Origin of the sequence: Flavobacterium sp. LMO8 (assembly GCF_009495755.1) — a bacterium.
Lineage (GTDB): Bacteria > Bacteroidota > Bacteroidia > Flavobacteriales > Flavobacteriaceae > Flavobacterium.
Map to the genome: position 1 here is coordinate 57,672 of NZ_WIBJ01000031.1, position 115,343 is coordinate 173,014.

The window sequence follows — 115,343 nt, forward strand, 5'->3', positions numbered from 1 at the left end:
TGTAACATAACCTTCAATAGTTTTGGAAATGGTTTCATTGCTAATTTCTAATCCAGATAGCTGAACTGTTAGTTGATTCCCATTTGCCTTTACTATAAATGTTATCCCTTGAAGTGATAATTCTTTATAAAATTCGGTATTCGGTTCATCATTTGAAGCTGATTGGGTTTCAACTACAGAATCCTTTTTAACATCATTTGAGGATTCGTCAGTTTTTTTCTGACAACTTAGAATTACAAAAAAAACAAAAAAGAATTGGGTAATTTTTACTAACTGTTTCATAATGTTTGTTTTAAAATTTAATACTAAGTTATACAAAAAAAATGATTTAAAAAAAATCAGAATTTTTTTATTTATTTAAAACATTTAATTGAAGTTTAATATCCTAATTTTTCTCTTACTCTTTTCAAAACTCCATTTGCAACTTCACTTGCTTTTGTAGCACCTTCAAGCAATAATTTATCTACTTCTTCTAGGTTGTTTATGTAGTAATTGTACTTTTCTCTTTCGGTTTTAAATTTTTCTATTATTAACTCAAACAAGGCTTGTTTAGCATGACCGTAGCCGTAATTTCCGCCTACATAATTGGCTCTCATTATTTCTGTTTGTTCAGGTGTTGCTAACAATTTATACAATGAAAAACAATTACATGTATCAGGATTTTTTGGATCTTCTAATGGTGTGCTATCGGTTTGAATTCCCATAATTTGTTTGCGAAGCGCTTTGTCATCCACAAAAATATTAATGAAATTGTTTCTCGATTTGCTCATTTTTTGTCCATCCGTACCGGGAATTAGCATGGTTTCCTCACTTGTTTTTCCTTCTGGTAAAACAAAGGTTTCTCCCATTTGATGATTAAATCTTGAAGCCACATCTCGGGTAATTTCAATGTGTTGCATTTGATCTTTTCCCACCGGAACAATATTGGCATCGTACAATAAAATATCAGCCGCCATTAGCATAGGATACGTAAATAATCCAGCATTGACATCTTCTAATCTATCTGCTTTATCTTTGAATGAGTGTGCCAATGTTAAACGTTGGAACGGAAAAAAACAGCTCAAATACCAAGACAACTCTGCTGTTTGAGGCACATCAGATTGACGATAAAAAACAATTTTATTTGTATCTAAACCACAAGCCAGCCAAGCCGAAGCCGTACTGTAGGTGTTTTGTCTTAATTCTGCTCCATTTTTGATTTGCGTAATCGAATGCAAATCGGCAATGAAAAGAAAAGACTCGTTATCAGGATTGTTTGCCATTTGTATAGCAGGGATAATTGCTCCTAATAAATTTCCTAAGTGTGGCGTTCCTGTACTTTGAACTCCGGTTAAGATTTTTGCCATTGTTATTTTTTAAACGCAAAGTCGCGCAAGTTATTCGCAAAGCTTCGCCAAATTTTATAATTGGTTTAATGAAACGCAAATGTAGCGTAAAAACAGAAAAGTAAAAAGAGATAGGTTTTATTAAAATGATTACTTTTGAAAATCAAATAAACTTGCTAAATGAAATTTTTAAAATATCCGCTCACACTTCTATATCGTATTTGGTTTTACATTTTAGTTTTAGTCCCAATTATTGTGCTATTTCCATTAATTTTAGCTACGATTTTGAGCGAAAAAACCTATCCATTATTTTTTAGAATTGCTAGGTTGTGGTCTAAGGTAATTTTGATAGGAATGGGTTTTAATTATTCTATTGAAGGTGATGAAGTTTTTGAGGATGGTAAAAGTTATATGTTAGTAGCCAATCATACTTCAATGACGGATATTATGTTGATGTTAATTGCGGTTAAAAATCATCCGTTTGTTTTTGTAGGAAAGAAGGAATTAGCTAAGATTCCGATTTTTGGATTTATTTACAAACGGGTTTGTATTTTGGTAGACAGAAGCAGTAGTAAAAGTAGATATGCCGTTTTTGAACGTGCTCAAAAAAGAATTCATCAAGGTTTGAGTATTTGTATTTTTCCAGAAGGAGGTGTTCCTGAAGAACATATTGTTTTAGATGAATTTAAAGATGGTGCTTTCAGAATTGCTATTGAACACGGATTACCAATTGTACCAATGGCTTTTTTCGATAACAAAAAACGTTTTTCTTATACTTTTTTCAGTGGAACTCCCGGAAAAATGAGAGCTAAAATTTTTCCAATTATAGAAACTAAGGGAAAAACATTAGAAGACAGACATGAGTTAAAAACACAAGTTCGTCAAATTATTTTAGGGTCTTTAGAAAATGATTTAAAATAAAAAAGTCCAAACGCATTTGGACTTTTTCAGTTTCATTTTAACTAGAAATGAAACAACTTAACTATAAATTTAAGCTTAACCAACAAAGCTTAAAAACTAAAACTAACTCCGGTATACAAGCCTATAAAATAAGGTTTGAAATTACCAGAGTTTTCATTAAAGGTATTGATCTGGTATTTAAACATAGGTTGGAAATTTGCATTGAAGCTTTTCCAAAAGGAGTATTTAAAACCCAAACCGACATTACTACTAAAATGTATATTGTTTAAATTATTAGCTTCGCCAATAACTATTTCTTGTCCGTTTGAAACAATTGAAACAGAGTTATCATTTAAAAACAAAGTACTTATTCCTCCAATAAGTTCAATTCCAAATTTTCTGTCTAATAATTTATAACCTAATTCTAATGGAACCTCTATGAAGCTAATTTGTTGGTTAATGGCGCCATCATATTTTCTAGTTTCAAATTCTTCAACGGATATAAATGAATTGTCTTCTAATTTACTTTTGATATTTATCATCTTACCCATACTATTTGTGTTTAAGTTTTCAATTGGTTTAGCACTCACGTCTTGGTAAAAAGTAATATCAGTTGTATTATAATCAAGGCTTAAATTATTAACTCCTGTTTTAATCGTCCATTTATTATTAATGGCATAATTTACTCCAACGCCATAACTTAAGGTATTGTTATATTCTTTTTGATTGGCGTTGAATCTGCTGTCTAATGAAGAACCTTCGGCAACTGAATTAAAATAAACGGGCGATGCGTTTGTACTTACCGCCCATCTACTTCTTTTTTCTTTTTCATCTTCATTTTTCCCAGCCTCTTTTTCTTTCAGCAATTCTTCTAGTGGATTAATTTCCGGAGAAATAGCAGCCACTAGCGTACTATCGTTATTTATGATACTTTCTGATGATGCTACAATGACATTTGTGTTGTCGGTGCTTTTTTTCTCGGTATCATTATTTATATTTACGAAATTTTTCTCGGTTTGGTTTTTATCAAAAAACGAATCTATCTTATCAGCATTAATCTTTTCGTTTTGATTTTTCTTGTTTTTTGAATTTTTAGTTCCAACCCAATTGTTTGTATTATTATTTTTATCATCAGCTAAAAGAAGAATATCTTCATTTGAAATTAAAGTTTCATATGCAGATTTGTTTCTTTTTGCTTTTGTTTTCTTAGAATTAGCCACAATAATTGAATTAGATTCTTTTGTATTATTGTTGTAACGAATTCCGGTTTTATTCTTTTTAGTATCAGAAATAATTGAACGATTAGTTTTATTATTCTTTTCGTTTGAGCGAACGTTTTTCTTTTCGTTTGAAACAACTCCATTGATTGATTTTTTTGAATGTATCAAATCAGAATCAAATTTTGAACTTTTATTTTCCGATGTGTTCGTGTTCTCTTCAGCCGAAACAATTTGATTCTTTATATTCGTATTTAAAGTGTTGTTGTCTTGAGAATTTAAGTTTGAATTTTGACTATCCTTATTTTCATTTTCAAAACCAACAACTGTTTGATTAGGGTTGTTAAATGGAGATGTGTTTTCCTTAGATTGAAAATTCCAAATTAAAGTTCCAATAATGAATAAAGAAGCAGCAATACCAGATAGTTGAAACCAAAATGGAACCACTCTTTTCTTCTTTTTCTTTTCATTTAATAGTGAAGCGATAGCGTCCCAAGAACCCCGAGGCGGAATCGCTTCAAAGTCTTTAAATTTTTCTTGGAATAATCGTTCTATATTTTTTTGATCTTTCATTTTGTCTTTTTAATTGAATAGTTGTTATTCGATTCAATTTTGTCTTTTAATATGGCTTTAGCTCTTGCTAAATTAGATTTTGATGTTCCAATGTTAATGCCTAACATTTCAGCAATTTCTTTGTGTGAATAACCATCCATCACATATAAATTAAAAACCAGTCGATATCTATCGGGTAGTTCCTGAATAATTTTTGTTAAAAATTCAATGGATACATTTTCATCTTCAATTTCTAGTTCATCAGTAGCTGGAATCTTTTCTGAAACAATCTCAAAAACTTTTTGGTTTCGATATTGTTGTAAAACATAATTAATTACTACTCTTTTTGCCCAACCTTCAAAAGAACCTGAGTTTTTGTACTGACTAATTTTTTCAAAAATTAGTAAAATACTTTCTTGTAAATTATCTTGTGCTTCCTCATAACTTCTCGAATACTTCAAACACACAGCAAACAACTTTGGCGCTAATAAGTGATAAAGTTGTTCTTGTGCTTTGGTATTGTTTTTAGTACATTCATATATGAGTTGCTCTAAAATCAAATTGTAATTGTATTAATTAATTACGACTTCTTCAGTTATATATTCGTCTACACCTTGACTATTTGTTCCAGTCCAAAATTTGAAAGTATAAGTTTCAGTTTCAGTCGGTTTAAAATCAAGATTAACCTCATAAGGACCTTCTTCTGTAGCATCTTCACAAATAGTTTGATTTAGTCTTACTGCCCTAATTGCAATTGTTTGTGTACGATCATTTGTTTCAACATAAAAATTATCATATAAATGACAAGTGGTTGGTCTTCTGTATTTAACCTTAATGAAATTTACTTCGTTTATATTAAATCCTCCCACTGGCATTTCAACAGATTCAACAGGCAATAACACATAATCTGACTTAGGTTCGTCATCTAAATTACAAGAAATTAGAGCGAACAAAATACTTAGTATTAAAAAGAACTTTCTCATTTTAATGGTTTATTATATATAGTAGATTCAAATTTAATTAAAAGGTTGCGTTAAATTACAAAAAAAATCACGCTCAAGGCGTGATTTAATTTTATGTGTTATTTTCTTTGATGAGATCTTTAATTTTTTGTTCTAATTCGTCCATTAATTCTGGATTGTCTTTGATTAAAGCTTTTACGGCATCTCTACCTTGACCTAATTTAGTTTCACCGTAACTAAACCAAGAGCCACTTTTCTTAATGATTTCAAATTCTACTGCTAAGTCTAAAACCTCACCTACTTTTGAAATTCCTTCACCATACATGATGTCAAATTCTGCAGTTCTAAAAGGTGGTGCTACTTTGTTTTTAACGATTTTAACTTTGGTTCTGTTTCCTAAAACATTATCACCATCTTTAATTTGAGTCGATTTACGAATGTCAATACGAACTGAAGCGTAGAATTTTAATGCATTTCCTCCCGTTGTAGTTTCTGGACTTCCAAACATAACTCCAATTTTATCACGTAACTGATTAATGAAAAACACCGTACAGTTTGTTTTGTGAATGGTTCCAGTTAACTTTCTCAATGCTTGCGACATTAAACGTGCGTGTAATCCCATTTTAGAATCACCCATATCACCTTCAATTTCACTTTTTGGTGTTAAAGCAGCAACAGAGTCAATAACAACAATGTCAATGGCACCAGAACGAATCAAATTTTCTGCAATTTCTAATGCTTGTTCTCCATTATCTGGTTGCGAAATAATTAAGTTGTCAATATCTACACCTAATTTTTCGGCATAAAAACGATCAAATGCGTGTTCTGCATCAATAAATGCGGCAATCCCTCCTGCTTTTTGAGCTTCAGCAATGGCGTGTAATGTTAATGTAGTCTTACCTGACGATTCTGGTCCGTAGATTTCAATAACTCTTCCTCTTGGATAACCATTTACACCTAGAGCTAGGTCTACACCTAATGAACCTGAAGAAATAGCTTCTATCTCTTCAACAGCGCTATCGCCTAATTTCATTACGGTTCCTTTTCCGTACGTTTTGTCAAGTTTGTCTAATGTTAGTTGTAAGGCTTTTAATTTGGCTTCTTTATCTGCACTCATAATATGATATTTTTCGTAAAAATACAGCTTTTTTTATTTGTTCCAAAAATTGTTAATATGTTTTCAGATGTATTTAAAGATTTGATTTTTAATCAATTTTATTACCTTTGCACCCGAATTCTTCCATTTAGAATTCATAACACATTTCTCACTTAAACGTTTATAGCATGCAACTGTATAACACCTTAAGCGCAGAAGAAAGAGCTCAATTAATTGATGAAGCCGGAAAACAACGTCTTACATTATCTTTCTATGCGTATGCCAAAATTGAAGATCCCAAAAAATTTCGCGACGATTTATTTATCGAATGGAACAAACTCGATGCTCTTGGTCGAACCTATGTGGCCAAAGAAGGAATTAATGCTCAAATGAGTGTTCCTGCCGAACACTTTGAAGCCTTTCGTGAAACTTTAGAAGCATATGATTTTATGCGTGGCATTCGTTTGAATGTCGCTGTAGAACACGATGACCATTCGTTTTTAAAATTAACGGTAAAAGTCCGTGATAAAATCGTTGCCGATGGTTTAAACGATGAAACGTTCGATGTTACCAATATAGGTGTGCATTTAAAAGCGGCAGCATTCAATCAAATATTAGAAGATCCAAATACGATTGTAGTTGATTTTAGAAATCATTACGAAAGTGAAATCGGTCATTTTAAAGGTGCCATTACGCCAGATGTAGAAACTTTTAGAGAAAGTTTACCAATCATCAACGAGCAATTAAAAGATTTTAAAGAAGATAAAAATTTGGTGATGTATTGCACTGGAGGAATTCGTTGCGAGAAAGCATCTGCTTATTTCAAACATCAAGGTTTTAAAAATGTGTTTCAGCTTGAAGGTGGAATCATAAATTACGCCAAGCAAATTAAGGAAGAAAATATCGAAAGTAAATTCATTGGAAAAAACTTCGTTTTTGATCATAGACTTGGTGAAAGAATTACTGACGATATCGTTTCGCAATGTCACCAATGTGGAAAACCTTGCGATAATCACACCAATTGTTTAAACGATGGTTGTCATTTATTATTCATCCAATGTGACGAATGTCAAGCTGCTATGGAAAATTGTTGTTCCACAGAATGTTTAGAAATCACGCATTTGCCATTAGCCGAACAAGTTAAACTTCGCAGAGGTAAACAAGTGGGTAATAAAGTATTCCGAAAAGGAAAATCAGAGAATTTAAAATTCAAACATTCAGGCGAATTGTCAGACAAACCTTTGGCTGTAGCCGAAAAAACAAAAGACATTCGTCAGAAAATAAAAGTGAAAAAAGTATTACTTGGTAAAGCCGAACATTATTATGTGAAAGCACAAGTGGGACTTTTCGTTATAGAAAATCAAGAACTAAATGTTGGCGATAAAATTTTAATTTCAGGACCAACAACAGGAAATCAGGAATTGGTTTTAGAAAAAATGTTGGTAAACGGAAGTGAAAATTCATCTGCGAAAATAGGTGATAAAATAACCTTTGAAGTACCTTTTAGAGTAAGATTATCCGATAAATTATTCAAAATCATTATCTAAAATAAATCATCACAATACTATATAAAGACCTATTTCGTTTTATAATGAGATAGGTTTTTTGTTTTTGTGCAACTTCAAAAGATTGAATTTGAAAGTTTCCATAAAAAATCAATATCTTTACGCTCAAAAACGTTTTGAAACGTAGTCCGTTAGGACAATCACTATATATTTAAATTATGGCATGTACAAACTGTTCAACCGCTGATGGCGGTGCACCAAAAGGGTGTAATAATAATGGGACTTGCGGCACCGATAGCTGCAACAAACTTTCGGTTTTCGATTGGTTATCAAACATGACATTACCAGGAGGTCAGGCGCCTTTTGATGCTGTTGAAATCAGATTTAAAAACGGAAGAAAAGAATTTTTTAGAAATACCGAGAAACTAACGTTATCTATTGGAGACATTGTTGCTACCGAAGCTTCTCCAGGTCACGATATCGGAATTATCACTTTGACAGGCGAATTGGTTAAAATTCAAATGAAAAAGAAAAATGAAAATCCTGATAAAGATTTAGCAAAAATATACAGAAAAGCTTCGCAAAGAGATATCGATATTTGGACAGAAGCTCGAAATAAAGAAGAAGCGGTGCGTATGCGTGCTCGTGAAATCGCTATTAATTTGAAGTTAGAAATGAAAATTTCTGATGTAGAATTTCAAGGCGATGGTTCAAAAGCAACGTTTTACTATACGGCAAATGACAGAGTCGATTTTCGTCAATTAATTAAAGAATTTGCACAAGATTTTAAAATTAGAATCGAAATGAAGCAAGTAGGTTTCCGTCAGGAAGCCGCTCGTTTAGGAGGAATCGGTTCTTGTGGAAGAGAATTGTGTTGTTCTACTTGGTTAACTGATTTTAGAAGTGTGAATACTTCGGCAGCTCGTTACCAACAGTTGTCGTTAAATCCACAAAAATTAGCGGGTCAATGTGGAAAATTGAAATGTTGTTTAAATTATGAATTGGATACGTATTTGGATGCTCTAAAAGATTTTCCAGATATGGATACTAAGTTATATACTGAAAAAGGAGATGCGTACTGTCAGAAAATTGATATTTTTAAAGAAATCATGTGGTTTTCTTATGCTAATGCACCAGCGCAATGGATGGTTTTACCTGTTGCAAAAGTGAAAGAAATTTTAGCAATAAATAAGAAAAAAGAACGTGTGGCGGCTTTAGAAGATTATGTGGTTGAAACAGTTCAGGAAGTAGAGAAAAAATTTGAAAATGTAGTAGGTCAGGATAGTTTAACTCGTTTTGATCAACCTAAGAAAAAATCAAATAATAGAAACAAAAAAAAGAAACCTACAAATTATAAAAATGCACCTAAAAAAGACTAATTTTATTGGGTTAATGCTAATTGCGTTGCTTTTTATCTCTTGTGATAAAAAACAATTTTTTAGCGAGTATAAAGAATTAGATGGTACTTGGAAAAAGTCAGATACCTTGCGTTTTACATTTGAACAAAACGATACAATTAATCCGTATCATTTATTTTTGAATGTTAGAAACAATAACGATTATCCGTTTAATAATATGTACCTAATTGTTTCTTTAAAAGAGCCAGGAATAAAACCTACTATAAAAGTAGATACTTTAGAGTACCAAATGGCAAATCCTGATGGTACTTTAATGGGAGAAGGTTTTTCAGACATTAAAGAAAGTAAATTGTGGTATTTAGAAAACTACAAATTCAATAGAGTAGGAAAATATAATGTAGAGATTGTACAAGCTGTTCGAGAAACTGGTAAAGTTGATGGAGTAGCAGATTTAAAAGGGGTTACAGAATTAGGGTTACGAATAGAAAAAATAAAATAGTATGGCTACCAAAAAAGCAAATACAAACGATTTTTCAGAGTATAAAAGAAAATTTTGGCAATTATTTGCCTACGGATTTTTAGGAATTATTTTTTTATTCCTTTTTGCTTCGTGGGGATTTTTTGGAAAAATGCCTTCGTTTGACGATTTAGAAAATCCAGATTCAAATGTAGCAACCGAAATAATTTCCTCTGACGGAGTTGTTATTGGTAAATTTTATAAAGAAAACAGAACACCCGTTAAATATGAAGATTTGCCAAAACATTTAGTTGAAGCTCTCGTTTCAACTGAAGATGAACGTTTTTATGAACATTCAGGTATCGATGCAAGAGGAACTTTTAGAGCAGTTGTTAAATTAGGAAGAGACGGAGGTGCCAGTACATTAACACAACAGTTGGCAAAAAATTTATTCCACGGAAGTGATGGTTCAAAATTTATTCTTTTTAGAGTTATTCAAAAAGTAAAAGAATGGATTATTGCTATACGTTTGGAACGTCAATATACTAAACAAGAAATTATCGCTTTGTACTTAAATCAAGTTGATTTTGTAAATGGAGCAGTTGGAATTCGTTCTGCAGCAAAAATTTACATGAACAAAGAGCCTAAAGACTTAACAATTGAAGAAAGTGCTTTGTTTGTAGGAATGTTAAAAAATCCTTCATTATATAATCCTAACAGAAAAAAAAGAGCTAAAATGGTTTTTGACCGAAGAAACACAGTTTTGGGTCAAATGGTAAGAAGCGGTTTTCTTTCTCAAACAAAAGAAAAAGAATTAGCACAATTACCTATAAAATTAGATTTTAAACCAGAAAGCCATTCCGAAGGAAGCGCTACTTATTTCAGAGAATATCTAAGAGATTACATGAAGAAATGGGTGAAAGATCATTTAAAACCCGACGGAACCGAATATGATTTGTATCGCGACGGTTTAAAAATTTACACAACTATCGATTCTAAAATGCAACAATATGCTGAGGAAGCGGTTTTTGAGCATTTGAAAAATCTTCAAAAAGAATTTTTTGAGGGGAAGAAAGGCCAAGAAAATGCACCTTTTGTTGATATTACTCCAGAGCAAACCCAAAGAATTATGGAACAAGCCATGAAAAATTCTGAACGTTGGAGAAAAATGGACTTGAATGGAAAAACAAAAGATGAAATTCTAAAATCTTTTGAAGTGCCTGCAAAAATGAAAATCTTTACTTATGAAGGGGAGAAAGATACCATCATGAAACCTAAAGATTCTATTATTTACTACAAACACATGTTGCAAACGGGTATGATGGCTATGGAGCCAAGAAATGGTCATATCAAAGCATGGGTTGGTGGGGTTAATTACAAATATTTTCAATACGATCACGTTGGTCAAGGAGCAAGACAAGTAGGTTCTACTTTCAAGCCATTTCTTTACGCAACGGCTATAGAACAATTAGGAATGTCTCCATGTGATTCTATTATTGATAGTTATTTTACTATGCCAAAAGGCAAATGGGGAATTGATGCCGATTGGTCTCCAAAAAATTCAGACGGTAATTATAGAGGGACCATTACTTTGCAAAAAGCATTGGCTAATTCTGTAAATACAGTTTCTGCAAAGTTAATAGATAGAGTAGGTCCACAAGCTGTTGTTGATATGGCAAAAGAATTAGGAGTAACTTCTAATATTCCTGTGCAACCATCAATTGCATTAGGAGCTGTAGATATTACAGTCGAGCAAATGGTGGGCGCTATGAGTACCTTTGCAAATCAAGGAGTTTATGTTAAGCCAACATTTATTATTAAAATCGAAAATAAAAACGGTGTAGTATTAGACCAAACTGTTTCTTATCAAAAAGATGTTGTAAATAAAGACGTTGCTTATACCGTGTTAAAATTAATGGAAGGGGTTACTACTTCAGGGACTGGTGCCAGATTGAAATGGGGTGGAGGCGGAATTATGCAATACGATTACAGTTTTGGTAATCCTATTGCAGGAAAAACAGGAACTTCGCAAAACAATTCCGATGGTTGGTTTATAGGCATGGTGCCTAACTTAGCAACAGGAATTTGGGTAGGAAATGAAGACCGAGCTGCCCATTTTAAAGATACAAGAAGAGGTCAAGGCGCTACAATGGCACTACCTATTTGGGGTCTTTTCATGAAAAAATGTTATGCAGATAGCGATTTAGATGTGTCAAAAGAACCTTTTGAAAGACCTGAAAACTTATCTATCAAGGTAGATTGTTGGACACCTAAAAAAGCAGTAGATTCAACAGAGATTCCTACTGATGAGCCTAACCTAGACGAATTCGGATTATAAACAACAACAAACTAAAATATGATTTCTAGAAAAGTTAATAACGTTAAAGAAGCGTTGGAAGGAATTCAAGACGGACAAACCATTATGTTAGGTGGGTTTGGATTATGTGGAATTCCAGAAAACAGTATTGCTGAATTAGTAAATAAAAACGTAACCAATTTAACTTGTATTTCAAACAATGCAGGGGTTGATGATTTCGGATTGGGATTACTATTACAAAAACGTCAAATCAAAAAAATGATTTCTTCTTATGTAGGAGAAAATGCAGAATTTGAACGTCAAATGCTTTCAGGTGAATTAGACGTAGAATTAACACCACAAGGAACTTTAGCAGAAAAATGCCGTGCTGCTCAAGCCGGAATTCCCGCTTTTTTTACACCAGCAGGTTTTGGTACAGAAGTAGCTGAAGGAAAAGAAACACGTAAATTCAACGGAAAAATGCACGTAATGGAATTAGCCTACAAAGCGGATTTCTCAATCGTAAAAGCATGGAAAGGTGACGAAGCAGGAAATCTTATTTTCAAAGGAACGGCTCGTAATTTCAACGCATGTATGGCTGGTGCTGCAAAAATCACTATTGCTGAGGTTGAAGAATTAGTACCAGCAGGAACTTTAAATCCTAACGAAATTCACATTCCTGGAATTATGGTCAACCGTATTTTCCAAGGAGAGAAATTTGAGAAAAGAATTGAGCAAAGAACAGTTCGTCAAAAGTAATCAGTGTTCAGTTTTTAGTGTTCAGTAAAAAGAAAGAATTATGTTATCAAAAGAAGATATAGCAAAAAGAATAGCACAAGAAGTAAAAGACGGTTACTATGTAAACTTAGGAATCGGAATTCCAACTTTGGTTGCTAATTATGTTCGTACGGATATTTCAGTTGAATTTCAATCGGAAAATGGAGTTTTAGGCATGGGTCCATTTCCTTTTGAAGGAGAAGAAGATGCTGATATCATCAACGCAGGAAAACAAACTATTACCACTTTGCCAGGAGCAAGTTTCTTTGATTCTGCTTTTAGTTTCGGAATGATTCGTGCGCAAAAAGTAGATTTAACCATTTTAGGTGCAATGGAAGTTTCTGAAAACGGAGATATCGCCAACTGGAAAATCCCAGGAAAAATGGTAAAAGGAATGGGTGGTGCTATGGATTTAGTAGCTTCGGCAGAAAATATTATCGTAGCAATGATGCACGTTAATAAAGCGGGAGAATCAAAAATATTGAAAAAATGTACGCTTCCATTAACTGGAGTGGGTTGTGTGAAAAAAGTCGTGACGGAATTAGCGGTTTTAGAAATCACTCCAAAAGGTTTCAAATTATTAGAAAGAGCGCCAGGCGTTTCAGTAGAAGACATCATCAAAGCAACAGAAGCAGATTTAATCATCGAAGGAGAAATTCCTGAAATGAAAATCGATTAATATTAAATATTTAGTTTTACCGCAGATTCACAGATTACAATTTTTAATATCTGTAAATCTGCGTTTTACTTCAATTTAGCCTAGTTTAAAATCAAATAATAATCTGCGAATCTGCGGTAATATTTTCAAAAAATGACCCTACCAAAAGTAATTTTAAAATCAGGTAAAGAAAAATCTATTCAACGTCGCCACCCTTGGATTTTCAGCGGTGCGGTTTATGGCGTAAGTCGTGAAATAAACGATGGCGAAATGGTTGATGTAGTCGATTCGAAAAACAATCATTTAGGAACCGGATATTTCAGTGATAAAGGAAGTATCGTAGTTCGTATTTTGACTTTCGGCGATGAAACTTTTTCTGAGAATTTTTGGGCATCCAAACTACAATCGGCTTGGTATTTACGTGCTCAAATATTGGATTTTGAAGTAACGAATGCATTTCGTGTGATTCACGGAGAAGGCGATGGAATTTCGGGATTAATTATTGATTATTACGATAAAAATTGGGTAATTCAAGCGCATTCCACTGGAGTTTTTCTTCAAATGAAGCAAATCGCTGAAGCTATAAAATCGAATTTTCCAGACTATTGCGAAACGATTTATTGCAAAAGTTCAGGAACTTTACCGAATACGGGAACTGATTATTTCTTATTCGGAAATAAAGCAGAAGCAGTTGCAAAAGAGAACAACATTTTGTTTTCAGTAAATTGGGTAGAAGGACAAAAAACAGGGTTTTTCTTAGACCAACGCGAAAACCGTAAATTATTGGGCGAATTCTCAAAAGGCAAAAAAGTACTAAACACGTTTTGTTACACTGGCGGATTTTCTATTTATGCGATGAATGCTGGCGCAGAATTGGTTACTTCAGTAGATATTTCTCAAAAAGCTGTGGATTTGGCAGCCAGTAATATGGAATTAAATTTTCCAAACGCTAACCACAAAGCCGTAGCTGACGATGTGTTCAACTTCATGAAAGAACACACGCAACAATATGATGTTATTGTGTTAGACCCGCCAGCTTTCGCGAAAAGTATCAAAAGCAAACACACCGCAACGCAAGCCTACAAACGTTTAAACATTGCAGGATTAAAAGCCTTAGCACCAAACGGAATTTTATTCACCTTCTCTTGTTCGCAAGTGATTGATGATGTTTTGTTTTACAACACTGTTGCAGCAGCAGCTATAGAAACGGGAAGAAATATCCGAGTATTACATAAATTAGAACAAGGACCCGATCATCCAACGAATATTTACCACCCAGAAGGGCATTATTTGAAAGGATTGGTTTTGTTTGTGGAGTAGATTTTGAGTGGGGAATTTTTAGTTTTTAGTAGTCAGTTAATTTTGGTTTTCTTGTCATCCTGAACTTGTTTCAGGATCTATATTGAGAAGCTGAAACAAGTTCAGCTTGACAAATTTAAATAAAAAACCTGCAAGTCTTTCAACTCACAGGTTTGTCTATATTCTATTCTCTTTGTTCTAAGACTAAAGATTCATAAAAAAATCATTCCCTTTATCATCAGTTATAATAAACGCAGGGAAATCTTTCACGGTAATTTTACGAACGGCTTCCATGCCTAATTCTTCAAAATCAACTACTTCTACTGATAAAATGTTTTCTTTTGCTAAAATAGCAGCAGGACCACCAATCGAACCTAAATAGAATCCACCATATTTGTTACAAGCGTTCATTACGTCTTTGCTTCGGTTTCCTTTAGCTAACATAATCATGCTACCGCCAGCGGCTTGGAATTCGTCTACATAAACATCCATTCTTCCTGCAGTGGTTGGTCCAAAACTTCCTGATGGCATTCCGTCTGGAGTTTTTGCTGGACCTGCGTAATATACAGGATGATTTTTGAAATACTCTGGCATTGGTTTTCCAGCATCTAACAATTCTTTTATTTTAGCATGAGCAATATCACGAGCTACAATTAAAGTTCCGTTTAATTTCAAACGCGTTTTAATTGGATATTTTGATAATTCTGATAAAATTTCAGCCATTGGTTTGTTCAAATCAACTTCTACCGCTGGCTCCAAATGAGGAGCAGTTGTTGGTAAAAACTGACCTGGATTAGTTTCTAATTGCTCTAAGAAAATACCATCTTTTGTGATTTTCCCTTTAATATTTCTATCTGCTGAACAAGAAACTCCCATTCCCACCGGACAAGAAGCTGCGTGACGTGGTAAACGAATGACACGAACATCATGTGTTAAATATTTTCCGCCAAATTGCGCTCCAATTTGACTTTCTTGACAAATAATTTGTACTCTCTTTTCCCATTCTAAATCGCGAAACGCTTGACCCGACATATTTCCAGAAGTTGGTAAATTGTCATAATATCCTGCCGATGCTTTTTTTACGGCTGCTAAATTAGCTTCTGCCGAAGTTCCACCAATTACTAATGCTAAATGATAAGGCGGACAAGCCGCTGTTCCTAAATCTAAAATACGTTCGCGAACAAATTCTTCCATTGATTTGTCGTTCAACAACGATTTTGTTTTTTGATATAAGAAGGTTTTGTTTGCCGAACCACCACCTTTTGTTAAAAATAAGAATTCATACGAATTTCCTTTTTTAGCATAAATATCAATTTGTGCCGGAAGATTGGAACCTGAGTTTTTTTCTTCAAACATTGAAATCGGAACAATTTGCGAGTAACGAAGATTTTTATTTTGGTAGGTGTTAAAAATCCCTTTAGACAACCATTCGCCATCATCAACACCGGTGTATACATTTTCACCTTTTTTAGCAACCACAATCGCAGTTCCAGTATCTTGGCAAGAAGGCAATTGACCTTCTACAGCCACCGCAGCATTTTGTAATAAATTATAGGCTACAAAGCGGTCGTTATCTGTTGCTTCTGGGTCTTCGATAATGTTTCTTAGTTTTTGTAAATGTGCCGAACGCAACATAAACGAAACGTCGTCCATTGCTTCTTGTGCTAATAATTCTAATCCTTTTGGATCCACCACTAAGATTTCTCTATCGCCAAGCTGCTCTACTTTTACGTAATCAGAAGTTAATTTTTTGTAGGTTGTATCGTCTTTTAAAATTGGATACGGGTCTTGATATAAAAAGTCCATTTGTGTATGTTTTGAAAGGTAAAGTTACGGATTTTTGTTTTTCTAACCTGCAAGGTTTTTAAAACTTTGAGGAATTAATTTACAATATAAATTATTATCCCAACTATAATTAAAAACAAAACGAAGCCTATTCTGGTATTCCAATTTTCATTCTTAATTTCAGTGAATGGTTTTTTTCCTGAATAACAAATCCATTTGGCCAGCATGCCAAGTCTTTTAAAAAAGAAGTACATGCCTTCTTGTCCTAAATTGATAATTATATCTTCAAAAAAACTCATTTATATTTAAACTAAAAAGTTATTTGCTTGCTTTGAAATAACAATAAATTCCAGCAACAAAAATTAATAAACCAGCTAAAAATTGAAAAGAAACATCTTCATCTTCAAAGAGGAAAATATCTTGTGTATCATTTGTTATTAGTTTGATTTTATCTCCAACATTTATTGAGCAACGACCTTCTAACCTTTTACTTTGTTTTTTTTCGTTGAAGTAAAAAGTAAAATAAGCTTTAGAAATTTTAGAAGATTCGCTACACGAAATAGGCACTGAGACAACACTAACAGTAATTTTGTTTCCAGAATTTAATATATTGTATTCTTGAAATGTTCTGTAAAATGAAACAAAACTGATTATAATCAGTAATATCGAAGCATATTTAAGCATTTTATTCATCTCCTAAAAAAACCAACTCGCCACAAAAATTGCCGTAATCACACAGATTAAATCTACTAATAGCATCATGCCTAAAGTATAACGTGTGTTTTTCACGTTGATACTTCCAAAATAAACAGCAATTACATAGAAAGTCGTTTCTGCACTACATTGGAAAATACAACTCAATCTTCCCGTTAAGGAATCTGGTCCAAATTGCTTCATCGCATCAATCATAAACCCACGCGAACCACCTGAACTAAAAGGGCGCAACATCGCTACAGGAAGTGAATCGGTGATTTCTTTAGCAACACCAAGATGAGCAAATAAAAAGGAAATTCCGTTGGCTATGATTTCAAACAAACCACTGTTTCTAAACAACGAAATCGCTACTAACATTCCCATCACATAAGGAAAAATTGTCACTCCGGTTTTTAATCCGTTGTTGGCGCCGGTTACAAACGTGTCGAAAATAGTTGTTTTTTGTTCTACGAATTTCTTCTCTTGAATGAAGGAAAATATTAAAGTTCCGCCAATGATTAAGATTAATAACAATCCCGAAAGGTTAGAAGTAAAATAGTTTTTTCCAATTAAATCTAAACTGTTAACATAGAATAATAATCCCACAATCGCTCCGATTACTCCCATTAAAGCCGCTAATAACGAAGCGCTTTTGAAGTTTACTTTCTGTTTAATTCCTACTAAAACAAACGCAGCAATGGTTCCAATGAAAGAGGTAATAATACAAGGTAGCATTACATCGGCAGGATTTGCAGCATGTTCAGCCGCTCGATAACCAATAATTGAGGTTGGAATTAAGGTTAAACCCGCAGCATGTAAACACATGAACATGATTTGGGCATCACTTGCTCTGTCTTTATCAGGATTTAATTCTTGTAAACTTTGCATAGCTTTCAAACCAAAAGGTGTTGCCGCAGAATCTAATCCTAAAAAGTTAGCAGAAAAGTTCAGTGTCATATAAGAAATCGATTCGTGGTTTTTAGGAATCGAAGGAAATACTTTTGCAAATAGCGGACTCAATTTTTTAGCCAATCTTTCAGAAGCACCAGAAATAATTAGCAATTCCATGATGCCACAGAAAAAGGATAAATACGCTATCAAAGGCAGAATTAAATCAAATAAACTGCTTTTGGTCATAGGTAATAATCCATCTGCTTTTTGTTTTCCGCTGTAGATTTTTACGGTTTGTTTGTTATAGACGTATGTGGTGTCGGCATCGGCTTCGTTTCTATTTAAGACGTATCTTTTGTCTTCCGCTTTTTGCACACTATCTTGCACAAATTGAGGTACTTCTTTTAAATATTTTTCACCAATTAAAAGTGGTTCGCCTTGTTTGCCATTCAACACATAATCAATAGAATAATATTGTGAAGAAAATAATCCAAAAACAATAAAAAAGATAGATGATATAAATATCACTAACCAAAATCTGCTTAAAACCATAAATTTATATTTTTCGTAAATGTAATATATCTTTAAGATTTAAAGAAAACTTATTTATGTTAACGATGTTTTTATTAGTTTAAAAATATTGATTTCCAATAAATTGCATAATGCTTTTTTTATTAATTTTTTTAAGATGGTGAAAAAATTATATATTTGTTAAAATTTATTTAAAACTAATTTGCCCCAAAAAATGAAAAAACAACAATTATTTACATCATTGTTTTTGTTTTTTTACGTATTTACTTTTTCCCAAACAAAAGAAGATGCTGCAAAAATTACAAGAAACTATGAAGTGGAAAAAATCCAACAAAAAATTACTTACTTCCAGAAGTTGGAAATAAAAGAAAGAGCTAAAGCTATAGAAGTAGCAAATAGAAATAATTGGCCAATAATTATAAAAGGTGATGATGGTTCTTTTCAAGAATTAATGGCATTAACACCAGACGGTTTTCCAATTTATTATGCTACGACAAATGTATTAGCCGCAAGATCTACAAGAACAAATTATTTAAATTCTGGAGGAGGTTTAGGATTATCATTAGACGGACAAAATATGGTTGCTCGAGTTTGGGATGGTGGAACAGTAAGAAGAACCCATAATGGTTTTGGTAATCGAGTTACCACTGTTGATGATGTTTCAGGAACTGCCTATAGTAGTCATGCAACGCATGTAACGGGAACTATTTTAGCTTTACCTTGGAATGGAACTTCATCTGGTGTTAAGGGAATGGCAACTTTAGCAACAGCTAGAACATTTAATTGGGACAATGATGAATCTGAAGCACTAGCAGAAACACTTGATGGGATGTTAATTTCAAACCATTCTTATGGAGTTCCTGTTGGAAGTGGTACTACAGTTTTACCAGCTTGGTTTATTGGGGCATATACTGACGCAGCAAGAACTTGGGATGAAATTGCTTATACAGCACCTTACTATCTTCCAGTTATGTCAGCTGGAAATGATGGAAATAACAATAATAATCCAGCCCCAATTGCATCAGGATACGATAAGCTAGTAGGAAATAAAACAGCAAAAAATGTTTTAATTATTGCAAATGCAACTGATGCTACAATAAATGCTGATGGTTCGTTATCTAGCGTTACTATAAACGCTTCTAGTAGTCAAGGTCCAACTGATGATAGAAGAATTAAACCCGATATTGCAGGAAATGGTACTGGCGTATTATCAACATCTTCTACAAACGACATTTCTACAGCTTCTCTTTCTGGAACATCAATGTCGGGACCGAATGTTGCAGGAACTTTATTATTAGTTCAAGAGCACCATAAAAATCTAACAACAAGTTTTATGAAATCTGCAACCTTAAGAGGTTTGGCTTGTCATACTGCTGATGATGCAGGAAATGCTGGGCCAGATGCTAAATTTGGTTGGGGCTTGTTAAATGCAAAAAAAGCGGTAGAAACTATTACAGCCAATGGATTGACTTCTTGGGTATCTGAAGAAGAATTAGTACAAGGACAAACCTTTACAATGACAGTTAAATCAAATGGAGGTGCTTCAAATCCTTTGATTGCTTCAATAACTTGGACTGATTTACCAGGAACGACTAATATTGGTACAACTGGAGATAATGACGCAACTCCAGTTTTGGTTAACGATTTAGATATTAGAGTAACTAAAGATGGAACAACTTATTACCCATGGAAATTACAATCAAGTCCTTCAGCATTAGCGGTAAGAACAGGAGACAATAATGTTGATAATATTGAAGTGGTTAAAATTGACAATCCAACAGCAGGTGATTATGTAATTACCGTAACTCATAAAGGAACTTTAGTTACAGGAGCGCAAAATTATTCTTTGATTGTTACCGGAATCACTTCAGATTTTGCACTAACTTCAAATTCTGATGATTTAATAGTATGTTCTAATCAAGATGCAGTTTATACATTTGATTACAAACAAACGGGAGTAATGACTACAACTTTCTCAGCTGTAGGACTACCATCTGGAGCAATGGCAAGTTTTAACCCTACTTCTTTAAGTAATGATGGAACAGTGACTATGACAATATCTGGCTTGGCGGCAGTTCAACCAGGCGCATATACGATTGGAATATCAGGTTCTAATGGTGTAGAAATGGAAACGAGATTAAAACAATTAAGAGTTTATTCTGCTACTTTCCAACCTACGACTTTAACAACTCCTACTAACGGACAAGACACAGTAGCTACCACTGCTTTCTTTAATTGGAATACAGATGTAAATGCAGAATCGTATAATTTACAAGTTTCAACTCAATCTAATTTCTCATCGTTATTTGCCAATATTAATACGGATGATGGAAGTCATTTATTAACTGGTTTAGCATCAGAAACAACGTATTATTGGAGAGTTATTCCTTCAAACAGATGTGGTAGTGCAATTGTTTCTTCAGCAACAGTAAATAATTTTAGAACTGGTATCGTAAATTGTGGAAATACTTTTACAGCAACAGATTTTTCCAATGCATCTATTGGAGCTACCGCGAACAGTATTGCCTCTGTTCCTATTCAAGTAACAGGTGGTTTGACTATTGGGGATATCAACGTGTCAATTGATATTACACATACTTATATTCAAGATATGAAGTACTATTTAGAAGGGCCAGCATCTATAGGTAGTCCAATTATTACTTTATTTGACGAGCCTTGTGGAGATAATGACGATGTTAATTGTACTTTAGATGATGAAGGAGTTCCTTTTACTTGTGGTTCATCTGCACCTTCTATAACAGGTACTGTTAAACCTACAGGTTACTTGACAGATTTAAATAATTTACCAGCAGATGGGACATGGATTTTACGTGTAGTTGATGCTTACAATGGGGATGGAGGTAGTATTAATGCGGTAACCTTATCTGTTTGTAATATTGAACAATCATTAAGCACACCAAGTACTATATTATCAGAAATTAAAGTATATCCAAATCCAACAAAAGGAATTTTAAATATTGATTTAGCAAGTAATACTTTTGGGGAATCTTCTTTTGTAATTTATGATGTTCAAGGAAGACAAGTTATTAGTAAAAAGTCTTCTAATACTATTGAAACATTAAACGTTGAAAATCTTTCGGAAGGAATTTATATGCTAACTATTGAAAATGATTTAGGAAAAACTACTAGAAAAGTAGTGATTAATAAATAATTTATTTAGAGTTAAATGAAAAGGGAGCTTGGTAGCTCCCTTTTTTTATACATGTGTAATTTCATCTTCAATCAACAAATCCTCTCTTCTTAGTCGTAGAAAAATTTGGGCTACTGCTATAACATCCTTTTCGCAGTAGGTAATAATTCTGTCGATATCGTTTTCTACATAAAAAACGTGTGCTACTTCACTACCGTCGATATCATCTTTTGGAGATGGAATTCCTAATACTTTTGTAAGTAATTTTAAAGAAGTAAAATGTTTATAATCGCCAAATTTCCATAATTCTAAAGTATCAAGATGTGCTACTTCCCATGGTTTTTTGCCGAATAAATTGAGTTTGTTTGGCAAAGCAATTCCGTTGATAATCATACGTCGAGCAATAAACGGAATATCAAATTCTTTAGCATTATGGCCACATAAAATGTGCTGTGCTCCGTTAAAATGTGTATTTAGTAAATTTGAAAAATCGTTTAAAATTTTCTTTTCTTCTCCCCAAAAACTGGTTACGCGAAAGTTTCTAATATCACCTTTATTTACAAAGTAACCCACAGAAATAGTGATGATTTTTCCAAATTCAGCCCAAATTCCGGCTCTTTCGTAAAAATCTTCTGCCGAAACTTCATCTTTGCGTTGGTATTGCGTTTTGTGTTCCCACAAATAGCGCGTTTCTTCATCTAAAATACCATAATTTTGGTGTTCTGGAACAGTTTCAATGTCTAAAAACAGAATGTTGTTTAAGTTAATTTTCTCAATCATTTTTGTATGGTTTATAGTTAAATTTTAGTTTTTCTTTTTGCTATCATGTTGTAGGCTCCCTCCACATAAACATATAAATCATTACTATGTGGGTCTTCTTTTGTTTGTTTCCCTTTTATATGTCCTAATCGCACAATGATTAATTCATCTTCTGGAATTACAATTACAAATTGCCCTAAATGACCTCGCATATAGTATAATTTTTTGCCTTTAATTTCGTGCATCCACCATCCATATCCATATTCTGGACTGTTTTCAAAACGAGGTGTAACACATTTTTTCACGAAAGCACTATCTAATAATTCTTTTCCATTCCATTTTCCATCGTTTAAATATAATTTTCCAAAGCGCGCAAAATCTCTTGCATTGCTAGCGATACAACAATATGCTTTTTCAATTCCGTCTGGCTCTTCGTCAAGTTGCCAAAGCGCTTCATTTTCGGCTCCCATAGGTTGCCAAAAGTGATTTGAAACATAATCAGATAAATGTTCTCCCGTTGCTTTTTCAATACACATCGCTAATAATTGAGTAGCACCACTTAAATATTTGAATGATTGTCCTGGTTTTTCTTTAATGTCTAAACCTAAAATAATGCCTTTTAAATCATCATCAAAATAAGCACGGGTTACAATTGAAAACGGGCTATAATATTTTTCATCCCAACTCAACCCAGATGCCATAGAAGATAAATCACCAACGGTTACGTCTTTTGCAAATTTGCCATTAAGTTCTGGAAAAAAATCGGTTACTTTTTGGTCTAGACTTTTGATTTTTCCTTCCATTATTGCTTTTCCCATTGCTATTGTTACTACACTTTTAGCTATTGAAAAAGAGTTAGATTTCGAATTTTTATCAAATCCGTCAAAATAACTTTCGTGCCAAATACTATCATTTTTAATGATGAGATAAGCAATAGTTTGAAGTTCTTTGTGGTTTTTAGTCAATTCTTTAGTAGCTGGAACTGAGTTATAATCGGAAGCAATTGCCCAGGGTTGTGCATTTCCTTTTTTAATTTCTCTATTTGGAAATTCTTTATAATCTTCTAAAAATGCGGTTGTGTAACCCTTGAAATAAATAGTTCTTACAGCACGTAACAGATAATCTACATCAAAAATGTACATTAAAATAATGATACTTGCCAAAACAATAGCAAACCACTTGAAGAATTTTAAAAGAAATTTCATTTCCTAATTTTATAAGATTGTGTTATAAAAGTAGGAAAAAGTTAGAATGATTTTAAAAAATCTAAAATAAACTTTCTTGTTTTACTGGATTTTCGTGTTCGAGCAACCATTTTTTTCGCCATAAACCACCCGCATAACCTGTTAATGAGCCGTCGCTTCCAATAACTCTGTGGCATGGAACTACAATCCAAAGCGGATTTTTCCCATTAGCAGATGCAACTGCACGAATTGCTTTAACATCGCCAATTTTTTTGGATAATTCTAAATAAGAACATGTTTTTCCGTAAGGAATTTTTAATAGTTCTTGCCAAACTTTTTTTTGAAAATTAGTTCCAGCTGGATTAATTTTAAATGAAAACTCAGTTCTTTTTCCATTAAAATAGTCTTGAATTTGTAAAACAGCCTCTTTTAATTCTTCTGGAATTTTTGTAGAAATTTCATCGTCTTCATTCAGTACATGAATTTTTGAAATTCCGTTTTCATTTCCTTGAATTTCTGTAAAGCCAAGAGGTGTTTTTATAATGACAGTTTTCATTTTGTAAATATAAAAAAACCACCTGTAAAAAGGTGGTTTAAATAAGATGTAAAAGCTGAATTAATAATATTGTTAAGATTTAATCTCTTCTTTTTTCTCAGTAGCTGGATCTAAAACTTTTCCTTTAAAAGATAAAGTTTTTACTGCTTCAGCACCGTTTTCATTTGTTGTAATTGTAACTGATTTTTGAAATTGACCACCAGATGCAGCATTAAATGTTGCGGCAACCATTCCTTTTTCTCCTGGTTTAATTGGAGTTTTTGTGTAATTTGCAGCAGTACAACCACAAGCTGGTCTTACATTTGTAATTAAAATAGTTTCTTTTGTAGTGTTTGTAAAAGAAAATTCATAAGTAACTGGTTTTCCTTTTTCAATATCTCCAAAATCATGCATTTCTTGATCCCATTTGATAGTTGATTGTTTTGGAGTTACAGGAGTTTTAACTTCTGTAGGAGTAACTTGAATTGCTTTAGCTGTTTCAATTTTTGCGTCTTTTAATTGTGCAAATGAAGCACTAGCTATAAATAAGGCTACAATTGATAATTTAATTGATTTCATACGGTATATTTTTTTAGTTATATTAAATTTGTTATACAAAACTAAAAAACTTTTAAACGTGTGTTGTTAATTAAATTTTAATGATTGTTAATGACATGTTAATAGGGATTTTTAGACCCACATTTTTTGTAATATCGAACTCATTATGAAGTTTAACAGATTTAATACCATAATATTCATTGGGTTTTTAGCAATTGTTGGTGTTATCATCATGCAATTGTTTTTACTTAATCAGGCCTATATTTTTGAAAAAAAAGATATGGAAGATAAAATCCATTTTGCTTTGCAAGATGTGGTGGAAAAAATCTATAGAGATAATAAATCAGAATTACCTATTACCAATCAAATTAAGAAAATTTCTGAAAACTACTTTATAGTTAACGTTAACGACGTATTCGAAAATCGCATCTTAGAGCAGTATCTTAAGCTTGAGTTTGAAAAAGTAAAACTTGAACTCGATTTTGAATATGCTATTTATGACTGTAGTTCAGATGAAATGGTTTACGGAAATTACATTTCGATTAAAGGAAAATCAGAGAAATTTTGTGAAGATTGTTTTATGAAAAACAGCGATTTAACCTATTATTTTGCAGTGCGTTTTCCACACATTGAACAAACCTATTTTAAAAGTTTATCCCAATATTGGATATTCACAGGCGTGTTGTTCTTAGTTTTAATTATTTATGTGTACTCGGTTTTTTTAATGTTGCAACAAAAAAGATATACCGATTTACAAAAGGATTTCATCAATAATATGACGCATGAATTTAAAACACCTCTAGCTTCTATTTTGATTGCTTCCAATTATGCCAATACGCAAAAAGAAATTGTTGATAATCCAAGATTGTCAAAATACATCCAAATTATAATCAATCAAAGCAATAAACTAAACCAACACATTGAGAAAATTTTGTACGTTGCCAAAACCGAAAGCAAGCAAATTGTTTTGGAAAAAACCAAGGTAGATTTAAAAATATTACTCGAATTGGTTAAAGAAAATATCGTTTTAAAACATCAGAAAGAAATTAAAATTGATATTCATTTAGAGCGAGATTATATAATTCAAGCTGATGAATTTCATTTTTATAATGTGCTTTATAATATTATGGATAATGCCGTGAAATATTCGGGTCAAAGCCCAATTATACAAATCCAATCCAAAGAAAATGAGAGAGGATTACTTTTAAAATTCTCGGATAATGGAGTTGGAATTCCAGCTAATGATTTACCATTTGTGTTTGATAAATTTTTTAGAGTAGCTCGAGAAGATAGTAAAGAAATTGAAGGATTTGGAATAGGGCTTTCTTATGTAAAGCATGTTTGCGATTGGCATAAATGGAAAGTTTTTGCAAAAAATAATATTGGTAATGGAGTAAGTATATCCATTCAAATAAATAAAAATGATTATGAGTAAGAAGCGTATTTTGTATGTTGAAGACGACGAAACACTGGCGTTCCTAACTTCCGATAATTTAGAACAGTATTTTGAAGTTGTGCATTGCAACAACGGAAAAGAAGCATTTCAACTGTTTTGTAAAGAAACGTTCGATTTGTGTGTTTTGGATATTATGTTACCTGATATGGATGGATTTGAAATTGCAACTGAGATTAGAAAGCGTAATCAAGAAATTCCGATTATTTTTCTATCGGCAAAAACCATGAAAGAAGACCGAATTAAAGGATTGAAATTGGGTGCCGATGATTATTTGGTAAAACCATATTCTATTGAAGAATTAATTTTAAAAATCGAAATTTTCCTAAACCGAAGTCAAAAATCAACCGATAATTCAACACAAAAACAATATACTTTTGGAAGTTTTCAATTTGAACCCGAGAATTATTTGTTGAAAAATGACAGCCAAAAAATCACGTTAACCGAAAGAGAAGCATCATTACTCAAATTGTTTTTAGACAATCCAAATACGGTTTTAAAACGCGAAAAAATCCTAATGGAGTTATGGGGAAGCGATGATTATTTCTTAGGTAGAAGCTTAGATGTTTTTATTTCAAGATTACGAAAAATCATAAAAGAAGAAACCCACGTTAGAATAGAAAACATTCCGCGCGTGGGCTTTAAATTGGTAGTTGAATAATATTTTTATTCGAAACTCATCATATAAATTTCCAACGATTTACGTTCTTCAGCCGTCATAGCTTTTGTAATAGCAAAGTTCGTTTTCATGGTTTCATATTGTGTTGGATCAACAATTGGCTCTCCTTTTTCATTGATGAAAGCGGCAATACTTGCTCCTTTTTCTTTGTAAATTTTAGCAATATCTTTAATTGCAGGACCAATAACTTTGGTGTCCGCTTTATGACAAGCCGTACAAGTTCCTTTCCCTTCAAAAAGTTCTTGACCTTTAGTGAATAATGGATCAACTGTTGTCTCAATGGTTGCCTCAGTTTTTTCTTCAACTGGATTTCCGTAAGCATCTGTTTCTTTTTTTTCACCACAATTAGTAAATGAAATGGCTAATGCAAAAACAGCAAACGATTTTAATATAAGTTTCATTTTGATATGATTTAGAAATATCAATAAAATTACAATATCGATTTCACTTAGTTTGTGACAAATGTCACATTACTTTTTGTTTAATAAAATGGCTGCTTCTTTTGCGAAATATGTTGAAATCAAACTTGCACCTGCTCTTTTGATACACATCAATTGCTCCATCATAATTTTATCATGATCTAGCCAACCTCTTTCAGAAGCTGCTTTAATCATAGCATATTCTCCTGAAACATGGAAAACTGTAACAGGAACATCTACCGCATTTTTCACTTCACGAACGATATCCAAATAAGCAATTCCCGGTTTTACCATGACCATATCAGCGCCTTCTTCCACATCCCAAAGAGCCTCTTTAACTGCTTCGATGCGATTAGCGTAATCCATTTGGTAGGTTTTTTTGTCTTTAGGCACTTCTACATCAGCATCTTTTGGAGCAGAATCCAAAGCATCACGAAAAGGACCGTAAAATGCCGAAGCATATTTTGCCGAATAACTCATAATTCCAACATTGTGAAATCCAGCCGCATCTAAACCTTGACGTAAACGTAAAACACGACCATCCATCATGTCACTTGGTGCTACAAAATCAGCTCCAGCTTGTGCGTGAGAAACTGCCATTTGTACTAAAGCTTCATTGGTTGCATCATTAGCAATATCACCATTTTCGATGATTCCATCGTGACCGTAAATTGAGTAAGGATCAAGAGCTACATCTGGCATTACAATCATTTCGGGACAAGCTTTTTTGATGTCACGAATGGCTCTTTGCATCAAACCATTGTCGTTCCAAGCTTCTTTTCCGGTATTGTCTTTTAAATCATCGCTAACTTTTACGTAAATATTGACAGCTCTAATTCCTAAAGCATATAATTCTTTTACTTCTTCCACCGTTAAATCTAATGTGCGACGGAAAATTCCTGGCATAGAAGGGATTTCCACTTTTGTGTTTTTTCCTTCCATAATAAACATTGGAAACATAAAATCAGCCGGACTTAAGCTGGTTTCGCGAACTAAACTTCTTATAGATTCGTTTACTCTTAAACGACGACCTCTGTGTAATGGAAACATAATTTGTTATTCAAATATTGATTGGTAAAATTACTATTTTTTGGACTGGAAATTATGATTTTAACATTTTTTAAAATTTGATAATTTGGCAAATTCTTTCACTTCTAGAACGGTATTTTCTTATTTACTTTTTCGTAAAGTTCTTTCACTTTTTTTGGCGGATTAAATCGATAGCCAAGCGTGAACTTGAACGTAGAGAAATTATCGTTTAATCTAATTTTCGTATTAGTATCTTGAACAAAATCAGTAAAATTTAAATTGATAAAACTAAAAAAAGAATCCACATTATACCCAATTTTAAAACTTCCCGTTACTTCATATAAAGGTGAAAAATCGCCATCTACATCATTAAATCCAAAACCAGGAGAAAGTCCAGCCGAAACTAAAAACTTTTCTTTAATAACTAAATTATAAAAATAGGAAGCCGAAAGCGTTACTAAATAAACATCACTATGTTCGCCGCCACTTCCATCGTTGAGATCAAAATTGGTATAATAAAAACTAAAATTAGGAATAAAACTTCCTGCGCTTTTGGTTTGCCATTCTTTTTGATTGGCAATGGTTTTAAATGAAAATTTATCATTAAAAATATAAGAAGTTGTTCCACCAATTTTTGTAGTTCTTAATCTAGGTAAAAATAAGTTTACATCGTCTTCTATATAAAATCCTTTCTGATTGATGAATTTAATGGATTGCATCCATTTTTTATGATAAAAACGAGTACTAATAGTAAATAATTTGGAACCCGAATTATCTTTGTTTTCCTCAAAAAACTTTGGCGAAAAACCATAACTAATATCAATAAATTTATAGCTAAGATTAGCCCCAATTTGGGCTTTTCGGTTGGGAATTAAGCTTAAATGTTTGTTTTCGTCACCAGAATCTAACAGAAATTCAAAACTGTTAGAAGTTTCAATAAAATATAAACTACCGGTTACTTTTTCGTCATAAGATTTAAAAAAAGAAGTGGACAATGAGTCATTTTGAGCCACTCCAAAAATAGTTCCTAAGCAAAAAAACAGGTAGCTTAATTTTATATCCATTCAACTGGTTTTGCTAATACTTTTAATAATTTTTCTTCTTCACTTCCCACTTCAGGATGATGGTCATAAACCCATTGCACATGTGGTGGTAAACTCATCAAAATGCTTTCAATTCTTCCGTTGGTTTTTAGTCCGAAAAGTGTGCCTTTATCGTGAACTAAATTGAATTCCACATAACGACCACGACGAATTTCTTGCCATGTGCGTTGTGCATCTGAATAAGGTAAATCTTTTCTTCTTTCCACAATTGGAACATATGCTTGTAAGAAAGAATTCCCAACTTCTGACACAAAATTGAACCAATCTTCCATTGACATTTGCTCGGTTGCTTTTAAATAATCGAAAAATAAACCGCCAATTCCACGTGCTTCAAATCGGTGTGCGTTCCAAAAGTATTCGTCGCATTTCTTTTTATAGTTCGGATAAAATTCAGGGTTATGTTTGTCACAAGCATTTTTACAGGTTTGATGAAAATGTTTCGCATCTTCTTCAAACAAGTAATATGGTGTTAAATCTTGTCCGCCACCAAACCATTGGTTAATGATGTTGCCGTTTTCATCATACATTTCAAAATAGCGCCAATTCGCATGAACCGTTGGCACCATCGGATTTTTTGGATGAATCACCAAACTCAATCCGCAAGCGAAAAAATCAGCTTCTCCAACACCAAACATCTTTTGCATCGTATCTGGCAATTTGCCATGAACGGCTGAAATATTTACACCGCCTTTTTCGAAAACATTTCCGTTTTCAATAACACGTGTGCGACCGCCTCCGCCTTCTGGTCGTTCCCAAATATCTTCTCGAAATTTGGTGCCGCCGTCAATGTCTTCTAATCCTTTACAGATTTGATCTTGCAGGTTTTGTATGTAGGTGTAGAATTTATTTTTCATGTTCTAATTCATATAATTCCATATCTAATGGAGTTTCATTTGGCGGTGTGTATTCATTTAAAAGTGTTCTTTTCCATGTGAAACCACACTTTTCTGCAACTTTACAACTTCCAATATTTGTTTTATGAGCAATAATTTGAAATTTATTGAATCCTAAAACTTCAAATCCATAATTTGTGGTTAGCGCAATAGCTTTTGACATCCAACCTTTGTTTTCGTATTCTGTACTTATACAATAAGCAAATTCACCTTGTTTGGTAGCCCAATTTATTTCTTTGATGATAATCAAACCAGCAATTTTTGAATTTGAAACATCTTTAATTCCAAAAGTAAATTCAGATTTTGAATCGTTTTCTTTTCTTTTTTCTTCAATATAACTTAAACTATCTTTTATGGATAGATTTTTAGATAATGTAATTGGAAAATAACGCTTAAAGTTATCAAAATTCAAAACCATCATTTCAGATAAACTTTTTGCGTCATCTGCTTGTAAAGTGATTATATGAAATGAATCGGTTGTTATCATTAGTTATTTCTGAGTGATTTGATTTTACAATGTTTATTGTGGAATTTATTTTCCATTTTTTACTAAAAATTCAAATACAAACTCAATAGCATCTTTTTCGGATTTGAAAAAATTATCATCATAACGATTTCCTTTTTCATCTATTGAATAAAATATATATAAACCATGAACATCTTCTAATCCTTCACCAATATCAGTGACATATTTATTTCTTTTATTATTTGGAAGATAAAAATTTTTGATGTTATTATTTATCATCCAATTTTCAAGTTCAATGATTGTATTCATATAAATGTATTTCTAATACCTACAAGGTTTTGAAAACCTTGCAGGAAAACTGTTTACTGTAAACTGCGACTGCCTACTTTTTATACTCTTTCACCGCCTCAACAAACGCCTTCGCATGATCAACAGGAATATTAGGTAAGATACCGTGACCTAAGTTTACGATGTATTTGTCTTTTCCGAATTCGTCAATCATTTCGTGAACCATTTTTTTGATGGTTGGTATTGGAGAAAGTAAACGACTTGGATCGAAATTTCCTTGTAAAGTAATGTCACCACCAGTTAAATAACGTGCGTTTCTTGGAGAACATGTCCAATCTACTCCTAAAGCTGATGCTTTTGATTTTGCCATGTCGTTCAAGGCAAACCAACATCCTTTTCCAAATACGATAACTTCGGTTTCTTCAGCTAAAGCCTCTACAATTTGGTTGATGTATTGCCATGAGAATTCTTGATAATCAACTGGAGAAAGCATACCTCCCCAAGAGTCAAAAATTTGAATCGCATTACAACCTGCTTTTACTTTTTCTTTCAAGTATAAAATTGTCGTATCAGTGATTTTTTGCAATAATAAGTGTGCCGCAACCGGATTTGAAAAACAAAATCCTTTAGCTGTATCAAAACTTTTTGAGCCTTTACCTTCTACAGCATAACAGAAAATCGTCCATGGTGAACCTGCGAAACCAATTAATGGCACTTCGTCGTTCAGCATTTCTTTGGTTAGTTTTACAGCATCCATCACGTAACCTAAAGTCTCGTGAATATTCGGTACAAAAACTTGATTTACTTGTTCAGCTGTACGAATTGGATTTGGAATTATCGGACCTAAATTGTCTTTTAATTCTACGTGAATTCCCATAGCTCTTGGTACTACCAAAATATCCGAAAACAAAATAGCCGCATCTGGTTTTACAATGCGAATGGGTTGCACGGTAATTTCAGCTGCTAATTCTGGAGTTTCGCAACGCGTGAAAAAATCATATTTATCGCGCAAGGCTCTAAATTCTGGTAAATATCTTCCTGCTTGACGCATCATCCAAACTGGTGGACGTTCAACAGTTTCTCCTTTTAATGCTCTTAAAAATAAATCGTTCTTAATCATTTTTTATGCTTTAGGCTTTAAGCAATAGGCTATAAGCGTTTATAATATTTTATTACTTCGGTAATTACATTTTCAACGGTGGGTTGCGATGCAATTACAATATTTTTTGTTTTGTTTTCTAATGCTTTTGAAGTGGTGGTTCCAATACAAAAACACATTTTATTTTCTAATGAATTTTTTCCCAAAAAACTATTCACTCCAGACGGACTAAAAAATAAAATACCATCAAATGGTTCTTTTATTTGGTGTGGTTTTAGTTTGGTTTCATATACGACAATTTCGTTATATGCGATTTTGTTTTGCTGAAAATAATTTGGAATCGTATTTTTCCTAATGTTTCCACAGAAGAAGGTAAACGAACTGTTTTTGTATTTCGAATCGATTATTTGAATCAAATCTTCGGCATAATCAGCACTTTCTAAAACGGTGAATCCTTTCTTTTCGAGAAAATTTTTGGTTTTACTTCCCACACACAAACATGAAATGGTATGAACGTTTTTTAAATCCGATTTTAAAACACTTTTTACTGCTTTTTTACTCGTAAAAATTAAGTAATCATTGAGTTGAGATGTTTCAAATGAAATGGATTTGGTTTGAATAAAATTCTTTTCTACAAGTTCCATTTTAGCATCTGAAAACTTCTTTTTTAATGCTTTTGAAAGTTTTTTTGTAGAGAGAATTCGAGTCATTTTAGCTTCTAATTTGGTGTTCTTCTTGTCCTAAACAATAGGTTTCAATATCCTTATTGTATCCATAAACCACTAAAATATCGTCTTCTTGAACAATAGTATCTGGCGCAGGACGACCAATAGATTCTTTTATAATTGATTTTTTGCCAATTAAATTACGTTTTTCTCTTTTACGAATGATTGTAATTAGTGTTAAATGATATTTATCGATTGAATCCAATTCACCTAAAGTTTTACCAAAAAATTCTGGTTTTGCTTTTACTTCAGAAATCGTAAAATTATCATCTAATTGATAGTTTTCTAACGTTGATTTGAAGTTGATTTGCTTAGTTAATCGGTCGGCCGATTCTTGCTCTGGGTGAATGATGCTGTAAATTCCCATTGCTTCTAAAACTGTGTCGTGAATAGGAGACAAAGCTCTACTGATGATTTTTACATCACTCAATTTTTTAATAATTGCTGTTGTAATGATGGCAGCACCTTCGTTTTCTCCAATGGCTACAACAACTTTATCAGCATCTTTCAGTGGTAATGCTTCGTAGGATAATTCGTTGGTTGAATCTAAAGCAACAGCATGAGAAATTTTATCTTTTACTAAATTTACTTTTTCGATGTTTTTATCTACACCAATTACCTCGTTTCCTGTTTCAGTTAAGCTGATGGCAAGCGACATTCCGAAGTTTCCTAAACCAAATACTATAATTTTCATTTTTGGTAGATTAGTTAATTAATATATTTTCTTTTGGATATTCGTAGAATTGATGATTCAATCTGCGTAATAATCCAACCATTAAGTTGAGCATTCCTATACGACCAATAAACATTACAGCAATGATTACATATTTACTTGGCTCTGATAAAGTTGGAGTAAAATTTAAACTTAATCCAACTGTACTATAGGCAGAAAAACATTCAAAAGCAACGGTCAATAGTGGTGTTCCTTTTGGTTCAAAAATTAGTAAGGCAACAATTGAAATTCCAATAGTTATTAATGAAATGCACAAAATAGCAAATGCACGAGATGTTGATTCTGCTGAGATTCTTCTTCCAAATAATTGTATTCGACTTTTTCCACTTGCTACTGCAAAAATATTTAAAGTGGCTAATGCAAATGTACTCGTTTTGATACCGCCGGCAGTCGATGCTGGAGAACCACCAATCCACATTAAAAAGATGATAAACAATAATGAAGGAACATTCATTTGTGTAAAATCTACAGCATTAAATCCTGCAGTTCTTGGTGTAACTGAGTTAAAGGCTGCTGCAGTAATTTTTCCGAAAGTTGTTGAATGCTCTAATAATGTATTATTGTATTCTGAGATAAATAAGAAAATAAAGCCTCCAATTAATAATACTAAAGTAGTGTAAATTACGAATTGTGTATTTAAGGTGATAATGCGAACTTTTTTATGGATTATAGTTTTATCAAAAAGTTCCACAACATGAGTTTTGATTTTCTGATAAAAGTTAAATACTATATTGTGTCCTAATCCACCTAAAATAATCAGTGTTATTAAAATCCATTGTAAATAGTAATCAAAACGAATTCCTTCATCATATAAACCAGCAGATAAAATAGAAAACCCAGCATTACAAAATGCAGAAATTGAGTGGAATATTGAAAAGAAAAATTTATTATCAATGGCATTATTGTCAATAACAGACGAATAAATAAAAAGCGCACCAATTAGTTCAACACCAATTGTAAACATTACAACATTTAAAGCGGCTCTAAAAACATCTCTCAAACCATCTTGCGCAATAAAGTCTTTTGTGTTTAATCCTTCTTTAAATGAAGAACTTCCTCTAAAAAAGAAAGCAAAGAACGACGTAAAAGTTAAAATTCCAATTCCTCCCAATTGAATTAAAACTAAGATAATCGATTGCCCAACAGTTGTAAAAGCAGAAGAAGTATCTACCACCGTTAACCCTGTAACACAAACTGCACTTGTGGCTGTAAACAGTGCGTTTGTAAATGTTATACCGTTTGTAGTTGCACTTGGAAGCATTAATAAAAAGCCTCCCATTAAAGCTAAAATCATAAAACTTCCAACAAAAACAATTGCCGGATTGAAATAGATATCATAAATATGACGCACCAAAACTAAAAGCCTAAGTAAGAAATAAAATATGAGTCCGCCCTCTAAAACAGGTTTTACTTTTTGAAGAATATAATCCGAAGAAAAATCCGAGTTTAAAATGGAAATGATTCCACAAAAAATCAAAATTCCGGTTAGCAAAATTATATTTGCTAATGCTACTTTTTTATTGCTTTTGTATTTGTAGGTAAAAAACTTAAACGAATTAAAAGCTAATAATCCAATAGAAAGAAATATTAAACCTACAACATGTGGCGAATTATAGTTTTCTTCGAAATCATATCCAAAGTCGAAAACTATAAAAAGCAGTACGATGATATCAAAAAAGCGATATAAATAATTGAGTAACGATTCTTTCTCCATTTTGGAATAAAATTACTTTTTTAAATCACGACGAATGCTTTCCATTAAAGCACTTCCGCCGTTGTTTAAAATTTCTTCGGCACAATTTTTTCCGAAGTTTTTATAAGAATCAAAAGTACAACTTTTTTTGATTGTGTGTTTTTCTTTTCCATCTAAAGAAAACAAAACGCCTTCAAAATCAATTTTATCTGAAGAAAATGTTGCCAAAGCTCCTATTGGAGCTGTACAACCGCCTTCTAGTGTTTTTAAGAATTCGCGTTCAATGTACGTGCAAATCTCGGTTTCAGAGTGATTTAATTTCGACAATGCTTCTCTACAAAAATCATCATTTTCCATTGCTACCACAACCATTGCGCCTTGTGCCGGTGCCGGAACCATCCAATCTAAATTGATATAATTTTCTGGTTTTAAGTTGATGCGTTCTAATCCTGCAGCTGCAAAAACAGCTCCGCTCCAATCGCTATCATGAAGTTTTTGCATGCGAGTATTTACATTTCCACGTAAATCAACCACATTGTGATTTGGATATTTATTCAACCATTGCGCTTGTCTGCGTAAGCTTCCGGTAGCAATGGTTCCGTTTGAATTTAAAAAATCTAAATTGCCTTTATGAACTAAAATATCTAATGTGTTAGCGCGTTCTAAAACTGCTGCTTGCACAATTCCGATAGGTAAAGCGGTTGGCACATCTTTCATAGAATGCACAGCAATATCCACCTGACCGTTTAACATGGCAATATCTAACGTTTTGGTAAAAATTCCAGTGATTCCTAATTCGTAAAGTGGTTTATCAAGAATAATGTCTCCTTGCGATTTAACAGCTGTAATTTCAGTTTGATAACCTAAATCGTTTAGTTTTTTTTGAACGGTGTGTGCTTGCCAAAGGGCTAATTCGCTATCACGAGTTCCAATTCTTATAATTTTGCTCATTATTTTACAGCCGTTTCAATTTGAAAAATTTTTTCAATCCATTCAATGCTTTCGTCAACCATAGTTTCATCATCTTTTAAATGATTGGCAAAATGATTGGTGATTTTTTGAATGATTCTAGCCGTAATTAATTCTGCTTGTTCTTCGTCAAAATTAGCTAGTTTTTTGCGTTGAAAGTTTAATTCTCCTTCTTTAATTGTATTCAGTTTTGCTTTTAGAGCATGAATGGTAGGGGCGAATTTACGTTGTTTGGTCCAAGCCATAAATTCGTCTTTAATTTCGTCAATAATAGCTTCAGCTGCTGGGATGTGTTTTTTTCTGTTTTCTAAAGTTTCATCTGTAATTTGCGAAAGTTCATCCATGTGAACTAAAGTAACACCTTTAATATCTTTTACATTTTCGTTCACGTTTTTCGGAATCGATAAGTCTAAAATTAATAAAGGTTTTTTCAGATTTAAAATAGCTTTATCAACTGTAGGATTTTGAGCACCAGTTGCCACAACTACCACATCTGCTTTTTGAAGTTCTAACTGCAAATCAGCATAATCTTTCACAATAACATCTAGTTTTCTAGCTAATTTTTCAGCTTTTTCTTTAGTTCTGTTTATCAATGTGATTTGCTCGTGTTTCGTATGTTTTACTAAGTTTTCGCAAGTATTTCTCCCTATTTTTCCTGTTCCAAAAAGTAAAATATTCTTAGAAGCAATATCTTCTATATTTTTAAAAATGTATTGTACCGATGCAAAAGATACTGATGTAGCGCCTGATGAAATTTCAGTTTCGTTTTTAATTTTTTTACTTGCTTGAATAACTGCATTCACCAATCTTTCTAAAAAAGCATTTGCCAATTCAAGTTCTTTACTTTTTACGAATGCATTTTTTAATTGACTGATAATTTCAAAGTCGCCTAAAATTTGACTATCTAAACCTGTTCCAACACGAAACATATGTGAAATAGCTTCACTATTTTTGTATACAAAAGCTACTTTTTGAAAATCTTCAACTGTTCCCTGGCTGTTTTCGCATAGTAATTTGATTAATTGAAAAGGGTGTTGAGCAAAACCATAAATTTCAGTACGATTGCAAGTAGAAGTTACAATTAGGTTGTCAATACCTTCTGCTTTGGCTTGAAGTAATAAGCGGGTTTTAGCCTGTTCGTCCAAGCTAAATTTGCCTCTCATTTCAGCATCGGCTTTCTTGTAACTTAAGCCTATGGCGTAGAAAGTTGGATGCTTTGCGAATGTATTGTTTTCCATAATATGTACTCTTTCCTAAAAGTTTAACAAAAATATATTTTACCTTTTTATAAAAACAACGCTCAAAGGACTTTTTGTGTCGCTTAAAGATATTTTAAGCTAATATTATCTTTTTACTATTATTTCTACTAAATTTGTAATGTATTCAAGGCCTAACAATTACTTTATGTAGAATAATTCTAAATAATATTTTGTTAGTTGATTAAATGTATATACGAAAAAATATCGCTATGGGTTCTTTAGAAGAAATAAAAATTGAAAACGAATTCATTTTATTGCGTTTTCAAAACGATAGTAACGAAACAATTAAAATTGAACGACCTGTAAGCCAAGGACTTATACAGTTTCATTTTGGAATTAAAGGAAAAGGGAAATTTATTTTTAATCAGGGAAATTATGCTTTAGATTTAAAAGAAGAAAAGTCTCTTTTGTTTTACAATCCGCAAAAAGAATTACCTATTCATTTAGAATTAGCACCAAATACATGGGTGATTTCTATTATTGTTTCTATCAAAAAGTTTCATGGATTATTTTCTTCAGAAGCAGAAAACATTCCTTTTTTAAGTGATGAAAACAAAGACAAGAAATATTATAAAGAGAATGACATTAGTCCTTCGATGTCGATTGTATTGAGTCAAATTTTTCATTATAATTTAAATTCTTTTATCAAGAACTTGTACTATAAAGGAAAAGGATATGAGTTGTTGAGTTTGTATTTTAACCGTTCAGAAGATCCAAATGCAGAACAGTGTCCGTTTTTAATTGATGAAGAAAACGTTTTAAAAATAAGAAAGGCAAAAGATATTATTTTGAATAATATGGCAGAACCACCTGGGCTTCAAGAATTAGCAGACCAAGTTGGATTAAATCTAAAGAAGCTTAAAATGGGTTTCAAGCAAATTTATGGAGATACCGTTTACGGATTTCTATTCGATTACAAAATGGATTATGCTCGTCAATTATTAGATAGCGGTTCGTATAATGTAAATGAAGTAGGTTTAAAAATTGGATACAGTACGGGTAGTCATTTTATAGCTGCTTTCAAGAAAAAATTTGGAACAACACCAAAAAAATATTTGATGTCTATTAATTCTAATCTTTAAAATTAAAGATAAAAGTAAAGGCTAACTTAATTGTTAGCCTTTACTTTTTGTTGAAAATCTTCCCAAGCTTCTTTTGTTAAAATAGGTTTCGATTCTATCTTTTTACCTTTTAAATAATTCAAAATGGTTTTGGCTCTCGCTTCTGATTCGGGATGAGTGGAAACCCAATAGGTGTATTTGTGTAGTTCATTATCAACTGATAATTCGTAAAGAAAATCAGCAAATGGTCTTGGGTCAATATTCGCGTTAAGCAAATATTTCACACTTTGCATGTCGGCTTCGGTTTCTAAACTTCTGTCGTAAGCTGATGATGAAAGTGTTTTTAAAATCTCACTTAAAACTGCACCATTTGAACCCGTTGTAATCGATAATAAAACGGAAAGACCAATTTCTTTAGACAACTTTTTCATCACGTGATTGCCTTCAATATGAGCAATTTCGTGACCTAAAACACCTAGTAACGCTTGTTCGTTTTTACAAGCTTTAATCAAACCCGTGTAAACCACCAAATGATTATCGGGCATTGCAAAAGCGTTTACTTCATCTTTATCAATGATATGAACCTTTAAACTGTCTCTTTCGATACCGTTTTCTTTGCAAATGGGTAATAACAAGGAATCCAAAGTATTCACAATCGAATCGTCAAAAATGATGGTTTCGGTGTCTTCTATTTCGTCCCAAATAATATCACCAATTGTCTTTTCAGTTCCTGTTTTGGCTTCTTTTACTTTAAAATGTTTCACAAAATCAATTTGCGATAACAACATCCAAACACCAAAAAATAGTGCTACGATAACTAATCCTTTACTTAATACCTTCATTTGTTTTGCAAATTAAATTAGTAACATCTCCAAAAAAGAAGAATTCAGTGTGTTGTCCTTTTCTTACTTTAGTCGCGATAATTAAGGTAGAGAAAAACTCAATTAAGTTAAAAACCACTAACGTAATAATGTAAGCAAAGTAATAATTGGTTGCTTCTCCATCTTGAAAAAGAATAGACATAGTCCACCAAAAACCAGCACTATTAAAGAAAAACAAACCCAATTGAGAAACCAAAGCTTGGGTACAATGCCATTTTACAAACGCTGTACTTTTTCGGTTTCCTAAATAAAAGAAAATACTTGCCATTAAATTTAAAATAGGCAATGGTAAACCTCCAATTACGGCTACTAAGGACATCAAATAGCTATTCGACGCACGTTCTAGTTCCGATTCGTGAGGTTGATAATTAAATTTTGCTGTTGTAATCATAGATTTTTTTTAATGTTCCAAATCCAATTGGCTATTACCAGAACGATAAGTACAATTGCGACTTTTCGTTTTCTGAGCATAGTTTCAATTTTTAAATAAGCGATGTAAAACGTTTCCTTTTTTTGAATCAAATCATAGCTAATCCAAATGGGAGCTATAACCATAATTAATCCAACAAGTATACCAAAAGGATTGATTAAAATTGCTGAAAGAAAATTTCCGTGTGAAAGTTGCATTACAGAACGTGTGGTTCCGCATGAAGGACAAGGAACAGTGGTTACTTTTTTGAACAAGCAAACGGTAAATTCTTGACTTTGAATTTCGTGTTCGTGTTGCAACGAAAAAAGCAACCAACTATACCCTACAAAACAAGCAAATAAAAGAAATAAATAAAGCTTGTTTTTATTCATTTTTTAGAACGAAAAAGTTCTGTTGAATAATTCCATGTTTTTCTCTTTGGTAGCACCTTGAATTAAAAACCAATCCACGATAGCCCAAACTCCTAAACCACCACAAGTAAGTAGTTTTCCAACTCCCATTCCTGTATCACCAATATAGAAACGGTCAATACCATAAGCTCCAGCAAAAATTGAAATTAATAAAGAAGTTGTCGGATCTTTAAATTGAAGTGTTTGTACCATTGGCCATTTATCATCCTCCATTTGTAATAATCGTTCTCTGATTGCATTTAATTGATGACCTTCGAAAAATTTCGCGTTCGTCATCATGAACATGTCTACTTTTTGTGATTCCATTGTAAAATTGTTTGTATTAGTTGTCTCCTACTCATAAGGCTTTTCGGATGCGCCATAAAATGCTAATATAAAAATATTTTCTGTATTAGTCGACAACCTAACAAATTGTTACAAACATTATTGATAAATCTTACAAATTTTATCTACAATGGTTTGCGCCAATTTTTGATGACTTTCAAAGGTCCAACCTGCGATATGTGGAGTTAATAGTACATTTTCAGCAGTTAAAAGATATTCGAATGCGGCTGGCTTTTCTCCTTCAAACAAAGTTTCAAAAGATAGTTTTTCGTATTCTAAAACATCTAAACCAGCACCTAAAATTTTGCCAGATTTCAATCCTTCAACCAAATCAGTGGTTACAACTGAATTTCCTCTTGCCGTATTAATCAACCAAAATGGCTTTTTGAATTGATTAATGAAATCCGAATTGATCATTTTATCGGTTTCAGGTGTCCAAGGTGTGTGTAAGCTTAATACATCTGCTTTTTCTTGAAGTTCGGATAAGGCAACTTGAGTCGCATTGGCATCACCTAAATTAGGTAAAATATCGTGACATAAAACGGTTACATCAAATCCGCGAAGTTTTTTAGCGAATGATTTTCCCATGTTTCCATAACCAATAATTCCAATGGTTTTGCCTTCTAACTCATGTCCGCGATTGGCTTCACGCTTCCATTGACCTGATTTAACTTCGTTATTGGCTTTGTTTAGATTATTAAAAAGCGACAATAACATTCCAATAGCGTGTTCGCCAACAGCATTTGCATTTCCTTCTGGAGCAGCGATTAAATGAATTCCTTTCGCTGTAGCGTAATCACAATCGATACTTTCTAAACCAGCACCAACACGAGCAATGAATTGCAAATTTGTAGCTTTATCTAAAAACGTTTTATCAATTTTGAAACGACTTCTGATGACAATTCCGTGGTAATTTTCAATTTTAGCTTCCACTTCTTGTTTGGACGAAGTAAAATCGGCTTCGTTATGAAAACCCGCTTGTTGCAATTGTTCCCAAAGTAACGGATGGTTGCTATCGATGTGAAGTATTTTGATGTTGGCTACATTCATAATTATCTATTGAAATATAAAAGTACTAAATTGATTCAAAAAAAATGAGGCCATTTCGACCTCATTCTTATTTTATAAGTTTAACCAAGATTCTGGATTTAGTGTTGTTGTATTTTGTAATACTAAAAACTTAATTACCGCACTTCCAGAAGAATCGGTGTGAATTTTTCCAATATTTTGTTTGATTGTTACCTTTTGTCCTTTGCTCACACTAACAGAAGATAAATTCAAATAAACAGTAATAAAATCTCCGTGCTGAATATAAACTGCTTTGTTGTTTGCCGAAATTACCTGAACTTGCAACACTTTGCCACCAAAAACAGCTCTTGCCGAAGCACCTGGTTTTGTTGAAATTTCAACACCACTGTTATGTATAGTTAAATTCTTATGAACAGGATGCGGTTGATCGCCATGTTTTAATGAAATATAACCATCAACTACTGGCCAAGGTAATTTACCTTTATTGGCTTTAAAATTATCTGAAACTACTTTACCTTCTGCAGATAACACAAATTTTGAAGTAGCTGCAGTTCCTGTTTTTGGTGCAGCTTTTCCTGTTTTAGCGGCATTTTTTTTGTTTGCTGCTGCTATTTCGTCGGCAATTATTTTTTTGATTTTTTTATCAATGTCTTTTGCCTCTTTTTGCTTTTTATCAATTTCTGCAGAGTATTTTTTCTTGTCTTTTTGAATAATTTTAGCTAAACGTTCTTGTTCTTTTTTTTCTTGTTCTAATTCTTGTTTTTCTTTTTCGGTTTGTTCAAGAACAATTTCTTTTTCTTTTTTACTTTCTGTTAAACGTTTTTCAGCTTCAACTAATTTTTTTTGTTTTTCTTTTATTTCTTCACCTTGCATTTTTCTAAAACCTGCATATTGCTTCATGTATTGAATACGTTTATAGGCTTGTAGAAAATTTTCGGAAGACAAAACAAACATAATTCTGCTTTGCTCGTTTCTACTTTTGTATGATTTTACAATCATTTTTTTATAATCTTCACGCAAAACTTTTAACTCTCTATTTAGTTTATTCATTTCGAGTTGCGTTAAATAGATATCATCGGTTAAAATACGAGTTTGTTTTGCTGTTGTATTAATTAGGTTTTGTCTTAAACTAATTAAACCATTTTGTTGTGTAATTTGCTTTAAAACCGATTTTTCTTTCTTTTTTTCAGATTCTAATCTCGATTTGTTTTCAGAAATTTCTTTCAGGATTTGTGCTTTACGTGCTTCTAATTTTTGCTGTTCGGAAGGTTGTGCAAAACATAGGCTTGTAACGAAAAAGAAAAATAGGATTTTAATGATTTGGTTCATGCAATAAGGATTTTTACAAAGGTAGTTTTTTTACTTAAATAAAAAATTAATTGATTTCTATAGCAGTGTAACCACTAGGCACTGAATAAGGATAACTCAAATTTTCATTAAATGTTGTATTCTTATATTCTATATCTATTGCTATTTTGTCTTTCTGTATCGCTTTAATATTGATTTCATTCGGTAAAAACATTCCTTTTTCTTCCTTGAACGAAGGATAACGAATTTCTAAATTTCGGTTTTTACTAGCTTGACTAATAACTTCTTTTTTTAATAGATAATTAGCTCCTTCAAAATAAAACTCTTTTGAAAGATCAGAATATGTTGGTAAAGCTAATTTAAACATCTTATCAACAACTTCAGAAATATATTGTTGTTTAGTTAAATCGTCTAACGCTTTTCCAAGAAATAAATTCTGTACTTTATTGAAATCTAAATCGGTTCCTAGCCAATTACTCAACATGCTGAAATCACCTTCAAAATAGGTGTTGTTTATCTTTTCGTAATAGCTGACTTTTGTTGGAGTAATCATCGCTTTTGCCATTGGAATTCCAAAAAACTTAATATTTATCCAGATGATTTCGTCTTTTTTTATACGAATATCGGCATTCATCGAATGCGATTGTTTGTAATCTTCATATTTAGCGTTTGCTCTGATATTTAGCGTAGTAAAATCGTGCTCGTTTTTATAATGACCTTTGATTACTTTTGAAACTTCGGTGTTTTCATTTGCAGCAGTTGTTGCAACAGCTTGTTTTGATTTACATCCGATTAAAAAAACGACTAAAAAAGCTGATAATATTGACTTCATTTATTTTTGTAATTGCTTTAATTTGTTAGTATACACTTGTTTTTTTGCAATATCATTCAAATTTTCACAACTGATAATTAATTGTTTGTAAAAATTAGCATTGAAACGATTGTTATAAATTCCAGATTCTGATGCATTAAACTCAACTACAAAATCCAAGCCGTTTTCTAAAATGGTTTTTGCTTTCTTATATTCTTTAAGTTGATTGTATCCTAAACCAGCATAAAAATAAAACCCAACTTGTGTTGGAAATGACTCCAAATAATCTTCCGCTTTTATAGTTACCAATTGAAAATCTTGCTTTTGAATTAACACTTCCAAATACAGTTCCATCGCTTCAACATCATCCGAATTCTTTTTGATTCCTTTCTCGAAATAATATACTGTTTTTTCTAAATCGTTCTTTTTCCAGAAAAATTTGGCCACTTCTTTGGCTACATTGATCTCTTTGTCATCGTTAAAATACGGAATGGCTTTGTCAATATCTTTCAAATAGGTTGGATTTTTAACAGCAAAAATCAAAAACTCATTAAAAACACGATGTTTGATTTTTAAATCCATTCGATTATTATCCAAAACTTTAAACATTGATTTGGAAGCATTTTCGCCATCGTTATTATTCAAATGAAACTTCACCAAACTGACATGAGCCCAATCAGAATTTGGGATTTCTTTTTCTAATTGTTTTGCCACTTCAAAAGCTTTGTCTTCTTGATTGAAACTCGAGTATAAAACAATCAAATCGATGTAATTCTGTTCGTCTTTTGGATTCTTTTTAATTGCTTCTTCTAATTGTTCTTTTTGTGGTTTTGTATAGGCATTTGATTCTTGTAGCTTGAGTTTATAAAATTCCATTGTGCTCGATAACTTAGACTTAGCTTCCATATTCTTCAGTAATTCGAAAGCTTTACCGTGTTGATTAGTATTCATGTATAACGAAACCAAATCTTCTTTCATGTTTTCATCAAACTCTATCAATTTTTCCACAATTGGAATCGATTTTTGATAATCTCTGGTTTGGTAATACACGTCATAAAGTCCATTCCAATACCAACGTTGTTTGTTGTCTAACTCGACTGCTTTTTTGAAAGCATTTTCCGCATCAACATAATTTTTTAGGCTCAAATAATTTTTACCCAATTCATATTGAAATGCTGCATTTTTTGGTTCTTTTTCAATGCATTTTTGAATTGCCACAATAGCTTTGTCATAATTTTCGATGCCACGTTGTTTCACGGCTTCGTAAAAATTATTTTCTAATTGGTCGTCCACCAAAGCAATCGCATCGGGATTTTCTTGTGCCAAAAGTAAATTTGGAAAACAAAGTAATATTATTAAAACACTAAATAAAATTATTTTTTTCATCTTTTCTTCCAAATTTCAAATGTTTTGTTCTCTGTACAAGTTGCCGATTGTATTACATTTTCAAAATTAAAACCTTCATATTTTGATATAATATCATATACTTCATCCCACCCTTTTGAACCTTGTGGAATTGAACATTCTTTTTCTTTCCCAATTAATAACAACCAAACATCTGGCAAAAAAGGACCTTCATCAGTATTAACAATTTTTATCTCTTCAATTTCATTCCAATTAATCTCTTCTAAATGTCTTTTAGGATGGTTAACTTTTATTGAAAAAGCATTAATTTCAACTTCATAGTAGTCTTCAATTTGTTTCTTAGAAGCCTCCTTTTTAGTATTGCCCAAAAAAAAGTCAAAAAATCCCATTTTATTCTAAAACGGAATAATCTCCGATACTAATACTTGTAAAATTGCCATCAAAACTCGCGTGATTTCCTATCATTGCGTTGTCTAATTTGGCATTTTTTATGTTCGAATGCGTTTGCACCAAACTATTTTTTATGGTAGAATTAATCACGTGACAACCTTTTCCTAATGAAACATTTGGTCCAACGGTTGCGTTTATTAAATACACATCTTCACCAATATAACATGGTGGAATAATGGTTGAATTTTCTAACTTCACATCAGCAGCAACTAAATTTTCACCATCATTATGTAAAAAACCTAACATTCTTGTATTGGTTTCAACGGTAACGTCTTTGTTTCCGCAATCCATCCATTCATCTACTTTTCCTGGTACAAATTTCATACCTTTTGCCATCATTTGTTTGATACCATCATTAATTTGGTATTCGCCACCATGAATAATGTTGTTATCTAATACCGATTGCAATTCGTTTTTCAACACGGCAACATCTTTGAAATAGTAAATTCCAATAACCGCTAAATCTGATACGAATTCTTTTGGTTTTTCTACCAATTCGATAATTTCGCCATTATCATTTAAGTTCACCACACCAAAAGCTTCTGGTTGATCCACTTGTTTTACCCAAATTACGCTATCCGCAGTAGTGTCCAAATCAAAATCGGCACGAATTAATGTATCTGCATAAGCAATAACTGCTGGACCAGATAAAGAATCCTTAGCACACATAATCGCGTGACCTGTTCCTAAAGCTTCGTTTTGATAATAAATGGTTCCTTTTGCACCTAATTTTTGAGCAATAGCAATTAAATCTTCTTCTACTTTTTTACCAAAACTTTCATGAATAATAAACGCAACTTCGTCAATTTTCTGATTTAAAACGCCAGCAATATCTTCCACTAATCTGTGAACGATTGGTTTCCCAGCTACTGGAATTAATGGTTTTGGTATGGTTAAGGTATGTGGGCGAAGGCGTGAACCACGACCAGCCATTGGTACGATTATTTTCATATAGAATATGTTTTAAACTTCAAAATTCATTGTTCAACATTGAATATTCAACATTTTTAACAACGAACATTCAACTTGGAATTTTGAATGTTGATTTATTATTTACTTATTTTTATTTCTTGATGTTTCAATACTTTTTACAAAAATTGATATTAATTCATCGCTTTCTTTAATTGCTGTATTTATTTCAATCTCTTGTCCTAAATATAATTTTGCTCTAAAAATAATCTTTAAATTAGAATGTGTTTCTCTGAGTTCTTTCAAAACAACAGACATTTTGTGAATAAAATCATTTCTTGATTCAGCACTTTGTGCTTCACTATAATTCAAAGATGGTGCAGTGCCTGATCTAACAATTTGTCCCGACAAATGATTGCCTGCTTTTGTTGTTTTAACGTTGTCAGCAATGTTAATTATTTGTACTGCAAAATCAATTAGTCTTTCGTGTAAATCAATTTTTTTCATGGCTTATATAATTATTTATGTTACTGTTTACTATTTCAAAATTCGTTGTTCAACATTGAATATTCAACATTTTTAACAACGAACATTCAACTTGGAATTTTGAATGTTGAAGGCTTTACTTCACCCCAGTACTTCCAAAACCACCTTCACCTCTTGAAGTTTCTGACAATTCTGATACTTCAAGCCATTCTGCGCGTTCGTGTTTGGCGATGATTAATTGAGCAATACGTTCTCCGTTTTCGATTACGAAATCTTCATTGGATAAATTTACTAAAATCACGCCGATTTCTCCACGGTAATCCGCATCTACCGTTCCTGGCGAGTTTAACACTGTGATTCCTTTTTTAGCTGCTAAACCACTTCTTGGACGTACTTGCGCTTCGTAACCGATGGGCAATTCAATGAAAAGTCCGGTTTTTACGATGGTTCTTTCTAGTGATTTTAAAGTGATGGGTTCTGAGATATTCGCACGTAAATCCATTCCTGCTGAAGCGAAAGTTTCGTAGTTAGGTAACTCGAGATTTGATTTATTGATGATTTTGATTTGCATTTTTAATTTAATTTTTCTTTTTGGAACACAGATTTTAGAAATTGGAGAAATCCATACTAAATCTATAATTCAAAGTTATTATTTTCTTCTGATAATCGTTAAAATAGTTTCTTTTTCGTTTCGGTATACAAAGTAAGCAAAAAACAAGATAGATGCAATTCCGAAGACGTAAGTTTCACGTAAAATGGGCACATAAAATGAAATTCCGGAAAGCACTACTGCTAATCCCAAATAAGTAAAAATCGATTTCTTATCGTATGGAATTGGATATTTTTTTTGTCCCATGTAGTACGAAATGAACATCATGGTTCCGTAAGCAAAAATGGTCGCAATTGCAGAACCCATATAACTATATTTAGGAATTAAAAGCAAGTTTAAAACTAAAGTTACTATTGCTCCAACAATAGAAATATAAGCGCCAATTCGAGTTTTGTCGATTAGTTTGTACCAAACGGATAAATTGGTATAAATCCCTAAAAAGAAATTCGCCAAAACAATTAATGGCACAATATTCATTGCCGACCAATAACTTTGGTTATTCACTAAAATTAATTTTAAAATATCGGCAAAAACAATAACGCCTAAGCAAATAAACGAACCAAAAATGACAAAATATTTGGTAATCGTAGCGTAAGTCTGAGGTGCATTTTCATTTTTTGCATGACTAAAGAAAAAGGGTTCAATTCCTAAAGTGTATGCCGTTCGAAACAATACCATAAACATTCCGATTTTATAACACGCAGAATAGGCTCCGATATCTGCCAAGTCTATATTCATCCAACCTAATAAAATTTTGTCGAAATGTTCGTTGATGGCAAAGGCAATTCCTGCTACTAAAATAGGTAAACCATATTGCATCATTTTCTTCCACAAATCAGCATCAAATTGCCATTTGATTTTGAAATAATCGGGCAAAACAAGAAGAAGTGTAAACAAGCTTGCTATTAAATTTGAAACAAAAATATAACCGATTTGAAAGTCTTCATGATAGATAGTCTGAATAAACACATTATCAGTATTTGTTGCCCAATTGGGTAAAAATGCCAAGAAAAAAATGTTTAGTGATAAATTAATTATAACATTTGAAATTTTTATTACAGCATATTTTATTGGTCGTCCTTCGGCTCTAATTTTAGAAAAAGGAATAATCGCTAAAGCATCTAAAGCTAAAATCCAAATCGTAAAAACTACATATTCAACATTGATTTTTGACCAAAGGGCTAAATCTTTTCGGAATAAAAGAAATAATATCAAGAAACCAATTGTAGAACAAAAAAGTGAAATGGTTGAAGTTGAAATTACCTTTCTTTTATCATCTTCCTTACTATAAAAACGGAAAAAAGCAGTTTCCATTCCATAAGATAAGACCACATTAAAAAAAACCATAAATGAAAAAATTATAGAAACTTTTCCATATTCATTAGTTGGCATATGATCTGTATACAATCTTACTAAGAGAAAACTTAGCATTCTTGGCAATACAGTAGCTATACCATAAATTAGGGTTTGTTTAAAAAGACTTTTACCTGAACTCAAACTATTCGTTTTTTAGAATAACAAATGTAATTAATTCTTTGGTTTTGCCGAAGGATAAAGCAACATTGGTTTTTCTTTAACTTCTTTAATAGTTTGACGGATTTCTTTTCCGTTTTTTAAGAAAATTAAAATGGCTTCGTTTTCTGCTAAGGTTAAAGCGTTTTTTGGGCTGGTGTAAATTTGGGAATCGTCACCATCAAATTTTTGTTGATTGCCTTCCGTTTTTATTCTTGCGATGAAATGGAAATTATCTTGCTTTTCAAAAGGCACTTCGTAACCTCTAAAAATTACTTTTTTTAGCTCAATTTCTTTGCTTAATTCTGTTTTTAAATCTACATAAAAGTTGATACCGCTTCCACCACCACGAACACCCGCAACCCAACTTTCATAAGATGCTGAAAGATTTTCTACTGCAATACTTCTTTCTTGACAAGCACAGTTATAAAAAATAAAACTAATTGCTATAATGATTATTTTATTCATGTTTTCTATTTTAAATATTTTACAAAATGAAACCCTTTGGGCACAAAACCATGATTCATGTAGAATTTTTGGGCTCCAAAGTTGGTCGTATAAGCATCTAACGCCATCATATTACAATCTTCATCGATGCCTTTTTGATTGAGATATTCGGTCATGATACTGCCAATTCCTTTGGAACGAAAATCTTCATGCACGACTACATTATCTAATTCTAGATATTTACCACACCATAGTTTAGTTCCTATCCAAAACCCTGCCAAACCCATGGTAATTCCGTTTTCCACTACAATTAATTGTTTGTAATTATGCGGAATCATTTTGTCTAACAAATCGCCATAAATTTCAAGCGTGTAATCGGGATATAGTTGTTGAATGATGGATAATTGCTCCAACATTTCGGCTTTAGTTCCTAATTCAATTAACTGTGGCATTTTATTTTTGTAATAGATTTTCGTTGAATAAGTCTAAAATTCTTCGGTATTCGTCTACCCAAGAATACGTTCTTTTAAATCCGTGGGCTTCCACTGGAAATACGGCTAAATCCCAGTCTTTTTTACCTAATTCGATAAATCGTTGTGTTAATCTAACAATGTCTTGAAATTGTACGTTATCGTCGACCATTCCGTGTAACATTAACAATTTGTCTTGTAAATTATTCGCGAAATAAATCGGAGAACTTTTCTTATATGCTTCAGGATCGGTTTCTGGGAAATTCAAAATGTTTGAGGTGTAACCGTGATTATAATGCGCCCAATCGGTTACTGAACGTAACGCGGCTCCTGCTTGGAATTCACCTGGTTCTGTTAGCAATGCCATTAACGTAATAAATCCGCCATAAGAACCGCCGTAAATTCCCACTCGGTTAGGGTCAATTCCTGCTTTTTCTACTAAATATTTCTTTCCATCTAATTGATCGGATAAATCTTTTCCACCCATGTGACGGTAAATTCCCGTTCTGAAATCGCGACCGTAACCATCACTGGCTCTGTAATCGATATCTAAAACCGTGTAACCTAAATCGGTAAGCAAATTGTGAAACATGAATTCTCTATGATACGTGCTCCAATAATTATGAGCATTTTGCAAATATCCCGCGCCGTGTACAAAAATTACTGCGGCTTTGTTTTTGTTTTCTACTTTTGGTTGATACAAACGTGCGTAAACATTGGTTCCGTCTTCTGCTTTGAAGGTGATAACTTCTGGAGTTTTCCAGTTGTATTTTTTGAATTCTGGAGTAGTAGAAAACGTAATTTGTTTCAAATCTGCATTCGGTTTATTAGCTCCCACATACAATTCCCAAGGTTTGTTTTTATACGAATAGCGCACCAAAAGTGTTTGTTCGTCAGGAGATAATTCTACTTCGTAATTGCCATCATTGGTTAAAATACCGGTCATTTTTTTAGAAGCGATGTCCAATTTATAAAAACTTCTGTTGCCTGGATGTGTTGTCGTAGTTGTGATGTAAAACGATTTAGCGTCATTGGATAATTGAACATTTCGAACTTCCCAATTGCCTTTTGTTAGCGCATCTTTTTTCTTGGTTTTCAAATTATATGTGTACAAATGCGAAAAACCAGTTGCTTCCGATTGAAAATAAATGGTTGAATTATCAATAAAACCTAAAGTTCCGCTACTGAAACTATAACCCGGAATTCCAGGTCCACCAATCCAAGCTTCGTCGTGTTGATGATCTAACTCGGTGATTTTTCCTGAAACTAAATCCAATTGTACAATCCAACGGTGTTTGTTGTCTTGACTTCTGATTTCTAAAACGGCATTTTTTTCGTCTTTGCTATACACTGGACTTTGCATAACTACTGGAATATCATATTCCGAATCGCCTTTTAAATTTTCATATTCTTGATAATATTTTGGCGCTTCATTGATTCCGGTTAAATTGGAAAACGAAACGTAATACGTAGTATCTTTATCTACATTGAAAATTCCGAATTTGTGTTTACTGAAATTATCAACCGATACTTTTGCTCGTGCTTTTTCTTGACGCGTAAATCCATCATCCGTAATAAAATGTTCAACATTTGTTGATGGCTGATTTGGATAGTCTGAAATTCTAAAGGTTACAAATTTTCCGTCAGGCGATGCTTTTACTTGCCCTAACGATGATTTATCATAGAAAATTTCTTTTGGAAACTTCTCTTTTTTGGATTTGGATTGCGCTTCATACCAATCATCTGCTTTTGCTTCATCGCGCACAAATTGAAATAATTCTTTTTGTTGGTTTTTCAAAAACGAATCTTCTTCTTTTGACGATTTACTTTCTTTTCCTGTTCTAAAATTTGTTAATTGAACAATCGAAAAATCTTTGGTATTGAATTGATATACATTGCGATTTTGCTGAAAAAAGATAATATTAGGATCACTACTTCTTTGAATAGAAGCAATTCGGTCTGCTAATTGAATGACTTTTTTAGTCTTTTTAGTGGATTTGGTATACGCATACAAAACACCTTGATTGGTATAATACACAACATCATAATCTTTCTGTGTTGCCATAAAATCCAAATCGTAAATAGGATTTGAAGTTGTTAATTTTTGAGGTGATTTACTTGATTTGTTCCAAAAATAGGTACTGTTATCAATTTCATTATTCGGATTCCAATCAAATAAAACGGTTTGCTCATCGATAGACCAACGGTGATTATCAGGTTGGTGCCCGATAAATTCATTTCCTTTCATGATATCTTCTAAACGAAGATTTTGAGCATTACCAAAAAAGGTGAAAAGTAGTAAGAAGAAACAGCAATATTTTTTCATTGGGTAAAGTTTGTTATATGACAAATATACCAATAAAAGTAAATGAGGGAAAAAAGGTTTTGTTAAATGAATTATTGCGTGAAAATGACTTTTTGTTTTGCGAACGGAATGCAATTCCGCGCTATCTGGATTTTATATTAAATTCAGCTTTATTGTGATTATTAAAATTAAAAAGCATAACAGAAACAAAAAACTTAACGCAAGAAACAGGAACTCTTTTTGATTTACACTTTCTCTTATTAATATTCTTCTTTGCAATTCATTTTTATTAGTATGCAATATTTTTTTTATCCATAAATTCGTGAATTCTAATTCTAAAAGATTAGAATTTTTAATTTCTAATATATATTTTCCGCTTTTCTTTGATTTGAAACTGTAATAATCAAAACCTTTTAATCCATCATAAAAAAATTGATATTTTAAGTAACTCTTTTTTAATTGTACTATTTCATTAGAAGATTTTTCATGAAGTATAAATATAGCACCAGAATCACTTTTGTAATAACCCTCAAAAATTGAAATGAAATACTTTTGATTTTCACACAAATGCAATTCAATTAAATTATCTTGAAAATTATCAAAATACACTTTTTTTATTTTCAAAATTTTAAAAATGAAAATCAAGAAAATAACTATTAAAGACAAGATTAATATTATTACTAAAAATTTCACAAACTATTTATTTTAAACAAAATGATTCTTACAAATATAAAACAAAAAAGTCCCGAAAAAATCGGGACATTTTATAATATCTAAATTAAAATTAGTTATTCAAAGCTTCTGCTCCTCCAACGATCTCTAAGATTTCGTTTGTAATAGCTGCTTGACGCGCTTTGTTGTATGTTAATTTTAATTGGTCTCTTAATTCTGTAGCGTTATCGGTTGCTTTATGCATTGCTGTCATACGAGCTCCGTGTTCTGCTGCAAATGAATCTCTAATTGATTTGTATAATTGTGTTTTTAATGATTTTGGAATCAAAGTCAACACAATTTCTTCTTTAGAAGGTTCAAAAATATAATCAGAAGCTACTACTTCACCACCAACAATTGGAGCTAAAGGTAAAAACTGTTGTGTTCTTACAATTTGAGTTGCAGCATTTTTAAATTCATTATAAACGATTTCGATTTTATCGTAATCACCTTTCACAAATTTATCCATTAATTGTTGTGCAATATCAGAAGCATTTTCGAAAGTTAATTTGTCAAAAATAACATTGTTAACTTCGATTACGTTGTTTGTTTTACGCAAAACGTCGTTTCCTTTTTTACCAATAGCAAAAATATCTACTTGTTTTCCTGCATACGTATCAGCAACTGCTTTTGCTTGTTTAATTACATTGGTATTAAACGCACCACACAAACCTCTGTTTGAAGTAATTGCAACGATAAGTACTTTATTTACTTCTCTTTGAGCTGTAAAAGCACCACCAACTTCTCCTTCAAGAGTTGCACTTAAGTTTTGTAATAGCTCAGTAAGTTTTTCTGCATACGGACGCATAGCTGTAATAGCATCTTGCGCTTTTTTTAATTTTGCAGCAGAAACCATTTTCATCGCCGATGTAATTTGCATCGTAGATGAAACAGAAGTAATCCTATTACGTATTTCCTTTAAGTTTGCCATTTTGTTAATTTGTCAATGTGCCAATTTATCAATGTGTCAATTAATTGTCTAATTGACACATTGTCTAATTGACTAATTAATTATATTTTGCTGAAATTTCTTTCGCTACTTTTTCTAAAACGTCAGTGATAGCGTCATCAAACTTACCTGCTTTAAGTGCGTCTAATGTATCTCTGTGTTTAGCGTTTAAGTATTCTAAGAAATCTTTCTCAAATTCTTTTACTTTTACAACTGGTACATTTCTTAACAAGTTTTTAGAACCAGCATAAATGATAGCCACCTGATCTTCTACTGTAAAAGGAGAGTTTAAACCTTGTTTTAAGATTTCAACGTTTCTTTTTCCTTTTTCAATAACGTTTAAAGTTACAGCATCTAAGTCAGAACCAAATTTCGCGAAAGCTTCTAATTCACGAAATTGTGCTTGGTCTAATTTTAAAGTACCTGATACTTTTTTCATTGATTTAATCTGTGCATTACCTCCAACACGAGATACAGAAATACCTACGTTAATTGCAGGACGAACTCCAGAGTTGAATAAATCACCATCTAAGAAAATCTGTCCGTCTGTAATCGAAATTACGTTAGTTGGGATATATGCAGAAACGTCACCTGCTTGAGTTTCGATAATTGGTAACGCTGTTAACGAACCACCACCTTTAACGATTCCTTTGATAGAATCTGGTAAGTCATTCATGTTTCTAGCGATTTCGTCGTTGTTAATTACTTTACAAGCTCTTTCTAATAAACGAGAGTGTAAGTAGAAAACGTCTCCAGGGTAAGCCTCACGTCCTGGTGGTCTTCTTAATAATAAAGACACCTCACGATACGCTACAGCTTGTTTAGATAAATCATCATAAACAATTAAAGCTGGACGACCAGAATCTCTAAAATATTCACCAATTGCAGCACCTGCCATAGGAGCATATACTTGCATTGGAGCTGGATCAGAAGCGTTTGCAGCAACAATAACTGTATAAGCCATTGCACCTTTTTCTTCTAACATTTTTGCGATTCCTGCTACAGTTGAAGCTTTTTGTCCAATTGCAACATATATACAGAATACAGGTTTTCCTGCATCGTAAAATTCTTTTTGATTTAAGATGGTATCAATACAAACTGTTGATTTACCAGTTTGACGGTCACCAATAACCAACTCACGTTGACCTCTACCCACTGGAATCATCGCATCAACTGCTTTTACTCCTGTTTGTAATGGTTCAGTTACTGGTTGACGGAAGATAACTCCAGGAGCTTTTCTTTCTAATGGCATTTCGTATAACTCACCACCGATTGGACCTTTACCATCAATTGGGTTACCTAAAGTATCTACAACACGACCTACCATTTGTTCTCCTACTTTAAGAGAAGCAATACGTTGTGTTCTTTTTACTGTAGAACCTTCTTTGATTCCTGTAGATGGTCCTAAAAGTACCACCCCAACATTGTCTTCTTCTAAGTTCAATACGATAGCTTCTAATCCGTTTTCGAATTGTACTAACTCTCCGTATTGAGCGTTTGATAATCCGTAAACACGAGCGATACCGTCTCCAACTTGAAGTACTGTTCCAACTTCTTCTAACGATGCACCAGATTCAAAACCTGATAATTGTTGTTTTAATATTGCTGAAATTTCAGCAGGTTTAATTTCCGCCATAACTATGTGTGATTATTATCCTCCTATATTAATATTAACGCCAGATTTTCTTGGCTCTTGATTATTATTGATAATAATGGTTTGACCATTATTTGATTTATTTAATCTATTAGAAAATTCAGTTCCATACTTTTCTACAAGTAAATTAACCTTCTCTTCATTTAAAGTCTGATCTTCATTAATCACTTTCGATTTATAAAGTAACTCAACAATTGATTTAGAAGATTTTTTTAATTCGATTTTTTTGTTCAAACCTAAAAAAGAAACTTCCCAATAAACTAAATCTCCATCGGGGTTAGATGGTATTCTGGCTTCCGCTCCAGAAACGCGAATGATTTTAATAAAAATAATTTCATCCCCGTTTGTAGTATTTACAAGCGAACAGAAAGAATCAAATCCACCACAACCATCATACTTTAACCATACATTGCCATCAACTAATACCTCATGATTCTTAAATTTGAATTTTTGAGAATAGCCTATAATTGAGAATGTTAGCATTAAAAATAATAAAACTTTTTTCATTTATAATAAAGTATTACTAATTACTAAACTCTCTTTTTAAATTTTGCAGTCTGCTTGACACAGATGCATTGTATTGTTTGTCGCCCATTCTTAAAATAAATCCACCAATGATAGCTGGATCTACAATATTTTGAATGGTAATATTTTTATTTGAAAACGATGCAATTTTTGCCAATACTTTAGCTTCTAACTCAGGCGTAATTGGGAAAGCGGTAGTTACCTTTGCAATCTCAATTCCGTTAAGTTCATCGTATAAAGCATTGAACTGTAAAGCAACATCATTTAATAATTCAAATCTTTTGTTTACTAAAAGCAATTGAAATAATCCTTTTGTCTCTTTTTGAGCAGAAGCAAAAATTTCGTTTAAAGAAGAAAATTTAATTTCACCTTTAACAATTGGACTTTGCAAGAAATCTTTTAATTCAGCGCTATCTTTAATTGCGTTAACAATTGAAGTCATATCTGAATTTACAGCTTGTGTGCTGTTGTTCACTTGGGCAATGTCCAAAATGGCTTTAGCGTATCGAATTGCTGCTCTAGTTCCTGCCATGATATTAGTTTAATTTAGCGTCACCTAACATTTTCTCAACCAATTTAGTTTGAGCTTCTTTGTTAGATAATTCTCCTTTTAATAATGTCTCAGCAATTTCTAATGACAAAGAAGAAACTTGATTTTTCAATTCTGCCATAGCTGCATTTTTCTCACTTTCGATTGTTGCTTTCGCAGATTCAATCATTGCTGCTCCTTGAACTTGAGCTTCAGATTTAGCATCAGCAATCATTTTTTCTTTGATTTCTCTTGCTTCTTTAATCATCAAGTCTCTTTCAGCTCTTGCTTCAGCTAATAATTTTTCATTATCAGACTTCAAGTTCTGCATGTCTTTCTTAGCGTTTTCAGCAGCTAATAAAGCGTTAGAAATTCCTTCCTCACGAGCTACAATTGAATTCATGATAGGTTTCCATGCAAATTTGACCATTAATACAATTAATATTAATAAGATAATAGCTTGCCAGAAAAATAGTCCGAATGAAAAATCGTTAATTAATTTCTCCATGTTTTGAAAAATATATGTTTAAATAGTACTTTCTTTTTAAAAGCAGTACCTGTAACCAACCGTTACAGATACTGTTTTTTCTTTCTTTATTATTTTCCTAAGATTAAAGCAGCGAATGCTAAACCTTCTAATAAAGCAGCGATAATAATCATCGCTGTTTGAATTTTACCTGCAGCTTCTGGCTGACGTGCGATAGCGTCCATTGCAGAACCACCGATTTTTCCTAAACCTAAACCAGCTCCAATTACTACTAGACCTGCTCCGATTAAATTAAGAGTTCCCTCCATGATAAATTAATTTATTAAATTAAACAATACTCAAATTTTAATGATGATCATCATGATGATGATCTTGAACTGCCATACCAATAAATAATGACGACAACATTGTAAAGATAAAAGCTTGTAGGAATGCTACTAAAACTTCGATAATTGAAATAAACAATGTTAATCCTAATGATATAGGTAAGTCAGCTGCTAAATTTTTTCCAACAAAGATCATTGCAATTAAACTCATGATTACAACGTGACCCGCTGTAATGTTTGCGAACAAACGAATTAATAATGCGAATGGTTTTGTTAATGTTCCTAAAATTTCAATTGGCATTAAGATAATCTTCATTGGAACCGGAACACCTGGCATCCAAAAAATGTGCATCCAATAATCTTTATTAGCACTAAATTGTGTGATAAAGTATGTAAATAAAGCCAAACAAATAGTTACTGCAATATTACCTGTAACGTTGATTCCTAGTGGAGTCATCCCAAGTAAGTTTAATAACCAAATTAAGAAAAACACAGTTAATAAATAACCCATGAATTTTCTATATTTTTTCTCTCCAATATTTGGAATAGCAATTTCGTCTCTGATGAATAAGATAAGCGGCTCTAACACTCTACCAAATCCAGTTGGAATTGGTCCTTTTTTATATGATTTAGCTAAACCAATAAACATGAACAACAATAAAGCAGAAGTAAACAACATTGAAAACACGTTTTTCGTAATTGAAAAATCTAATGGTTTTGCATTTGTTGGATGATGGTGCTCGTCGTAGTTAATAGTTCCAGCAGCATCGGTTTTATAAATTTTTCCGTGGTATAATTTGTAGAAATTTCCATCAACTTCAGCTACAGTTTCTCCGTGGTGAAATTTAGAAGATGAAAATACTTTTAAACCATTATCAATTAAAATAACTGGTAATGAAAATCCATAATGTTTACCTTCTTTTTCATCTGAGAAAAAAGTAAAATCGTGAGAATCTTGTAAGTGATGTTGAATGTAAGCATCTACTTTAGCTTTCTTGTCCTGAGGTTCAGCAGTTTCTCCGTGACTAGCATCAGCAGCAACATGAACTTCATGCGCTTCTTTTTTAACTGAATCATTAGAAACATTAGCAAAACTAAATAAAGGCAATATCGCGATTGCGATTGCTGCTATTACATGAAGTGGTTTTCTTGAAATCACCATATTGATTATATTCTAAAATTTTGGTCTTAAAAATTTTTGCAAAAGTACAACTTTAATTAATATTCCAAGTTTCAAAAATATTTTTTTTTGAATATTTAATGATTTTTTTGCCTTAAATTACTTTTTGTTTAGCAATCTTATTGTAAAATAGACATCTAGACTTAAAAAAAATAGAAAAGTGATGAAAAAATTAATTTTGTTTGTTTCAAGCATTACCTTATTTTGAAATAAATATTCGGTAGCAAAAAAATAACTTATCCCTACTTTTAACGTTGATAATCCTAAAAAAGCAAACCCTAATTGTTCTTTAGCGGTTTCATAGATTTTAATCATTGCTAACAAAATAGCCAATGTCATTATAAATTGTAAAGCATATGACATTAAAAAAGGTATTGTGTCAATCTTGTTTAAAAAAGTAACTATTCCAAAATGAATTAGAAAAAAACCGATTGAAATTAATAAAGCTTGAACAGTTACGGGTAATTTTTTTAACATCTTTACTTATTATTATTTAATTGATTTACTTGTTTGATTACATTATATAAGGCTACGAAAACACCAAGAAGTGTAATTCCTTTTAGAAAATAAGCTTCTGGATTTGGGTATTTTTCATCGAGCCATCTTCCAAGATACGAAAAGCCAAAAATAATCAATCCCATTTGAAATGGGATATTAATTAGTGCCAACCACTTATTGGATTGTTTTTTATTGTTTGAATCCATTATTTGTTTTGAGTTCGCATCTCGCAACTCGCTTCAAATCGAGCTCCTGGTTCTACAGCAAGTTTTCCAACAATTACTTCTCCTGTTATATGTGCTTTTGATTTTATGTTTAGCATGTCTTCGGCTTGAAGTTTTCCAGAAAATTTACCTTCAATATCGATGCTTTTACAAACAATATCACCAATTACTTCTCCTGTAGGTCCAATTACTATTTTTCCTTCGGAAGTGAAATTTCCAGAAAGTTTTCCGTCTAATCTAAAATCAGCCAATGTAGTGATATCTCCGTTTATCGTAGTTCCTTCAACAATTCTATTGGTTTTTCCTAATAAATGATCTTGGTTTTTAACTTTATCAAACATTTTATGAGGTTTTGGGGTTATTATTTATTCAACAAAAGCCATTCTTCAAATTTTTTCTTCATTTGAACAATTTTATAATCTTCGGTCGAAATGATGTAGGCTTGGTCTTTGATTTTGTAATTTTTGTGTTCTTTTAAAACTGATAATACTGAGTTTGCCGATTCTTTTGAACTAAATCCATGAATTACAATAAAATTATCAGTTAGATTGTAAATATCTTCAGATGATTTTATAGTATTTACATTTAGGTCTTTTAGATACTTTGCTGTTTTATCTGTAAGGTTTTTAACTTCTTTGCCGTAAGGAAAGCTTTTTGGAAAAATAATTTTGTAACTCGTTGGTTGTACTAAACCAAAATCCAATGCTTCAATTAATGGAACTTCCATTTGCACTATTTTTTCGGCTTGTTTTCCTTCATCAACATTAGGATAGGTCAGTGCAACAAAATTTAATGCTTTTTTATATTCTTCTACACCTTTTAATCTGGCCAATGTTTTTGCTTTAAGCATTTCAAATTTTGGCAAAGATTCTTCTCCAGCAAATTTAAAAATGGCCTCATCTACTTCTGCAAAAACTTCTCTTACTTGATTGTTTTCAAATTTTTTGTATAATGTGTTAAAAACAATTTCTGGGTTATCGTTATCCGTAATTTCAACTTCTGGATTATTCAAAATTTGAGCATATCGGCTATCCGGATATTGAGCCAATATTTGTTGTTTCATCTCCGCTGCTTTTGAAGGCGAAATTTGCTGATAAATTTTGCACAAATTATACATTGCAGGAAGTACCAAACGCTCTTCTGGTTTGTTTTTTAACAATTGCTCTAAACGAGAAGCTGCTAATTGGTATTCTTTAAATTTTTCTTTATAAATTAATCCTAATTGATAGTAAGCTAAATTTCTGTCTTTTGCTAAACTATCTATAAGTTTTGGGTCAGATGGGATTTGTTTTAAATAAAATTCTACTGTGTATAATGGATTTGTAACTTCCTCTTCCTTTTTATTATCATCAAAGTTTTCATCTGTATTCTCATCTTCTTTTGAATCATTATTTGAATTATTATCTTTCAAATTAGACCATTTCCAATTATCTTTTAATTTGCGTTTTCCCCATTTGGTTGCGAATTCTTTTTTGCCATATTCAACCGTAACAGGATTGTTGAAATAAAATGTACTATTATCTGAAGGATTCATCATTCCCGGCGGTAAATTTGATGCTCCACCGGTTTTTGTATTTGATATTATTGAATTATCTTTCCCGCTAATATTTGCAGGGTTTGAGCTAGCATTTTGATTGGCTAATAAATTGGCTTCTTTTTTTGCTTTTTTATCGTCTTCAATTTTTAATTTTGCAATATACTTTTCATAATATTGATTTCTGTCTGAATCATTCATAGCCACAACTGATAAAATACTATCGTTTTGTTGTGCTATGGTTTCATACTTAATTACGTCGTCAAGATTAATTCTTTTTTTCTTGATTTTTCTATATTCTCTTGTTCGATCATCTAACCGAATTAGAGTACTATCGTAATATTTTCCAGCTGTTTTGTATTGAGCTTCTTTGAAATAAATTTCACCAATATTTCTATAATTTGAAGATACTAAATAATTGTCTTGAGAACCCGATTTAATGGATCTATTATAGAAAGATATTGCTTTTTGATTTAATCCATGTTTGTCATAAAAAATTCCCATTTGATGATTCAAAATATCCAAATAAGGTCGGTTTTCTCTATCTTCTAAAAGTTTGTTAAATTTTTCTACAAAAGCTAAAGTATCGCCTTTTTTGTAATCAAATTGTTGTGCTTGTTTTGCATGTGCTTGAACAACATATCTACGAGGCGCTTTTCTATTCATGTCAATTACATCCTGAAAGGTAGCATAGGCACTATCATTATGTTGAAGATTCTCATATAACTGACCTAAAATAAATGTATATCGAGCCCTTTCCTCATTGTCATTAGTTGCTTCTTTTGCCACTTTTAAAGCTGCAATTGCAGTATCTTTAACTTCTATATTAATGAAAGCTTGAGCTAGCATGGCATTTGCGTCAGCTAAATCTTGACCCTTGATTTTTTTGTCTTTTAAAAGCAGTTTTAAATTTTTAATGGCAACATCTTCATTATCTAACCTAATGTTTATTTTTTCGCGCCACACTTTAGCATGATAAATACGGTCGCTTAATGGATATTTGTAAAGTATGTAATTTAACGCTTCTAATGATGGAATAAATCGATTTTCGTAAAAACGTGACTTTGCTAAAAGTAAATAGGCTTCATCCATTTGAGGATTTTTTTCAGTTCCAGCAATATTCATAGAATGTTTTTGAATTGCTTTTACTGCTTTTTCTTCAGCTCGTTCAAAATTCTTGTTTTTTGTTTGACCTGGCAAAGCTGCCTCATCAGAAACAGAAGTTCGTTCAACCGGAAGCACTTCCCAAAAATTGTCTTTGTAAGTTGCTTTTAAATCTTCTAATCCTTTAGTTAATGCTAAATTTCCGTTATACAAAACATTGTATTCTGTTGTTACGGCGTGAAAATTTCGATTGATAAATTTGTCTTTTTTAACAGAACAAGCTATCAAAAAAAAGATAAAACCAATCGAAAAAGAGTATTTTATTATAGTGCTTTTCAATGTAAAAACGTATTTGTACTTAAACTACTAAAATCACTTTTTAGTATGTATAGAGTGGTAAAAATACGTTTCTTTTTTTGATGAGAAAAAAAATAGTTGTTTTTTTGTTAATCAAATACATTTTTAAGGTCTTTTATAACCTTAAATGCAACATCAATTTGATCATCACTTACTATAATTGTAAACTCATTTGTAGTTGAAATTACCTCATGAATAATAATTCCTTCCCAAGCTAACCTTTGAAAAATATAATAGTAAACTCCAGGAGTAGAAATATTTTCTTGTGGTAATTTTACAGTAATAGATGAAAGATTTTCTATTTTATGAGTTAATTTTTCGTTCTTAAATATCGTTTCTACAATTGATTCAACGGATGTGCTAGTAACAATATTGGTTTCATTTACCCCACGAGACGAAGTATAAAAAATATCTTGTTGCCTATTAATTTCAGAAATTAATTTCGCTTGATTTTCTAAAAGAGTATCTGAACTAATAAATGTATAATCACTAAGTGAAGAGCGAACCGTAATTTCACCAATATTTTTTAAGACTTTTGAAATTTTATAGTTGATTTTAAAATCTAATTCTTCCGAAAGCCTTTTCAGAGACATTACAACAGCACCTTGTTTTACATCTTTTCCTAAATGTGCTTCTAATTCTGGCATCATTATTCTTGCTAAAGAAGTCAAATTGATAATCCCTTGAGAAAGTGAACTTAGTAAAAAAGGCTTAGATTTAATGTATTGTTCTACTACTGAGGATATAGTTTTCATGTTTTTAGTTGTTTGTTTGGCGCAAAGATAAAAACAAAAAATAATTTGTTACAAATTTAACATTAAAAATAATAAAACGCTTCTTCGATGTGTTCTATAACAAATTCTGTGTTTTCTTTATGAATAGCAATAATATCAAATCGGACTTCTAAATCCAAGTCGTTTTGGGTAACATATTCATTTATAGCTTTTAACAACAATTGAATCTTTTTGGGTTTTACAAATTCTTGTGGCAAACCAAAATCTAAACTCGAACGCGTTTTAACTTCTACAACTGCCAAAATATTATCTTTTTGAGCAATAATGTCAATTTCGGCTTTATCAAAAGTCCAATTGGTTTCCAAAATTTCATAGCCGTTTTTTTCTAAGAAATCGACTGCTAATTCTTCTCCAAGTTTTCCTAAATCGTTGTGTTCTGCCATTTTTCAATGTGTCAATTTTCAATGTGTCGATATGCCAATTTTAATGAAATTGAAGTTTCACTTCTTTTTCATTTACTTCAAAATCTACTTGTTTTCCAAGAATCAAAGTTCGATTGTCTTTTTGATGTCCGGCTGGAAATTCAAACACAATTGGAATATTGTATTCTTTGGCAATTGCAGTAATGATTTGCACTTCATTTTGACCGAACGGAATTTCGTTATCGTGCATGTCAGCCATACTTCCCACAATAATTCCTTTTACATTTTCGAAATAACCATTACGTTTTAGGTTATACATCATTCTATCGATGTGATACAAATATTCATCCAAATCTTCAATAAAGAGAATTTTTCCTTTCGTATCAATCGATGATTTTGAACCCAATAAACTATATAAAATCGATATATTTCCTCCTACTAATTCACCCGAAGCTTTTCCTTTTATATCGTATGGTTTTGATGGAACAGTATATGAAATAGTTACTCCAAAAAGTGCTTTTCGTAAGGTTTCTTTCACTTCTTCAGGTGCTTTTGGAACTGTAAATGGCATTATCGAATGCAAAGTAGCTACTCGTTCCACATTCAATTGACTGTGCAAAACAGTAACATCAGAAAATCCCATAATCCATTTGGGATGTTTTTTGAATTTGGTAAAATCTAACGAATCTATAATTCGAACGGTTCCATAACCACCACGCGCGCACCAAATCGCTTTGACATTGTCGTCATCCATCATTTCTTGAAAATCAGCAATTCGTTCAGCGTCAGTTCCACCAAGCTGACAACTATCTAAACCTATGGTTTTGCCTAATTTGGCTTTTAATCCCCAAGATTCTAATAATTCAATAGGAGGTTTGGCATCTTCTGGAAAAAATTTACGTGCTGTACAAACAATAGCAACTGTGTCGCCTTTTTTAAGATAAGGTGGAATTTTCATTTTCTTTTGCGAATGAGAAAAGTTTGAAATTAAAATAAGTATCAAAATAAATCTATACATAGTCAGATTTTATTAACTCAAAAGTAAACAAAATCCAATTAAAATTCGGGATTTCGTCACTAATCGATTATTTTTGTTTCAGTTTTTAATAAAATAATCTTTGCTCTCTTAAAATAACACTTCTGTTGTTCGGAATTTAACGCAAAGTTTAGAAGTTTTTCGCAAAGTCAAAAAAGGAAAGAATGACAGAAAATGAAATCTCAAATAAAGTTATTGGAATTGCCATAGAAGTTCACAATGCATTAGGTCCGGGTTTACTTGAAAATACCTACAAAGAATGTCTTTATTATAAACTTGTTCAAGCAGGATTTAAAGTTGAAAAAGAAAAATCAATTCCATTGATTTTTGAAGAAGTTAAACTAGATTGCGGTTACAGAATCGATTTACTTGTTGAAGACAAACTCGTTTTAGAATTAAAAAGCGTTGAAGAACTTTCTGAGCTTCATTTTGCTCAAACTTTAACTTATTTAAGGCTTGGTAACTTCAAATTGGGCTTACTTTTAAACTTTAATTCCGTTCTTTTAAAAGAAGGTATCAGACGAGTTGTAAATAAATTATAATTTTCACGACATTTGCACTTTTAAAACTTAAAATTTCTTTGCAAAGCTTTGCGAAAAACTTGGCGTCTTTGCGTTAAAATAAAAAATTATGTTAGAAAATCCGAAAAGATATACGATTACAGCGGCTTTACCTTATACAAATGGTCCTATTCACATTGGGCATTTAGCAGGTGTTTATGTTCCTTCCGATATTTATGCAAGATATTTACGTTTGCAAGGAAAAGATGTAGCTTTCATTTGCGGAAGCGACGAGCACGGTGTGGCGATTTCAATGAAAGCTAAAAAAGAAGGGATTACGCCTCAACAAGTAATTGATAAATATGACGGAATCATTCGTCAATCGTTTTTAGATTTCGGGATTTCTTTTGATAATTATTCGAGAACTTCTGCCGAGATTCATCATAAAACAGCTTCAGAATTTTTCAAAAAATTATATGATAACGGTGACTTCATAGAAGAAACTACCGAACAATTATACGATGCAAAAGCGGACCAATTCTTAGCAGACCGTTTCGTAACTGGAACTTGTCCAAAATGCGACAATCCAGAAGCATACGGAGATCAATGTGAAAAATGTGGCTCCACTTTAAATGCAACCGATTTAATTAATCCAAAATCAACTATTACAGGCGAAACTCCAATTTTAAAATCAACCAAACACTGGTTTTTGCCTTTAAATCGATACGAATCGTTCTTAAGAGAATGGATTTTAGAAGGTCATAAAAACGATTGGAAACCAAATGTTTACGGACAAGTAAAATCATGGGTTGATGGTGGTTTAGAACCAAGAGCCGTAACGCGTGATTTGGATTGGGGAATTGACGTTCCAGTTGAAGGTGCAGAAGGAAAAAAATTATACGTTTGGTTTGATGCGCCAATTGGCTATATTTCATCTACCAAAGAATGGGCAGCTCGCGAAGGAAAAGATTGGGAACCGTATTGGAAAGATGCCAATACAAAATTGGTTCACTTCATTGGAAAAGACAATATCGTGTTCCATTGCATCATTTTTCCGGCGATGTTAAAAGCAGAAGGAAGTTATATTTTACCTAATAATGTTCCGGCAAATGAATTCTTGAATTTAGAAGGAAACAAATTATCGACTTCTAAAAACTGGGCGGTTTGGTTGCACGAATATTTACAAGATTTCCCAGAAAAACAAGATTCGTTGCGTTATGCGTTAACGGCAAATGCTCCAGAAACCAAAGACAACGACTTCACTTGGAAAGATTTTCAAGCAAGAAACAATAATGAATTAGCTGCGATTTTTGGAAATTTCATCAACCGTGTCGTGGTGCTAACCAACAAATATTACAACGGAATTGTTCCTGCTCCAAACGAATTTTCAGAAGTTGACGAGCAAACCTTAGCCGAATTAAAAGCGTATCCAGCAGTAATTTCAAGTTCAATTGAACGTTACAGATTCAGAGAAGCGTTAGGTGAATTAATGAACGTTGCTCGTTTAGGAAACAAATATTTAGCGGATGAAGAACCGTGGAAAATGGTAAAAGAAAATCCAGCAAGAGTGCAAACTCAAATGTATGTGGCGTTACAAATTGCTTCTGCATTAGCAGTTTTATCGGAACCATTTTTACCTTTTACGGCTAAAAAATTATCGAATATTTTAAAAATCGATGCTTTAGGTTGGAATGATGTAACGACTAAAACAGATTTATTACCCGCAGGACATCAAATTGGTCAAGCCGAAATCTTGTTTGCCCAAATTGAAGATGCCGAAATCCAAAAACAATTAGACAAATTAGAAGCAACTAAAACGGCCAATAAAGTGGAAAACGCAAAAGCTGAACCGCAAAAAGAAACGGCTTCATTTGAAGATTTTGCAAAAATAGATTTACGAATTGGAACCATCATCGAAGCAGAAAAAATGCCAAAAGCCAACAAACTTTTAGTTTTAAAAGTAGATACTGGAATTGATGTAAGAACTATTGTTTCTGGCATTGCAGAGCATTTTACACCGGAAGAAGTAATTGGGAAACGCGTAACGGTTTTAGTAAACTTAGCACCAAGAGCTTTACGCGGTGTAGAAAGCGAAGGTATGTTGTTATTAACGAACAACGCGGAAGGAAAATTAGTTTTCGTAAATCCAGATGCGGAAGGTGTGATTAATGGCGCGATGATTTCTTAAAACACAAAATATGAACCCAAAAATAATAGCTTTCGACGCCGACGATACTTTATGGCACAACGAACCTTATTTCGATGAGGCGCAAGAACGCTTTTGTGTTTTGTTTCAAGATTATGCTTCGAGTCAAGAAATTTTAGGGTTGATTTTGAATCATCAAATTAAGAATTTACCACTGTATGGTTTCGGAATCAAAGCATTTACATTGTCAATGATTGAATCGGCTTTGGAATTGACCAATCATAAAATTTCGGGACAAAATATTCAAAAAGTGATTCAAATTGGAAAAGATTTACTACAAAAACCAGTCGAATTATTACCCAACGTTACTGAAGTTTTAGAACAATTAAAAGGCAGTCATAAATTAATTGTAGCTACAAAAGGCGATTTAAAAGACCAACACCGCAAATTGCACGATTCAGGAATTGGTGCTTATTTTCATCATATTGAAGTCATGAGCGACAAAGCCGAATTGGATTATGAAAAAATGTTAGGTCGTTTAGATTGTAAAGCCGAAGATTTTCTAATGATTGGAAATTCATTAAAATCAGACGTTCTACCTGTTTTAAATATTGGCGGACATGCGATTCACATTCCGTATCATACGACTTGGGAATACGAAAAAATTGATTTTGAAATTGAGCACGATAATTTCAAATCGTTTACCAATATTACTGAGATTTTACCCTTACTAAAATGAAGCAAAAAATAGACATCTCTACTTGGAACCGAAAAGAACATTTTGAATTTTTCTGTACTTTCGAAGAACCTTTTTTTGGGATTACTACTCCAATAGACATGACTATTGCTTATGAAAAAGCGAAAGCCATGCAAATTCCGTTTTTTGTTTATTATTTACACAAAACGATTACTGCTGTAAACCAAGTGGAAAATTTCAGATATCGAATTGAAGGAAATGAAGTAGTACTTTATGACGAAATTGACGCCTCTTCGACAATCATGCGAGAAGACAAAACGTTTGGTTTTTCGTTTATGAAATTTCATTCCGATATTCATGAGTTTGCTAAAAACGTACAAACTGAAATCGAAAGAATTCAAGTTACACCAGGCCTTTTTACAAGGGAATTTCCAGAAAACATTATTCATTTTTCAGCAATTCCATGGATTAATTTTACTGGATTAACGCATTCTCGAAGCTATACGTTACCAGATAGTTGTCCAAAAGTTTCTTTTGGAAAGTTAATGACTGAAAACAGTAAAAAAACAATGGCAATGACGGTTTTAGCACATCATGGTTTGGCAGACGGTTATCACATGGGATTATTTGTAGATGCTTTACAAACAGAATTAAATTGATAAACCACCGACAAAAGTCGATGGTTTATCAATTAAACAGCATTCAAAATTGCTAAAATATCTTCTCCAAATCGTTCCGACTTTTGTTTTCCGAAACCTTTAATTTGTTGCAATTCATCTAAGTTACTTGGCTTATACATTTCTAAATCGATTAATTCTGAATTGTGACAAATCATGTATTTTTTCAGTTTCAAAGCTTCTGATTTTTCGTTTCTCCACTGATTCAAATAAACGTAAACTTGCTTGTCTTTCGGATTCAAATCTTCATACGATTTACGTTCTAATCGCTCTGGTTTTTCTTGTTCTTCTGATTCATAATGAACAATAACCGACCAATGTGCTTCTTCACTTTCCACAAATTGCGTGCTCGATTTTTTAAAAGTAACCGAATTCAAAAAAGCATTCAATTGTTGTTGATCGTACTCCAAAAATGCGTTATCCAATCGGATTGAAAATACTTTAACTTGCATAACATCCTTATTTACCGATTAACAAAATCTCGTTTGCAATTACTTCAGTAACATAGCGTTTGTTTCCGTCTTTGTCGTCGTAACTTCTGTGTGTTAATTTGCCTTCAATAGCGATTTCTTTACCTTTGGTTACAAAACGCTCGATAATATCAGCCGTTTTCCCCCAAGCGGTAACTCGGTGCCATTGCGTTTGTTCTACTTTGTCACCGTTGTCTTTGTAATACACTTCGTTTGTAGCGATGCTGATATTTGCTAATTTTTTTCCTCCTTCAAGGTTTTTGATTTCTGGTTCTTGACCAACGTGTCCGATTAATTGTACTGAATTCTTCATGGCGTATAAAATTTAATGTTTGTGTAAATTGAATTTTGAAATTGAACTTGTTCTTGAACTTGATTATTTGCTTAATAAAACCAACTCATTAGCAACCACTTCCGTGATGTAACGTTTGTTTCCTTCTTTGTCATCATAGTTTCTGTGTGTTAATTTACCTTCAATGGCTACGTGACTTCCTTTGGTTAACAATTTTTCAATAATGTCAACGGTTTTTCCCCAAGCGGAAACGCGGTGCCATTCTGTTTGTTCAACTTTTTCACCTTTGGCGTTAGTGTAATTTTCATTTGTAGCGATAGTGAAGTTTGCTACTCTTCCAGATTCTAAATTTTTGATTTCTGGTTCTTGTCCTACGTGTCCGATTAATTGTACTCTGTTCTTCATGGCGTTTAAATATTTAATGTTAATTGATTTTTATTTGGAACACAGATTTAAGAAATTGTAATAATCTAAAAAATCTAATGTTTCGAAATTTGAACTTGCTCTTGAACTTGAATTTGTTTTTGAACTCGTTGTTTCATTTCGACAGTGCAAAGATGTGGCGAGAAAAAAACGTTATTCGGTAATTAGCTATTTAATATCGGTTGTAAATATTTGTAAGCGTTTGTAAATGGAAATTATTTTTGTATATTCGCTTTAACTATAAGACTTTACAGATGAAAAAATTAATCTTCCAAAAAAGTATTTATTTTTTACTTTTTATTTGTTCGTTTAGCGCATTTGCACAAAACACTCTGAATTATAACGATGAAAAAGGTTCGCCAAAAGCCACTTTACAAGATGTAAAATGGATTATAGGCAATTGGACAGGTGAAGCTTTAGGTGGCATTTGTCAAGAAACTTGGAGCGAACCTATCGGAAATTCGATGATGTTCAATTTCAAATTAGTAGTTGATGGGAAAGTTGTTTTTTATGAATTGGGACACATTATTGAAAAAGACAAAACGCTATTATTACAACTCAAACACTTTGACGGCGAATTAAAAGGCTGGGAAAAAGCGGAAGTAAGTGAAAACTTTGAATTGGTAAAAGTTACTCCAACACATGTGTATTTCGATAAATTTACATTTGAGAAAATTTCGGATAACGAAATCAATATTTACGTGGTTTTTGAAGATAGTGGTAAGGAAATGAAGTTTAATTTTAAGAAGTAAAGATGAAAAATTTAAGATTTCCTATTGGTGAATTTTCTTGTCCTCAAAACATTACAAAAGATAATATTGAAAGTTGGATAAATGACATTGAAAGTTTTCCAAGTAAATTATCACAGCTTACAAAAAAATTAACGATTGAAGAATTAAATTGGATTTATAGACCAAATGGTTGGACAATAAAACAAGTTATTCATCATTGTTCTGATAGTCACATGAATGCTTTTATTCGTTTTAAATTAGCTTTAACTGAAGAAAATCCAACTATAAAATCTTATGAAGAAGCTCTTTGGGCAAATCTAATTGATGGAAATGATAATGATATTTCAAATTCTTTACTTTTATTAAAAAGTTTACACAATAAATGGATTTTGTTGCTAAAAAACATAAATGAAAGCCAATGGGAAAAAACATATTTTCATCCTGAATCTAAAAGAACATATATTCTTAAAGAAGTTGTTGGTTTATATGCTTGGCATTGCAATCATCATTTGGCTCATATTAAACAAGCTTTACAATATCAAAATAAATTTTAATCATGAGTAAAACCTGCTTAGAATGTGGCGATAAAATAATCGGTCGCGAAGACAAAAAATTTTGTTCGGATGGCTGCCGCAATGCGTACAACAACAAAATGAACAAAGATCAGAACAATCTGATGCGCAACATAAATAACAAATTGCGTAAAAATTATCGCATTTTGTGTGAACTCAACCCAGAAGACAAAGGAAAAACCACAAAAACCAAATTGCTAAGCAAAGGTTTCGATTTTGAATTTTTCACAAGCATGTTACAAACCAAAACCGGCAACACCTATTTCTTTTTGTACGACCAAGGTTATCGTGCGTTGGAAGATGATTTTTATATGTTGGTGAAGAAAGATAGTTAAGAAGATAGATGAAAGAAGAAAGAAAAAAGATAGCCATACTCGGCTGCGGTTGGCTCGGATTACCCTTAGCTAAATCATTGCTTTCAAAAGGACACGAAATAAAAGGTTCTACGACTTCGGAAAATAAATTAGAAATTTTGAAAAATGCGGGAATTTTACCTTTCCAAATTCAGTTGGAAGAATACCATATAACTGGAACTATAGAAGATTTTCTGAAAGAAACCGATGTTTTGATTATAGATATTCCGCCAGGTTTGCGAAGAATAATTTTGTCTTCAGAAGAAATGACATTCGTAAATAAGGTAAAAACATTGATTCCGTTTGTCGAAAAATCGGGTATTCAGAAAGTTATTTTTGTGAGTTCGACTTCGGTTTATGGTGATGGTTTTCCTATTGTTGAAATTACGGAAGATTCAAAACCAAATCCTGATACAGAAAGTGGAAAACAATTAGTTATTGCCGAAACCCTTTTACAATCAAATCCGTGTTTTAAAACTACCGTAATTCGTTTTGGTGGTTTGCTTGGCGATGATCGTCATCCTGTGAAATTTTTGGCAGGAAGAACGAATGTTGAAAATCCTGATGCTCCGGTGAATATGATTCAAAGAGAAGATTGTATTGGGATTATTAAAAAGTCTCTCGACTTCGCTCGAGATGACAAATGGGAATGGAATCAAACGTTTAACGCTGTTGCACCTCAACATCCAACTCGCAAGGAATATTATCACAAAAAAGCTGAAATTCTAAATTTGCCATTGCCTATCTTTGCCGAAAATTTGGAATCGAAAGGTAAAATGATTTCCAGTAAAAAAGTGGAAACCATTTTAGGTTATTCGTTCCAAAAAGAAATTTAGTAATGGCGTATTTTAGCGTATTTCACAATTACATCCAACAAAAGAAAAATGCAATTGGCTTGCCTATTTTAGCATTAATTTGGATTAGCTTTTTCTGGGGAACCACTTGGATTGCTTCCAAAGAAGGTGTCAAACACATGCCTCCGATGCAATTGGTTGCGTTGCGTCAACTTTTTGGTGGATTGTTGTACTTGCTTTATTTCTTAATCAAAAAACATCCTTGGCCAAACAAACGTCAATGGCGTACGATTTTAGTTTTGAGTGTGTTGAATTTCATGTTGAGTAACGGTTTAAGTACTTGGGGCGTGAAATATATTTCGAGTGGTTTGGGTGCAATTATTGGTTCGATATTTCCGCTTTGGATTGTCATTATCAGTTTGTTTCGCGGACAAAAAACATCTTGGAAAGCAGTTGTGGGAATGATTGTCGCTTTTGGTGGCATTTGCGTAATTTTCTACGATTACCTCAACGATTTCTTAGAACCTGAATTCCGATTTGGGATTTTACTTTCGGTAATTGCTACGTTTACTTGGGCGTTGTCTTCGATTTATATCAAGGAAAATAAAACCAATTTTAATCCGTATTTTAGTTTGGGATTGCAAATGTTGATTTCGAGCATTGTAATTTCGAGCGTTATAGGATTTAATGGCACTTCGGTTCCACTAAGTGAAATTCCAGCGATTTCTTGGTGGTCGATTGGTTATTTGGTGGTTTTTGGTTCGGTATTGACGTTTATTGCGTTCATTTATGCGTTAGAAAATTTACCAACTGAAATCAGTAGTTTGTATGCCTACATCAATCCAATGGTGGCGTTGTTTTTTGGTTATTTATTGTTTAATGAACCTTTGACAACTGCGATTATCATAGGTGGAACGATTACTATTATTGGACTTTATTTAGTGAATCGAGCGATTAAGAAGAAATAATTTTAGCCACAGATTAAAAGATTTTCACTGATTGTAGTCATTTTAATCCTTCACTATTTTATCAAGCAAAAAACCACTTAAAAGAAACTCTATTGTCATTTTAAATTCATTTCAAAATCTCTATATAGAGAAGTTGAAATGGATTCAGCTTGGCAGAATTTACTTTTAAATAGTCTTTAAAAAACCACATAGAAACATAGATTTAAATCTTAAGGCGTTTCACTTTTTAGAGAAAAGATAGCTTTTGTGAACTATAACGAACTCCTAAAAAAATCTATGATTCTATGTGGTTAAAAAATATTACCAAATTTTCACTCGGTCTTCTGGTTTTAAATACATTCCATTATTTGGTTGAATGTTGAACGCTTTGTAGAACGCTTCCACATTTTGTAATGGCACATAAGCACGATACATTCCTGGTGAATGTGGGTCGGTTTTTACTTGGTTTTTGATTGCTTCGTCACGCATTTTGCTTCTCCAAATGGTTGCCCAAGAAATAAAGAAGCGTTGGTCAGGGGTAAATCCGTCGATTAGCCCTGGATTTCCGTTTTCTTTCAAATAGATTTGTAAACCATCAAATGCAGCGTTAACGCCACCTAAATCTCCAATATTTTCACCTAATGTGAATTTTCCATCCACAAAAATTCCAGGTAATGGTTCTAAAGCAGAATATTGGTCAGCCAAAGCACTTCCTAAAGTGGTGAATTGTTTTAAATCTTCATCACTCCACCAGTTTATTAAATTCCCTTCTGCATTATATCTAGAGCCTGAATCGTCAAATCCGTGTGAAATTTCGTGACCAATTACGGCCCCAATTCCACCATAATTTACTGCTTCATCCGCTTTGTAATCATAAAAAGGAGGTTGTAAAATAGCTGCTGGGAATACAATTTCGTTGTTCGTTGGACTGAAATACGCATTTACTGTTTGAGGCGACATTCCCCATTCTTCTTTATCAACTGGTTTTCCGATTTTTTCAATGTTTTTCTTGTGACTCCATCGGGCATACATTCTTGCATTTTCAAAATACGTTCCACCTTGTTCTGGCGATTTCATTGTTAAAGCTGAGTAGTCTTTCCATTTATCAGGATATCCAATTTTTACTCGGAATTTGTTTAATTTAATTTTAGCATTTTCCTTAGTGGCTTTTGTCATCCAAGGTAAATTGTTGATACGGTTATCAAAAGCCAACATTACATTTGCAATCATAGCTTGTGCTTTTTCTTTAGCTTCTGGTGGGAATTTTTTAGCTACGTATAATTTTCCTAAAGCTTCACCTAATCTTCCGTTAACTGTTGCTAAAGCCCTTTCTTCCGCTGGACGTTGCTTAACAGCTCCAGTTAACGTTTTTCCGTAGAAATCAAAATTAGTATTTTCAATTTCAGTAGATAATAATCCTGCAGAACCTCTTAAAGCAGTCCAACGCATATACGCTTTCCAGTCTTCAACTTGGTTGTCTTTTAAAATAGCTTCAACCGTTTGTAAATATTTTGGTTGCGAAACCACTAACGAATCTACTTTTCCAATTCCTACAGATTGAAAATAAGCATCCCATTTTACTGTTGGTGCTAATTTTTGCAAATCAGCAAAACTCATTGGATTGTAAGTTTTTCTTCTATCTCTACGCTCAACTCGATCTAAAGTTGCGGTAGACATTTTAGTTTCTAAGGCTAAAATTTTCTTTGCATCCTCATTTGCTGCAGCTTCAGATTCACCTAAATATTGCAACATTCTCGTCACGTGAGCTACGTATTTTTCACGCTTTTCTTTGTTGTCTGGCGCTTCGGAAACGTAGTAATCTCTATCAGGTAAACCAAGGCTTCCTGTACCTACATAAATTACGTTTTTGTTACTGTTTTTAGCATCGGCACCTATGTAGCTTCCGAAGAAACCTAATCCCATTTCTGGTTCCATTTCGGCTAATAAAGCTACTAATTGGTCGGCATTTTGAACGCTATTAATTTTAGCTAAATAAGGTTTTAATGGGTCAATTCCTGCTTTATTTCTGCTTACTGTGTCTAAAACCGTTTTGTATAAACTAATTGCTTTTGCTTGATCAGAATTTGGTTCGATGGTTTTATCTTTTATAGCTTCTTTTAGAATTGCCATTACATCATTGTCTGTATTTTTACGCAATTCATCAAAACTTCCCCAACGGGTTCTGTCTGCTGGGATTTCGGTTTTATCTAACCAAGTTCCGTTTACATAACGGTTGAAATCATCTGCTGGATTTACGGATTTATCCATATAGCCAACGTTAATTCCTACTGATTCTTTTTTTGTTGCTACTTCTTGTGATGATTTACAAGAATATAATGCTACTGACAAAAAAAGGAAGCCGAAACTTCCCTTTAAGATGAATTTATTCATAGTTATTCTTTAATAATTCTTTTTACTGTTGATTGTTCGCCTGCTGTAACTTTTACGAAATAAATTCCTTGAGCCACAGTTGATAAATCTAATGAAACCTCAGCATTTGAAATAGCAAAATCTTTTTTAGACCAAACTATTTTTCCGGTAACATCATATACATCAATTGCAGTAGGTTCTATATTACCTAAAGTAATATTAAAAATACCTTTTGAAGGATTTGGATATAATACAATATTTTGCAATTCAAAATTTTGATTAGATAGTGTTCCTGTAATTACAAAGTTATCCACATTTACTCCTAAATCATTTTCTGCTTCATCAGAATGGAAAACAATTCTAAAAATAATATTACTTTCAGTATTGAATGCATTTAAAGGATAAGTATATGTTTTTACAGTTGTGTCAAGACCAGTCCATTGAGCACCAGGACAATTAAAACAATCGTTACCTGAAGTAGCAGATGTTCTATCGCTGTTGTACCAAGTAGGTCCAACTGTTCCTAAAACATTCCAATTTGCTCCAAAATCATTAGAATATTCAACATAAATTACATCCCAATTTAATTCAATATCAAACTTCATATCAAAGCTAATCATTGGATTTACAACATTATTTAAATTATAACATTGTGAAACAAGATATCCTTTGGTCATGTCGGGATAATTTCCAGTAAGGTTTGTTGTATATACTGTGTTGCTTCCGGTTCCCATAGGTCCTAAACCTCTAGTGCCTCTAACCCATAATGGGGTTGAAGATCCTTCGGTATACGATATTAAAGCATCAGTTGTATTTGTAAAAGAATTTACTTGCCCAATAGTTCCGCCATCGTTTATATAAAACTGTGTTAATCCGCTATTGTTATCTGAATATGCATCATTTGTAATAGTAGTATTTACATTTAAAGAATGTGCTCCTCTTGATAAAGTAGCAGCTGGTAAATCGATTATAGTTGTTGCACTTGGAGCAAGTGTACCATTCCAAACATAGTTATAAGCTGTTGCATCTATTGTGTAATTAACTGTTACATCAGATATTGAACTTGTTCCATTATTTTTTACTTCAACTTGAGGAGTAATGTTTGAACCACAATTAATATTGATACCTGGGTTTTGGATACTTACAAATTTTAAATCATTGGCAGGAATCTGAACAGGAATATCTGTTTGCCAAACTCCTCTACCATAGGTAGCTGCAATTAATTTTGAATCTTCAAGGTTGATTTCTAAATCTGTAATAGATACATTAGGTAGGTTTACGTCAAAAGGTTCCCATTGTGACATGGAATCGTCTCTATAATAGACTCCTAAACTTGTTCCAACATATAATGGGTTATCTGTATTTCTTCCTTGATGTACAATGCAGTTTTTTCCAATTGCTGGTAGACCTGTTGAAAAATTAGAAAATGAAGTCCCTCCATTTGTTGATTTTAAAACTTGACCTCCGGATCCATTAGTAGTTATGTAAACAATATTACTATCTGTAGAATGTACTTCAATAGATGTAATAGCTATAGATGCATTATATGCTAAGGAAAAATTAACACCTCTATTAATACTCTTATATAATCCAGCGCCATTAGCTACATACATAATATTATCGTTTGATGGATCTACATGGATTAATTCCAAATTTCCTGATCCAATAGAGCCAACATTTTGTTGTATCCATGCGCTGCCAACTAATTTATAAAGTCCAGCAAAACCCGAAAACAATTCACCTGAATTATTTGCCGTTAATGGTGTTACCCAATTTCCATCTACTCCGCCTGGAGATGAAACTGAACCAGTTATGGCATCACCAGCAGAATTACTCATATACATGCTACTTCCATTTTGAATAAATCCATAATACTGATTTTGATTATTTGGATTAATAGCGGTATCCATTCCATCAGCACCATAGTAGTTTTTCCATTGACCTCCACTGTAAGCGTGACCGCCATTATCTTGTAACCCTCCAACCATATTAGCTGCAGATTGCTTAGAAACTGCAATCTTATAAAATTGACTAATTTGAACTCCTGCTGTTAAATCTGTAAAATTAGCTCCATTGTTCTCTGAAACATAAATTCCACCATCAGTTCCAGCGAATAGTTTATTACCATGAAATCCTAAATAATGAATATCTGCATGAGTATAGGATGGGTCAGTTGGAGAGCTCCAATTATTTATTTTTGTTACGGAAGTTCCCCCAGTGGTTGATTTCCAAACATTTAAACAACCCGTATAAACTTCCTCAGCATTTGTTGATGAAACAGCCAAAGCTAAATCATACCAAGCTTGAGTTGATTCCAAAAAATCTGTAGATCCGGATGTTTTAATAAATGAAACACCGCTATTTGTTGATCGATAAATCCCATTTAATGAATAATTAGGTCCGTTCCCAACACTTAAAGCGTAAACGTAATTGTTATCCGCCGGAGTTACATCAATAATTAAACGACTTGTTGAAGGTACCGAAGAAACAATCACACCTGTAAAAGTTGTACCTGTATTAGTAGATCTGTAAAATCTATTATTTGATGAAGCATAAACAACTGTTGGATCTCCTGGTTTTAATCTAATATTTCCTTGAGAGAAATCTCCAGTTTGCACTTGAGTCCAAGAAGTGCCTGCATTAGTTGATTTGTAAATACCATTATTTGTTGCGCACCATAAAATTTGATTATTTGTTGGGTGAATTATAATATCACCTGCAGAACTTGGATTTGAACCTCCCATTGTGCCAGTTGGATTCCAAGTTAAACCTCCATCAGTAGATTTATAAACTCCAACTGAATAAGAATCTCCTGCATCTTTATCACCAGTTGCAATGTAAATGGTGTTTGAATTTGAATAATCAACTGCAATACCAGAAACTCCAATTTGAGGTAATTCATCAGTTAGAGGAGTCCATGTACTACCATTATTAATAGATTTCCATATCCCTCCTGCTGGCGAACCTAAATAGACAGTATTAGGATTTGATGGGTCAACATGCACTATATTAACACGTCCTTGTCCAGAAGACCATGAACCTGTATTAGTATGCGTAAAAGGACCTACAGGTTGCCAATTACTTGGCGGCAACGCTCTATTTGTAGCATTTCTACTAGCTTTTACTTGATTTTTTTGACGCCATGCTTCCCATAATTGTTCGGCTGGCATAATATATCCTTGCTCGTTTGTATAATTTCTCCAGTGATACTCCCAACGCATGAAAGGTTTGTAACCAGATCCTCTTGCGTTTTTGTCTCTTGTAGACCAATAGGCATTAAAAGCATTTACCATTTCATTAATGGTTACTTCACCTCTATTTGCCGTGTTTATGTTAGTCATCCAAGGGGCATTGGAATTGAATTGTGAAAATCCTAAAAAGGAACACAATAAACTAACAATCAGGTAATTTTTAATCATCTTTAGTAGATTTTTAGGTATAATTTCACAAATATAATAAAGATTTTCAAGTAATTACAAATTTAACAATTGTGTAATTCATATTAAAAATGAAATAAACACTATTTTTGCAAAAAAAAACAATGTTAGCTAGTCTTAAATCATATAAAAAATTTTTAGTTCTGTTTTCAATTATTTCAGTTGGGATTTTCTTTGGGATTTACACCTTACTTTCTCCAGAAAAAATGCTTCCAATCTACTCTCCTAGAGATATTAATCCAGAATTAGTAGATTCTACGGTGCAACATATTGGTAACGACCATAAAATAGCTGATTTTGCTTTTACAAATCAAAATGGAAAAGTAATCACCCAAAAAGACTATGATAATACAATTTACGTAGCCGATTTCTTTTTTACCACTTGTCCAACTATCTGTCCAAAAATGACCGATAATATGGTTTGGTTGCAAAATCAGTTGAAAAATACCTCAGAAGTTAAATTGTTGTCTTTTTCGGTTACGCCTGATATTGACACACCTGAAGTTTTAAAAAAATATGCTATCGAAAAAGGAGTGGATGATTCGCGTTGGAATTTAGTAACCGGAGATAAAAAGGATATTTATTATTTAGCTCGAAAATCCTATTTAGCAGTAAAGACAGGCAAACCAGAAGAACTATATGACATGGTTCATACCGAAAATTTCATTTTGGTGGATAAGAATAAACGAATTCGTGGTTTTTATGATGGTACTAACTTAGACCAACCTACCAATGACCCAAAAACAAAGAACATGAAACAACTTTTAGAAGATATTTTGTGGCTTTGCAAAAACCAATAAATTAATTTTTATAAATAATTTGCTAAAGTTGAGAATTATCAGTTGTAGTCCGATTATAATTTTTACTTTTGTATTTTAATTCAATCTAAATAAGGAAATGGAAATTTGTTCTTCTGAACTTAAAATTGGAGAAATTGCCAAAATAACCTCCATCAATCTAGATGAAATCCCTCTAAAGTTATTAGAAATGGGATGTTTACCTGGAAATTCCATTACTTTAATTCAAATTGCCCCTTTAGGTGATCCTTTGTACTTTAATGTTAATGATTCACATGTAGCCATTCGATTAGAAACAGCTAAAGAAATCACGGTTACCAAATTGTAATTCTCATGAGTAAAAATCCTATAAAAGTTGCTTTAATTGGAAACCCTAACGTGGGAAAAACATCGGTTTTTAATGAATTAACTGGATTGAATCAACAAGTAGGAAATTACCCAGGAATCACCGTTGAAAAAAAACAAGGCATTTGTAAATTAAACGAATCCACAAAAGCAAAAATCATCGATTTACCTGGAACTTACAGCTTAAATGCGAGTTCTATTGATGAAAACGTAGTAATTGAATTGCTGCTAAATAAAAACGATGAAGATTTTCCGGATGTAGCGGTTGTGGTTACTGAAGTGGAAAATTTAAAGCGAAATTTACTCCTTTTTACCCAAATTAAAGATTTAGAAATTCCGACTATTCTTGTTATTAACATGGCGGATAGAATGCAACTAAAAGGAATTGAGTTGGATATTCCAATTTTAGAAATGGAACTAAAAACAAAGATTGCTTTAGTTAGTTCACGTAAAAAAACCGGAATTGATAACCTAAAAAACCTAATTCTCAATTACGAAACGCTTTCAACCGAACCGTGTTTAAATGCTTCGTCGATTGACCCAGATTATTTTAATAATTTACGAAGAGCGTTTCCAAATCAACTATTGTACAAACTTTGGTTGGTAATTACGCAAGATGTTAATTTCTTAAATTTAGAACGAAACGAAATTAAAAGTTCGTTTACCAAATCACACACCGATTTAAAAAAACTACAACAAAAAGAAACTATAAAGCGTTATCAATTTATAAATGATACACTAAAATTAGGTCAAAAAATCGATATTTCTAAAGCAACGGATATTCGTGCAAAAATCGACCAAATTCTGACACACAAAATTTTTGGTTACGTAATTTTCTTTGGAATTTTAATGCTTATTTTCCAATTTTTATTTGATTGGAGTAGTATTCCAATGGATTTTATAGATGAAACGTTTGCCAATTTGAGTTCGCTTGCCAAACAACATCTTCCTGCAGGAGAATTCACCAATTTAATTAGCGAAGGATTAATTCCAGGAATTGGAGGTATTGTAATTTTCATTCCACAAATTGCTTTTTTATTCTTGTTCATTTCTGTTTTAGAAGAAAGTGGCTACATGAGTCGCGTAGTGTTTTTGATGGATAAAATCATGCGAAAATTTGGTTTGTCTGGAAAAAGCATTGTGCCTTTAATTTCAGGGACAGCTTGTGCTATTCCGGCAATTATGAGCGCACGAAATATAGAAAATTGGAAAGAAAGATTAATTACCATTTTAGTCACGCCATTCACTACTTGTTCGGCAAGATTACCCGTTTATGCCATTTTAATTTCCTTAATTATTCCTGAAAAAAGAATTTTTGGCTTTTTAAGTTTACAAGGATTAACATTGATGGCTTTGTATTTATTAGGCTTTGGAATGGCTGTTTTTTCTGCCTATTTACTAAATAAATATTTAAAATTAAATTGCAAATCGTATTTCGTTATTGAAATGCCAAGTTATAAAATTCCGATGTTTAAAAATGTTGGAATTAATGTGTTAGAAAAAACCAAAGCCTTTGTTTTTGGTGCCGGAAAAATCATTTTGGCATTGTCTGTTATCCTATGGTTTTTAGGTTCGCATGGATTAAGTGATGATTTTAATAATGCTGAAAAAATCATTACCGAGCAAAATATAAACAAAACCATTACAGCCGAAGCATTTGAAGATCAAGTGAATTCTTTCAAGTTAGAAAATTCTTATATTGGTTACATGGGAAAAGCGATCGAGCCCGTAATTCGCCCTTTAGGTTACGATTGGAAAATTGGAATTGCCGTAGTGAGTTCTTTTGCCGCACGTGAAGTTTTCGTTGGAACATTAGCCACAATTTATAGCGTTGGAAGTCATAGCGAAGAAGAAACAACCATTAAAAACCGAATGGCTGCCGAAGTACATCCAGAAACAGGCAAAAAAATATTCAATTTTGCCACAGGGATTTCATTATTGCTATTTTATGCTTTCGCGATGCAATGTATTTCTACTTTGGCTATTGTAAAAAAAGAAACCAATTCATGGAAATGGCCAATAATTCAGTTGGTTTTCATGAGCGGATTTGCTTATGTAACTTCTTTAATTGCATATCAATTTTTGAAATAATTTGATTTTAGAGTTAAAAAAACCCCCAATTTAGAACCCCATTTTACTAAATTTTAATCAATTAAAAGCTATTTGAATAATAAAAACTTCAATATTATTTNATTAAAATTAATACCTAAAAAATCTTATTATTTATAAATCGTAAATTAGTTTCAAAAAACTTTATTTATAATTTGTCTAAATAAACTTTAGTCATTATTTTTGCTCCGTAGAATTAATCTAAATAAAAATGAAATATATAATTGCCCCAATCGCAATATTAATATCAGGACTAACATTTTCTCAAGAAAAAGAAACTCAAAATGATTCAGTAAAAACATTAAAAGAAGTTGTTGTTTCTGCAAATCAAATCATCGGAAGCAAATTTGAAGCGGCTAATAAAACAGGTTCGGCTTCTTACATTTCAGCGGCAGATTTACAAAAATTTAACTATACTGATATTAATCGCGTACTTAGAACCGTTACTGGTGTTAATGTTTACGAAGAAGATGGATTTGGGTTAAGACCAAATATCAGTTTACGAGGAACTTCACCAGATAGAAGTGCAAAAATCACTTTAATGGAAGATAACGTTTTAATTGCTCCAGCTCCATATTCAGCTCCAGCGGCTTATTATTTTCCATCAGTTGCTCGTATGAGTGCAGTTGAAATTTTAAAAGGAAGTAGCCAAATTCAATATGGTCCTTTTACAACTGGAGGAACCATTAACTTTGTTTCGGCTCCAATTCCAACCAAATTTAGCGCAGGATTTTTAACAGATTACGGAAGTTTTAACACAAGTCGTACTGTTGCAAACGTAGGAATTTCAAATGAAACGGTAGGTGCTGTTGTTCAATTTTTAAACTACAATTCAGATGGTTTTAAAAATTTACCAAGTGGTGCCAATACAGGTTTTGACAAGAAAGATGTAATGGCAAAATTTAGATTACAATCAAAACCAACCAGTAAAATTTATAATGCGTTAGATTTTAAAATGGTGTATGCAGAAGAAGATGCTAACGAAACTTATTTAGGTTTAACAGAAGAAGATTTCAATAATTCTCCTTTCATGCGTTATGCAGGTTCTGAAAAAGATAATATCACTACTAAAAACAATCAATTTTCGGTTACACATACTTTAAAAACAAGTAACTACTTTAGTATAACTACTACGGCTTACCGTAATAAATTTGCAAGAAATTGGTACAAATTAAACGACGTAAGATTTGGCGGAACTACGTATGCAATTGATGCAATTTTAGAAGACCCTACCACAAATGCATTAGCTTTTGATTATGTAACTGGCGCTCAAAACTCACCAAATAATGCTTTAAGAGTTCGTGCAAACAACAGAGGTTATTTAGCTCAAGGTGCTCAAACTAAAATAGATTTTCACTTTCTAACAGGTAAAGTTTACCATGATTTAGAAGTAGGAGTTCGTTATCATAAAGACAGCGAAGATAGATTCCAATGGAATGATAGCTATGCTATGATTGATGGTTCAATGGTATTAACTACTGCAGGAACTCCTGGAACACAAGACAATAGAATTGCTTATGCAAAAGCTTTAGCAGCTCATGCTTTATACAAAATAAAATATAATGATTTAACTGTTACACCAGGAATTCGTTTTGAAACAATTGACTTATTAAATAAAAACTACGGAACGAACGATGTAAATAGAACAGGCATAAATCTTGTTACAAGAGATAATCATGTGAAAGTTTGGTTGCCAGGAATTGGAGCTAATTACAGATTCAATAATTATGTATCATTATTTGGAGGTGTTCATAAAGGATTTGCGCCACCAACAAACACACCTGGAACTGATGCAGAAAACAGTATAAATTACGAAATTGGAACACGTTATAATTATAAAAAATTCAGTGGAGAATTAGTTGTTTACTTTAATGACTACAAAAACCTTTTAGGAAGCGATTTAGCTGCAAGTGGAGGTTCGGGAACATTAGATCAATTCAATGCAGGTGAAGCGCATGTAAAAGGAATTGAATTCTTAATCAATTATCAAGTATTAAAAGAAGGTGGTAAATACAAATTGCCAATTACTTTCGGATATACCCTAACCGATACAGAGTTTGTAAACGAATTTGCAAGTACAGACGGAGCTTGGGGAACAATTGAAAAAGGAGATGAAATTCCATACATTTCAAAACACCAATTTAACGCTTCAATTGCTTTAGAACACGCAAAATTTGAATTGATTTTGGGAGCTAGATATAGTGGTGAATTTAGAACAGTTGCTGGTCAAGGTTCAATTCCAAATGAAAATTCTGTACCTAGTAATACTGTTGTTGATTTTGGTTCAAAATATAAATTCAACAAACATTTCAGTCTTACAGGAAACATCAATAACCTTTTCGATACTACGTATTTGGTTTCAAGAGTTCCAGCAGGATTAAGACCTGGAATGCCATTTAGCGCTTCAATCGGAATTGCCGCTCAATTTTAAGAATTTTCAGTTTGTTTTAAGTTAATAAAAAAGCAATCTCATTAATTTTGAGATTACTTTTCTTATTTTTGTACTATGGATATACAACAAATCTTAGTTTACCTTTCTTTAGCCATAGCTGTAGGTTTTTTAGTTAAGAAATTCTTGTGGAAAAAACGTCCAAAGAAATCAAAACCTTGTGGCGACGATTGTGCTTGTCATTAACCTAAAGCCACGTCTAAAATCATCATTACAATAAATCCGCCGATAAAACCTAAAGTAGCAATATCGGTATTTTTATCTTGTTGGGTTTCTGGAATTACTTCTTCAACAACAACGAATATCATGGCTCCAGCTGCAAAAGCTAATGCATAGGGTAAAATTGGAGTGAAAAAAGTAACAGCAACCGCTCCAATTACTCCAAAAATAGGTTCTACAATGGCAGACGATTGTCCGTACATGAAACTTTTTCTTCTGCTCATGCCCATTCTTCGTAAAGGCATAGATACCGCAATTCCTTCAGGAAAATTTTGGATTCCAATTCCAATAGCTAAAGTAACCGCTCCTGCAATAGATGCTTCTGGAATTCCAGCTGCAACACCACCAAACAAAACTCCTACCGCTAATCCTTCTGGAATATTGTGCAACGTAATAGCTAACACTAAAAGAGTAGTTCTTTGCCATGGCGATTTCATTCCTTCGGTTTCTTTGAAATTGATGTGCATGTGAGGCAACACTTTATCCAATCCAAAAATAAATAAAGCTCCTAAAGCAAATCCAACAGCTGCCGGAATTACCTTTACAAAACCTTCTCCATGACTCATTTCGATAGCGGGTGCTAACAAACTCCAAAAACTTGCAGCCACCATTACACCTCCTGTAAAACCAAGCATTCCATCTAAAACTACTCGATTCATCGTCTTAAAAAAGAACACAAACGAAGCGCCAAATGCTGTTAAACCCCAAGTAAATGTGGTCGCTAAAAAAGCAGCCAAAATTGGGTCAATACTTTCAAAAAAATGAATAATTGAATCAAACATAATTATTGTACGTATAAGTTATTAGCAATTTTATTCGAAATCGTTAATCTTTTTCCATCGATTTCAACGGTTAATGTATCATCAAAATCTTCTTTGTCAATTACTTTAACAACTGAACCTAAAGCTATTTTTTGTTTGTCTAAGTATTTTAAAAAATCAGTAGAAGAATCTTTTACGCCAACACAATGAAACGAAGCATTAATTTCAACTTCTGATAACAATTGTTTCTCTATTTTCTTAATCACACCTTTTGCATCAGGAATGGGATCTCCGTGTGGATCAGCAACTGGAAAACCTAAAAAAGCATCCAATTTATTTATTAATTGTTCGGATTTAATGTGTTCCAATTCTTCTGCAATTTCGTGCACTTCATCCCAAGAAAAACCTAATTTATCTACCAAAAACACTTCCCACAAACGGTGTTTTCTCACAATCATTTTTGCTGAATGCAAGCCTTTTTCGGTTAAGGTAACTCCTTGATATTTCTGGTAACTTACCAAATCTTTATCCGAAAGTTTTTTCATCATATCAGTTACCGAAGATGCTTTCGTATCTAGCATAGCGGCAATAGCATTGGTATTTACTCCTTTTGGAGACACTAATGATAAATGATAAATAACTTTGATATAATTTTCTTCAGAAATGGTCATAAACAATTCATTTCGACAAATATATATTCTTTTTTTAGATTCATAAACATTTTATTTTTAGTTTTGTCTAAATTTAATTTTAAAATGTTTAAAATATTTATTTATACAACTCTATTTTTTTCGCTTTTTACCTTTTCACAAAACACAATAAAAGGGAAAGTGACCGCTAATAATGAAATTTTAGCTTATGCCAATATTTATATAAAAGAACTAAACAAAGGGGTTGAAACCAATGAAAATGGTTTGTATGAAATAGCTAATATTCCAAATGGTTCTTATACAATTATTGCTTCGTATGTTGGGTTTAGACCCGAAAGAAAAAAAGTAAATATTTCAAACGAACCAAATTATATTCTGAATTTTAACTTGATTGAAGATGCAAATGTTTTAGACGATGTTGTTGTTTCTGGAACACTAAAACCAGTTTCAAGAATGGAAACTCCAGTACCTGTTGAAGTATATACCACTGCTTTTTTAAAGAAAAACCCAACCTCCAATATTTTTGAAGCCTTGCAAAATGTAAACGGCGTTCGACCTCAACTCAATTGCAATATTTGCAACACAGGCGACATTCACATCAACGGATTAGAAGGGCCGTATACGATGGTTACGATTGACGGAATGCCTATTGTGAGTTCACTTTCAACCGTTTATGGTTTATCAGGAATTCCGAATTCTTTGATTGACAGAGTTGAAGTCGTTAAAGGTCCAGCTTCAAGTTTGTATGGAAGTGAAGCGGTTGGTGGTTTAATTAATATTATTACCAAAAAACCTATAAATGCACCTTTGTTTTCAGCCGATATTTTTTCGACTTCTTGGTTAGAAACGAATGTGGATTTAGGTTTTAAAAGTAGCATTGGTAAAAAAGCGGTTACTTTAGTTGGTATCAATTATTACAATTATAATCAACCCATCGATAATAACAACGATAACTTTACCGATGTAACCTTGCAAGAACGAATTTCCATCTTCAACAAGTGGAATTTTGAGCGAAAAAACAACAAAGAATTCACCATCGCAGGACGACTATTTTACGAAGACCGTTGGGGTGGCGAAATGCAATGGAACAAATCGTATCGCGGTGGCTCGGAAGTGTATGGTGAAAGTATATATACGAAACGTGTCGAGCTTTTGAGTAAATACCAATTACCAACAACAGAAGATATGTATTTGTCTTTTTCCGTAACGGCTCATGATCAAAATTCGGTGTATGGAAATACCATTTATTTAGCGAATCAAAAAATTGCTTTCGGACAATATACTTGGGATAAAAAATTAGAAAATCACAATTTGTTATTGGGAGCCGCTTTTCGCTATCAATATTATAATGACAACACAACAGCAACTCTTTCGGCAGAACAAACAAAAATCTACAGCGTTTTTCTTCAAGATGAAATAAAATTAGCGGAGAAACATCATATTTTATTAGGTGCTCGATACGATTATAACAACAATCATGGCAACATTTTCACCCCGAGAATTGCCTACAAATGGAATCCAACCGAAAATGATGTCTTCAGAATCAACGCTGGAACTGGATTTCGAATTGTGAATTTATTTACCGAAGAACACGCTGCTTTAACAGGTTCGAGAGATGTCATAATTACCGAAGATTTAAAACCTGAAACTTCGTACAACATCAATTTGAATTATTTGAAGAAAATTAGATTTGAAAACGGTATTTTTTTAGGATTTGAAACTTCGGCTTGGTATACGTATTTTAACAACCAAATTATTCCAGATTACGACACCAATCCGAACCAAATTATTTATTCCAACTTAAATGGCTATGCGCAAACGTTAGGAATTAGCGGCAATATCGATTTGGTTACGCCTTTTGGATTGAAAGCAATTCTTGGTTTCACAATTATGGAACCTAAAAATATGCAATACGGGGTGAGTTCAACACCTGTTTTAACGGAAAAATACAGCGCCAATTGGGCAATCACTTACGATATTCCAAAATGGTTTTTATCCATCGATTACACTGGAAATTTATATGGACCAATGCGTTTGCCAATTTTAGGAGACTTAGATCCAAGACCTGAATATTCTCCTATTTGGAGTTTGCAAAACGTTCAATTTACTTATAAAAAATTTCGTAGTTTTGAACTTTATGGCGGTGTAAAAAATATTTTGAATTGGACACCAAATAAAGGAACTCCCTATTTAATAGCTGGAGCAGATGATCCTTTTGGCGAAAATTTTGACGCAACTTATGTGTATGCACCCAACCAAGGAATTAGAGGCTTTTTAGGAATTCGATATACTATTTTTTAATGCAACATTATCATTACATTTTCACAGGTTCAGGATTATCGGCTTTGATGACCGTTTATGAAATGCTTTTATCTGGAAAATTTGATGATAAATCTATTTTGCTAATTGATGAGAATACTAAAAAAGTAAACGATAGAACTTGGTGCTTTTGGGATGAAAACAATTTATTTGATGAAATCGTCTCAAAAAAATGGAATCAAGCTGTTTTTGCGAATAATAAATTTAATAAAGTTTTAGAATTAAAGCCTTATCAATACAAAAAAATCAATGGTTTGGATTTTTATGAATTGGTTTTCAAGAAGATTTCCGAACACAAAAACATCCATTTTCTAAATGAAAAAGTTGTTGATTTTACAGAATTAGGTAATCATTGTATTGTAAAAACCAAAGAAGAAACCTTCACTTGTAACAAAATTTTTAATTCAATTTACAATCCAGAAGTTGTTACGGCTCAAAATAAATTTCCTTTAATTCAGCAACATTTTATTGGTTGGTTTATCAAAAGTAAAGAAGCTGTTTTTACTCCAAATTGTGCCACTTTCATGGATTTTTCGGTGGAACAAAAAGGCAATACACGTTTTATGTATGTTTTACCAACATCTTCAACTGAAGCCTTGTTAGAATACACGCTGTTTTCAAAAGACTTACTTTTAAAAGAGGAATACGAAGCTGAAATCAAGAAATACATTGAAAATCTCGGAATAACCGAATACGAAATCATCGAAAAAGAACAAGGCAATATCCCGATGACGTGTTATCCTTTCTGGAAACACAATACTATGAACATTATCAATATTGGTTCGGCTGGCGGTTGGACAAAAGCTAGCACAGGTTATACTTTTAAAAACGCATCCAAAAAATCAAAGTCATTAGTCCAGTTTTTAGAAAAAAGTATCTCGACTTCGCTCGATATGACAGATTTTAGAAAATTCCATAAAAAAGATAAATTTTGGTTGTATGATTTATTGTTGTTAGATATTTTAAGTTCGAAAAACGAATTAGGTTCCAAGATATTTTCTTCGATGTTTAAAAAAGGAAATTCTAACGTTATTTTTAAATTTTTAGATGAAGAAACTTCCATTTGGGAAGATTTACAGGTGATTTGGAAATGTCCAAAAGCTTTATTTATAAGAGCACTACTTAATAGAAGCTTTAATGTTAAAAAAATATAATTTTCACATATCAAACTATAACAAAACTTTATAATTGAAATTATAATAAAATTGTAATTCTCATTATCTTTGCAAAGGTTTTTGTTTACAACAAATCTGCAATCAAAAATCGTTAATCTTAAATCATAAATAATTATGTATCCAGAAGAAATGGTAAAACCAATGCGTGCTGAATTAACAGAAGCTGGTTTTCAGGAATTATATAGCGCTGAAGCATTAGAAAATGCTTTAAAAAATGAAGGAACTACGTTAGTAGTAATCAACTCGGTTTGTGGTTGTGCAGCAAGAAATGCGCGTCCAGGAGCAAAAATGAGTTTAGATGGTGCTAAAAAACCTTCACAATTAGTAACGGTTTTTGCAGGAGTTGACAAAGATGCAGTTGATGCAGCGCGCCAACACATGTTTCCTTTTCCTCCATCATCGCCATGTATGGCATTGTTTAAAGATGGTGAATTAGTTCACATGTTAGAACGTCATCACATCGAAGGTCGTCCAGCAGAATTAATTGCTGAAAATTTAAAAGACGCTTACAACGAATTTTGCTAAGATACTATGCTGGCATACAATAAAATCCACCAAAATATTGGTGGATTTTTATTTTATAGCTTACTTTTGCCCAAATTGGTTTTTTACATGGAAAAAATTCTTTCATACCCACTTTCAATACTATACACCATAGTTTTTTTTATTTGGTTGTTAATTTTTCATCCAATTCAATGGGTTTGTTATAATTTATTTGGTTACAATGCACATCGTATAAGTGTTGCATATTTAAATCTTTGCTTAGTTAGAACAGCACATTTACTTGGCACAACATATCATATTGAAGGAATGGAAAATATTCCTAAAAATAAACCTTTAATTATTGTTGCCAATCACCAAAGTTTGCATGATATCACAACTATCATTTGGTTTTTACGAAAAGTACATCCTAAATTCATTAGTAAAATCGAACTAGGAAAAGGAATTCCGAGTGTTTCTTATAATTTACGTCACGGAGGTTCAGCTTTAATTGATAGAAAAGATCCAAAACAAGCGTTACCTGAAATTAAAAAAGTAGCCGAGTTGGTTAACAATAACAACTATTCTGTAGTGATTTTTCCAGAAGGAACAAGAAGTAAAACAGGAGCACCTAAACCTTTCGCCGTGAATGGTTTAAAAATGTTATACAAGTTTGCTCCAGACGCCTACTTCTTGCCAATTACTATTAATAATTCGTGGAAAATGACTAAATTTGGTAAATTTCCTCTTGGATTAGGAACTCGTTTAGAATTTACTATTCATAAACCAATGAAAAATTCAGAAAATCCGTTTGAAGAAATTTTTGAAAAAACTGAAAAAGTAATTACACAACATATAAAATTATAACCCCATGTCAATACAAAATGTACGACTAGAAGTAATGCAATTTCTTGAAAAGAAAATTGACACTTTTGTCGATGAATTTTTAATCCCGGTAGAAAAAATTTGGCAACCGTCAGATTTATTACCGAATTCAGAAAAAGAAACTTTTTTTGAAGAAGTAAAAGAACTTCGCGAAATTGCTAAAGATTTACCTTATGATTTTTGGGTAACTTTAGTAGGAGATACTATTACTGAGGAAGCTTTACCTACCTATGAATCTTGGTTAATGGAAGTAGAAGGTGTGAATCAAGATGAAGGAGGAAATGGTTGGAGTAAATGGGTTCGTCAATGGACTGGTGAAGAAAACCGACATGGAGATTTATTAAATAAGTATTTATATTTATCAGGTAGAGTTAACATGCGTGAAGTTGAAATGACAACTCAGCATTTAATTAATGACGGATTTGATATTGGAACAAGTAATGATCCTTATAAAAACTTTGTTTACACCAGTTTTCAAGAGTTAGCAACATATGTTTCTCATAATAGGGTAGCTCTTATTGCTAAAAAACATGGCGATAAAAAATTACACAAAATTTGCAATATGATTGCTGGCGATGAAATGCGTCATCATTTAGCATACAGCGAATTTGTCAACCAAATTTTTAAAGTAGATCCTAGTGAAATGATGTTGGCTTTTCAACACATGATGAAGCATAAAATTACAATGCCAGCTCACTTTTTAAGAGAATCGGGTCAAAAAATAAGTACTGCTTTTGAACAGTTTTCAGATTCTGCTCAGCGTATAGGTGTTTATACAGCAAATGATTATGTAGACATTATGCAAAAACTTATCGATAAGTGGGAAATTGACAAAGTTACCGGCTTAAATAGTGATGCTGAAAAAGCAAGAGATTACTTAATGAAACTTCCGGGAAGAATGGCAAAAGTTTCAGAGCGATTAGTAATTCCAGAAACTAGCCATATTTTTAAATGGGTTGAACCTGCTTTAATCAAATAATAAAATCTATTATAAAGTTATAATTCCAAATTCAATAAAATAATTTTGAATTTGGATTTTTTTATATCTTATACATATGCAATTAATCAACAATACGATACTATTTGTAAAAGACAAATTAGAAGATGCCGAAGGTGGCCATGATTGGTTTCACATTGAACGCGTATATAAAAATGCTTTGTTAATTGCTGATGGTGAAGAATGTGATTTAACCGTGGTGAAGCTTGGCGCTTTATTACATGATATTGCCGATTCAAAATTTCATGGTGGCGATGAAACGGTTGGTCCAAAAACGGCGAGAACTTTTTTGGAATCGCAACATGTTTCTGAAGATGTCATTTCACATGTAATTGCTATTATTGAAAATATTTCGTTTAAAGGCGGAAATTTCGAAAAGAAATTCAATTCCAAAGAATTAGAAATTGTACAAGATGCTGATCGATTAGATGCTATTGGTGCCATAGGAATTGCTCGTACTTTTAACTATGGCGGTTTTAAAAATCGTCCGTTGTACAATCCAACTATTCAACCTAATTTGAATATGAGTAAAGAAGAATACAAAAATAGTGAATCGCCAACTTTGAATCACTTTTACGAAAAACTATTACTACTAAAAGACAAAATGAACACCGAAACAGGTAAAAAAATTGCACAAAAGCGTCATGATTTTATGGTGACTTTTTTGAGTCAGTTTTATGCCGAATGGGATGGTCAAGAATAAAAAAAGCGCTTGACTTTAATCAAAGCGCTAATAATTAATTTAATAATACAATTATTCCCCAGGAAACACTGCTTTTCTTTTTTCTAAAAAAGCGGTTGTTCCTTCTTTAAAATCTTCGGTTCCAAAAGAAAGACCAAAGTTTTTAATTTCTACTTCATAACCATTCGTCCCGTCTTCAAAATTGGCATTAATTGATTCGATTGCTTTTGCGATAGCTACACTTGAATTGTTTGTGATTTTTGAAGCAATTCCTTTTGTGAAATCTAATAGTTCTTCTTGTGCAACAACATGGTTTACTAATCCGTAATTTTTAGCGGTTTCTGCATCAATCATTCCTGCTGTCATGATTAGTTCCATTGCACGACCTTTGCCTACTAATTGCGCTAAACGTTGTGTTCCTCCATAACCTGGAATAACTCCTAAAGTAACTTCTGGTAATCCCATTTTTGCATTGGTTGAAGCTGTTCTAAAATGACAAGCCATTGCCAATTCTAATCCGCCACCAAGAGCAAATCCGTTAACTGCTGCAATAACTGGTGTGCTTAAATTTTGTACAAAATCAAACAATAAAGCTTGTCCTTCAGCAGCTAATTTTCCACCTTCTTCAACCGAAAAATTAGCGAATTCTGAAATATCGGCTCCAGCAACAAATGCTTTTTCGCCACTTCCAGTTACTATAATAGCTTTTACCGATTTATCCTCGTTTAGTACTTTAAAACCATCATGTAATTCTTGAATTGTAGCTTTGTTTAATGCGTTTAGTTTTGTGGGTCTATTAATGGTAATAACCGCAATATTGTCTTGTTTTTCAATTAAAATGTTTTCCATTTTTGTTTGTTTTGATTATTTATTAATTGGAAAAGAAACCAAAAATTCGGTTCCAACATTAGGTTCCGTTTCAAAGGTAATCGTTCCGTTATAATTTTCTATAATGTTTTTTATAATTGCTAAACCAAGTCCCATTCCGCTTGATTTTGTGGTAAATTTTGGTTCAAAAACACGCTCTTGATTTTCTTCTAAAATTCCTTTTCCGTTGTCTTTAACCGCAATTTTTACTTGATTATCTTCTCTAAAAACGGTTACAAAAACCAGTTTGTTTTCTTGTTCTTCTGGAATAGCTTGAATGGCATTTTTTACCAAATTTGTGATGACACGAATTAATTGTGTTCGGTCTAACTTGGCGATAATTTCGTCTTCTAATGCTGAAAACTGAATGTAATCTTCATTAAAAATTTCCAATGCCATCTTTACAATTCGGACAACATTTAAAGTTTCGTTTTGTTGTGCTGGCATGGTTGCAAAGTTAGAAAAAGCTCCTGCAACAGCCGTCATGGTGTCAATTTGTTGTAAGATAGTTTTGGTATAATCGTCTAATTTTTGAGCAATATTTGGGTCATTAGCATCAAACTTTCGTTGAAAACTTTGCACCGTTAATCGCATTGGTGTAAGTGGATTTTTAATTTCATGTGCTACTTGCTTTGCCATTTCGCGCCAAGCTTGTTCTCTTTCGCTTTGGGCTAAAATTGTAGCGCTCTCTTCTAATTTATCCACCATGTTATTATAGGAACGAACCAATGAGTTGATTTCCTTACTTCCGTCTTCAATAACAATTTTTTCATTGCGTTGATCCAATTGGGTTTCTTGCATTTTATCGCTAATAATTTTTAACGACTTTGTAATATAACTCGATAGAAAATACGAAAGTACAATGGCAATAAAAAACATAAAAGTATAAACCTGTCCAAAACGAATTAAGAAATTTTGAACTTCGTTATCATAAAACTCAGCGTCTTCTTCATAAGGCAAATTTAAAATAGCGAGCGGCTTAAATTTATTATCCTTTAAATAAGTATAGGAAGAACGAAATGTTTTGTCATCAATGTTTGAAAATTCTATATAACGTTTGTCTAATGAAGATTGAATAATTTTTAAAGTTGAAGGATTTATTTTTGGTTTATCTTTATCTAATTTAAAAATGGCTTTTGATGAAACTAAGAGCTTTCCTTTTAAATCAAATAAATTGATTTCCATACTGTGAACATCGGCTATTTCTGTTATTTTATCTCTAAAAATATATTTTAAATTTTCTGTTGTTAATTCAAAACTGGTATTTTGTAACACATAATTTATATGTTCAGCAATTGCGGTTTCTTTTCGTTCTAATCTATCTTGATGATATTCTCTGGCTTCTTTTCTAAATTGATAAATTGAAACTGTGGCAATAAGTATAGACGCAATAAGTGTTAAGAATATCATGGATAGAAATATTCTTATTCGTAGTGAAAGATTTTTGATATTAAAAATTCTATCCATTACCTGTTTTGGTTCTTCTCTCTTATTTTTTTATACAATTTGAATCCTATCATAATTACAATCGAAAAAACAAAAATTCCTATAACACCATAAATCCAATTGATTGCATTTTTTAAAATTACTAAAAAAACAACTGCGAAAAGAATAATAGTGGCACCTTCATTCCAAATTCTAAAAAAATTACCCGAATGTTTGACTTCGTTATTTTGTAATTGCTTAAATATTTGATGGCATTTTAAATGATACAAATACAATAAAAACACGAACGCTAATTTTACATGCATCCAAGGTTGAGTTAACCAAACTTTCCCAACTTCCGTAAAAAACAACATCCAAAAAGCAAAAATACTTGCCAAAACAGCACTTGGCCAAGTAATAATATACCACAAACGGTATTGCATTAATTGGTATTGTTTGATTAAAATATCTTGCTCTGGTTGCGGTTTTAGTTTGGCTTCGGCATGATACACAAATAAACGAACAATGTAAAACAAACCAGCAAACCAAGTTATTACAAAGATTAAATGCAATGATTTTATGTAGTTGTAAAGTTCCATATTACTTAGTTTCAAGTTTCAAGTTTCAGGTTGATTGCCGTTCTAAGAACTTGAAACCTGAAACTTGAAACAATTTATTTAATCCATTCTTTAACCCAATTTGCCACCACACCACACCATTCATCTTCATCATTTAAACATGGAACTGCCATGAATTCCTCGCCACCATGATGCAAAAATTGTTCGTTAGCCTCCATTGCAATTTCTTCTAAAGTTTCTAAACAATCGGCAACGAATGCTGGTGTTACAACGGCTAATTTCTTAATGCCTTGTTCTGGCATTTTGTTGATTTCTACATCTGTATAAGGCGTTAACCATTTATCACCTGCTAAACGCGATTGAAAGGTTTGGCTGTATTTTCCTTCTGGAATTCCTAATAATTTTACAACTTGTCTTGTAGTTTCATAACATTGATGACGGTAACAAAATTCGTGTGCTGCTGAAGGTGTATTGCAACAAGAACCGTCAATTTTACAATGCGATTTTGTTACATCTGTTTTGCGAATATGACGCTTTGGAATTCCGTGATACGAAAATAATAAATGGTCATATTCGAATCCTTCCAAGTGCTTTTTAATAGAATTTGCCAAAGCCTTAATAAAATCTGGTTTGTTATAAAATGCTGGAACATTAGTAAATGTCATTTCAGGAAAATGCTTCTGGCGTAATTCTTCTGCCAAAACTAAAATAGTAGTAGTTGAAGCCATTGCATGTTGCGGATACAAAGGCAAAAGCATAACCTCGGTCACCCCTTGATCTTTTAATTCTTGCAATCCTTTCTGAATAGTCATGGTTCCATAACGCATGGCTAAAGCAACCGGGACATCAACCAAATTTTGAACCTTTTGGTGCATTTTTTTAGAAATCACAATTAAAGGAGAACCTTCGTCTGTCCAAATTCTTGCATATGCTTCAGCTGATTTTTTAGGGCGCGTTTGCAAAATAATTCCTCTAACCAATAAAGCACGTAATAAAAACGGAACGTCTATTACGTATTTATCCATTAAAAATTCATCTAAATAAGGCTTAACATCTTTTGCTGTTGGGCTTTCTGGTGATCCTAAATTTACTAATAATACTCCTTTTTTCATTTTCTTTTTTTTTCAAAAATACTATTTAATTTTCATAAACAAGGTAATTGAATATTTCTTAAAAATAGGAACTATTTTAAGATTTGAAGTTATTTCATTATAGATAAAAGTAATATAATTTAAAGTAAAATAATATTTACATGTTTGAAAGAAAAGATAAAATATTATTCGTTAGTAACTATTTTTATCCTTTTTCTTTTCTTTCCAATTCCGCTTGAAATTCTTCCATAACGGGTTTCATGGTGCTTTCAGGAATATCAGATATTCGAATATACATTAAACCGTCAACCGCATTATTAAATAGTGGATCCACATTAAATGCAACCACTCTTGCGTTTTGTTTGATGTATTTCTTAATTAAAACCGGTAAACGTAAAGTTCCAGGTTCTAATTCGTCGATAATCTTATCAAATTTATTCAAGTCGGATTCTGTTTCGTTAAAAACAAAATCTTTATCAGCGTCTTTCAGTTTTACTTTGAATTCTTTTTTCGGATGCACATATTGCGCAATGTATGGATCGTAGTAATGCGATTTCATGAATTCAATCATTAACGATTTTGAAAACTCAGAAAACTGATTGCTAATACTTACGCCACCAATCAAATATTTGTGTTCAGGATAATGTAAAGTCGTGTGAACGATTCCTTTCCATAACAAGAACAATGGCATAGGTTTTTGTTGGTATTCTTTAATAATGAACGCTCTACCCATTTCGATAGATTTACTCATCATATCATACAATTCCGGTTCAAAACGGAATAATTCATGCAAATAAAAACCATCAATTCCGTGTTTTGGATAAATATGCGAACCTAGTCCCATACGATAAGCGCCAGCAATACACTGTGCTTCTTCATCCCACAAAAACATATGGTGATAATATTTATCGTAAGCATCTAAATCTAATGATTCGTTTGTTCCTTCACCTACTTCTCTAAACGTAATTTCGCGCAAACGGCCAATTTCGTGTAAGATATTCGGAATTTTATCCGCAGTTACGAAGTAAACTTCATAATTTTTACTTTGTAATAAGCGGTAATCACCATTTTTTAGAAAAGCCATCTCTTCTAAAATTTGATCATGATTTGCTGGTTTCGCAATTTGCTTAGGAGGTTTTGGAAGGGTTAATTTTGGTAAATTAATTTTGGTTTCATCCTCAAAAGAATTAGATAGCATATAGGTTTTCTTTCTCAAGAATTCACCGTAAGATTCAATGTTTTGGTATTCGTTTTGTTCTGCTACCGAAATAGGTTTTCCAATACGAACTTTAATTACTCTATCTTTTTGTGTTAGTAATTCACTTGGTAATTTAGCTGTTCTAAGTGTATCATTTATTTTAGATAAGAAGTAAAACAATCTACTATTCTTAGCATGAAAATAGATAGGAACAACCGGAACTTGCCCTTTACGAATGACTTTTATAGCGCCTTCTTCCCAAGGTTTGTCAACAACTAACTTTCCATCTTTATAAGTAGAAACTTCACCAGCAGGGAACATCCCTAATGGTTTTCCGTCGCTTAAATGACGTAATGTTTCTTTAATTCCAACAACACTTGATTTAGCATCTTTATGATTTTCAAACGGATTAACCGGCATAATGTACGGTTTCATCGGTTCGATGCGGTGCAATAAAAAGTTGGCGATAATTTTGAAATTAGGTTCTCTTTCAAGCATTAATTTCAAAAGTAAAATACCGTCAATTCCGCCAAGTGGATGATTAGAAATCGTAATATAGGCGCCGTCTTTTGGTAAACGTTTTAAATCTTCTTCTGGGATTTCAAATTTGATTTGGAATTCATCTAAAATAGCATTTAAAAATTCCAATTCACTCAAATGTTTGTTTCGGTCATAAATTTTGTTCAGCGACGAAATCTTAAGCACTTTCATGAGCAACCAGCCCGAGAAAGTCCCGAAAACACCATATTTGTCAGCATTAATTGCCTTTGCAACTTCTTTAGCAGTAACTAAACCCATTTATAATTTGTTTATTGAGCAAGAAACAAAGATAAGAATTTTGATGAATTTTTAGCACTTTTCATATGGTAATAAAAAGACGAATTTGTTATATTTTTTAGTAACTTGATAGTTAGTTAATTATGAAATCAATGAAATCTAATCTTTATTTTTAAAAACCTTTTTCTTATATTTGGTCAAAAGCTAAAGCAGTAAATGAAAATTATATCCTACAACGTTAACGGAATTCGTGCCGCCATTACCAAAGGTTTTTTAGAATGGTTGCAACAAGCAAATCCCGATGTTATTTGTCTTCAAGAAATTAAAGCTACAGAAGACCAAATTCCAAAATTAGAAATTGAAGCAGCAGGTTATCCGTACCAATATTATTTTCCAGCGGAGAAAAAAGGATATAGTGGTGTGGCTATTTTGTCAAAAATAGAACCTAAAAATGTAGTTTTCGGAACTGGAATTCAACACATGGATTTTGAAGGAAGAAATTTACGTGTCGATTTTGATGAACTTTCGGTAATGAGCCTATATTTACCTTCTGGTACGAATATTGATCGGTTAGATTATAAATTTCAATATATGGCTGAATTTCATTTGTATATTGATGAATTAAAAAAAGAAATCCCAAATTTGGTAATTTGTGGCGATTATAACATTTGTCATGAAGCAATTGATATTCATAATCCAAAAGGTAACGAAAAAACATCTGGTTTTTTACCGGAAGAACGCGCTTGGTTAGATGGTTTCATGAAAAGTGGATTTGTAGATACGTTTCGTCTTTTAAACAAAGAACCACATAATTATAGTTGGTGGAGTTACAGAGCCAATGCTCGAAATAATAACAAAGGCTGGAGAATCGATTATTGCTTGGCAGCGACACCTTTGAAAGATAAAATTCAAAGAGCATTAATTTTGCCGGAAGCCAAACATTCCGATCATTGTCCAGTTTTAGTAGAAATTAAATAAAAAAACAAGTTAATAACAAGTTCAAATTCATAAAGTTAAAAAGTAAAATATCTCTGTGTATCTCTTTTCAACAGAGTCTAAATAATAATAAACTCAGTGAATCTCTGTGTAAAACTAAAATGTAAAAACAATATAAAATGATTAGAAAAATTGCCCTTGCCTGCGTAGTTTTAAGTTTAACTACTTCATGTGTTTCTAAAAAAATCTACCAAGATTTAGAAAACAAATATGCCGATTTAAAGAAAGAACACAACGCTTTATCAGATGAAAACGGATTGTTAAAAACAAATAAAAATCAGTTAGAATTAGATAAAAACAATTTACAAACAGAATTAGACAAAACCAAAGCGGAACGTGATAAATTAGCAGCAGATTATGCTGCTACAAAAAAGAGTTTAGACAATTTGAAAGCGTCTTATGCAGCGCTTGAAAAAGATAGCAACGATGCTTTAGAAGCTAATATTAACAAAAACAGACAATTGTTAGCTGAGCTAGAAGCCAAACAAAAAGCTTTAGCAGCTGAACAAGATCGTTTGAACAAATTGAAAAAAGATTTAGAAGCTTCGTCAACTCGTTTAGCCGAATTAGAAAAAATGATGGCGGATAAAGAAGCAGCTATGAAAAAACTAAAAGAAACTTTATCTAAATCTTTAAAAGCTTTTGAAGGTAAAGGTTTGACTGTAACTGAAAGAGATGGAAAAGTGTATGTTTCTATGGAAAACAAATTACTTTTCGAATCGGGAAGTTGGACAGTAGGTTCAGAAGGAAAAAAAGCTGTAAAATTAGTTGGCGATGTTTTAGGACAAAATCCAGATATTTCAGTATTGATTGAAGGACATACTGACAATGATAAAATTACAGGAACCATTGGTGGTGGAGTAGAAAACAACTGGGATTTATCTACAAAACGTGCTACTGCCATTGTAAATATTTTATCTGAAAATAAAGCAATTGATAAGAAAAACCTAACAGCTGCAGGTCGTGGAGAATATGCGCCTTTAATGAGTAACGAAACCGCTGAAGGGAAAGCAAGAAATAGAAGAATTGAAATTATTTTAACACCTAAGTTAGATGAGATTTCAAAATTGATGAATGAACTATAAAAAGGTTAAAAGGTTATAGTTTAAAAGGTTAAAAGTTCAGAGAATTTTCTTTGAACTTTTTTCTTTTTAATAAACTTTACTACTTTGTATCTTTGTAAACTAAATATAAGATTGCTTCGTGTCTCGCAATGAAAAAAATGAACTATACAACACTACCTAATACCGAACTAAAAGTCAGCAAAATCTGTTTGGGAACGATGACTTTTGGAAATCAAAATACCGAAAGTGAATCGCACAATCAATTAGATTATGCCATTGAAAAAGGAATCAATTTTATTGATACTGCCGAGATGTACCCAATTGGTGGCAACGCACAAATTTTTGGAAGTACAGAACGTCACATAGGAACTTGGATTAAGAAAATTGGTGCATCGGAAAGAGAGAAATTGGTTTTAGCAACTAAAATTGCAGGACCAAATCGTGGAATGGATTATATCCGTCAACCATTAGATTTTTCTAAGAAAAGTATTCATGAAGCGGTAGAGTTGAGTTTAAAAAACCTTCAAACGGATTATATCGATTTATATCAAATGCACTGGCCAGAGCGTGTAATGAACATGTTTCAAAAACGTGGTGTTCAGGAAATAGATTCAAAGTGGCAAGACAATATTTTTGATGTATTAACAGTTTACGACGGTTTAATTAAAGAAGGAAAAATCAAACATATTGGACTTTCAAATGAAAATCCGTGGGGTGTAATGCGTTTTTTAATGGAAAGCGAAAAACACGGTTTGCCAAGAATTGCAACGATTCAAAACCCATTTTCGTTATTGAACCGATTGTATGAAGTTGGTTTGTCGGAAATTGGAATGCGTGAAAATGTTGGGTTATTAGCGTATTCTCCATTAGGTTTCGGATTTTTATCTGGGAAATATTTGAATGGTTATCCAGAGAATTCACGAATGAAATTGTTTCCAAATTTCGTTCGTTATACCAATAAAAACTGCTTCAAAGCAACCAAATTATACAAAGAATTAGCAGAAGCTAACGGTTTAACGTTAACCCAAATGGCAATTGCTTTTGTGCATCGTCAAAAATTTGTGACTTCAACGATAATTGGCGCTACTACGATAGAACAATTGCAAGAAAACATTGCTGCTTTTGATACTGTTTTATCAGATGAAATTGTTGCTGAAATTGAAAAAATTCAGGAATTAATTCCAAATCCAGCGCCTTAAGAAAATAAAAAAACCTGACAGGTTTCAGAAACCTGTCAGGTTAATAAATTACAAATTATCTATAAACTTATCCTTCGGATATTTGACCTTATAACTAATTCTGAATTTCTTAGTTTCTCCAGCGTTGAGTTTCACATCCCAAGTTAAAATTCCAGTTTCGGCATTTACTTTTGCTTTTCCGTTGTCTAATAATTCGATGGTAATTTCTTTATCAGTACTAATTGGATATTGATCTTTTAGCAACATTTCAATTGCTTCTTTTTTGTTGTTTTTTACCGTGATATCATAGGTAAATGTTTGTTCTTTATGACCAGATAAGAATTTAGTTCCGGATTTATCTGCAATTTTCTCACGTTTGATGGCGATTTTTTTATCTCTTCCCATGCTCAAATTCAAAGTGTCTGACGTTTGATTTGGGTTAATCATGGTTTTGCCTACGTACATTCCTTCGAAAATAATATTCGCTTCGCCAGGTAATAAATTGAATTTCGAATATTCACTAATTTCAGCTAACAAAAAGGCTTCTTTTTCTGCTTTTGGGACGGCGTAATATTTGTAAGTTGCTGGTAATTTCAAATCTTTCAAGGCAACACTATGCGCTTTTCCATTGGATAAAATGTCATATGGAATGTCTATATCAAAGGAAACATTTAATTGGTTTTCGGTGATTTCGGTATAATCATCTAATCCGTTTTTAGTAGTTACAATTATAACTCCATTAACACCTTGTTCTCCATACAAAGCTGCACCTTGAGCACCTTTTAAAACTTCTGTACTTTTAATGTGGCTAGAATCAATACTTTGTAATGTTCTTGCGTCTGAAATCACACCATCAATTACCACTAATGCCTGATTGTTTTCTGAAATACTTCTACTTCCTCTTAACACGATTTTTGTATCTGTTTGTTGATTGATTTCCATTCCTGATACTTTACCCTGTAATGAATTTATGGCTGCATTACTATTATTATAACCATAAGTTCTCGGATATCCATATCGTAAAAACCAAGCTTGTAAAATAGGAGCTTTGTTGTTTTGGTTAGGGTTACCGCTTGAAAGTGTTAGTTTTACTTTTTTCCAATCGATTCCTGTGTTTTGCACCACTTTTGCTTTGTACATTAGGTTGATAGGTGAGTTGATGTTGTCAGCTCGTAAATCGTAAAATGGCGACCATGAAGCGTTATTCGTTAAGTAATTGATGTCAAGATTTACTGAGCTTGCAACATCAGTCATGACTTGCAATACTAATTTTCCTTGCGAAGATTTTTCTTGTTTTTGAGTATTCAATTCTAATTTAGAATTCAGTTTTGACAATTTGTCTTTTAACTTCTTTTCTTTCTCGATTAATGTATCTACCAAATTACTCAACTCGTTTCTTTTAGCTCTGTAATAATCTACTAATTTGATTAATTCCGTTACATTCAAACCCGAGTTTTGTCCAGCAACGTTTTGATTTTTATCTAATAAATCAATGGTTTTGGAATAGGATACTTTTTCGTTGGCAATTTTTCCCATTTCTTTTTCGATAAGCACAATGCTATCACGTACTTTTTTAATCATCGGATTGCTTTCATCAATTTCATATTCGGAAATAAAATTTCGGGTAAACTGAACCGACAAAACCGTAACATTAGCCGGAGCACCAATTTGAATGGTGTTTTCATTGACATAATCTGCCACATTTTTAATAACAATTTCACTGGTTCCAGAAGGAAGTGTAACAGCTGCCGATTGTAATAATTCAGCCGAATTGCTGTAAACTGTTGCGCTTTTAATTTTAGCTGAAGTAAAAATTGGTTTTTGAGCAAATGTGATTGCTGAAAAACATAATAATACAAATACAAGTATTTTTTTCATCTCTATAAACTTTAGTGTTTATTGTATAGAGTGAAATAAAAATGAAAAGGTTGGGAAGCGAGTGAAATTAAATTCCCAAAATAATCTTAGCAATAGTAAAATAAGTCAAAATTCCTAAGATATCATTACTTGTAGTAATAAACGGACCAGTAGCTAATGCAGGGTCAACTCCGTATTTATTTAAGATAATAGGAATAAAAGTTCCAATTAAGGATGCCATAATGATTACTGAAAGTAAAGCAATAGCAACTGTATATCCTACATGAATTTCATAGCCTAATAAGAAATAACTACCTGCCAATAAGATTACAGAAAGAATGACTCCGTTTAACAAACTCAATGAAAGTTCTTTTAATAATCGCTCTACAACAGGGCCAATAATAGTGTTGTTTGCCAAACCTTGCACAATAATCGCAGAAGATTGAACTCCTACATTTCCTGCCATCGCCGCAATAAGCGGTGTGAAGAAAAATAATTCGGGATGTAAATCCATTACGGGTTCAAAAATCCCTAAAACGTGTACCGAAATAAATCCACCAAATAATGCTAAAACCAACCAAGGCAAACGTGCTTTTGTCAGTTCTAAAATGCTGTCATCGGCTTCAACGTCTTGCGAGATACCCGCTGCTAACTGGTAATCTTTGTCGGCCTCTTCTTTGATGACATCAATAATATCATCAATGGTAATTCGACCAACTAAACGACCTAATTCATCTACAACCGGAATGGCTTCCAAGTCATATTTTTGCATAATACGCGCTACTTCAACATCTTTAGTATCAACTTTTACATAATCCACTTTTTTGATGTAAACTTGGCTGATAGGCGTTTTTGTTGAAGTAGTTAATAAATCTTTTAACGATAAACGACCTTTTAATCGCTCTTCGTCATCAACCACGTATATCGAATGTACTTTTGAAACATTTTCAGCTTGCGCACGCATTTCTTTCACGCAAGTTAAAACATTCCAGTTTTCGTTAACTTTTACTAATTCTTTTCCCATCAAACCACCAGCAGAATCTTCATCGTAACGTAATAAGTCTACAATGTCTTTGGCGTGTTCAACGTCTTCTAATTCCGAAATTACCTGTTCTTTTTTATGTTGAGGTAATTCGGCAATAATGTCGGCAGCGTCATCTGTACTTAATTCGTCAAGCTCTTCTGCAATTTCTTTTGGAGATAAATTGCGTAAGATTTTTTCACGAACTTCTTCATCTAATTCGAGAAGAATTTCCGCTGTTTTTTCAGAATCTAAGGTGTTAAAAATATAACCAGCGCCGTAATCATCGAGTTCTTCCATGATTTCGGCAATATCAGCAAAGTGAATATCTTCAAGAAGCAAAAGTAATTCTTGCGACTTGTTTTCGCTTATAAGTTGTTCTATTTCAGATAGAAACTCTCTGCTGATTTTAAACTCCATCGGCTGTTATTTTTTGGGTAATTTCTATAAATTGTTCCACCGTTAGTTGTTCTGGGCGGAGGTCAAAGATAGTGTCTAATTTTAAATTATCAGAAAAATTGAACGTTTTTAAGCTATTTCGTAACGTTTTTCTTCTTTGTTGGAAAGCCGTTTTTACCACTCTAAAGAATAATTTTTCATCACATGGTAATGAGTAATCTGCTTTTCTTCTTAATCGTAACACACCAGAATCTACTTTTGGTGGTGGATTAAAAACATTAGGCGGAACCGTAAACAAGTATTCTGCCTCATAAAAAGCTTGGGTTAAAACCGATAAAATTCCGTAGACTTTACTTCCTTTTTTCTCGCAAATTCGTTGGGCAACTTCTTTCTGAAACATACCCGCAAATTCCGGAATTTGATCGCGCATTTCCAAGGTTTTGAACACAATTTGGGTTGAAATATTGTAAGGAAAATTTCCAATAATTGCAAAAGGTTCGTTATTAAAAACCTCGTTTAAATTGTATTTTAAAAAGTCTTTCGAAATAATATGATTTTCCAATTTTGGAAAGTGAACACCCAAATATTCAACGGATTCTTTATCGATTTCAATTACAAAGGTTTCGGTTGGTTTGTCTAATAAATATTTGGTTAAAACACCCATTCCTGGACCAATTTCCAAAATTTTTGAATAGCCTTCCAGCGAAAGTGTATCTGCAATATCTTTTGCGATACTTTCATCTTTTAGGAAATGTTGTCCTAAGTGTTTTTTTGCGCTTACTTTTTCCATTTTAATTTGTTTCTCCGTAGAATTCGCCCATTACTTCTAACTCGGTTCTGAAAGCTAGCATTTTATCTGCAAAAAGGTGTAAACCTTCTTGGCGTAATCTTGGTGCGTGATTTTGGTAATAATCTTCTAACTTTGCTCTCGAATCGGTGAAATATTGAACAGCATAAGTTGTGCCTCCCATTTCTTCTTCTACCACTACTCGAACCATTTTAGCATTGGTAAATAAACCTGTTGCTAAAACATCGTTAATATGTTTGTTTTGCATCCATTTTAACCAATCGTGGTGAATGCTTTCGTCTACGTTTACGGTTACGTTATATATAATCATTTTTAATAAATTTCAATTTCAAGTACAATTTCAAAAATCAATTTTGGAACACATATTTAAGAAATTGGAATAATCGAAAAAATCTTTGTGTGCCTTGTGCTTTCTTTGTGTACTTTGTGGTTAAATCCTATATCGTAGCATCACCTCGCAATGTTCGATATTGCTTTCTGCTTTCTGTATAATATAAACTATCCGGATGCTCTAAAACCATTTTTTCATACAAAGGTTTTGCTTTTTCGTTATCCAAAAGATATTTTCTATAAATTTCGGCCGAATAAAATAAGGCTTCATCAATATAAATTCCTTCTTTATGATTATCTAAAATATTTTGATAATAGTTTAATGCTTTTAAATAATCTTTCTTTTGATAATAGATATCGGCTATTTTTAATAAGGTTTCATCTTCAATGCTTTCACCTTTGTGTTTTTCTAAAATGGCTAAAAATGATTGAAGCGCTTCTTCATTTTTCTTTTGGTACAATTGTAAATCTGCTTTTGCGTAAGCTTGTAATGCCACGCGTAAACTGTCTTCAACAGAGTTGTCTTGAATAAGTAAAAACAGTTCAACAGCATCATTTGCAATTAGCAAACTTGATGATTGTTTGAGGTTTTTTACTTGTTGTAAAGTCCAATCAAAATCTTTTTTATAGAAGTTGGTTTTGGCTAATTTTAGGCTGGCTTCGTGTGCTAAAACATCGTTTTTTAAGTTGTCTTCTACTTGTGCATAATACAAAATGGCTTGATTGAATTTTTCATCATACACCATAATATCAGCCAATTCCATTTTAACTTTCGATTGATTTCGCAAGTTTAATGGCAATTTTAATATGTTTTGTAAAAGTTCAATTCCTAATTTTGATTGGTTCAGATAAAATGTTTTGAAATGAGCCGAAAGAATTTGCAAGTCTAATGAATATGGACTAATACCGTATTTTTTTAATAATTCTTGAAGTTTCAAATCGATAGCAGGATACTCTTTTTGCGAAGCTGACTCAATTTCCATCGAAAGTAAAAAATGATGCGCTTTCATTTGTAAATCCAAATCCTGAGTGTTTTCCAAAACAAATTCTAAAATAAGTTTTGCATCATCAAATTGTTTTTCTTCCATTGCCATACTTCCTAAAGTAACAATGTTATAAAAGCTTTCCGGATTTCTCTTGTAAACCGCTTTCTCTTGAATAAACGCTTTTCCGTATTCTTTTTGTTGAACAAAAAACCAACTCAAAAATTGGTTCCAATACACATCTTGCGACTTCTGTGTTCTTAGTAATAAGTTTTTTCGAATAGTTGCTGCGAAAGAACCATCAGAATCATCCATTAAAAAACGAGTCAATTGATTTTGAACCATTGGAGTTCCATCTTGAGTATTGAATCCGTAATCCAACAATTTATTCAGCATCACTTCTAAATTACCTAATTGTCCTTGAACCATGGCAATTTGGTAATCGAAATTTAGATTTGGGTTTTTCTTTTGAGCAGTTTCATACGCTTTTAATGCCCAACTCAATAATACTTTTTTCTCGAAAGAATTTGCGATTTGGTAGGCGTAATTCGGCTCTTTTTCAACTTCTTGAATGGCTAATTCGTAATTTTTATCCGCTTTTTCGGTGTTTTTTTGAAGTTGGTAATTGTAACCCAATTCAACATACAACAAAGGTTGGTTGTATTTGTCTTTTCGTTTGGTAATAGCGGTTTCCGCTTTATCGTATTGTTGCAATTGTTGGTAGCAATCGATTACTCTTTGAAAAAAGAAATAATTCGAAGGTTGTTTTGTTGAAATTTCCTCAAATAAAGTCAGTGCTTTTTGAAATTCGCCTTTTTCAAAATAGTCCATAGCCAATTGTTCATTCTGTGCCGAAACCCAAAATGATGACAAAAAAAGTATGAAAAAAGCAATTTTTTGCAACATAAATAAAATAAATAATGTACTAAAGTAACACTTTTTAGTGTCAAATTAGTACATTATTTTATAAAGATTAACGTTTAGTTAATAATGTCAAATCCAGTGTATTTTCTTAAAACTTCAGGAACTACGATACCTTCAGGCGTTTGGTGGTTTTCTAAAATTCCAGCTAATACTCTTGGTAGCGCTAATGAACTTCCGTTCAACGTGTGTGCTAATTGGTTTTTACCTTCTTTGTCTTTGAAACGTAATTTTAAACGATTTGCCTGGAACGTTTCAAAATTAGAAACAGAACTAATCTCTAACCAACGTTCTTGAGCTGTTGAATATACTTCAAAATCATACGTTAGAGCCGAAGCAAAACTCATGTCGCCACCACATAATCTCAAAATACGGTAAGGCAATTTTAATTCTTGCAAGATTTCTTTCACGTGTTCTACCATGCCATCTAACGCTTTGTATGAATTATCTGGATGTTCAATGCGAACGATTTCTACTTTGTCAAATTGGTGTAAACGATTTAATCCACGAACGTGTGCGCCATATGAACCTGCTTCACGACGGAAACATGGTGTGTATCCTGTACAAAGTACTGGTAAATCATTTTCGTTTAATAAAACATCTCTAAAAATATTGGTTACTGGAACTTCAGCTGTTGGAATTAAATATAAATCATCAACTCCAACGTGATACATTTGTCCTTCTTTGTCAGGTAATTGACCTGTTCCAAAACCAGAAGCTTCGTTTACTAAGTGCGGCACTTGGTATTCTAAGTAACCCGCATCAGTATTTTTATCTAAGAAATAAGTGATTAACGCGCGTTGTAATTTAGCACCTTTTCCTTTGTAAACTGGGAAACCTGCACCTGTGATTTTAACACCTAATTCAAAATCAATTAAATCGTATTTTTTTGCTAATTCCCAGTGAGGTAAAGCGCCTTCGTGTAATTTAGGAATGTCGCCTTCTTGAAAAACGTTTAGGTTTTCTTCAGGAGTTTTCCCTTCTGGAACGATGTCAGCTGGTAAATTAGGTAATTTGTATAATTCTTCTTGTAATTTAGCGGCAAAAGCATTCAATACTTCAGTAAGCTCTTTGTCTTTTTCACGAAGTTGAACCGATTTTTCTTTTAAGATTTCAGCTTTCGCTTTTTCGCCACTTTTCATTAAATCGCCAATATCTTTGGATAGCTTATTCGACTCGGATTTGATAGTATCTAATTCTGCCTGAGTTGCTCTTCTTTTTTCGTCTAATGCAATAACTTCTTCAATTGCAATTTTAGCATCTAAGTTTTTCTTAGCTAATCGTTTTACTACTTCGTCTTTGTTTTCTCTAATGTACGCTATCTGTAACATAATATATAGGATTTTAAGGTTGCAAATTTAAGAAATTGGATTTAGATAATGAGTAAAAATAGTAACAGCTTGTGTGTTTTTATGAATTGAGTAAATTCTCACACAAACCTTTCTAAAAATAAAGATATTATTGTATATTCGCTTAATTTTTATGTAAATTGATAATTTTAAGCTTAATTGTGTTGGGTTTTAATAAAATTAAATTACTAGAAGTTGCCCTTAAAATCTTATAACCTACAAAAAATGAAAAAAATTACCTTAAGTCTCTTAATCTTATTTGGTGTTATTGGTTTTGCCCAAACTGATAATAACGAATTTGAAAGAATGGTGGAAGCAGAGATGAAATCGGCTTCTTCAATTCAAAATCTCAGAGTAAATCCGAATACCCTTAATTATGATGTTACTTATCATGAGTTGCGTTTTACTGTTAATCCTGATAATACAACTCCCTATATTAATGGTGTTGTGAAAACTACTTTTACAGCATTAGCAGATATGAATGTTGTAACTTTTGATATGGCAACCGCTCTAGTGGTGAGTTCGGTAACAATGAACAGTACAAGTCTTACTTTTAGCCAAAGTAATTACGAGTTAAACATTAATTTACCATCGACATTAATAACTGGAAATAGTGCTACTGTGGAAATTACTTACGCAGGTTCGCCACCACAAGCAGAAGGCGGTTTCACGAGAAGTACTCATAGTGGAACACCTGTTATTTTTACACTTTCGGAACCTTTTGGAGCAAGAGATTGGTGGCCGTGTAAACAGGATTTGAATGATAAAATTGGAAGTTTTGACATGTATATTACTTGCCCAGATACCTACATTGGGGTTTCAAATGGTTTGTTGCAGAGTTCTGTAACTTCGGGAGGAAATACTACTCGTCATTTTAGACATAACTATCCAATTCCTGCTTATTTAATTTCGTTAAATGTTACGAATTATACTACGTATAACATTCAGGCAGGTTTAGGAACTACAGAAAGCCCGTTTTTTCCAATAAATAATTACTTGTATCCAGAGAGTAACACAGCAACAAACAGAACTGCTATTGATGTTACTGTTCCAATTATGAATGTTTTTGAAGAAAAATTCGGACCTTATCCTTATAGAAATGAACAGTACGGACATGTACAGTTTGGTTGGGGTGGAGGAATGGAACATGCAACAATGTCTTCCATGAACAGTTGGGGTAGAAGTTTAATTGCACATGAATTAGGTCACCAATGGTTTGGAAATAAAGTTACTTGTGGTTCTTGGAAAGATATTTGGTTGAACGAAGGTTTAACAGAATACACTGCGGGTATAATGGTTGAAGAATTAGATGGAGTTCCAACCTTTGTGTCTTGGAAAACTAGTAAGATTAATAACATTACCTCTCAAACAGGAGGTGCGGTTTATTTGACAGATTCAGAGGCATTGAACGTTGGTCGTATTTTTAGTAGTAGATTATCTTACAATAAAGGATCTATGGTAACCCATATGATACGTTGGGTTATGGGTGATGCTAATTTTTTTCAAGCTTTACGTAATTATTTGACAGATTCAAATTTATCTTACGGATATGCGGTTACAAATGATTTAAAAGGGCATTTAGAAGCGCTTCATGGAAGTAGTTTGTCTGAGTTTTTTAATGATTGGGTTTATATGCAAGGATATCCAACTTATACTGTAACTGCTCAAAATTGGGGAGCTGGTCAAGCTAAAATAACGGTAAGTCAAACACAATCTCATCCATCTGTTACTTTTTTTGAAATGCCTTTAGAAATTAGATTGACTAGTTCTGGAGGTGTAAATCATGATGTAGTAATTAATAATACAACAAACAATCAGGAATTTGTCGTTCCGGTTCCGTTTGTGGTAGCTGGAGTAACATTTGACCCAAATAAACATATTATTTCAAGAGATAATGTTGTCACCTTGTCAAATGCTGCTTTTGAATTAGAACAAACAATTTCAGTTTACCCAAATCCTGCAAATGATGAATTGCATATCATGATGCCAACGACTACTCAATTAGAAAAAGTTGAAATTTACAATACGTTAGGACAACTATTAGCAACACATCAAACAGCTGATTTTAGAATTGACAACTTAAGTTCGGGAATGCATGTGATGAAAATTACTACTTCGGAGGGTGCAATTCATAAAAATTTTATAAAAAAATAGTTCCAAAATAAAATAATGATGAAAAGTAAGGTGAAAACCTTACTTTTGTCGTTTAAATAAAAGCGTAAAAATGATTCAAGTAGCACAAATATTATTCATATTATCAGTTTTAGTAATCCTTCACGAATTTGGTCACTACATTACAGCCAAGATGTTTAAGGTACGAGTAGAGAAATTTTACTTGTTTATGGATGCTGGGTTTTCTTTAGTAAAAAAGAAAATTGGAGATACCGAATGGGGAATCGGATGGTTGCCATTAGGAGGTTATGTAAAACTTTCAGGAATGATAGATGAAAGTATGGATACTGAGCAAATGAACGAGGAAGCTCAACCTTGGGAATTCCGATCTAAACCAGCTTGGCAACGTTTAATTATTATGTTAGGTGGGATTATTGTGAATTTCATTTTAGCAATAGTTATTTACACTATAACTTTTTCAACTACTGGACAAAAAACTATTTCAGTTGATAAAATTCAGCAAAATGGTTTAGCATTTGGTGAAGTGGGTCACAAAGTAGGATTTAAAAGCGGAGATAAAATTATCGCGGTTGATGGAGAAAAATATCATGATTTTAAATTTGTCTCAATGGCTGTTTTGTTCGGAGATAAAGTCGAAATTGAACGAAATGGAAAATCAATTGAATTACAACTTACCGATGAGCAAAAAGGTGAAATAATTAAAAAAGAAGGAAAAGGATTTGCTGGAGCAAGATTTTCTGTAAATAATTTTTTTATTGATTCTGTTGGGAAAAACAGCAATGGTATCCTGCCTTTTGATCAAATAGTTGGAATTAATGATAAAAAAATCACTTATATAGATGAATTTTTTGATGTAGCAAGAAATAAAAAATTGGATTCATTAAAGTTTTTATTAATAAGAGATAATCAAGAGATAATTGTAAAGACTAAAATTGATTCAACAGGTAAAAGCGGCTTGTCACTTAAAAGTTTAAAATTAATTCAGAATTTTAATTTTGATAATGCAATTGTTGGTGAAATTGTAAAAGATTCTGAAGGTGAAAAAGCAGGAATAGAACTGGGAGATAGAATACTTAAAGTGAATAATAATAAAGTTTCCAATTACAAAGATTTTAAAAAACAACTATCACTTATTAATCCTAGTGATTTATTAAAATTAACTATCGAGAGAGAAAATAATGTTATTGAATTAAATAGTAAACTTAATAAAAAAGGCAAAATAGGTTTAGGATTTAAAGACACTAAAGAGAGCGAATATATTGTAAGAAATAAAATGCCATTTGGAAATTCTATTCAAGAAGCTTTTTCTCAAACTTGGAATATGTTTGTTTACAATATAAATTCATTAAAACTTATTTTAAGACCTAAAACTGGTGCTTACACACAAGTGCAAAGTCCAATTGGAATTGCACGTCGTTTACCAGATACTTGGAATTGGGAATTTATTTGGGAATTTACCGCAATGTTTTCAATAGGTTTGGCTTTCATGAATTTATTGCCAATTCCTGGATTAGATGGTGGACATGCATTATTTACAATAGTTGAAATGATCACCGGTAAGAAATTATCAGACAAAGCGGCAGGACATGTTCAAACCTTTGGAATGATTATCTTGTTGACCTTAATGGCTTTAACTTTCGGAAAAGATATTTATCAATTAGTGGTAGATAAACTTTTGTAATTTTTTCAATAAAATAATTTGCGATAACAAAAAATCAGTTTATATTTGCACTCGCTTAAAAGATATACAACTTCCTCCTTAGCTCAGTTGGTTAGAGCATCTGACTGTTAATCAGAGGGTCCTTGGTTCGAGCCCAAGAGGGGGAGCAAACTTTTAAGCACAATATAAACCTTTGAGGTGATTCCTCCTTAGCTCAGTTGGTTAGAGCATCTGACTGTTAATCAGAGGGTCCTTGGTTCGAGCCCAAGAGGGGGAGCTTAAAAAAAAGCATTTACGATAAGTAAGTGCTTTTTTTATTTCAATTGTAACAAATTCATAATATTTCTATCTAATTAATAAAAATAGAAACATTATGAATACTCCATTTAACAAATTTCTTTACTTGGGATTTTTATTTTTAGGTTTATTCCAAGCATTTTTCACAAAAGATTATATGCAGTCAGCAGCTTCTCTTGGTATCGCTTTAGCTTTTGATCCTTTTAACACAGAACAAAAATGGAACGATAGACCAAAATGGCAAAAAGCCGTTTTAATTATTCACCTCGCTTTAGTAGCAGCTATGTTTGGTTTTGGAATAGGTTTAAACGACAAGGATTAATTTATGGAGATTTTTAATATCTTCTTAACCATCCTGTAACACCTAACCTTGGTTTATGAGTTTCCAAAACTTCATGAACCAATTCATTACTCTTAAAAAAAACCGTTTTTCTGTTTGTTGGAGTCACTTTTTGGGCCACATCACCATCATAAATACATAATTCACCACCATCTTCAGGTTGCCAATTTTCGTTTAAATAGGTTATCATCGAAAACTGTCGGCTTGAATTATCTTGAAATTGATCTAAATGTTTTCTATAAAAACTGCCTTTATCAAACAACGCAAAATGAAATTCATAGCCCGTAATTCCGGTATAACAACTGCGGTTCAAATACGAAACAAAAGCATCTACTTGGTCTAAAAAAGCATTTTCATGTTCGTTATTGTTCGCTCGGTCTAACCAATAAATCGCATCGCTTCGTATTGCCGAATTTTGAGTCAATTTTGCGGCATTTCCTATCCCGGCAGCTTTTAGTAAATTTTGTTCTTTCAGTTCAAACAATCTATTTATCAAGTGTTGCGCTAATTCTTCCGATACAAAATGTTCCACAATGCCCACTTTCGAATCCAAATAACTCGAAATTAAGGTTTCAAAACAATCTTCCATTTTATTTAAGTTGTAAATACCATACAAAGATATCATTTCCTTTTTTAATTTGGGCGTTCCCACAAGGGTCGGGCTGTTCGCTGCAATCTTTATTTATAAAATTTGAAAATTTTACAAATAAAGGATTTCCTCTTCCATCCCTAACGCGAACCTCGTTTTCAATTAAAATTAGTATTTTTACAAAAACCTTTCAGCATGCAAAATCTTTTAAAAATTTCAGAAAATACGCAGCTTTCTTGGCGTAATTTAAGTATTCAAAAACGAATTTCTTTTCTACCTCAATTAGCTCAACTACTTTTAGAAAACAAAGAAGAATACGCAACTTGCATTACCACCGAAATGCATAAACCCATTTCGCAAGCCATCGCTGAAGTTGAAAAATGCGCTCTTTTATGCAATTACTATTACGAAAATGCTGAAACCTTTTTAGCTACAAAAAACATAAAAATCGATGCTTCAGAAAGTTTTGTCACCTACGAACCTTTAGGTGTAATTTTAGGTGTAATGCCATGGAATTTTCCGTTTTGGCAAGTATTCCGATTTGCGGTTCCAACAATTATTTCTGGAAATACCGTTGTAGTAAAACATGCGAGTAATGTACCAAAATCTGCCAATTTAATTCAAGAAATATTTGTACAAGCTGGCTTTCCAAAAGGTTGTTATCAAGATTTACCAATTCCAAGTAGCGAAGTAGCTAAAGTTATCGCTAATCCAATTATTAAAGCAGTTTCCTTAACAGGAAGCGAGCAAGCCGGAATCGCAGTCGCCACCGAAGCTGGAAAACACTTAAAAAAGTGCGTTTTAGAATTGGGCGGAAGCAATGCCTTCAT

114 protein-coding genes and 2 tRNA genes (2 of these 116 cut by a window edge) are annotated in these 115,343 nt (G+C 32.5%); 41 read left to right on the top strand and 75 right to left on the bottom strand.

The window, feature by feature from the left end; all coding sequences use genetic code 11:
• Both GFJ94_RS08120 and trpS read right to left on the bottom strand, forming a co-directional pair.
• Positions 1-282: the 5' end (the start) of a hypothetical protein gene (locus GFJ94_RS08120; protein ID WP_153201056.1), read on the bottom strand. It extends 339 nt beyond the left edge of the window; the window shows 282 of its 621 coding nt (coding positions 1-282); the start codon lies at positions 280-282; its stop codon lies beyond the left edge, outside the window.
• A gap of 95 nt (positions 283-377) precedes the next feature.
• Positions 378-1,346: a tryptophan--tRNA ligase gene (gene trpS / locus GFJ94_RS08125; RefSeq protein WP_153201057.1), complete on the bottom strand. Its 969-nt coding sequence runs from the start codon at positions 1,344-1,346 to the stop codon at positions 378-380.
• A 159-nt stretch (positions 1,347-1,505) separates the two neighbouring features.
• Between trpS and GFJ94_RS08130 the strand changes: the two genes are divergently transcribed.
• The gene (locus tag GFJ94_RS08130) at positions 1,506-2,246 is read left to right on the top strand and encodes a 1-acyl-sn-glycerol-3-phosphate acyltransferase (RefSeq protein WP_153201058.1); all 741 of its coding nucleotides are present in this window, start codon (positions 1,506-1,508) and stop codon (positions 2,244-2,246) included.
• An 89-nt stretch (positions 2,247-2,335) separates the two neighbouring features.
• On the opposite strand, the gene GFJ94_RS08135 is transcribed toward GFJ94_RS08130, so the two are convergent.
• The 4 genes from GFJ94_RS08135 to recA form a co-directional block, all read right to left on the bottom strand.
• Positions 2,336-4,015 (bottom strand): hypothetical protein, encoded by a 1,680-nt coding sequence (locus GFJ94_RS08135; RefSeq protein ID WP_153201059.1) that lies wholly within the window; start codon positions 4,013-4,015, stop codon positions 2,336-2,338.
• Complete coding sequence (locus GFJ94_RS08140) at positions 4,012-4,554, bottom strand: RNA polymerase sigma factor (RefSeq protein ID WP_153201060.1); 543 nt, start codon at positions 4,552-4,554, stop codon at positions 4,012-4,014. Before GFJ94_RS08140 ends, GFJ94_RS08135 begins: the two co-directional genes overlap by 4 nt.
• 12 nt (positions 4,555-4,566) lie before the next feature.
• A complete protein-coding gene (locus GFJ94_RS08145; RefSeq protein WP_153201061.1) occupies positions 4,567-4,947 on the bottom strand; it encodes a hypothetical protein in 381 nt (126 codons plus the stop codon).
• A gap of 121 nt (positions 4,948-5,068) precedes the next feature.
• On the bottom strand, positions 5,069-6,073 hold the full coding sequence (gene recA / locus GFJ94_RS08150) for a recombinase RecA (RefSeq protein ID WP_153201062.1): 1,005 nt from the start codon (positions 6,071-6,073) through the stop codon (positions 5,069-5,071).
• A gap of 167 nt (positions 6,074-6,240) precedes the next feature.
• Between recA and GFJ94_RS08155 the strand changes: the two genes are divergently transcribed.
• The 7 genes from GFJ94_RS08155 (at position 6,241) to GFJ94_RS08185 (ending at position 14,423) form a co-directional block, all read left to right on the top strand.
• Positions 6,241-7,599: a rhodanese-related sulfurtransferase gene (locus tag GFJ94_RS08155; RefSeq protein WP_153201063.1), complete on the top strand. Its 1,359-nt coding sequence runs from the start codon at positions 6,241-6,243 to the stop codon at positions 7,597-7,599.
• A gap of 176 nt (positions 7,600-7,775) precedes the next feature.
• A complete protein-coding gene (locus GFJ94_RS08160) occupies positions 7,776-8,936 on the top strand; it encodes a regulatory iron-sulfur-containing complex subunit RicT (RefSeq protein ID WP_153201064.1) in 1,161 nt (386 codons plus the stop codon).
• Positions 8,917-9,414, top strand: a complete 498-nt coding sequence (locus GFJ94_RS08165) for a gliding motility lipoprotein GldH (protein ID WP_008255515.1) — start codon at positions 8,917-8,919, stop codon at positions 9,412-9,414. Before GFJ94_RS08160 ends, GFJ94_RS08165 begins: the two co-directional genes overlap by 20 nt.
• A 1-nt stretch (position 9,415) precedes the next feature.
• The gene (locus GFJ94_RS08170; RefSeq protein WP_153201065.1) at positions 9,416-11,710 is read left to right on the top strand and encodes a penicillin-binding protein 1A; all 2,295 of its coding nucleotides are present in this window, start codon (positions 9,416-9,418) and stop codon (positions 11,708-11,710) included.
• 18 nt (positions 11,711-11,728) lie between these two features.
• Complete coding sequence (locus GFJ94_RS08175) at positions 11,729-12,427, top strand: CoA transferase subunit A (RefSeq protein ID WP_153201066.1); 699 nt, start codon at positions 11,729-11,731, stop codon at positions 12,425-12,427.
• Positions 12,428-12,467: 40 nt separating this feature from the next.
• Entirely contained in the window at positions 12,468-13,124 is a 657-nt protein-coding gene (locus GFJ94_RS08180) for a CoA transferase subunit B (RefSeq protein ID WP_026725591.1), read from the top strand.
• 132 nt (positions 13,125-13,256) lie between these two features.
• Positions 13,257-14,423 (top strand): class I SAM-dependent rRNA methyltransferase, encoded by a 1,167-nt coding sequence (locus GFJ94_RS08185; protein WP_153201067.1) that lies wholly within the window; start codon positions 13,257-13,259, stop codon positions 14,421-14,423.
• Between the two features lie 183 nt (positions 14,424-14,606).
• Here GFJ94_RS08185 and GFJ94_RS08190 read toward each other — a convergent pair whose 3' ends face one another.
• The 3 genes from GFJ94_RS08190 to GFJ94_RS08200 form a co-directional block, all read right to left on the bottom strand.
• Positions 14,607-16,208 (bottom strand): fumarate hydratase, encoded by a 1,602-nt coding sequence (locus GFJ94_RS08190; RefSeq protein WP_153201068.1) that lies wholly within the window; start codon positions 16,206-16,208, stop codon positions 14,607-14,609.
• Positions 16,209-16,505: 297 nt separating this feature from the next.
• Positions 16,506-16,871, bottom strand: a complete 366-nt coding sequence (locus GFJ94_RS08195) for a hypothetical protein (protein ID WP_153201069.1) — start codon at positions 16,869-16,871, stop codon at positions 16,506-16,508.
• A 12-nt stretch (positions 16,872-16,883) separates the two neighbouring features.
• Positions 16,884-18,323 (bottom strand): nucleoside recognition domain-containing protein, encoded by a 1,440-nt coding sequence (locus tag GFJ94_RS08200; RefSeq protein WP_153201070.1) that lies wholly within the window; start codon positions 18,321-18,323, stop codon positions 16,884-16,886.
• 193 nt (positions 18,324-18,516) lie between these two features.
• Between GFJ94_RS08200 and GFJ94_RS08205 the strand changes: the two genes are divergently transcribed.
• Positions 18,517-21,474, top strand: a complete 2,958-nt coding sequence (locus GFJ94_RS08205) for a S8 family serine peptidase (RefSeq protein WP_153201071.1) — start codon at positions 18,517-18,519, stop codon at positions 21,472-21,474.
• 45 nt (positions 21,475-21,519) lie between these two features.
• On the opposite strand, the gene GFJ94_RS08210 is transcribed toward GFJ94_RS08205, so the two are convergent.
• From GFJ94_RS08210 to GFJ94_RS08225, 4 genes are all read right to left on the bottom strand, one after another.
• On the bottom strand, positions 21,520-22,233 hold the full coding sequence (locus GFJ94_RS08210) for a 3'-5' exonuclease (RefSeq protein ID WP_153201072.1): 714 nt from the start codon (positions 22,231-22,233) through the stop codon (positions 21,520-21,522).
• Between the two features lie 17 nt (positions 22,234-22,250).
• On the bottom strand, positions 22,251-23,417 hold the full coding sequence (locus tag GFJ94_RS08215; RefSeq protein WP_153201073.1) for a serine hydrolase: 1,167 nt from the start codon (positions 23,415-23,417) through the stop codon (positions 22,251-22,253).
• A 61-nt stretch (positions 23,418-23,478) separates the two neighbouring features.
• Positions 23,479-23,952: a methylated-DNA--[protein]-cysteine S-methyltransferase gene (locus tag GFJ94_RS08220; protein ID WP_153201074.1), complete on the bottom strand. Its 474-nt coding sequence runs from the start codon at positions 23,950-23,952 to the stop codon at positions 23,479-23,481.
• A 72-nt stretch (positions 23,953-24,024) separates the two neighbouring features.
• A complete protein-coding gene (locus tag GFJ94_RS08225) occupies positions 24,025-24,510 on the bottom strand; it encodes a DUF1573 domain-containing protein (protein ID WP_153201075.1) in 486 nt (161 codons plus the stop codon).
• A 145-nt stretch (positions 24,511-24,655) separates the two neighbouring features.
• Here GFJ94_RS08225 and GFJ94_RS08230 point away from each other — a divergent pair, with 145 nt between their 5' ends.
• Positions 24,656-25,924 carry a sensor histidine kinase KdpD gene (locus GFJ94_RS08230; protein ID WP_153201076.1) on the top strand — a complete coding sequence of 423 codons (1,269 nt, stop codon included), beginning with the start codon at positions 24,656-24,658 and terminating at the stop codon, positions 25,922-25,924.
• Positions 25,917-26,603 (top strand): response regulator transcription factor, encoded by a 687-nt coding sequence (locus GFJ94_RS08235; RefSeq protein WP_153201077.1) that lies wholly within the window; start codon positions 25,917-25,919, stop codon positions 26,601-26,603. The genes GFJ94_RS08230 and GFJ94_RS08235 overlap by 8 nt, the downstream gene beginning before the upstream one ends.
• 5 nt (positions 26,604-26,608) lie before the next feature.
• Here the strand turns inward: GFJ94_RS08235 and GFJ94_RS08240 are convergent, their stop codons facing one another.
• From GFJ94_RS08240 to hemA, 12 genes are all read right to left on the bottom strand, one after another.
• Positions 26,609-27,022, bottom strand: coding sequence for a c-type cytochrome (locus GFJ94_RS08240; protein ID WP_153201078.1), 414 nt, complete (start codon positions 27,020-27,022; stop codon positions 26,609-26,611).
• Between the two features lie 69 nt (positions 27,023-27,091).
• Positions 27,092-28,090, bottom strand: a complete 999-nt coding sequence (hemB, locus tag GFJ94_RS08245; RefSeq protein WP_153201079.1) for a porphobilinogen synthase — start codon at positions 28,088-28,090, stop codon at positions 27,092-27,094.
• A gap of 104 nt (positions 28,091-28,194) precedes the next feature.
• A complete protein-coding gene (locus GFJ94_RS08250) occupies positions 28,195-29,133 on the bottom strand; it encodes a DUF4421 family protein (RefSeq protein WP_153201080.1) in 939 nt (312 codons plus the stop codon).
• On the bottom strand, positions 29,124-30,026 hold the full coding sequence (gene hemF / locus GFJ94_RS08255) for an oxygen-dependent coproporphyrinogen oxidase (RefSeq protein WP_153201081.1): 903 nt from the start codon (positions 30,024-30,026) through the stop codon (positions 29,124-29,126). Before hemF ends, GFJ94_RS08250 begins: the two co-directional genes overlap by 10 nt.
• Positions 30,016-30,552, bottom strand: coding sequence for a GNAT family N-acetyltransferase (locus GFJ94_RS08260; protein ID WP_153201082.1), 537 nt, complete (start codon positions 30,550-30,552; stop codon positions 30,016-30,018). The genes hemF and GFJ94_RS08260 overlap by 11 nt, the downstream gene beginning before the upstream one ends.
• Before the next feature lie 45 nt (positions 30,553-30,597).
• Positions 30,598-30,840 (bottom strand): hypothetical protein, encoded by a 243-nt coding sequence (locus GFJ94_RS08265; protein WP_153201083.1) that lies wholly within the window; start codon positions 30,838-30,840, stop codon positions 30,598-30,600.
• Positions 30,841-30,913: 73 nt separating this feature from the next.
• Positions 30,914-31,939, bottom strand: a complete 1,026-nt coding sequence (hemE, locus tag GFJ94_RS08270) for a uroporphyrinogen decarboxylase (protein ID WP_153201084.1) — start codon at positions 31,937-31,939, stop codon at positions 30,914-30,916.
• Between the two features lie 29 nt (positions 31,940-31,968).
• Positions 31,969-32,628, bottom strand: coding sequence for a uroporphyrinogen-III synthase (locus GFJ94_RS08275; RefSeq protein WP_153201085.1), 660 nt, complete (start codon positions 32,626-32,628; stop codon positions 31,969-31,971).
• A gap of 1 nt (position 32,629) precedes the next feature.
• A complete protein-coding gene (locus GFJ94_RS08280) occupies positions 32,630-33,337 on the bottom strand; it encodes a TrkA family potassium uptake protein (RefSeq protein ID WP_153201086.1) in 708 nt (235 codons plus the stop codon).
• A 10-nt stretch (positions 33,338-33,347) separates the two neighbouring features.
• Positions 33,348-35,090, bottom strand: coding sequence for a TrkH family potassium uptake protein (locus tag GFJ94_RS08285; RefSeq protein ID WP_153201087.1), 1,743 nt, complete (start codon positions 35,088-35,090; stop codon positions 33,348-33,350).
• Between the two features lie 12 nt (positions 35,091-35,102).
• Entirely contained in the window at positions 35,103-36,023 is a 921-nt protein-coding gene (gene hemC / locus GFJ94_RS08290; protein WP_162523846.1) for a hydroxymethylbilane synthase, read from the bottom strand.
• The gene (gene hemA, locus GFJ94_RS08295; protein ID WP_153201089.1) at positions 36,020-37,276 is read right to left on the bottom strand and encodes a glutamyl-tRNA reductase; all 1,257 of its coding nucleotides are present in this window, start codon (positions 37,274-37,276) and stop codon (positions 36,020-36,022) included. The genes hemC and hemA overlap by 4 nt, the downstream gene beginning before the upstream one ends.
• A gap of 230 nt (positions 37,277-37,506) precedes the next feature.
• Here hemA and GFJ94_RS08300 point away from each other — a divergent pair, with 230 nt between their 5' ends.
• Entirely contained in the window at positions 37,507-38,379 is an 873-nt protein-coding gene (locus GFJ94_RS08300) for an AraC family transcriptional regulator (RefSeq protein ID WP_153201090.1), read from the top strand.
• A 26-nt stretch (positions 38,380-38,405) separates the two neighbouring features.
• Here GFJ94_RS08300 and GFJ94_RS08305 read toward each other — a convergent pair whose 3' ends face one another.
• The 31 genes from GFJ94_RS08305 to GFJ94_RS08455 form a co-directional block, all read right to left on the bottom strand.
• Positions 38,406-39,200, bottom strand: coding sequence for a M48 family metallopeptidase (locus GFJ94_RS08305; RefSeq protein WP_153201091.1), 795 nt, complete (start codon positions 39,198-39,200; stop codon positions 38,406-38,408).
• Positions 39,184-39,630, bottom strand: a complete 447-nt coding sequence (locus tag GFJ94_RS08310; RefSeq protein ID WP_153201092.1) for a DUF4870 domain-containing protein — start codon at positions 39,628-39,630, stop codon at positions 39,184-39,186. The genes GFJ94_RS08305 and GFJ94_RS08310 overlap by 17 nt, the downstream gene beginning before the upstream one ends.
• On the bottom strand, positions 39,627-40,040 hold the full coding sequence (locus GFJ94_RS08315; protein ID WP_153201093.1) for a DUF2752 domain-containing protein: 414 nt from the start codon (positions 40,038-40,040) through the stop codon (positions 39,627-39,629). The genes GFJ94_RS08310 and GFJ94_RS08315 overlap by 4 nt, the downstream gene beginning before the upstream one ends.
• Before the next feature lie 3 nt (positions 40,041-40,043).
• Positions 40,044-40,385: a TM2 domain-containing protein gene (locus GFJ94_RS08320; RefSeq protein ID WP_153201094.1), complete on the bottom strand. Its 342-nt coding sequence runs from the start codon at positions 40,383-40,385 to the stop codon at positions 40,044-40,046.
• Positions 40,386-40,502: 117 nt separating this feature from the next.
• Positions 40,503-41,453, bottom strand: coding sequence for a 2-hydroxyacid dehydrogenase (locus GFJ94_RS08325; protein WP_153201095.1), 951 nt, complete (start codon positions 41,451-41,453; stop codon positions 40,503-40,505).
• A gap of 72 nt (positions 41,454-41,525) precedes the next feature.
• Complete coding sequence (locus tag GFJ94_RS08330; protein WP_153201096.1) at positions 41,526-42,761, bottom strand: murein hydrolase activator EnvC; 1,236 nt, start codon at positions 42,759-42,761, stop codon at positions 41,526-41,528.
• Positions 42,762-42,807: 46 nt separating this feature from the next.
• Positions 42,808-43,572, bottom strand: coding sequence for a DUF4292 domain-containing protein (locus GFJ94_RS08335; RefSeq protein ID WP_153201097.1), 765 nt, complete (start codon positions 43,570-43,572; stop codon positions 42,808-42,810).
• Positions 43,573-44,937 (bottom strand): lipopolysaccharide assembly protein LapB, encoded by a 1,365-nt coding sequence (locus tag GFJ94_RS08340; protein ID WP_238989450.1) that lies wholly within the window; start codon positions 44,935-44,937, stop codon positions 43,573-43,575.
• Positions 44,934-45,305 carry a hypothetical protein gene (locus GFJ94_RS08345; RefSeq protein WP_153201098.1) on the bottom strand — a complete coding sequence of 124 codons (372 nt, stop codon included), beginning with the start codon at positions 45,303-45,305 and terminating at the stop codon, positions 44,934-44,936. The genes GFJ94_RS08340 and GFJ94_RS08345 overlap by 4 nt, the downstream gene beginning before the upstream one ends.
• Position 45,306: 1 nt before the next feature.
• A complete protein-coding gene (locus tag GFJ94_RS08350; protein ID WP_153201099.1) occupies positions 45,307-46,317 on the bottom strand; it encodes a sugar nucleotidyltransferase in 1,011 nt (336 codons plus the stop codon).
• A gap of 102 nt (positions 46,318-46,419) precedes the next feature.
• Positions 46,420-46,782, bottom strand: coding sequence for a four helix bundle protein (locus tag GFJ94_RS08355; protein ID WP_153201100.1), 363 nt, complete (start codon positions 46,780-46,782; stop codon positions 46,420-46,422).
• A gap of 115 nt (positions 46,783-46,897) precedes the next feature.
• Complete coding sequence (dut, locus tag GFJ94_RS08360; protein ID WP_370513827.1) at positions 46,898-47,344, bottom strand: dUTP diphosphatase; 447 nt, start codon at positions 47,342-47,344, stop codon at positions 46,898-46,900.
• A 66-nt stretch (positions 47,345-47,410) separates the two neighbouring features.
• On the bottom strand, positions 47,411-48,868 hold the full coding sequence (locus GFJ94_RS08365; RefSeq protein WP_153201102.1) for a lipopolysaccharide biosynthesis protein: 1,458 nt from the start codon (positions 48,866-48,868) through the stop codon (positions 47,411-47,413).
• Positions 48,869-48,898: 30 nt separating this feature from the next.
• Positions 48,899-49,351, bottom strand: coding sequence for a hypothetical protein (locus tag GFJ94_RS08370; RefSeq protein ID WP_153201103.1), 453 nt, complete (start codon positions 49,349-49,351; stop codon positions 48,899-48,901).
• Positions 49,352-49,356: 5 nt separating this feature from the next.
• A complete protein-coding gene (locus GFJ94_RS08375; RefSeq protein ID WP_153201104.1) occupies positions 49,357-49,782 on the bottom strand; it encodes a GNAT family N-acetyltransferase in 426 nt (141 codons plus the stop codon).
• Position 49,783: 1 nt separating this feature from the next.
• Positions 49,784-52,126, bottom strand: coding sequence for a prolyl oligopeptidase family serine peptidase (locus tag GFJ94_RS08380; protein WP_153201105.1), 2,343 nt, complete (start codon positions 52,124-52,126; stop codon positions 49,784-49,786).
• A 132-nt stretch (positions 52,127-52,258) separates the two neighbouring features.
• Positions 52,259-52,798, bottom strand: coding sequence for a hypothetical protein (locus GFJ94_RS08385; RefSeq protein ID WP_153201106.1), 540 nt, complete (start codon positions 52,796-52,798; stop codon positions 52,259-52,261).
• Between the two features lie 91 nt (positions 52,799-52,889).
• Positions 52,890-53,747 (bottom strand): ATP synthase F1 subunit gamma, encoded by an 858-nt coding sequence (atpG, locus tag GFJ94_RS08390; RefSeq protein WP_026725480.1) that lies wholly within the window; start codon positions 53,745-53,747, stop codon positions 52,890-52,892.
• 76 nt (positions 53,748-53,823) lie between these two features.
• The gene (gene atpA, locus GFJ94_RS08395) at positions 53,824-55,401 is read right to left on the bottom strand and encodes a F0F1 ATP synthase subunit alpha (RefSeq protein ID WP_153201107.1); all 1,578 of its coding nucleotides are present in this window, start codon (positions 55,399-55,401) and stop codon (positions 53,824-53,826) included.
• 15 nt (positions 55,402-55,416) lie between these two features.
• Positions 55,417-55,926 (bottom strand): hypothetical protein, encoded by a 510-nt coding sequence (locus tag GFJ94_RS08400; RefSeq protein ID WP_153201108.1) that lies wholly within the window; start codon positions 55,924-55,926, stop codon positions 55,417-55,419.
• 16 nt (positions 55,927-55,942) lie between these two features.
• Positions 55,943-56,476, bottom strand: coding sequence for an ATP synthase F1 subunit delta (atpH, locus tag GFJ94_RS08405; protein WP_153201109.1), 534 nt, complete (start codon positions 56,474-56,476; stop codon positions 55,943-55,945).
• Between the two features lie 4 nt (positions 56,477-56,480).
• Entirely contained in the window at positions 56,481-56,981 is a 501-nt protein-coding gene (locus GFJ94_RS08410) for a F0F1 ATP synthase subunit B (RefSeq protein ID WP_133608828.1), read from the bottom strand.
• A gap of 89 nt (positions 56,982-57,070) precedes the next feature.
• Positions 57,071-57,268 carry an ATP synthase F0 subunit C gene (gene atpE / locus GFJ94_RS08415; RefSeq protein ID WP_057670617.1) on the bottom strand — a complete coding sequence of 66 codons (198 nt, stop codon included), beginning with the start codon at positions 57,266-57,268 and terminating at the stop codon, positions 57,071-57,073.
• 37 nt (positions 57,269-57,305) lie between these two features.
• Entirely contained in the window at positions 57,306-58,448 is a 1,143-nt protein-coding gene (gene atpB, locus GFJ94_RS08420; protein WP_153201110.1) for a F0F1 ATP synthase subunit A, read from the bottom strand.
• A 117-nt stretch (positions 58,449-58,565) separates the two neighbouring features.
• A complete protein-coding gene (locus GFJ94_RS08425; protein WP_153201111.1) occupies positions 58,566-58,943 on the bottom strand; it encodes a hypothetical protein in 378 nt (125 codons plus the stop codon).
• A gap of 2 nt (positions 58,944-58,945) precedes the next feature.
• The gene (locus GFJ94_RS08430; RefSeq protein ID WP_153201112.1) at positions 58,946-59,170 is read right to left on the bottom strand and encodes an AtpZ/AtpI family protein; all 225 of its coding nucleotides are present in this window, start codon (positions 59,168-59,170) and stop codon (positions 58,946-58,948) included.
• Positions 59,170-59,529: a polymer-forming cytoskeletal protein gene (locus GFJ94_RS08435; protein ID WP_153201113.1), complete on the bottom strand. Its 360-nt coding sequence runs from the start codon at positions 59,527-59,529 to the stop codon at positions 59,170-59,172. The genes GFJ94_RS08430 and GFJ94_RS08435 overlap by 1 nt, the downstream gene beginning before the upstream one ends.
• 20 nt (positions 59,530-59,549) lie before the next feature.
• Positions 59,550-62,165, bottom strand: coding sequence for a gliding motility protein (locus GFJ94_RS08440; protein WP_238989451.1), 2,616 nt, complete (start codon positions 62,163-62,165; stop codon positions 59,550-59,552).
• A gap of 107 nt (positions 62,166-62,272) precedes the next feature.
• Complete coding sequence (locus GFJ94_RS08445; protein WP_153201114.1) at positions 62,273-62,938, bottom strand: aspartate kinase; 666 nt, start codon at positions 62,936-62,938, stop codon at positions 62,273-62,275.
• Positions 62,939-63,000: 62 nt separating this feature from the next.
• On the bottom strand, positions 63,001-63,360 hold the full coding sequence (locus tag GFJ94_RS08450) for a YraN family protein (protein ID WP_153201115.1): 360 nt from the start codon (positions 63,358-63,360) through the stop codon (positions 63,001-63,003).
• A gap of 40 nt (positions 63,361-63,400) precedes the next feature.
• Positions 63,401-64,297, bottom strand: a complete 897-nt coding sequence (locus tag GFJ94_RS08455) for an LD-carboxypeptidase (RefSeq protein ID WP_162523828.1) — start codon at positions 64,295-64,297, stop codon at positions 63,401-63,403.
• 242 nt (positions 64,298-64,539) lie between these two features.
• On the opposite strand from GFJ94_RS08455, the gene GFJ94_RS08460 reads away from it, so the two are divergent.
• The 4 genes from GFJ94_RS08460 to GFJ94_RS08475 all read left to right on the top strand — a co-directional run bounded on the left by GFJ94_RS08460 (position 64,540) and on the right by GFJ94_RS08475 (position 68,377).
• Positions 64,540-64,917 (top strand): GxxExxY protein, encoded by a 378-nt coding sequence (locus GFJ94_RS08460; protein ID WP_153201117.1) that lies wholly within the window; start codon positions 64,540-64,542, stop codon positions 64,915-64,917.
• 88 nt (positions 64,918-65,005) lie between these two features.
• Positions 65,006-67,063: a methionine--tRNA ligase gene (gene metG / locus GFJ94_RS08465; RefSeq protein WP_153201118.1), complete on the top strand. Its 2,058-nt coding sequence runs from the start codon at positions 65,006-65,008 to the stop codon at positions 67,061-67,063.
• Positions 67,064-67,073: 10 nt separating this feature from the next.
• A complete protein-coding gene (locus GFJ94_RS08470; RefSeq protein ID WP_153201119.1) occupies positions 67,074-67,760 on the top strand; it encodes an HAD family hydrolase in 687 nt (228 codons plus the stop codon).
• A complete protein-coding gene (locus tag GFJ94_RS08475) occupies positions 67,757-68,377 on the top strand; it encodes a chloramphenicol acetyltransferase (protein WP_153201120.1) in 621 nt (206 codons plus the stop codon). Before GFJ94_RS08470 ends, GFJ94_RS08475 begins: the two co-directional genes overlap by 4 nt.
• A gap of 32 nt (positions 68,378-68,409) precedes the next feature.
• Here GFJ94_RS08475 and GFJ94_RS08480 read toward each other — a convergent pair whose 3' ends face one another.
• From GFJ94_RS08480 to GFJ94_RS08490, 3 genes are all read right to left on the bottom strand, one after another.
• A complete protein-coding gene (locus GFJ94_RS08480) occupies positions 68,410-68,847 on the bottom strand; it encodes an HRDC domain-containing protein (RefSeq protein WP_153201121.1) in 438 nt (145 codons plus the stop codon).
• Between the two features lie 7 nt (positions 68,848-68,854).
• On the bottom strand, positions 68,855-69,178 hold the full coding sequence (locus tag GFJ94_RS08485) for a single-stranded DNA-binding protein (protein ID WP_153201122.1): 324 nt from the start codon (positions 69,176-69,178) through the stop codon (positions 68,855-68,857).
• A gap of 63 nt (positions 69,179-69,241) precedes the next feature.
• Positions 69,242-69,562, bottom strand: a complete 321-nt coding sequence (locus GFJ94_RS08490) for a single-stranded DNA-binding protein (protein WP_153201123.1) — start codon at positions 69,560-69,562, stop codon at positions 69,242-69,244.
• 272 nt (positions 69,563-69,834) lie between these two features.
• On the opposite strand from GFJ94_RS08490, the gene GFJ94_RS08495 reads away from it, so the two are divergent.
• Genes GFJ94_RS08495 through GFJ94_RS08515 form a run of 5 tightly spaced genes read left to right on the top strand, consistent with a single transcriptional unit; the run spans position 69,835 to position 72,998 of the window.
• Positions 69,835-70,332, top strand: coding sequence for a DUF6265 family protein (locus GFJ94_RS08495; RefSeq protein WP_153201124.1), 498 nt, complete (start codon positions 69,835-69,837; stop codon positions 70,330-70,332).
• 2 nt (positions 70,333-70,334) lie between these two features.
• On the top strand, positions 70,335-70,865 hold the full coding sequence (locus tag GFJ94_RS08500; RefSeq protein WP_153201125.1) for a YfiT family bacillithiol transferase: 531 nt from the start codon (positions 70,335-70,337) through the stop codon (positions 70,863-70,865).
• Between the two features lie 2 nt (positions 70,866-70,867).
• Positions 70,868-71,218 (top strand): hypothetical protein, encoded by a 351-nt coding sequence (locus tag GFJ94_RS08505; RefSeq protein ID WP_113987668.1) that lies wholly within the window; start codon positions 70,868-70,870, stop codon positions 71,216-71,218.
• A gap of 8 nt (positions 71,219-71,226) precedes the next feature.
• Complete coding sequence (locus GFJ94_RS08510; protein WP_153201126.1) at positions 71,227-72,072, top strand: SDR family oxidoreductase; 846 nt, start codon at positions 71,227-71,229, stop codon at positions 72,070-72,072.
• 2 nt (positions 72,073-72,074) lie between these two features.
• Positions 72,075-72,998, top strand: coding sequence for a DMT family transporter (locus tag GFJ94_RS08515; RefSeq protein WP_153201127.1), 924 nt, complete (start codon positions 72,075-72,077; stop codon positions 72,996-72,998).
• 300 nt (positions 72,999-73,298) lie between these two features.
• Here GFJ94_RS08515 and GFJ94_RS08520 read toward each other — a convergent pair whose 3' ends face one another.
• Both GFJ94_RS08520 and GFJ94_RS08525 read right to left on the bottom strand, forming a co-directional pair.
• Positions 73,299-75,368, bottom strand: a complete 2,070-nt coding sequence (locus GFJ94_RS08520; protein WP_153201128.1) for a M13 family metallopeptidase — start codon at positions 75,366-75,368, stop codon at positions 73,299-73,301.
• 2 nt (positions 75,369-75,370) lie between these two features.
• Positions 75,371-78,688: a T9SS type A sorting domain-containing protein gene (locus tag GFJ94_RS08525; RefSeq protein ID WP_238989452.1), complete on the bottom strand. Its 3,318-nt coding sequence runs from the start codon at positions 78,686-78,688 to the stop codon at positions 75,371-75,373.
• 200 nt (positions 78,689-78,888) lie between these two features.
• On the opposite strand from GFJ94_RS08525, the gene GFJ94_RS08530 reads away from it, so the two are divergent.
• From GFJ94_RS08530 to GFJ94_RS08550, 5 genes are all read left to right on the top strand, one after another.
• Entirely contained in the window at positions 78,889-79,584 is a 696-nt protein-coding gene (locus tag GFJ94_RS08530; RefSeq protein ID WP_153201130.1) for an SCO family protein, read from the top strand.
• A gap of 97 nt (positions 79,585-79,681) precedes the next feature.
• The gene (locus GFJ94_RS08535; protein ID WP_153201131.1) at positions 79,682-79,909 is read left to right on the top strand and encodes a FeoA family protein; all 228 of its coding nucleotides are present in this window, start codon (positions 79,682-79,684) and stop codon (positions 79,907-79,909) included.
• 5 nt (positions 79,910-79,914) lie between these two features.
• Positions 79,915-82,017: a ferrous iron transport protein B gene (gene feoB / locus GFJ94_RS08540; RefSeq protein ID WP_153201132.1), complete on the top strand. Its 2,103-nt coding sequence runs from the start codon at positions 79,915-79,917 to the stop codon at positions 82,015-82,017.
• Positions 82,018-82,246: 229 nt separating this feature from the next.
• Entirely contained in the window at positions 82,247-84,466 is a 2,220-nt protein-coding gene (locus tag GFJ94_RS08545; protein ID WP_153201133.1) for a TonB-dependent receptor domain-containing protein, read from the top strand.
• Positions 84,467-84,541: 75 nt separating this feature from the next.
• Positions 84,542-84,670 carry a FeoB-associated Cys-rich membrane protein gene (locus GFJ94_RS08550; RefSeq protein WP_153201134.1) on the top strand — a complete coding sequence of 43 codons (129 nt, stop codon included), beginning with the start codon at positions 84,542-84,544 and terminating at the stop codon, positions 84,668-84,670.
• Here GFJ94_RS08550 and GFJ94_RS08555 read toward each other — a convergent pair.
• Both GFJ94_RS08555 and GFJ94_RS08560 read right to left on the bottom strand, forming a co-directional pair.
• Positions 84,667-85,485: a ZIP family metal transporter gene (locus GFJ94_RS08555; RefSeq protein ID WP_153201135.1), complete on the bottom strand. Its 819-nt coding sequence runs from the start codon at positions 85,483-85,485 to the stop codon at positions 84,667-84,669. The two genes, GFJ94_RS08550 and GFJ94_RS08555, sit on opposite strands and share 4 nt — an antisense overlap.
• A 2-nt stretch (positions 85,486-85,487) precedes the next feature.
• Positions 85,488-86,135, bottom strand: coding sequence for a metal-dependent transcriptional regulator (locus GFJ94_RS08560; protein WP_153201136.1), 648 nt, complete (start codon positions 86,133-86,135; stop codon positions 85,488-85,490).
• A gap of 84 nt (positions 86,136-86,219) precedes the next feature.
• Here GFJ94_RS08560 and GFJ94_RS08565 point away from each other — a divergent pair, with 84 nt between their 5' ends.
• The 6 genes from GFJ94_RS08565 (at position 86,220) to GFJ94_RS08590 (ending at position 92,673) form a co-directional block, all read left to right on the top strand.
• Positions 86,220-88,415 (top strand): TonB-dependent receptor, encoded by a 2,196-nt coding sequence (locus GFJ94_RS08565; protein ID WP_153201137.1) that lies wholly within the window; start codon positions 86,220-86,222, stop codon positions 88,413-88,415.
• Positions 88,415-89,587 carry a lycopene cyclase family protein gene (locus tag GFJ94_RS08570; RefSeq protein WP_153201138.1) on the top strand — a complete coding sequence of 391 codons (1,173 nt, stop codon included), beginning with the start codon at positions 88,415-88,417 and terminating at the stop codon, positions 89,585-89,587. Before GFJ94_RS08565 ends, GFJ94_RS08570 begins: the two co-directional genes overlap by 1 nt.
• 135 nt (positions 89,588-89,722) lie before the next feature.
• On the top strand, positions 89,723-90,133 hold the full coding sequence (locus tag GFJ94_RS08575; protein ID WP_153201139.1) for a BrxA/BrxB family bacilliredoxin: 411 nt from the start codon (positions 89,723-89,725) through the stop codon (positions 90,131-90,133).
• Between the two features lie 87 nt (positions 90,134-90,220).
• Complete coding sequence (locus GFJ94_RS08580; RefSeq protein ID WP_162523829.1) at positions 90,221-90,955, top strand: 1-acyl-sn-glycerol-3-phosphate acyltransferase; 735 nt, start codon at positions 90,221-90,223, stop codon at positions 90,953-90,955.
• A 4-nt stretch (positions 90,956-90,959) separates the two neighbouring features.
• Positions 90,960-91,952, top strand: coding sequence for an acyl-ACP desaturase (locus tag GFJ94_RS08585; RefSeq protein ID WP_153201141.1), 993 nt, complete (start codon positions 90,960-90,962; stop codon positions 91,950-91,952).
• 76 nt (positions 91,953-92,028) lie between these two features.
• On the top strand, positions 92,029-92,673 hold the full coding sequence (locus tag GFJ94_RS08590; RefSeq protein WP_153201142.1) for an HD domain-containing protein: 645 nt from the start codon (positions 92,029-92,031) through the stop codon (positions 92,671-92,673).
• Positions 92,674-92,724: 51 nt separating this feature from the next.
• Here the strand turns inward: GFJ94_RS08590 and GFJ94_RS08595 are convergent, their stop codons facing one another.
• From GFJ94_RS08595 to GFJ94_RS08615, 5 genes are all read right to left on the bottom strand, one after another.
• Positions 92,725-93,501 carry an enoyl-CoA hydratase/isomerase family protein gene (locus GFJ94_RS08595; RefSeq protein ID WP_153201143.1) on the bottom strand — a complete coding sequence of 259 codons (777 nt, stop codon included), beginning with the start codon at positions 93,499-93,501 and terminating at the stop codon, positions 92,725-92,727.
• A 15-nt stretch (positions 93,502-93,516) separates the two neighbouring features.
• Positions 93,517-94,929, bottom strand: a complete 1,413-nt coding sequence (locus GFJ94_RS08600; protein WP_153201646.1) for a PAS domain-containing sensor histidine kinase — start codon at positions 94,927-94,929, stop codon at positions 93,517-93,519.
• 56 nt (positions 94,930-94,985) lie between these two features.
• The gene (locus GFJ94_RS08605) at positions 94,986-95,543 is read right to left on the bottom strand and encodes a CopD family protein (protein WP_153201144.1); all 558 of its coding nucleotides are present in this window, start codon (positions 95,541-95,543) and stop codon (positions 94,986-94,988) included.
• Between the two features lie 74 nt (positions 95,544-95,617).
• The gene (hemH, locus tag GFJ94_RS08610; RefSeq protein WP_153201145.1) at positions 95,618-96,634 is read right to left on the bottom strand and encodes a ferrochelatase; all 1,017 of its coding nucleotides are present in this window, start codon (positions 96,632-96,634) and stop codon (positions 95,618-95,620) included.
• A 184-nt stretch (positions 96,635-96,818) separates the two neighbouring features.
• Positions 96,819-98,609 (bottom strand): GNAT family N-acyltransferase, encoded by a 1,791-nt coding sequence (locus tag GFJ94_RS08615; RefSeq protein WP_153201146.1) that lies wholly within the window; start codon positions 98,607-98,609, stop codon positions 96,819-96,821.
• 195 nt (positions 98,610-98,804) lie between these two features.
• Between GFJ94_RS08615 and GFJ94_RS08620 the strand changes: the two genes are divergently transcribed.
• The 3 genes from GFJ94_RS08620 to GFJ94_RS08630 all read left to right on the top strand — a co-directional run bounded on the left by GFJ94_RS08620 (position 98,805) and on the right by GFJ94_RS08630 (position 101,847).
• Positions 98,805-99,566, top strand: a complete 762-nt coding sequence (locus GFJ94_RS08620; protein WP_153201147.1) for an exodeoxyribonuclease III — start codon at positions 98,805-98,807, stop codon at positions 99,564-99,566.
• Between the two features lie 137 nt (positions 99,567-99,703).
• Complete coding sequence (locus GFJ94_RS08625) at positions 99,704-100,669, top strand: OmpA family protein (protein WP_153201148.1); 966 nt, start codon at positions 99,704-99,706, stop codon at positions 100,667-100,669.
• 137 nt (positions 100,670-100,806) lie between these two features.
• On the top strand, positions 100,807-101,847 hold the full coding sequence (locus GFJ94_RS08630) for an aldo/keto reductase (protein ID WP_153201149.1): 1,041 nt from the start codon (positions 100,807-100,809) through the stop codon (positions 101,845-101,847).
• 48 nt (positions 101,848-101,895) lie between these two features.
• On the opposite strand, the gene GFJ94_RS08635 is transcribed toward GFJ94_RS08630, so the two are convergent.
• The 6 genes from GFJ94_RS08635 to serS form a co-directional block, all read right to left on the bottom strand.
• Positions 101,896-103,704 carry a DUF4139 domain-containing protein gene (locus GFJ94_RS08635; protein ID WP_153201150.1) on the bottom strand — a complete coding sequence of 603 codons (1,809 nt, stop codon included), beginning with the start codon at positions 103,702-103,704 and terminating at the stop codon, positions 101,896-101,898.
• 67 nt (positions 103,705-103,771) lie between these two features.
• Complete coding sequence (gene mgtE, locus GFJ94_RS08640) at positions 103,772-105,124, bottom strand: magnesium transporter (protein WP_153201151.1); 1,353 nt, start codon at positions 105,122-105,124, stop codon at positions 103,772-103,774.
• Complete coding sequence (gene rsmA / locus GFJ94_RS08645; RefSeq protein WP_153201152.1) at positions 105,114-105,893, bottom strand: 16S rRNA (adenine(1518)-N(6)/adenine(1519)-N(6))-dimethyltransferase RsmA; 780 nt, start codon at positions 105,891-105,893, stop codon at positions 105,114-105,116. Before rsmA ends, mgtE begins: the two co-directional genes overlap by 11 nt.
• Position 105,894: 1 nt before the next feature.
• A complete protein-coding gene (locus GFJ94_RS08650) occupies positions 105,895-106,221 on the bottom strand; it encodes a DUF4286 family protein (protein WP_133608774.1) in 327 nt (108 codons plus the stop codon).
• Positions 106,222-106,348: 127 nt separating this feature from the next.
• The gene (locus GFJ94_RS08655) at positions 106,349-108,097 is read right to left on the bottom strand and encodes a tetratricopeptide repeat protein (protein ID WP_370513809.1); all 1,749 of its coding nucleotides are present in this window, start codon (positions 108,095-108,097) and stop codon (positions 106,349-106,351) included.
• Between the two features lie 107 nt (positions 108,098-108,204).
• Positions 108,205-109,476 (bottom strand): serine--tRNA ligase, encoded by a 1,272-nt coding sequence (serS, locus tag GFJ94_RS08660; protein ID WP_153201154.1) that lies wholly within the window; start codon positions 109,474-109,476, stop codon positions 108,205-108,207.
• Between the two features lie 243 nt (positions 109,477-109,719).
• Here serS and GFJ94_RS08665 point away from each other — a divergent pair, with 243 nt between their 5' ends.
• From GFJ94_RS08665 to GFJ94_RS08685, 5 genes are all read left to right on the top strand, one after another.
• Complete coding sequence (locus GFJ94_RS08665; RefSeq protein WP_153201155.1) at positions 109,720-111,648, top strand: M1 family aminopeptidase; 1,929 nt, start codon at positions 109,720-109,722, stop codon at positions 111,646-111,648.
• A 70-nt stretch (positions 111,649-111,718) separates the two neighbouring features.
• Entirely contained in the window at positions 111,719-113,308 is a 1,590-nt protein-coding gene (locus GFJ94_RS08670) for a site-2 protease family protein (protein ID WP_153201156.1), read from the top strand.
• Between the two features lie 72 nt (positions 113,309-113,380).
• Positions 113,381-113,454: transfer RNA gene (locus GFJ94_RS08675), tRNA-Asn, on the top strand.
• Positions 113,455-113,490: 36 nt separating this feature from the next.
• Positions 113,491-113,564 (top strand) — tRNA-Asn (locus tag GFJ94_RS08680).
• 96 nt (positions 113,565-113,660) lie between these two features.
• A complete protein-coding gene (locus GFJ94_RS08685) occupies positions 113,661-113,906 on the top strand; it encodes a hypothetical protein (protein ID WP_153201157.1) in 246 nt (81 codons plus the stop codon).
• A 13-nt stretch (positions 113,907-113,919) separates the two neighbouring features.
• Here GFJ94_RS08685 and GFJ94_RS08690 read toward each other — a convergent pair whose 3' ends face one another.
• Positions 113,920-114,549, bottom strand: a complete 630-nt coding sequence (locus tag GFJ94_RS08690; RefSeq protein WP_238989453.1) for a 2OG-Fe(II) oxygenase — start codon at positions 114,547-114,549, stop codon at positions 113,920-113,922.
• Positions 114,550-114,708: 159 nt separating this feature from the next.
• On the opposite strand from GFJ94_RS08690, the gene GFJ94_RS08695 reads away from it, so the two are divergent.
• On the top strand, positions 114,709-115,343 hold the 5' end (the start) of the coding sequence (locus GFJ94_RS08695; RefSeq protein WP_153201159.1) for an NAD-dependent succinate-semialdehyde dehydrogenase. 655 nt of this gene lie beyond the right edge of the window; the window shows 635 of its 1,290 coding nt (coding positions 1-635); it begins with the start codon at positions 114,709-114,711; its stop codon lies off the right edge, out of view.

What these genes read in the sequence shown, in the direction of transcription:
- trpS (WP_153201057.1), bottom strand. Translation starts at nt 1,346, where the DNA reads ATGGCAAAAATCTTAACCGGAGTTCAAAGTACAGGAACGCCACACTTA.
- GFJ94_RS08130 (WP_153201058.1), top strand. Translation starts at nt 1,506, where the DNA reads ATGAAATTTTTAAAATATCCGCTCACACTTCTATATCGTATTTGGTTT.
- GFJ94_RS08135 (WP_153201059.1), bottom strand. Translation starts at nt 4,015, where the DNA reads ATGAAAGATCAAAAAAATATAGAACGATTATTCCAAGAAAAATTTAAA.
- recA (WP_153201062.1), bottom strand. Translation starts at nt 6,073, where the DNA reads ATGAGTGCAGATAAAGAAGCCAAATTAAAAGCCTTACAACTAACATTA.
- GFJ94_RS08155 (WP_153201063.1), top strand. Translation starts at nt 6,241, where the DNA reads ATGCAACTGTATAACACCTTAAGCGCAGAAGAAAGAGCTCAATTAATT.
- GFJ94_RS08160 (WP_153201064.1), top strand. Translation starts at nt 7,776, where the DNA reads ATGGCATGTACAAACTGTTCAACCGCTGATGGCGGTGCACCAAAAGGG.
- GFJ94_RS08165 (WP_008255515.1), top strand. Translation starts at nt 8,917, where the DNA reads ATGCACCTAAAAAAGACTAATTTTATTGGGTTAATGCTAATTGCGTTG.
- GFJ94_RS08170 (WP_153201065.1), top strand. Translation starts at nt 9,416, where the DNA reads ATGGCTACCAAAAAAGCAAATACAAACGATTTTTCAGAGTATAAAAGA.
- GFJ94_RS08175 (WP_153201066.1), top strand. Translation starts at nt 11,729, where the DNA reads ATGATTTCTAGAAAAGTTAATAACGTTAAAGAAGCGTTGGAAGGAATT.
- GFJ94_RS08180 (WP_026725591.1), top strand. Translation starts at nt 12,468, where the DNA reads ATGTTATCAAAAGAAGATATAGCAAAAAGAATAGCACAAGAAGTAAAA.
- GFJ94_RS08185 (WP_153201067.1), top strand. Translation starts at nt 13,257, where the DNA reads ATGACCCTACCAAAAGTAATTTTAAAATCAGGTAAAGAAAAATCTATT.
- GFJ94_RS08190 (WP_153201068.1), bottom strand. Translation starts at nt 16,208, where the DNA reads ATGGACTTTTTATATCAAGACCCGTATCCAATTTTAAAAGACGATACA.
- GFJ94_RS08195 (WP_153201069.1), bottom strand. Translation starts at nt 16,871, where the DNA reads ATGCTTAAATATGCTTCGATATTACTGATTATAATCAGTTTTGTTTCA.
- GFJ94_RS08200 (WP_153201070.1), bottom strand. Translation starts at nt 18,323, where the DNA reads ATGGTTTTAAGCAGATTTTGGTTAGTGATATTTATATCATCTATCTTT.
- GFJ94_RS08205 (WP_153201071.1), top strand. Translation starts at nt 18,517, where the DNA reads ATGAAAAAACAACAATTATTTACATCATTGTTTTTGTTTTTTTACGTA.
- GFJ94_RS08210 (WP_153201072.1), bottom strand. Translation starts at nt 22,233, where the DNA reads ATGATTGAGAAAATTAACTTAAACAACATTCTGTTTTTAGACATTGAA.
- GFJ94_RS08215 (WP_153201073.1), bottom strand. Translation starts at nt 23,417, where the DNA reads ATGAAATTTCTTTTAAAATTCTTCAAGTGGTTTGCTATTGTTTTGGCA.
- GFJ94_RS08220 (WP_153201074.1), bottom strand. Translation starts at nt 23,952, where the DNA reads ATGAAAACTGTCATTATAAAAACACCTCTTGGCTTTACAGAAATTCAA.
- GFJ94_RS08225 (WP_153201075.1), bottom strand. Translation starts at nt 24,510, where the DNA reads ATGAAATCAATTAAATTATCAATTGTAGCCTTATTTATAGCTAGTGCT.
- GFJ94_RS08230 (WP_153201076.1), top strand. Translation starts at nt 24,656, where the DNA reads ATGAAGTTTAACAGATTTAATACCATAATATTCATTGGGTTTTTAGCA.
- GFJ94_RS08235 (WP_153201077.1), top strand. Translation starts at nt 25,917, where the DNA reads ATGAGTAAGAAGCGTATTTTGTATGTTGAAGACGACGAAACACTGGCG.
- GFJ94_RS08240 (WP_153201078.1), bottom strand. Translation starts at nt 27,022, where the DNA reads ATGAAACTTATATTAAAATCGTTTGCTGTTTTTGCATTAGCCATTTCA.
- hemB (WP_153201079.1), bottom strand. Translation starts at nt 28,090, where the DNA reads ATGTTTCCATTACACAGAGGTCGTCGTTTAAGAGTAAACGAATCTATA.
- GFJ94_RS08250 (WP_153201080.1), bottom strand. Translation starts at nt 29,133, where the DNA reads ATGGATATAAAATTAAGCTACCTGTTTTTTTGCTTAGGAACTATTTTT.
- hemF (WP_153201081.1), bottom strand. Translation starts at nt 30,026, where the DNA reads ATGAAAAATAAATTCTACACCTACATACAAAACCTGCAAGATCAAATC.
- GFJ94_RS08260 (WP_153201082.1), bottom strand. Translation starts at nt 30,552, where the DNA reads ATGATAACAACCGATTCATTTCATATAATCACTTTACAAGCAGATGAC.
- GFJ94_RS08265 (WP_153201083.1), bottom strand. Translation starts at nt 30,840, where the DNA reads ATGAATACAATCATTGAACTTGAAAATTGGATGATAAATAATAACATC.
- hemE (WP_153201084.1), bottom strand. Translation starts at nt 31,939, where the DNA reads ATGATTAAGAACGATTTATTTTTAAGAGCATTAAAAGGAGAAACTGTT.
- GFJ94_RS08275 (WP_153201085.1), bottom strand. Translation starts at nt 32,628, where the DNA reads ATGACTCGAATTCTCTCTACAAAAAAACTTTCAAAAGCATTAAAAAAG.
- GFJ94_RS08280 (WP_153201086.1), bottom strand. Translation starts at nt 33,337, where the DNA reads ATGAAAATTATAGTATTTGGTTTAGGAAACTTCGGAATGTCGCTTGCC.
- GFJ94_RS08285 (WP_153201087.1), bottom strand. Translation starts at nt 35,090, where the DNA reads ATGGAGAAAGAATCGTTACTCAATTATTTATATCGCTTTTTTGATATC.
- hemA (WP_153201089.1), bottom strand. Translation starts at nt 37,276, where the DNA reads ATGGAAAACAATACATTCGCAAAGCATCCAACTTTCTACGCCATAGGC.
- GFJ94_RS08300 (WP_153201090.1), top strand. Translation starts at nt 37,507, where the DNA reads ATGGGTTCTTTAGAAGAAATAAAAATTGAAAACGAATTCATTTTATTG.
- GFJ94_RS08305 (WP_153201091.1), bottom strand. Translation starts at nt 39,200, where the DNA reads ATGAAGGTATTAAGTAAAGGATTAGTTATCGTAGCACTATTTTTTGGT.
- GFJ94_RS08310 (WP_153201092.1), bottom strand. Translation starts at nt 39,630, where the DNA reads ATGATTACAACAGCAAAATTTAATTATCAACCTCACGAATCGGAACTA.
- GFJ94_RS08315 (WP_153201093.1), bottom strand. Translation starts at nt 40,040, where the DNA reads ATGAATAAAAACAAGCTTTATTTATTTCTTTTATTTGCTTGTTTTGTA.
- GFJ94_RS08320 (WP_153201094.1), bottom strand. Translation starts at nt 40,385, where the DNA reads ATGGAATCACAAAAAGTAGACATGTTCATGATGACGAACGCGAAATTT.
- GFJ94_RS08325 (WP_153201095.1), bottom strand. Translation starts at nt 41,453, where the DNA reads ATGAATGTAGCCAACATCAAAATACTTCACATCGATAGCAACCATCCG.
- GFJ94_RS08330 (WP_153201096.1), bottom strand. Translation starts at nt 42,761, where the DNA reads ATGAACCAAATCATTAAAATCCTATTTTTCTTTTTCGTTACAAGCCTA.
- GFJ94_RS08335 (WP_153201097.1), bottom strand. Translation starts at nt 43,572, where the DNA reads ATGAAGTCAATATTATCAGCTTTTTTAGTCGTTTTTTTAATCGGATGT.
- GFJ94_RS08340 (WP_238989450.1), bottom strand. Translation starts at nt 44,937, where the DNA reads ATGAAAAAAATAATTTTATTTAGTGTTTTAATAATATTACTTTGTTTT.
- GFJ94_RS08345 (WP_153201098.1), bottom strand. Translation starts at nt 45,305, where the DNA reads ATGGGATTTTTTGACTTTTTTTTGGGCAATACTAAAAAGGAGGCTTCT.
- GFJ94_RS08350 (WP_153201099.1), bottom strand. Translation starts at nt 46,317, where the DNA reads ATGAAAATAATCGTACCAATGGCTGGTCGTGGTTCACGCCTTCGCCCA.
- GFJ94_RS08355 (WP_153201100.1), bottom strand. Translation starts at nt 46,782, where the DNA reads ATGAAAAAAATTGATTTACACGAAAGACTAATTGATTTTGCAGTACAA.
- GFJ94_RS08370 (WP_153201103.1), bottom strand. Translation starts at nt 49,351, where the DNA reads ATGAATAAAATAATCATTATAGCAATTAGTTTTATTTTTTATAACTGT.
- GFJ94_RS08375 (WP_153201104.1), bottom strand. Translation starts at nt 49,782, where the DNA reads ATGCCACAGTTAATTGAATTAGGAACTAAAGCCGAAATGTTGGAGCAA.
- GFJ94_RS08380 (WP_153201105.1), bottom strand. Translation starts at nt 52,126, where the DNA reads ATGAAAAAATATTGCTGTTTCTTCTTACTACTTTTCACCTTTTTTGGT.
- atpG (WP_026725480.1), bottom strand. Translation starts at nt 53,747, where the DNA reads ATGGCAAACTTAAAGGAAATACGTAATAGGATTACTTCTGTTTCATCT.
- atpA (WP_153201107.1), bottom strand. Translation starts at nt 55,401, where the DNA reads ATGGCGGAAATTAAACCTGCTGAAATTTCAGCAATATTAAAACAACAA.
- GFJ94_RS08400 (WP_153201108.1), bottom strand. Translation starts at nt 55,926, where the DNA reads ATGAAAAAAGTTTTATTATTTTTAATGCTAACATTCTCAATTATAGGC.
- atpH (WP_153201109.1), bottom strand. Translation starts at nt 56,476, where the DNA reads ATGGCAGGAACTAGAGCAGCAATTCGATACGCTAAAGCCATTTTGGAC.
- GFJ94_RS08410 (WP_133608828.1), bottom strand. Translation starts at nt 56,981, where the DNA reads ATGGAGAAATTAATTAACGATTTTTCATTCGGACTATTTTTCTGGCAA.
- atpE (WP_057670617.1), bottom strand. Translation starts at nt 57,268, where the DNA reads ATGGAGGGAACTCTTAATTTAATCGGAGCAGGTCTAGTAGTAATTGGA.
- atpB (WP_153201110.1), bottom strand. Translation starts at nt 58,448, where the DNA reads ATGGTGATTTCAAGAAAACCACTTCATGTAATAGCAGCAATCGCAATC.
- GFJ94_RS08425 (WP_153201111.1), bottom strand. Translation starts at nt 58,943, where the DNA reads ATGTTAAAAAAATTACCCGTAACTGTTCAAGCTTTATTAATTTCAATC.
- GFJ94_RS08430 (WP_153201112.1), bottom strand. Translation starts at nt 59,170, where the DNA reads ATGGATTCAAACAATAAAAAACAATCCAATAAGTGGTTGGCACTAATT.
- GFJ94_RS08435 (WP_153201113.1), bottom strand. Translation starts at nt 59,529, where the DNA reads ATGTTTGATAAAGTTAAAAACCAAGATCATTTATTAGGAAAAACCAAT.
- GFJ94_RS08445 (WP_153201114.1), bottom strand. Translation starts at nt 62,938, where the DNA reads ATGAAAACTATATCCTCAGTAGTAGAACAATACATTAAATCTAAGCCT.
- GFJ94_RS08450 (WP_153201115.1), bottom strand. Translation starts at nt 63,360, where the DNA reads ATGGCAGAACACAACGATTTAGGAAAACTTGGAGAAGAATTAGCAGTC.
- GFJ94_RS08455 (WP_162523828.1), bottom strand. Translation starts at nt 64,297, where the DNA reads ATGAAAATTCCACCTTATCTTAAAAAAGGCGACACAGTTGCTATTGTT.
- GFJ94_RS08460 (WP_153201117.1), top strand. Translation starts at nt 64,540, where the DNA reads ATGACAGAAAATGAAATCTCAAATAAAGTTATTGGAATTGCCATAGAA.
- metG (WP_153201118.1), top strand. Translation starts at nt 65,006, where the DNA reads ATGTTAGAAAATCCGAAAAGATATACGATTACAGCGGCTTTACCTTAT.
- GFJ94_RS08470 (WP_153201119.1), top strand. Translation starts at nt 67,074, where the DNA reads ATGAACCCAAAAATAATAGCTTTCGACGCCGACGATACTTTATGGCAC.
- GFJ94_RS08475 (WP_153201120.1), top strand. Translation starts at nt 67,757, where the DNA reads ATGAAGCAAAAAATAGACATCTCTACTTGGAACCGAAAAGAACATTTT.
- GFJ94_RS08480 (WP_153201121.1), bottom strand. Translation starts at nt 68,847, where the DNA reads ATGCAAGTTAAAGTATTTTCAATCCGATTGGATAACGCATTTTTGGAG.
- GFJ94_RS08485 (WP_153201122.1), bottom strand. Translation starts at nt 69,178, where the DNA reads ATGAAGAATTCAGTACAATTAATCGGACACGTTGGTCAAGAACCAGAA.
- GFJ94_RS08490 (WP_153201123.1), bottom strand. Translation starts at nt 69,562, where the DNA reads ATGAAGAACAGAGTACAATTAATCGGACACGTAGGACAAGAACCAGAA.
- GFJ94_RS08495 (WP_153201124.1), top strand. Translation starts at nt 69,835, where the DNA reads ATGAAAAAATTAATCTTCCAAAAAAGTATTTATTTTTTACTTTTTATT.
- GFJ94_RS08500 (WP_153201125.1), top strand. Translation starts at nt 70,335, where the DNA reads ATGAAAAATTTAAGATTTCCTATTGGTGAATTTTCTTGTCCTCAAAAC.
- GFJ94_RS08505 (WP_113987668.1), top strand. Translation starts at nt 70,868, where the DNA reads ATGAGTAAAACCTGCTTAGAATGTGGCGATAAAATAATCGGTCGCGAA.
- GFJ94_RS08510 (WP_153201126.1), top strand. Translation starts at nt 71,227, where the DNA reads ATGAAAGAAGAAAGAAAAAAGATAGCCATACTCGGCTGCGGTTGGCTC.
- GFJ94_RS08515 (WP_153201127.1), top strand. Translation starts at nt 72,075, where the DNA reads ATGGCGTATTTTAGCGTATTTCACAATTACATCCAACAAAAGAAAAAT.
- GFJ94_RS08520 (WP_153201128.1), bottom strand. Translation starts at nt 75,368, where the DNA reads ATGAATAAATTCATCTTAAAGGGAAGTTTCGGCTTCCTTTTTTTGTCA.
- GFJ94_RS08525 (WP_238989452.1), bottom strand. Translation starts at nt 78,688, where the DNA reads ATGACTAACATAAACACGGCAAATAGAGGTGAAGTAACCATTAATGAA.
- GFJ94_RS08530 (WP_153201130.1), top strand. Translation starts at nt 78,889, where the DNA reads ATGTTAGCTAGTCTTAAATCATATAAAAAATTTTTAGTTCTGTTTTCA.
- GFJ94_RS08535 (WP_153201131.1), top strand. Translation starts at nt 79,682, where the DNA reads ATGGAAATTTGTTCTTCTGAACTTAAAATTGGAGAAATTGCCAAAATA.
- feoB (WP_153201132.1), top strand. Translation starts at nt 79,915, where the DNA reads ATGAGTAAAAATCCTATAAAAGTTGCTTTAATTGGAAACCCTAACGTG.
- GFJ94_RS08545 (WP_153201133.1), top strand. Translation starts at nt 82,247, where the DNA reads ATGAAATATATAATTGCCCCAATCGCAATATTAATATCAGGACTAACA.
- GFJ94_RS08550 (WP_153201134.1), top strand. Translation starts at nt 84,542, where the DNA reads ATGGATATACAACAAATCTTAGTTTACCTTTCTTTAGCCATAGCTGTA.
- GFJ94_RS08555 (WP_153201135.1), bottom strand. Translation starts at nt 85,485, where the DNA reads ATGTTTGATTCAATTATTCATTTTTTTGAAAGTATTGACCCAATTTTG.
- GFJ94_RS08560 (WP_153201136.1), bottom strand. Translation starts at nt 86,135, where the DNA reads ATGACCATTTCTGAAGAAAATTATATCAAAGTTATTTATCATTTATCA.
- GFJ94_RS08565 (WP_153201137.1), top strand. Translation starts at nt 86,220, where the DNA reads ATGTTTAAAATATTTATTTATACAACTCTATTTTTTTCGCTTTTTACC.
- GFJ94_RS08570 (WP_153201138.1), top strand. Translation starts at nt 88,415, where the DNA reads ATGCAACATTATCATTACATTTTCACAGGTTCAGGATTATCGGCTTTG.
- GFJ94_RS08575 (WP_153201139.1), top strand. Translation starts at nt 89,723, where the DNA reads ATGTATCCAGAAGAAATGGTAAAACCAATGCGTGCTGAATTAACAGAA.
- GFJ94_RS08580 (WP_162523829.1), top strand. Translation starts at nt 90,221, where the DNA reads ATGGAAAAAATTCTTTCATACCCACTTTCAATACTATACACCATAGTT.
- GFJ94_RS08585 (WP_153201141.1), top strand. Translation starts at nt 90,960, where the DNA reads ATGTCAATACAAAATGTACGACTAGAAGTAATGCAATTTCTTGAAAAG.
- GFJ94_RS08590 (WP_153201142.1), top strand. Translation starts at nt 92,029, where the DNA reads ATGCAATTAATCAACAATACGATACTATTTGTAAAAGACAAATTAGAA.
- GFJ94_RS08595 (WP_153201143.1), bottom strand. Translation starts at nt 93,501, where the DNA reads ATGGAAAACATTTTAATTGAAAAACAAGACAATATTGCGGTTATTACC.
- GFJ94_RS08600 (WP_153201646.1), bottom strand. Translation starts at nt 94,929, where the DNA reads ATGATATTCTTAACACTTATTGCGTCTATACTTATTGCCACAGTTTCA.
- GFJ94_RS08605 (WP_153201144.1), bottom strand. Translation starts at nt 95,543, where the DNA reads ATGGAACTTTACAACTACATAAAATCATTGCATTTAATCTTTGTAATA.
- hemH (WP_153201145.1), bottom strand. Translation starts at nt 96,634, where the DNA reads ATGAAAAAAGGAGTATTATTAGTAAATTTAGGATCACCAGAAAGCCCA.
- GFJ94_RS08615 (WP_153201146.1), bottom strand. Translation starts at nt 98,609, where the DNA reads ATGGGTTTAGTTACTGCTAAAGAAGTTGCAAAGGCAATTAATGCTGAC.
- GFJ94_RS08620 (WP_153201147.1), top strand. Translation starts at nt 98,805, where the DNA reads ATGAAAATTATATCCTACAACGTTAACGGAATTCGTGCCGCCATTACC.
- GFJ94_RS08625 (WP_153201148.1), top strand. Translation starts at nt 99,704, where the DNA reads ATGATTAGAAAAATTGCCCTTGCCTGCGTAGTTTTAAGTTTAACTACT.
- GFJ94_RS08630 (WP_153201149.1), top strand. Translation starts at nt 100,807, where the DNA reads ATGAACTATACAACACTACCTAATACCGAACTAAAAGTCAGCAAAATC.
- GFJ94_RS08635 (WP_153201150.1), bottom strand. Translation starts at nt 103,704, where the DNA reads ATGAAAAAAATACTTGTATTTGTATTATTATGTTTTTCAGCAATCACA.
- mgtE (WP_153201151.1), bottom strand. Translation starts at nt 105,124, where the DNA reads ATGGAGTTTAAAATCAGCAGAGAGTTTCTATCTGAAATAGAACAACTT.
- rsmA (WP_153201152.1), bottom strand. Translation starts at nt 105,893, where the DNA reads ATGGAAAAAGTAAGCGCAAAAAAACACTTAGGACAACATTTCCTAAAA.
- GFJ94_RS08650 (WP_133608774.1), bottom strand. Translation starts at nt 106,221, where the DNA reads ATGATTATATATAACGTAACCGTAAACGTAGACGAAAGCATTCACCAC.
- serS (WP_153201154.1), bottom strand. Translation starts at nt 109,476, where the DNA reads ATGTTACAGATAGCGTACATTAGAGAAAACAAAGACGAAGTAGTAAAA.
- GFJ94_RS08665 (WP_153201155.1), top strand. Translation starts at nt 109,720, where the DNA reads ATGAAAAAAATTACCTTAAGTCTCTTAATCTTATTTGGTGTTATTGGT.
- GFJ94_RS08670 (WP_153201156.1), top strand. Translation starts at nt 111,719, where the DNA reads ATGATTCAAGTAGCACAAATATTATTCATATTATCAGTTTTAGTAATC.
- GFJ94_RS08685 (WP_153201157.1), top strand. Translation starts at nt 113,661, where the DNA reads ATGAATACTCCATTTAACAAATTTCTTTACTTGGGATTTTTATTTTTA.
- GFJ94_RS08690 (WP_238989453.1), bottom strand. Translation starts at nt 114,549, where the DNA reads ATGATATCTTTGTATGGTATTTACAACTTAAATAAAATGGAAGATTGT.